Origin of the sequence: Enterococcus sp. BSD2780061688st2 D3 (genome assembly GCF_005844145.1) — a bacterium.
GTDB lineage: Bacteria > Bacillota > Bacilli > Lactobacillales > Enterococcaceae > Enterococcus_B > Enterococcus_B durans.
Map to the genome: position 1 here is coordinate 1 of NZ_SPHN01000008.1, position 113,530 is coordinate 113,530.

The 113,530-nt window shown below is 37.0% G+C and carries 133 protein-coding genes, 2 tRNA genes, 1 other RNA gene, 2 pseudogenes and 1 other annotated feature (1 of these 139 cut by a window edge); of the genes and pseudogenes, 31 read left to right on the plus strand and 107 right to left on the minus strand.

The features are described 5' to 3' along the window. Positions 1-167: 167 nt before the first annotated feature. The 7 genes from tsaD to galE all read right to left on the minus strand — a co-directional run bounded on the left by tsaD (position 168) and on the right by galE (position 6,546). Complete coding sequence (tsaD, locus tag FGQ66_RS07710; RefSeq protein WP_005875963.1) at positions 168-1,181, minus strand: tRNA (adenosine(37)-N6)-threonylcarbamoyltransferase complex transferase subunit TsaD; 1,014 nt, start codon at positions 1,179-1,181, stop codon at positions 168-170. Continuing rightward, on the minus strand, positions 1,178-1,645 hold the full coding sequence (gene rimI, locus FGQ66_RS07715; RefSeq protein ID WP_171024587.1) for a ribosomal protein S18-alanine N-acetyltransferase: 468 nt from the start codon (positions 1,643-1,645) through the stop codon (positions 1,178-1,180). The genes tsaD and rimI (FGQ66_RS07715) overlap by 4 nt, the downstream gene beginning before the upstream one ends. Before the next feature lie 5 nt (positions 1,646-1,650). Then, positions 1,651-2,193 (minus strand): ribosomal protein S18-alanine N-acetyltransferase, encoded by a 543-nt coding sequence (gene rimI, locus FGQ66_RS07720; protein ID WP_005875967.1) that lies wholly within the window; start codon positions 2,191-2,193, stop codon positions 1,651-1,653. Beyond that, positions 2,177-2,899 carry a tRNA (adenosine(37)-N6)-threonylcarbamoyltransferase complex dimerization subunit type 1 TsaB gene (tsaB, locus tag FGQ66_RS07725; RefSeq protein WP_113845804.1) on the minus strand — a complete coding sequence of 241 codons (723 nt, stop codon included), beginning with the start codon at positions 2,897-2,899 and terminating at the stop codon, positions 2,177-2,179. The genes rimI (FGQ66_RS07720) and tsaB overlap by 17 nt, the downstream gene beginning before the upstream one ends. Before the next feature lie 140 nt (positions 2,900-3,039). Further along, positions 3,040-4,029 carry a LacI family DNA-binding transcriptional regulator gene (locus FGQ66_RS07730; RefSeq protein ID WP_113845806.1) on the minus strand — a complete coding sequence of 330 codons (990 nt, stop codon included), beginning with the start codon at positions 4,027-4,029 and terminating at the stop codon, positions 3,040-3,042. 35 nt (positions 4,030-4,064) lie between these two features. Then, positions 4,065-5,549 carry a UDP-glucose--hexose-1-phosphate uridylyltransferase gene (gene galT / locus FGQ66_RS07735; RefSeq protein ID WP_138302111.1) on the minus strand — a complete coding sequence of 495 codons (1,485 nt, stop codon included), beginning with the start codon at positions 5,547-5,549 and terminating at the stop codon, positions 4,065-4,067. Positions 5,550-5,556: 7 nt separating this feature from the next. Next, the gene (galE, locus tag FGQ66_RS07740; RefSeq protein WP_113845810.1) at positions 5,557-6,546 is read right to left on the minus strand and encodes a UDP-glucose 4-epimerase GalE; all 990 of its coding nucleotides are present in this window, start codon (positions 6,544-6,546) and stop codon (positions 5,557-5,559) included. A 378-nt stretch (positions 6,547-6,924) separates the two neighbouring features. Between galE and FGQ66_RS07745 the strand changes: the two genes are divergently transcribed. Beyond that, the gene (locus tag FGQ66_RS07745; protein WP_002288457.1) at positions 6,925-7,092 is read left to right on the plus strand and encodes a DUF3042 family protein; all 168 of its coding nucleotides are present in this window, start codon (positions 6,925-6,927) and stop codon (positions 7,090-7,092) included. A gap of 66 nt (positions 7,093-7,158) precedes the next feature. Here the strand turns inward: FGQ66_RS07745 and FGQ66_RS07750 are convergent, their stop codons facing one another. The 10 genes from FGQ66_RS07750 to FGQ66_RS07795 all read right to left on the minus strand — a co-directional run bounded on the left by FGQ66_RS07750 (position 7,159) and on the right by FGQ66_RS07795 (position 15,536). After that, on the minus strand, positions 7,159-8,973 hold the full coding sequence (locus tag FGQ66_RS07750; protein ID WP_138302112.1) for an FAD/NAD(P)-binding protein: 1,815 nt from the start codon (positions 8,971-8,973) through the stop codon (positions 7,159-7,161). Continuing rightward, on the minus strand, positions 8,970-9,335 hold the full coding sequence (locus FGQ66_RS07755; protein WP_005875980.1) for a DUF488 domain-containing protein: 366 nt from the start codon (positions 9,333-9,335) through the stop codon (positions 8,970-8,972). The genes FGQ66_RS07750 and FGQ66_RS07755 overlap by 4 nt, the downstream gene beginning before the upstream one ends. Before the next feature lie 187 nt (positions 9,336-9,522). Then, on the minus strand, positions 9,523-9,918 hold the full coding sequence (locus FGQ66_RS07760; protein WP_005879493.1) for a rhodanese-like domain-containing protein: 396 nt from the start codon (positions 9,916-9,918) through the stop codon (positions 9,523-9,525). 17 nt (positions 9,919-9,935) lie between these two features. After that, positions 9,936-10,898, minus strand: a complete 963-nt coding sequence (locus FGQ66_RS07765; protein ID WP_005879491.1) for an ROK family glucokinase — start codon at positions 10,896-10,898, stop codon at positions 9,936-9,938. Next, a complete protein-coding gene (locus FGQ66_RS07770) occupies positions 10,898-11,110 on the minus strand; it encodes a YqgQ family protein (protein WP_005879489.1) in 213 nt (70 codons plus the stop codon). The genes FGQ66_RS07765 and FGQ66_RS07770 overlap by 1 nt, the downstream gene beginning before the upstream one ends. 20 nt (positions 11,111-11,130) lie before the next feature. Then, positions 11,131-11,829, minus strand: a complete 699-nt coding sequence (locus tag FGQ66_RS07775; protein ID WP_005879488.1) for a rhomboid family intramembrane serine protease — start codon at positions 11,827-11,829, stop codon at positions 11,131-11,133. A gap of 12 nt (positions 11,830-11,841) precedes the next feature. Further along, positions 11,842-12,387, minus strand: a complete 546-nt coding sequence (locus FGQ66_RS07780; protein WP_171024584.1) for a 5-formyltetrahydrofolate cyclo-ligase — start codon at positions 12,385-12,387, stop codon at positions 11,842-11,844. 358 nt (positions 12,388-12,745) lie between these two features. Continuing rightward, on the minus strand, positions 12,746-13,747 hold the full coding sequence (locus FGQ66_RS07785) for a FecCD family ABC transporter permease (RefSeq protein ID WP_138302114.1): 1,002 nt from the start codon (positions 13,745-13,747) through the stop codon (positions 12,746-12,748). Continuing rightward, positions 13,744-14,733 carry a FecCD family ABC transporter permease gene (locus tag FGQ66_RS07790; RefSeq protein WP_138302115.1) on the minus strand — a complete coding sequence of 330 codons (990 nt, stop codon included), beginning with the start codon at positions 14,731-14,733 and terminating at the stop codon, positions 13,744-13,746. The genes FGQ66_RS07785 and FGQ66_RS07790 overlap by 4 nt, the downstream gene beginning before the upstream one ends. Next, complete coding sequence (locus tag FGQ66_RS07795; RefSeq protein WP_138302116.1) at positions 14,730-15,536, minus strand: ABC transporter ATP-binding protein; 807 nt, start codon at positions 15,534-15,536, stop codon at positions 14,730-14,732. Before FGQ66_RS07795 ends, FGQ66_RS07790 begins: the two co-directional genes overlap by 4 nt. Positions 15,537-15,703: 167 nt before the next feature. On the opposite strand from FGQ66_RS07795, the gene FGQ66_RS07800 reads away from it, so the two are divergent. Then, positions 15,704-16,657: an ABC transporter substrate-binding protein gene (locus FGQ66_RS07800; protein ID WP_138302117.1), complete on the plus strand. Its 954-nt coding sequence runs from the start codon at positions 15,704-15,706 to the stop codon at positions 16,655-16,657. Positions 16,658-17,086: 429 nt separating this feature from the next. Here FGQ66_RS07800 and FGQ66_RS07805 read toward each other — a convergent pair whose 3' ends face one another. Both FGQ66_RS07805 and rpmG read right to left on the minus strand, forming a co-directional pair. Continuing rightward, complete coding sequence (locus FGQ66_RS07805; protein ID WP_138302118.1) at positions 17,087-17,593, minus strand: dihydrofolate reductase; 507 nt, start codon at positions 17,591-17,593, stop codon at positions 17,087-17,089. A gap of 157 nt (positions 17,594-17,750) precedes the next feature. Further along, the gene (gene rpmG / locus FGQ66_RS07810) at positions 17,751-17,915 is read right to left on the minus strand and encodes a 50S ribosomal protein L33 (RefSeq protein WP_002320810.1); all 165 of its coding nucleotides are present in this window, start codon (positions 17,913-17,915) and stop codon (positions 17,751-17,753) included. A 227-nt stretch (positions 17,916-18,142) separates the two neighbouring features. Here rpmG and FGQ66_RS07815 point away from each other — a divergent pair, with 227 nt between their 5' ends. Next, positions 18,143-18,604 (plus strand): DUF2188 domain-containing protein, encoded by a 462-nt coding sequence (locus tag FGQ66_RS07815; RefSeq protein WP_138302119.1) that lies wholly within the window; start codon positions 18,143-18,145, stop codon positions 18,602-18,604. Between the two features lie 288 nt (positions 18,605-18,892). On the opposite strand, the gene asnB is transcribed toward FGQ66_RS07815, so the two are convergent. Further along, positions 18,893-20,788, minus strand: a complete 1,896-nt coding sequence (gene asnB, locus FGQ66_RS07820; protein ID WP_081134961.1) for an asparagine synthase (glutamine-hydrolyzing) — start codon at positions 20,786-20,788, stop codon at positions 18,893-18,895. A gap of 549 nt (positions 20,789-21,337) precedes the next feature. Between asnB and FGQ66_RS15160 the strand changes: the two genes are divergently transcribed. Both FGQ66_RS15160 and FGQ66_RS07830 read left to right on the plus strand, forming a co-directional pair. Then, entirely contained in the window at positions 21,338-21,508 is a 171-nt protein-coding gene (locus FGQ66_RS15160; protein ID WP_005879469.1) for a hypothetical protein, read from the plus strand. A gap of 286 nt (positions 21,509-21,794) precedes the next feature. Further along, positions 21,795-21,974, plus strand: coding sequence for a tyrosine-type recombinase/integrase (locus FGQ66_RS07830; RefSeq protein WP_373171280.1), 180 nt, complete (start codon positions 21,795-21,797; stop codon positions 21,972-21,974). A 105-nt stretch (positions 21,975-22,079) separates the two neighbouring features. On the opposite strand, the gene FGQ66_RS07835 is transcribed toward FGQ66_RS07830, so the two are convergent. Together FGQ66_RS07835 and FGQ66_RS07840 are read right to left on the minus strand one after the other, a co-directional pair. Further along, positions 22,080-22,167 (minus strand) — tRNA-Ser (locus FGQ66_RS07835). 196 nt (positions 22,168-22,363) lie between these two features. Continuing rightward, positions 22,364-22,930, minus strand: coding sequence for a TetR/AcrR family transcriptional regulator (locus FGQ66_RS07840; RefSeq protein ID WP_005879467.1), 567 nt, complete (start codon positions 22,928-22,930; stop codon positions 22,364-22,366). A gap of 254 nt (positions 22,931-23,184) precedes the next feature. Between FGQ66_RS07840 and FGQ66_RS07850 the strand changes: the two genes are divergently transcribed. Further along, positions 23,185-24,513 carry a DUF1576 domain-containing protein gene (locus FGQ66_RS07850; protein ID WP_113845821.1) on the plus strand — a complete coding sequence of 443 codons (1,329 nt, stop codon included), beginning with the start codon at positions 23,185-23,187 and terminating at the stop codon, positions 24,511-24,513. Then, positions 24,482-24,820, plus strand: a complete 339-nt coding sequence (locus FGQ66_RS07855) for a hypothetical protein (RefSeq protein ID WP_005879463.1) — start codon at positions 24,482-24,484, stop codon at positions 24,818-24,820. Before FGQ66_RS07850 ends, FGQ66_RS07855 begins: the two co-directional genes overlap by 32 nt. A 125-nt stretch (positions 24,821-24,945) precedes the next feature. Here FGQ66_RS07855 and FGQ66_RS07860 read toward each other — a convergent pair whose 3' ends face one another. From FGQ66_RS07860 to FGQ66_RS07870, 3 genes are read right to left on the minus strand one after another with little or no spacing between them, the layout of a single operon-like run. Beyond that, a complete protein-coding gene (locus FGQ66_RS07860; protein WP_081134956.1) occupies positions 24,946-25,695 on the minus strand; it encodes an SDR family oxidoreductase in 750 nt (249 codons plus the stop codon). 24 nt (positions 25,696-25,719) lie between these two features. Then, positions 25,720-26,130, minus strand: coding sequence for a cupin domain-containing protein (locus tag FGQ66_RS07865; protein WP_171024588.1), 411 nt, complete (start codon positions 26,128-26,130; stop codon positions 25,720-25,722). Between the two features lie 4 nt (positions 26,131-26,134). After that, on the minus strand, positions 26,135-26,482 hold the full coding sequence (locus tag FGQ66_RS07870) for a carboxymuconolactone decarboxylase family protein (protein WP_016176426.1): 348 nt from the start codon (positions 26,480-26,482) through the stop codon (positions 26,135-26,137). Between the two features lie 307 nt (positions 26,483-26,789). Here FGQ66_RS07870 and FGQ66_RS07875 point away from each other — a divergent pair, with 307 nt between their 5' ends. Beyond that, the gene (locus FGQ66_RS07875; protein ID WP_138302121.1) at positions 26,790-27,386 is read left to right on the plus strand and encodes a TVP38/TMEM64 family protein; all 597 of its coding nucleotides are present in this window, start codon (positions 26,790-26,792) and stop codon (positions 27,384-27,386) included. Positions 27,387-27,482: 96 nt separating this feature from the next. Beyond that, positions 27,483-29,285: a glycerophosphoryl diester phosphodiesterase membrane domain-containing protein gene (locus FGQ66_RS07880; RefSeq protein WP_138302122.1), complete on the plus strand. Its 1,803-nt coding sequence runs from the start codon at positions 27,483-27,485 to the stop codon at positions 29,283-29,285. A 462-nt stretch (positions 29,286-29,747) separates the two neighbouring features. On the opposite strand, the gene FGQ66_RS07885 is transcribed toward FGQ66_RS07880, so the two are convergent. After that, complete coding sequence (locus tag FGQ66_RS07885) at positions 29,748-29,966, minus strand: hypothetical protein (RefSeq protein ID WP_138302123.1); 219 nt, start codon at positions 29,964-29,966, stop codon at positions 29,748-29,750. Between the two features lie 443 nt (positions 29,967-30,409). On the opposite strand from FGQ66_RS07885, the gene FGQ66_RS15165 reads away from it, so the two are divergent. Beyond that, positions 30,410-30,559 carry a hypothetical protein gene (locus FGQ66_RS15165; RefSeq protein WP_005879449.1) on the plus strand — a complete coding sequence of 50 codons (150 nt, stop codon included), beginning with the start codon at positions 30,410-30,412 and terminating at the stop codon, positions 30,557-30,559. A gap of 93 nt (positions 30,560-30,652) precedes the next feature. Here FGQ66_RS15165 and FGQ66_RS07890 read toward each other — a convergent pair whose 3' ends face one another. Next, positions 30,653-32,428: a glucosyltransferase gene (locus tag FGQ66_RS07890; protein WP_138302124.1), complete on the minus strand. Its 1,776-nt coding sequence runs from the start codon at positions 32,426-32,428 to the stop codon at positions 30,653-30,655. Between the two features lie 303 nt (positions 32,429-32,731). On the opposite strand from FGQ66_RS07890, the pseudogene FGQ66_RS07895 reads away from it, so the two are divergent. Further along, positions 32,732-32,904: pseudogene (locus FGQ66_RS07895) on the plus strand (tyrosine-type recombinase/integrase); the annotation flags it as partial. A 103-nt stretch (positions 32,905-33,007) separates the two neighbouring features. On the opposite strand, the gene FGQ66_RS15570 reads toward FGQ66_RS07895, so the two are convergent. After that, the gene (locus FGQ66_RS15570; RefSeq protein WP_283205172.1) at positions 33,008-33,136 is read right to left on the minus strand and encodes a hypothetical protein; all 129 of its coding nucleotides are present in this window, start codon (positions 33,134-33,136) and stop codon (positions 33,008-33,010) included. Between the two features lie 138 nt (positions 33,137-33,274). Between FGQ66_RS15570 and FGQ66_RS07900 the strand changes: the two genes are divergently transcribed. Continuing rightward, positions 33,275-33,580, plus strand: coding sequence for a DUF5960 family protein (locus FGQ66_RS07900; RefSeq protein WP_138302125.1), 306 nt, complete (start codon positions 33,275-33,277; stop codon positions 33,578-33,580). A gap of 514 nt (positions 33,581-34,094) precedes the next feature. On the opposite strand, the gene FGQ66_RS15170 is transcribed toward FGQ66_RS07900, so the two are convergent. Together FGQ66_RS15170 and FGQ66_RS07905 are read right to left on the minus strand one after the other, a co-directional pair. Continuing rightward, positions 34,095-34,155 (minus strand) — tRNA-OTHER (locus FGQ66_RS15170). A gap of 329 nt (positions 34,156-34,484) precedes the next feature. Beyond that, positions 34,485-35,678: a Shedu immune nuclease family protein gene (locus tag FGQ66_RS07905; protein ID WP_138302126.1), complete on the minus strand. Its 1,194-nt coding sequence runs from the start codon at positions 35,676-35,678 to the stop codon at positions 34,485-34,487. Positions 35,679-35,907: 229 nt separating this feature from the next. Between FGQ66_RS07905 and FGQ66_RS07910 the strand changes: the two genes are divergently transcribed. Beyond that, entirely contained in the window at positions 35,908-36,486 is a 579-nt protein-coding gene (locus FGQ66_RS07910) for a hypothetical protein (RefSeq protein WP_010728461.1), read from the plus strand. Between the two features lie 42 nt (positions 36,487-36,528). On the opposite strand, the gene FGQ66_RS07915 is transcribed toward FGQ66_RS07910, so the two are convergent. The 47 genes from FGQ66_RS07915 to FGQ66_RS08130 form a co-directional block, all read right to left on the minus strand. Then, on the minus strand, positions 36,529-37,800 hold the full coding sequence (locus tag FGQ66_RS07915; protein WP_138302127.1) for a LysM peptidoglycan-binding domain-containing protein: 1,272 nt from the start codon (positions 37,798-37,800) through the stop codon (positions 36,529-36,531). Between the two features lie 10 nt (positions 37,801-37,810). Continuing rightward, positions 37,811-38,008, minus strand: coding sequence for a phage holin (locus FGQ66_RS07920; protein WP_138302128.1), 198 nt, complete (start codon positions 38,006-38,008; stop codon positions 37,811-37,813). A 15-nt stretch (positions 38,009-38,023) separates the two neighbouring features. Next, complete coding sequence (locus tag FGQ66_RS07925) at positions 38,024-38,266, minus strand: hemolysin XhlA family protein (RefSeq protein ID WP_002312831.1); 243 nt, start codon at positions 38,264-38,266, stop codon at positions 38,024-38,026. 34 nt (positions 38,267-38,300) lie between these two features. Then, entirely contained in the window at positions 38,301-38,438 is a 138-nt protein-coding gene (locus FGQ66_RS07930) for an XkdX family protein (protein ID WP_002290625.1), read from the minus strand. 1 nt (position 38,439) lies between these two features. Further along, positions 38,440-38,886, minus strand: coding sequence for a hypothetical protein (locus FGQ66_RS07935; RefSeq protein WP_138302129.1), 447 nt, complete (start codon positions 38,884-38,886; stop codon positions 38,440-38,442). 2 nt (positions 38,887-38,888) lie between these two features. Beyond that, positions 38,889-40,997, minus strand: coding sequence for a BppU family phage baseplate upper protein (locus FGQ66_RS07940; RefSeq protein WP_138302130.1), 2,109 nt, complete (start codon positions 40,995-40,997; stop codon positions 38,889-38,891). Further along, positions 40,997-42,028 carry a hypothetical protein gene (locus FGQ66_RS07945; protein WP_138302131.1) on the minus strand — a complete coding sequence of 344 codons (1,032 nt, stop codon included), beginning with the start codon at positions 42,026-42,028 and terminating at the stop codon, positions 40,997-40,999. Before FGQ66_RS07945 ends, FGQ66_RS07940 begins: the two co-directional genes overlap by 1 nt. Continuing rightward, the gene (locus tag FGQ66_RS07950) at positions 42,028-43,071 is read right to left on the minus strand and encodes a phage tail protein (RefSeq protein ID WP_138302132.1); all 1,044 of its coding nucleotides are present in this window, start codon (positions 43,069-43,071) and stop codon (positions 42,028-42,030) included. Before FGQ66_RS07950 ends, FGQ66_RS07945 begins: the two co-directional genes overlap by 1 nt. An 8-nt stretch (positions 43,072-43,079) precedes the next feature. Next, positions 43,080-43,913: a phage tail family protein gene (locus tag FGQ66_RS07955; RefSeq protein WP_138302133.1), complete on the minus strand. Its 834-nt coding sequence runs from the start codon at positions 43,911-43,913 to the stop codon at positions 43,080-43,082. Between the two features lie 4 nt (positions 43,914-43,917). Next, positions 43,918-47,400: a tape measure protein gene (locus FGQ66_RS07960; RefSeq protein ID WP_138302134.1), complete on the minus strand. Its 3,483-nt coding sequence runs from the start codon at positions 47,398-47,400 to the stop codon at positions 43,918-43,920. After that, the gene (locus FGQ66_RS07965; RefSeq protein ID WP_002331696.1) at positions 47,393-47,974 is read right to left on the minus strand and encodes a Gp15 family bacteriophage protein; all 582 of its coding nucleotides are present in this window, start codon (positions 47,972-47,974) and stop codon (positions 47,393-47,395) included. The genes FGQ66_RS07960 and FGQ66_RS07965 overlap by 8 nt, the downstream gene beginning before the upstream one ends. Before the next feature lie 8 nt (positions 47,975-47,982). Beyond that, positions 47,983-48,432, minus strand: a complete 450-nt coding sequence (locus FGQ66_RS07970; RefSeq protein ID WP_138302135.1) for a hypothetical protein — start codon at positions 48,430-48,432, stop codon at positions 47,983-47,985. Between the two features lie 40 nt (positions 48,433-48,472). Continuing rightward, the gene (locus FGQ66_RS07975) at positions 48,473-48,832 is read right to left on the minus strand and encodes a fibronectin type III domain-containing protein (RefSeq protein ID WP_002331695.1); all 360 of its coding nucleotides are present in this window, start codon (positions 48,830-48,832) and stop codon (positions 48,473-48,475) included. Continuing rightward, complete coding sequence (locus FGQ66_RS07980) at positions 48,813-49,271, minus strand: phage tail tube protein (RefSeq protein WP_002309120.1); 459 nt, start codon at positions 49,269-49,271, stop codon at positions 48,813-48,815. Before FGQ66_RS07980 ends, FGQ66_RS07975 begins: the two co-directional genes overlap by 20 nt. Beyond that, positions 49,268-49,669, minus strand: a complete 402-nt coding sequence (locus tag FGQ66_RS07985) for a minor capsid protein (protein ID WP_002309118.1) — start codon at positions 49,667-49,669, stop codon at positions 49,268-49,270. Before FGQ66_RS07985 ends, FGQ66_RS07980 begins: the two co-directional genes overlap by 4 nt. Next, the gene (locus FGQ66_RS07990; RefSeq protein WP_002330827.1) at positions 49,669-49,995 is read right to left on the minus strand and encodes a minor capsid protein; all 327 of its coding nucleotides are present in this window, start codon (positions 49,993-49,995) and stop codon (positions 49,669-49,671) included. The genes FGQ66_RS07985 and FGQ66_RS07990 overlap by 1 nt, the downstream gene beginning before the upstream one ends. Next, positions 49,995-50,336 (minus strand): putative minor capsid protein, encoded by a 342-nt coding sequence (locus FGQ66_RS07995; RefSeq protein WP_002309116.1) that lies wholly within the window; start codon positions 50,334-50,336, stop codon positions 49,995-49,997. Before FGQ66_RS07995 ends, FGQ66_RS07990 begins: the two co-directional genes overlap by 1 nt. Continuing rightward, the gene (locus FGQ66_RS08000; RefSeq protein WP_002309115.1) at positions 50,330-50,734 is read right to left on the minus strand and encodes a head-tail connector protein; all 405 of its coding nucleotides are present in this window, start codon (positions 50,732-50,734) and stop codon (positions 50,330-50,332) included. The genes FGQ66_RS07995 and FGQ66_RS08000 overlap by 7 nt, the downstream gene beginning before the upstream one ends. 32 nt (positions 50,735-50,766) lie before the next feature. After that, positions 50,767-51,015, minus strand: a complete 249-nt coding sequence (locus tag FGQ66_RS08005) for an Ig-like domain-containing protein (protein ID WP_002309114.1) — start codon at positions 51,013-51,015, stop codon at positions 50,767-50,769. A gap of 17 nt (positions 51,016-51,032) precedes the next feature. After that, positions 51,033-51,893, minus strand: coding sequence for a hypothetical protein (locus FGQ66_RS08010; protein ID WP_002309113.1), 861 nt, complete (start codon positions 51,891-51,893; stop codon positions 51,033-51,035). 2 nt (positions 51,894-51,895) lie between these two features. Further along, positions 51,896-52,465 (minus strand): phage scaffolding protein, encoded by a 570-nt coding sequence (locus FGQ66_RS08015; protein ID WP_138302136.1) that lies wholly within the window; start codon positions 52,463-52,465, stop codon positions 51,896-51,898. Positions 52,466-52,575: 110 nt separating this feature from the next. Next, the gene (locus FGQ66_RS08020) at positions 52,576-53,739 is read right to left on the minus strand and encodes a phage minor capsid protein (protein WP_123861009.1); all 1,164 of its coding nucleotides are present in this window, start codon (positions 53,737-53,739) and stop codon (positions 52,576-52,578) included. Beyond that, on the minus strand, positions 53,739-55,238 hold the full coding sequence (locus FGQ66_RS08025; RefSeq protein ID WP_138302137.1) for a phage portal protein: 1,500 nt from the start codon (positions 55,236-55,238) through the stop codon (positions 53,739-53,741). Before FGQ66_RS08025 ends, FGQ66_RS08020 begins: the two co-directional genes overlap by 1 nt. Before the next feature lie 15 nt (positions 55,239-55,253). Next, positions 55,254-56,543, minus strand: a complete 1,290-nt coding sequence (locus FGQ66_RS08030; RefSeq protein WP_002324918.1) for a PBSX family phage terminase large subunit — start codon at positions 56,541-56,543, stop codon at positions 55,254-55,256. After that, positions 56,527-57,144, minus strand: a complete 618-nt coding sequence (locus FGQ66_RS08035; protein ID WP_002309108.1) for a terminase small subunit — start codon at positions 57,142-57,144, stop codon at positions 56,527-56,529. Before FGQ66_RS08035 ends, FGQ66_RS08030 begins: the two co-directional genes overlap by 17 nt. Before the next feature lie 30 nt (positions 57,145-57,174). Continuing rightward, positions 57,175-57,399 (minus strand): hypothetical protein, encoded by a 225-nt coding sequence (locus tag FGQ66_RS08040; protein WP_002326224.1) that lies wholly within the window; start codon positions 57,397-57,399, stop codon positions 57,175-57,177. A gap of 253 nt (positions 57,400-57,652) precedes the next feature. Continuing rightward, on the minus strand, positions 57,653-58,240 hold the full coding sequence (locus FGQ66_RS08045) for a positive control factor (protein ID WP_138302138.1): 588 nt from the start codon (positions 58,238-58,240) through the stop codon (positions 57,653-57,655). Between the two features lie 102 nt (positions 58,241-58,342). Next, entirely contained in the window at positions 58,343-58,522 is a 180-nt protein-coding gene (locus tag FGQ66_RS08050; protein WP_002318683.1) for an XtrA/YqaO family protein, read from the minus strand. 66 nt (positions 58,523-58,588) lie between these two features. Beyond that, a complete protein-coding gene (locus FGQ66_RS08055; RefSeq protein WP_138302139.1) occupies positions 58,589-58,885 on the minus strand; it encodes a hypothetical protein in 297 nt (98 codons plus the stop codon). Beyond that, a complete protein-coding gene (locus FGQ66_RS08060; RefSeq protein WP_045136044.1) occupies positions 58,885-59,091 on the minus strand; it encodes a hypothetical protein in 207 nt (68 codons plus the stop codon). Before FGQ66_RS08060 ends, FGQ66_RS08055 begins: the two co-directional genes overlap by 1 nt. Next, positions 59,088-59,291, minus strand: coding sequence for a toxin PIN (locus tag FGQ66_RS08065; protein ID WP_138302140.1), 204 nt, complete (start codon positions 59,289-59,291; stop codon positions 59,088-59,090). Before FGQ66_RS08065 ends, FGQ66_RS08060 begins: the two co-directional genes overlap by 4 nt. Beyond that, positions 59,288-59,464 (minus strand): hypothetical protein, encoded by a 177-nt coding sequence (locus FGQ66_RS15175; protein WP_157846117.1) that lies wholly within the window; start codon positions 59,462-59,464, stop codon positions 59,288-59,290. Before FGQ66_RS15175 ends, FGQ66_RS08065 begins: the two co-directional genes overlap by 4 nt. Further along, positions 59,461-59,982 carry a DUF1642 domain-containing protein gene (locus FGQ66_RS08070; protein ID WP_138302141.1) on the minus strand — a complete coding sequence of 174 codons (522 nt, stop codon included), beginning with the start codon at positions 59,980-59,982 and terminating at the stop codon, positions 59,461-59,463. Before FGQ66_RS08070 ends, FGQ66_RS15175 begins: the two co-directional genes overlap by 4 nt. Next, positions 59,979-60,368 carry a YopX family phage-derived protein gene (locus tag FGQ66_RS08075; RefSeq protein ID WP_138302142.1) on the minus strand — a complete coding sequence of 130 codons (390 nt, stop codon included), beginning with the start codon at positions 60,366-60,368 and terminating at the stop codon, positions 59,979-59,981. The genes FGQ66_RS08070 and FGQ66_RS08075 overlap by 4 nt, the downstream gene beginning before the upstream one ends. After that, positions 60,365-60,610: a hypothetical protein gene (locus FGQ66_RS08080; RefSeq protein WP_002319842.1), complete on the minus strand. Its 246-nt coding sequence runs from the start codon at positions 60,608-60,610 to the stop codon at positions 60,365-60,367. The genes FGQ66_RS08075 and FGQ66_RS08080 overlap by 4 nt, the downstream gene beginning before the upstream one ends. Next, positions 60,607-60,918 carry a MazG-like family protein gene (locus FGQ66_RS08085; RefSeq protein WP_104889539.1) on the minus strand — a complete coding sequence of 104 codons (312 nt, stop codon included), beginning with the start codon at positions 60,916-60,918 and terminating at the stop codon, positions 60,607-60,609. Before FGQ66_RS08085 ends, FGQ66_RS08080 begins: the two co-directional genes overlap by 4 nt. Then, entirely contained in the window at positions 60,906-61,217 is a 312-nt protein-coding gene (locus FGQ66_RS08090; protein ID WP_138302143.1) for a hypothetical protein, read from the minus strand. The genes FGQ66_RS08085 and FGQ66_RS08090 overlap by 13 nt, the downstream gene beginning before the upstream one ends. A gap of 2 nt (positions 61,218-61,219) precedes the next feature. Continuing rightward, positions 61,220-61,381: a hypothetical protein gene (locus FGQ66_RS08095; protein ID WP_002319167.1), complete on the minus strand. Its 162-nt coding sequence runs from the start codon at positions 61,379-61,381 to the stop codon at positions 61,220-61,222. A 14-nt stretch (positions 61,382-61,395) separates the two neighbouring features. Next, positions 61,396-61,761, minus strand: coding sequence for a DUF1064 domain-containing protein (locus FGQ66_RS08100; RefSeq protein WP_138302144.1), 366 nt, complete (start codon positions 61,759-61,761; stop codon positions 61,396-61,398). Then, positions 61,758-62,663, minus strand: a complete 906-nt coding sequence (locus FGQ66_RS08105; protein WP_138302145.1) for a DnaD domain-containing protein — start codon at positions 62,661-62,663, stop codon at positions 61,758-61,760. The genes FGQ66_RS08100 and FGQ66_RS08105 overlap by 4 nt, the downstream gene beginning before the upstream one ends. Positions 62,664-62,711: 48 nt before the next feature. After that, on the minus strand, positions 62,712-63,650 hold the full coding sequence (locus tag FGQ66_RS08110) for a recombinase RecT (RefSeq protein ID WP_138302146.1): 939 nt from the start codon (positions 63,648-63,650) through the stop codon (positions 62,712-62,714). A gap of 1 nt (position 63,651) precedes the next feature. Beyond that, entirely contained in the window at positions 63,652-64,593 is a 942-nt protein-coding gene (locus FGQ66_RS08115) for a YqaJ viral recombinase family nuclease (RefSeq protein ID WP_138302147.1), read from the minus strand. Between the two features lie 136 nt (positions 64,594-64,729). Further along, complete coding sequence (locus FGQ66_RS15180) at positions 64,730-64,885, minus strand: hypothetical protein (RefSeq protein ID WP_171024585.1); 156 nt, start codon at positions 64,883-64,885, stop codon at positions 64,730-64,732. 3 nt (positions 64,886-64,888) lie between these two features. Next, a complete protein-coding gene (locus tag FGQ66_RS08120; protein ID WP_138302148.1) occupies positions 64,889-65,104 on the minus strand; it encodes a helix-turn-helix domain-containing protein in 216 nt (71 codons plus the stop codon). Between the two features lie 6 nt (positions 65,105-65,110). Then, positions 65,111-65,647, minus strand: a complete 537-nt coding sequence (locus FGQ66_RS08125) for a hypothetical protein (protein WP_138302149.1) — start codon at positions 65,645-65,647, stop codon at positions 65,111-65,113. 73 nt (positions 65,648-65,720) lie between these two features. After that, positions 65,721-65,873, minus strand: a complete 153-nt coding sequence (locus FGQ66_RS15185; RefSeq protein ID WP_171024586.1) for a hypothetical protein — start codon at positions 65,871-65,873, stop codon at positions 65,721-65,723. Next, positions 65,870-66,094: a helix-turn-helix transcriptional regulator gene (locus FGQ66_RS08130; RefSeq protein WP_230315256.1), complete on the minus strand. Its 225-nt coding sequence runs from the start codon at positions 66,092-66,094 to the stop codon at positions 65,870-65,872. The genes FGQ66_RS15185 and FGQ66_RS08130 overlap by 4 nt, the downstream gene beginning before the upstream one ends. A gap of 139 nt (positions 66,095-66,233) precedes the next feature. Between FGQ66_RS08130 and FGQ66_RS08135 the strand changes: the two genes are divergently transcribed. From FGQ66_RS08135 to FGQ66_RS08160, 6 genes are all read left to right on the plus strand, one after another. Then, positions 66,234-66,599, plus strand: a complete 366-nt coding sequence (locus tag FGQ66_RS08135) for a helix-turn-helix domain-containing protein (RefSeq protein WP_138302150.1) — start codon at positions 66,234-66,236, stop codon at positions 66,597-66,599. 31 nt (positions 66,600-66,630) lie between these two features. Next, positions 66,631-67,077: an ImmA/IrrE family metallo-endopeptidase gene (locus FGQ66_RS08140; protein ID WP_230315262.1), complete on the plus strand. Its 447-nt coding sequence runs from the start codon at positions 66,631-66,633 to the stop codon at positions 67,075-67,077. 60 nt (positions 67,078-67,137) lie between these two features. After that, positions 67,138-67,827 (plus strand): SHOCT domain-containing protein, encoded by a 690-nt coding sequence (locus FGQ66_RS08145; RefSeq protein ID WP_138302152.1) that lies wholly within the window; start codon positions 67,138-67,140, stop codon positions 67,825-67,827. A gap of 137 nt (positions 67,828-67,964) precedes the next feature. Beyond that, positions 67,965-68,549 carry a DUF5067 domain-containing protein gene (locus FGQ66_RS08150; RefSeq protein WP_138302153.1) on the plus strand — a complete coding sequence of 195 codons (585 nt, stop codon included), beginning with the start codon at positions 67,965-67,967 and terminating at the stop codon, positions 68,547-68,549. 161 nt (positions 68,550-68,710) lie between these two features. After that, positions 68,711-68,992: a hypothetical protein gene (locus FGQ66_RS08155; protein WP_138302154.1), complete on the plus strand. Its 282-nt coding sequence runs from the start codon at positions 68,711-68,713 to the stop codon at positions 68,990-68,992. Next, positions 68,992-70,239, plus strand: a complete 1,248-nt coding sequence (locus tag FGQ66_RS08160; RefSeq protein ID WP_138302155.1) for a tyrosine-type recombinase/integrase — start codon at positions 68,992-68,994, stop codon at positions 70,237-70,239. The genes FGQ66_RS08155 and FGQ66_RS08160 overlap by 1 nt, the downstream gene beginning before the upstream one ends. 105 nt (positions 70,240-70,344) lie before the next feature. On the opposite strand, the gene FGQ66_RS08165 is transcribed toward FGQ66_RS08160, so the two are convergent. Beyond that, complete coding sequence (locus FGQ66_RS08165; protein ID WP_081135736.1) at positions 70,345-71,691, minus strand: glucose-6-phosphate isomerase; 1,347 nt, start codon at positions 71,689-71,691, stop codon at positions 70,345-70,347. Positions 71,692-71,804: 113 nt separating this feature from the next. Then, positions 71,805-73,154, minus strand: coding sequence for an NADP-specific glutamate dehydrogenase (gdhA, locus tag FGQ66_RS08170; protein ID WP_138302156.1), 1,350 nt, complete (start codon positions 73,152-73,154; stop codon positions 71,805-71,807). A 114-nt stretch (positions 73,155-73,268) separates the two neighbouring features. Here gdhA and FGQ66_RS08175 point away from each other — a divergent pair, with 114 nt between their 5' ends. After that, entirely contained in the window at positions 73,269-74,522 is a 1,254-nt protein-coding gene (locus tag FGQ66_RS08175) for a BaiN/RdsA family NAD(P)/FAD-dependent oxidoreductase (protein WP_138302157.1), read from the plus strand. A gap of 216 nt (positions 74,523-74,738) precedes the next feature. On the opposite strand, the gene ybaK is transcribed toward FGQ66_RS08175, so the two are convergent. From ybaK to FGQ66_RS08190, 3 genes are read right to left on the minus strand one after another with little or no spacing between them, the layout of a single operon-like run. Continuing rightward, entirely contained in the window at positions 74,739-75,224 is a 486-nt protein-coding gene (ybaK, locus tag FGQ66_RS08180) for a Cys-tRNA(Pro) deacylase (protein WP_025479887.1), read from the minus strand. A gap of 10 nt (positions 75,225-75,234) precedes the next feature. Beyond that, complete coding sequence (aroD, locus tag FGQ66_RS08185; RefSeq protein WP_138302158.1) at positions 75,235-75,999, minus strand: type I 3-dehydroquinate dehydratase; 765 nt, start codon at positions 75,997-75,999, stop codon at positions 75,235-75,237. A gap of 16 nt (positions 76,000-76,015) precedes the next feature. Further along, a complete protein-coding gene (locus tag FGQ66_RS08190; RefSeq protein ID WP_138302159.1) occupies positions 76,016-77,188 on the minus strand; it encodes a class I SAM-dependent rRNA methyltransferase in 1,173 nt (390 codons plus the stop codon). Positions 77,189-77,417: 229 nt separating this feature from the next. Here FGQ66_RS08190 and FGQ66_RS08195 point away from each other — a divergent pair, with 229 nt between their 5' ends. The 3 genes from FGQ66_RS08195 (at position 77,418) to FGQ66_RS08205 (ending at position 80,908) form a co-directional block, all read left to right on the plus strand. After that, on the plus strand, positions 77,418-79,559 hold the full coding sequence (locus tag FGQ66_RS08195) for an LTA synthase family protein (protein WP_081135741.1): 2,142 nt from the start codon (positions 77,418-77,420) through the stop codon (positions 79,557-79,559). A 127-nt stretch (positions 79,560-79,686) separates the two neighbouring features. Continuing rightward, complete coding sequence (locus FGQ66_RS08200) at positions 79,687-80,412, plus strand: hypothetical protein (protein ID WP_138302160.1); 726 nt, start codon at positions 79,687-79,689, stop codon at positions 80,410-80,412. Continuing rightward, positions 80,399-80,908: a hypothetical protein gene (locus FGQ66_RS08205; protein ID WP_081135716.1), complete on the plus strand. Its 510-nt coding sequence runs from the start codon at positions 80,399-80,401 to the stop codon at positions 80,906-80,908. Before FGQ66_RS08200 ends, FGQ66_RS08205 begins: the two co-directional genes overlap by 14 nt. 317 nt (positions 80,909-81,225) lie before the next feature. Here the strand turns inward: FGQ66_RS08205 and FGQ66_RS08210 are convergent, their stop codons facing one another. From FGQ66_RS08210 to FGQ66_RS08220, 3 genes are read right to left on the minus strand one after another with little or no spacing between them, the layout of a single operon-like run. Further along, complete coding sequence (locus FGQ66_RS08210) at positions 81,226-82,665, minus strand: ATP-binding protein (RefSeq protein ID WP_005876860.1); 1,440 nt, start codon at positions 82,663-82,665, stop codon at positions 81,226-81,228. Next, on the minus strand, positions 82,665-83,381 hold the full coding sequence (locus FGQ66_RS08215) for a winged helix-turn-helix domain-containing protein (protein WP_138302161.1): 717 nt from the start codon (positions 83,379-83,381) through the stop codon (positions 82,665-82,667). Before FGQ66_RS08215 ends, FGQ66_RS08210 begins: the two co-directional genes overlap by 1 nt. After that, entirely contained in the window at positions 83,356-83,712 is a 357-nt protein-coding gene (locus tag FGQ66_RS08220) for an SdpI family protein (RefSeq protein ID WP_005876856.1), read from the minus strand. The genes FGQ66_RS08215 and FGQ66_RS08220 overlap by 26 nt, the downstream gene beginning before the upstream one ends. Positions 83,713-83,855: 143 nt before the next feature. Between FGQ66_RS08220 and FGQ66_RS08225 the strand changes: the two genes are divergently transcribed. Beyond that, positions 83,856-84,629 (plus strand): Cof-type HAD-IIB family hydrolase, encoded by a 774-nt coding sequence (locus FGQ66_RS08225; RefSeq protein ID WP_081135714.1) that lies wholly within the window; start codon positions 83,856-83,858, stop codon positions 84,627-84,629. Between the two features lie 158 nt (positions 84,630-84,787). Beyond that, positions 84,788-85,155: a transfer-messenger RNA gene (gene ssrA, locus FGQ66_RS08230) on the plus strand. Positions 85,156-85,396: 241 nt separating this feature from the next. Here the strand turns inward: ssrA and FGQ66_RS08235 are convergent. Beyond that, the gene (locus FGQ66_RS08235) at positions 85,397-85,597 is read right to left on the minus strand and encodes a hypothetical protein (protein ID WP_138302162.1); all 201 of its coding nucleotides are present in this window, start codon (positions 85,595-85,597) and stop codon (positions 85,397-85,399) included. Between the two features lie 618 nt (positions 85,598-86,215). Between FGQ66_RS08235 and FGQ66_RS08240 the strand changes: the two genes are divergently transcribed. Continuing rightward, a complete protein-coding gene (locus FGQ66_RS08240; RefSeq protein ID WP_005876746.1) occupies positions 86,216-86,596 on the plus strand; it encodes a PH domain-containing protein in 381 nt (126 codons plus the stop codon). 197 nt (positions 86,597-86,793) lie between these two features. Here the strand turns inward: FGQ66_RS08240 and FGQ66_RS08245 are convergent, their stop codons facing one another. Genes FGQ66_RS08245 through FGQ66_RS08260 form a run of 4 tightly spaced genes read right to left on the minus strand, consistent with a single transcriptional unit; the run spans position 86,794 to position 90,771 of the window. Then, entirely contained in the window at positions 86,794-87,627 is an 834-nt protein-coding gene (locus FGQ66_RS08245) for an energy-coupling factor transporter transmembrane component T family protein (RefSeq protein WP_138302163.1), read from the minus strand. Continuing rightward, positions 87,614-89,305, minus strand: coding sequence for an ABC transporter ATP-binding protein (locus FGQ66_RS08250; protein WP_005876743.1), 1,692 nt, complete (start codon positions 89,303-89,305; stop codon positions 87,614-87,616). Before FGQ66_RS08250 ends, FGQ66_RS08245 begins: the two co-directional genes overlap by 14 nt. Positions 89,306-89,321: 16 nt before the next feature. Next, complete coding sequence (locus FGQ66_RS08255; RefSeq protein WP_005876741.1) at positions 89,322-89,873, minus strand: ECF-type riboflavin transporter substrate-binding protein; 552 nt, start codon at positions 89,871-89,873, stop codon at positions 89,322-89,324. Between the two features lie 58 nt (positions 89,874-89,931). Next, positions 89,932-90,771, minus strand: coding sequence for an SAM hydrolase/SAM-dependent halogenase family protein (locus FGQ66_RS08260; protein WP_081134285.1), 840 nt, complete (start codon positions 90,769-90,771; stop codon positions 89,932-89,934). A gap of 101 nt (positions 90,772-90,872) precedes the next feature. Then, positions 90,873-91,121, minus strand: a binding site (T-box leader). A gap of 222 nt (positions 91,122-91,343) precedes the next feature. Between FGQ66_RS08260 and FGQ66_RS08265 the strand changes: the two genes are divergently transcribed. Further along, positions 91,344-92,144 (plus strand): hypothetical protein, encoded by an 801-nt coding sequence (locus tag FGQ66_RS08265; protein ID WP_138302164.1) that lies wholly within the window; start codon positions 91,344-91,346, stop codon positions 92,142-92,144. Positions 92,145-92,257: 113 nt separating this feature from the next. Here the strand turns inward: FGQ66_RS08265 and FGQ66_RS08270 are convergent, their stop codons facing one another. The 8 genes from FGQ66_RS08270 to FGQ66_RS08305 all read right to left on the minus strand — a co-directional run bounded on the left by FGQ66_RS08270 (position 92,258) and on the right by FGQ66_RS08305 (position 98,321). Further along, positions 92,258-92,545, minus strand: a complete 288-nt coding sequence (locus FGQ66_RS08270; protein ID WP_005876932.1) for a putative quinol monooxygenase — start codon at positions 92,543-92,545, stop codon at positions 92,258-92,260. 15 nt (positions 92,546-92,560) lie between these two features. Beyond that, positions 92,561-93,199 (minus strand): nitroreductase family protein, encoded by a 639-nt coding sequence (locus tag FGQ66_RS08275; RefSeq protein WP_005876933.1) that lies wholly within the window; start codon positions 93,197-93,199, stop codon positions 92,561-92,563. A gap of 17 nt (positions 93,200-93,216) precedes the next feature. Next, positions 93,217-93,636 (minus strand): MarR family winged helix-turn-helix transcriptional regulator, encoded by a 420-nt coding sequence (locus tag FGQ66_RS08280; protein ID WP_005876934.1) that lies wholly within the window; start codon positions 93,634-93,636, stop codon positions 93,217-93,219. Between the two features lie 249 nt (positions 93,637-93,885). After that, complete coding sequence (locus FGQ66_RS08285) at positions 93,886-94,149, minus strand: hypothetical protein (RefSeq protein WP_005876936.1); 264 nt, start codon at positions 94,147-94,149, stop codon at positions 93,886-93,888. A 266-nt stretch (positions 94,150-94,415) separates the two neighbouring features. Further along, on the minus strand, positions 94,416-94,904 hold the full coding sequence (msrC, locus tag FGQ66_RS08290; RefSeq protein ID WP_138302165.1) for a free L-methionine (R)-S-oxide reductase MsrC: 489 nt from the start codon (positions 94,902-94,904) through the stop codon (positions 94,416-94,418). 216 nt (positions 94,905-95,120) lie between these two features. Beyond that, positions 95,121-95,831: an acetolactate decarboxylase gene (gene budA, locus FGQ66_RS08295; RefSeq protein ID WP_138302166.1), complete on the minus strand. Its 711-nt coding sequence runs from the start codon at positions 95,829-95,831 to the stop codon at positions 95,121-95,123. 12 nt (positions 95,832-95,843) lie between these two features. Next, positions 95,844-97,508 (minus strand): acetolactate synthase AlsS, encoded by a 1,665-nt coding sequence (gene alsS, locus FGQ66_RS08300; RefSeq protein ID WP_138302167.1) that lies wholly within the window; start codon positions 97,506-97,508, stop codon positions 95,844-95,846. Between the two features lie 294 nt (positions 97,509-97,802). Next, a complete protein-coding gene (locus FGQ66_RS08305) occupies positions 97,803-98,321 on the minus strand; it encodes a GNAT family N-acetyltransferase (RefSeq protein ID WP_138302168.1) in 519 nt (172 codons plus the stop codon). Between the two features lie 272 nt (positions 98,322-98,593). On the opposite strand from FGQ66_RS08305, the gene FGQ66_RS08310 reads away from it, so the two are divergent. Next, on the plus strand, positions 98,594-99,259 hold the full coding sequence (locus FGQ66_RS08310; RefSeq protein WP_005876946.1) for a helix-turn-helix transcriptional regulator: 666 nt from the start codon (positions 98,594-98,596) through the stop codon (positions 99,257-99,259). A gap of 97 nt (positions 99,260-99,356) precedes the next feature. Here FGQ66_RS08310 and FGQ66_RS08315 read toward each other — a convergent pair whose 3' ends face one another. Genes FGQ66_RS08315 through FGQ66_RS08325 form a run of 3 tightly spaced genes read right to left on the minus strand, consistent with a single transcriptional unit; the run spans position 99,357 to position 102,494 of the window. Continuing rightward, positions 99,357-100,775, minus strand: a complete 1,419-nt coding sequence (locus tag FGQ66_RS08315; RefSeq protein ID WP_053109123.1) for a cation:dicarboxylate symporter family transporter — start codon at positions 100,773-100,775, stop codon at positions 99,357-99,359. A gap of 14 nt (positions 100,776-100,789) precedes the next feature. After that, positions 100,790-102,121, minus strand: coding sequence for a CoA-disulfide reductase (locus FGQ66_RS08320; RefSeq protein ID WP_138302169.1), 1,332 nt, complete (start codon positions 102,119-102,121; stop codon positions 100,790-100,792). A 10-nt stretch (positions 102,122-102,131) separates the two neighbouring features. After that, positions 102,132-102,494: a Rid family detoxifying hydrolase gene (locus FGQ66_RS08325; protein ID WP_138302170.1), complete on the minus strand. Its 363-nt coding sequence runs from the start codon at positions 102,492-102,494 to the stop codon at positions 102,132-102,134. A 259-nt stretch (positions 102,495-102,753) separates the two neighbouring features. On the opposite strand from FGQ66_RS08325, the gene FGQ66_RS08330 reads away from it, so the two are divergent. Further along, a complete protein-coding gene (locus tag FGQ66_RS08330; RefSeq protein ID WP_138302171.1) occupies positions 102,754-103,887 on the plus strand; it encodes a trans-sulfuration enzyme family protein in 1,134 nt (377 codons plus the stop codon). Between the two features lie 29 nt (positions 103,888-103,916). On the opposite strand, the pseudogene FGQ66_RS08335 reads toward FGQ66_RS08330, so the two are convergent. Next, a pseudogene (locus FGQ66_RS08335) lies at positions 103,917-104,337 on the minus strand (MerR family transcriptional regulator). Between the two features lie 392 nt (positions 104,338-104,729). On the opposite strand from FGQ66_RS08335, the gene FGQ66_RS08340 reads away from it, so the two are divergent. Continuing rightward, on the plus strand, positions 104,730-105,068 hold the full coding sequence (locus tag FGQ66_RS08340) for a potassium channel family protein (RefSeq protein WP_224784466.1): 339 nt from the start codon (positions 104,730-104,732) through the stop codon (positions 105,066-105,068). On the opposite strand, the gene FGQ66_RS08345 is transcribed toward FGQ66_RS08340, so the two are convergent. The 3 genes from FGQ66_RS08345 to FGQ66_RS08355 all read right to left on the minus strand — a co-directional run bounded on the left by FGQ66_RS08345 (position 105,062) and on the right by FGQ66_RS08355 (position 108,523). Further along, positions 105,062-106,102 carry a beta-N-acetylhexosaminidase gene (locus tag FGQ66_RS08345; RefSeq protein WP_138302173.1) on the minus strand — a complete coding sequence of 347 codons (1,041 nt, stop codon included), beginning with the start codon at positions 106,100-106,102 and terminating at the stop codon, positions 105,062-105,064. The genes FGQ66_RS08340 and FGQ66_RS08345 overlap by 7 nt on opposite strands. 232 nt (positions 106,103-106,334) lie before the next feature. After that, positions 106,335-107,750 carry a M24 family metallopeptidase gene (locus tag FGQ66_RS08350; RefSeq protein WP_138302174.1) on the minus strand — a complete coding sequence of 472 codons (1,416 nt, stop codon included), beginning with the start codon at positions 107,748-107,750 and terminating at the stop codon, positions 106,335-106,337. Next, positions 107,747-108,523, minus strand: a complete 777-nt coding sequence (locus tag FGQ66_RS08355) for a DeoR/GlpR family DNA-binding transcription regulator (RefSeq protein WP_138302175.1) — start codon at positions 108,521-108,523, stop codon at positions 107,747-107,749. The genes FGQ66_RS08350 and FGQ66_RS08355 overlap by 4 nt, the downstream gene beginning before the upstream one ends. Before the next feature lie 144 nt (positions 108,524-108,667). Here FGQ66_RS08355 and FGQ66_RS08360 point away from each other — a divergent pair, with 144 nt between their 5' ends. Beyond that, the gene (locus tag FGQ66_RS08360) at positions 108,668-109,303 is read left to right on the plus strand and encodes a pentapeptide repeat-containing protein (RefSeq protein ID WP_138302176.1); all 636 of its coding nucleotides are present in this window, start codon (positions 108,668-108,670) and stop codon (positions 109,301-109,303) included. 129 nt (positions 109,304-109,432) lie between these two features. Here FGQ66_RS08360 and FGQ66_RS08365 read toward each other — a convergent pair whose 3' ends face one another. Both FGQ66_RS08365 and FGQ66_RS08370 read right to left on the minus strand, forming a co-directional pair. Then, positions 109,433-110,395 (minus strand): LacI family DNA-binding transcriptional regulator, encoded by a 963-nt coding sequence (locus FGQ66_RS08365; RefSeq protein WP_081134304.1) that lies wholly within the window; start codon positions 110,393-110,395, stop codon positions 109,433-109,435. 13 nt (positions 110,396-110,408) lie between these two features. Further along, positions 110,409-113,530, minus strand: partial view of a GH36-type glycosyl hydrolase domain-containing protein gene (locus FGQ66_RS08370; RefSeq protein ID WP_138302177.1) — the 3' portion only. The gene runs 145 nt beyond the window's last position; the window shows 3,122 of its 3,267 coding nt (coding positions 146-3,267); the start codon falls outside the window, past its right edge — the gene reads right to left on this strand; the stop codon is at positions 110,409-110,411.

Consider the following 113,530-nt stretch of genomic DNA (forward strand, 5'->3'; position numbering starts at 1 on the left):
AATTTATTAGGCTTATTTCGTATACTTTTTTCTTGATAAAAACCAATAGAAAAAAGTACTTGACTAAACGTAGGAAAGAACGTGGAACAAAAGTAAGAAACACTTTTGTTCCACGTTCTTTAAAAACGCATAAACGGTGGGAGCGGCAAAGCCTTGATAGATACGTTTTAATTCAATATCAAACTAGGGTCTGCATTCAATCGATAGTCTGCAAAATGTTTCTTTTGTAATTCGACATGTGCAGCTGCTCCGATCATTGCTGCATTATCCCCACAAAGTCTTAATGGTGGGATACATAATTCTATCTCTGGTAAGGTTTCAGTTAGCGTTTGTTCAAGTGTTTCTCTTAATCCCTGATTAGCGGCTACTCCTCCAGCGACGATTAGTTGCTTCACAGGGTACTCTTGACAGGCTCGAATCGTTTTGTTTACCAAAACGTCGATCACACTTGCCTGAAAACTGGCAGCTAAATCATTTTTATCAAGTTTTTCACCACGTTGTTCTGCATTGTGCACAAGATTGATAAATGCGCTTTTTAACCCACTAAAACTGAAATCATAGTTATTTTCATGGATCATTGCTCGTGGAAAGTGATACGCATCTTGACCTTGGTGGGCTAGTTGATCGATTTCCTTGCCGCTTGGATAACTCAAGCCTAAGACACGACCTACTTTATCATACGCTTCACCAGCTGCATCATCTCTCGTTTCTCCAATGATTTCGTAGTCGCCATCTTCTTGCATGTAAACTAGTTCTGTATGTCCACCACTGACTAGTAACGCAAGTAATGGAAATTTAAATGGTTTTTCGAACCGAGCAGCATAGATATGACCTGCCATATGGTTGACAGGGATCAACGGCAAATGATTTGCCCAAGCAAATGCCTTAGCAGCAGAAATTCCAATCAATAATGAACCGACTAGACCTGGTCCATACGTAACTGCTACAGCACTTAACTCTTCAACTGTGACTTTCGCTTCTGTCATTGCTTCTTCAATACATAAAGTGATCTGTTCTACATGATGACGGCTTGCAACTTCAGGTACGACACCGCCAAACCGCTTATGGCTGTTTATTTGTGAGGCAACAATATTCGATAAGATCTCGTTTCCGTTCCTTACGATCGCTACGCTCGTTTCATCACAACTTGATTCAACTGCCAGAATCAATTCTTCATTCATTTTATCGTCTCCGTTTTTAACTTTGTACTCATAATAATCGCATCTTCTACCGGATTGTGGTAATAAGATTTTCGTTTACCTAACATCCGAAACTTCTCTGATTCATAAAGTTTTCGGGCGGGTGTATTGGATAGTCTTACTTCTAAAAAGACTGTATACGTGCCCGCTTTTTTCTCTTCAGCCAATAAAAATCTTAACAGAGTTCGCGCACAACCTCTATGTTGCATCGCTTTTGCCACTGCGATATTTGTGATTTCCGTCTCATCCATTACGTTAGAATAACTTAGAAACCCTTGAATTGTCGAATGTTCGACTAATATACAATAATCAGTATGCGGCTGAAGGATATCTGCTAAAAACTGACGCTTCGTCCAAGGCGACCCATATTCATAAGCTTCTTCGCAAAGGGTCCATAAACATTCCGCCAACTCTTCTGGTTTAAACTTATTTTTTTTATAAATCACTAGTTTCACTCATTTTCTAAAAATTTTACCATGTCTAAAGCGTCTTCGTTCGTTTGAGTATAGTAGCCTTTTCTTACTTTACGTGATTGGAACCCTAATTTTCGATAGAGTCTTTGCGCATCCTGATTACTGATCCTGACTTCTAAAGAAAGAGTCTCACAGCGATTCATTATAGCAAAATCTTCTATTTCGTCAATCAGTTTCGTTCCAAGATTTTTTCGTTGATAAGTTGGGATAACAGCAATATTCGTGATATGGCAATCAAACCCAAAGATTCTTGCACCAATAAAGCCTATAAGTTCGTTTCCCTGAAACACTCCCAGATATAGATTTAAAAAAGGCGATTTCATTTCTGATAAAAAAGCACTTTTTGTCCAAGGCAGCTCTCCGTCATATACAGCACGTTCAACCGCTAATAAATCTTTCACATCATTCGGATTCAATTCTTTGAACTGATAGGCTTGTCCTTTTATTTCTACAGTTTTCGTTGAGAAACTCTTTTTTTCGTAGAACAAACTTCTGGCATATGCTTTAAATTTTTTCAACATAACTTTCTTCTCCGGGACTATGAGTCTCTAACCATTTTTCTTCTGCTTCCACTTTCTTTAAGTAGCGCGGTAAAAAGTTTTGGATATCTTCAACAGGATCATCAGCGGCACCCATTTTAGCTATAGTCGCTCCATTAGGTATGTTCCATTCCGCAAGGCGATTGATTGTTGCTTCTGGTAAGTTTTCAGCAATCTCTGCAGAGAACTTTTGGCAGTCTTCCCCGACAAACAAAATAGATTCATTCGATCCTTTTAAATGGTCAAACAGCTCTGCTAGCGAGATATGTGTATCTGCTAACACTGTTTCAAGATTCCCATTCTTTTGACGATAGATTGCACTATAGACATTTTTTCTTCTTGCGTCGAAAATAGGCACGATAAGCCCTTCAATTCCGCTACAATTTGTTGCAATAGCCTTCAAACTTGATACGCCGACTAATTCTTTCTTTAATGTATATGCTAATGTCTTAGCTGTAGTCACACCGATCCGCAATCCTGTGTAGGAGCCAGGTCCTGCCGAAACAACGATCCGATCAACTGCATCGGGTGTCAATTGGATTGCTGAAAACAATTGATCAATAGTTGGCATCAAGCTGATACTATGATTCTTTTTTACATTGATTTGTACCTGACCCAAAATGTGATTATCATCGATCACTCCAACTGCTAAAGTTTGATTGGCTGTATCTATTCCTAATGTAATCATTTATTTATTCCTTTCTACTTACTACTGTCGTTTTATATTGTAGCATACTTCTAGCAAAGAAAAGAAAAAAGAATTTCAGCAAAAAAAGAAAAAAAGGTGTAACAAATACACAACTCTTTTTCTTATTTATACTTATTCTATTACTTACTGATTGGGTTCGTCGATCCTCGCAAGATGAGATCCGTTCCGACAATTATCTTTCTTGAAACAGGAGATTTTTCATTCATCCCTTGAACCAGTGTTTCAACGGCAAGCTCTCCCATCCATTCTGTATAGACCTTCACCGTTGAAAGTGGCGGAGAAACATATTTTGCTACACTGACATCATTAAAACCAATCAGCGAAATATCTTGTGGAACTCTATAATTTTTTTCCGTAATAGCTTTTAATGCACCGATCGCTAATGCATCATTTGCCGCAAACAGCGCAGTTGGAAATTTCTGATGATTTTCTAAATGTTCCTTCATCACTTGGTACCCGGATTCTACGGAAAAATCTGCTTCGATAATTGTCCCCTGTAATCCCTCTGCAGCGATAAGCTGTTTGAATGCACTGCTCCTCGGATCACTGACTCTTTGGCGGCTCTTTTTTGTATACTCTTTGCCAGCAAGCATCGTGATCTCCCTTGCCCCTTGATTTTTGAAATAATCAATGATCTTTTTAATACTTGAAGAGAAATCAACGATCAAAGAATTGATACCGTGATTGGTCCCATCTGAATCAACTAAGAGAAGGTTCGCTTGTGATTTTTTCAATTCCACTAATTGATGTGTATCGAACTTACCTAAAGCAATTGTTCCATCTGCTGGCTTCTCACTTACCGAATCCCACGTTTCTTTTAGTAGCGCAATATTCAACTCTTCCGCTTTCTTCTCAATCCCCAGACGGATCGCAAGATAATACAGATCTTCTAATTCTTCCTGATCATTGTACCATTGGATCAGACGCACAGTTTGTTTGCTTGCAGAACCATTTCTAAGATGCTTCGTATAATTCAAACTTTCTGCGACCTCAAAAATTTTTTTCTTTGTCTCTAAAGCAACTGACAGCTCGCTATCATAGTTAAGAACTCTCGAAACGGTAGCAGGAGAAACACCTGCCAACCGAGCAATATCTTTAATTGTTGCCACTGTCTCTCCCTCCTCTCCGTTTTCCATCCATTTTCTTATAACCCTGCAGTAAAGCGTTCAAAAGCAGCTTGTCCTTCTTCATCACGTTTGAAAACACCCGCGTCTTCTAATACACGTGCAAAAACTTTTCCTACTGCTTCAAAGACGATATTGTCCACTGATTTCTCAGTCAATTCTGGGTGTTCAGCTTTGAGCTGATCCGCCCATTCCACATGATAATCCGCAATATGATGGTCTTTTCCTAATAGATAATTTTTAACCTCTGCTAATTCTGGTTTTAAGCGTGGCGGTAAAACTGCTAGCCCCATGACTTCGATTAAGCCAATGTTTTCTTTCTTGATATGTTGGATATCCCGATGCGGATGGAAGATCCCTTCTGGATGTTCTTCTGACGTATTATTGTCACGTAACACTAAATCAAGTTCATAATAGTTATCCCGTTTTCTTGCTATCGGTGTAATCGTATGGTGTGGTGTTCCATCTGGAGAAAATGCATTGACTTCTACTGCTGGATCAGAATAGTTCTTCCATTTTCCCAACACGCTTGTAGCCGCTTCGACTAATACATGTCGATCTGTCGCTTGTAAACGGATCACAGACATCGGCCACTTGACGATTCCAGCAATTACTTGCGGATAATCAGATAATTTGATCAATTTTTCTATTGGCGCTTTTGCCATTGGAAATTCATGACGTCCTGCTTGATAGTGATCGTGAGATAAGATCGATCCCCCTACGATCGGTAAATCAGCGTTTGAACCAACAAAATAGTGTGGCAAGACTTCGGTAATCTTCAGTAAACGAGCGAAAGCCTCCTTCGTGATTCTCATTGGCCGATGTTCTTCTGAAAGAATGATCGAATGCTCATTGTAGTAAGCATAAGGTGAGTATTGAAATCCCCAGCTTTCGCCATCCAAGTTCATACGAATGATCCGATGATTCGTCCGCGCTGGATAATTCAAGCGCCCCTTGTATCCTTCATTTTCCATACACAGCATACATTTAGGGTAATCAACTTTCGCAGCTTGTCGTTCAGCTGCAATTTGTTTTGGATCTTTCTCAGGTTTCGATAAATTGATCGTGATTTCCAGCTCGCCATAATCTGATGGGTAGATATATTGGATATTTTTTGCGATAGCTCGGGTCTTGATGTAGTCATTTCGCTTGCTCAAATCAAAGAAATAGTTCGTTGCCTCTTCAGGGTCGTTGGCATAATGTTGCGCAAAAAATGCATTGACTACAGAAGGTGGAGGAGTCAAAAAGTCCATCAATTGTGCTTCGAAAATTTCTTTTTCCGCTGTTAAGTCAGAAACTATTCCATTTTTTTGTGCTTGCTCGACTAAACGATCCAATAAATCCACTGAATCCTCATTGACGGAACGCACTTGGTACACATCCATTGCCTCTTCGCCGATCATACCGTTGATCCTGTTTTGTAGATAGATCCGGTCCATCTCCATCCACCCACCCGCTTCGATCGCTAACGTAGTAAAATCGCAAATCGTTTGACTGATTGTCATCTTTCCTCTACTCCTCATAACCATTAGGATGGCTGACATGCCATTCCCAAGCAGTTTTAATAATTTCCTTCACGTCTGTAAATTTCGGCTGCCAACCTAAAATCGCTTGTGCTTTTGCACTTGAAGCGACTAATCGACTTGGGTCGCCTGCTCGTCGAGGAGCAATTTTTGCTGGAATTTCTTTTCCTGTCACTTCTCGAGCTGCTTCAAGCATCTCTTGCACTGAATAGCCTTGATTACTTCCTAGATTGAAGAAGTTGCTTTCGTTACCGGCTTTTAGATATTCTAAAGCTAAGATGTGTGCGGCAATCAGATCTTCTACTTGTACATAATCTCTGACGCATGTCCCATCTGGTGTATCATAGTCATCCCCATAAATAGCTAATGCTTCACGTTGGCCTAACGCTACTTGCAAGATGATTGGAACTAAATGGGTTTCTGGTGTATGATCTTCTCCTATAGAGGCATCCGATTTAGCACCAGCCACATTGAAGTAGCGTAAAGCGACATACCGCATTCCATAGGCATTATCACACCACTTCATCATTTTTTCCATCATCAGTTTGCTTTCACCATAAGGATTTTTAGGATTCGTTGGGGTACTTTCTGTAATCGGGAATTCTTTTGGCTCGCCATAGGTTGCAGCAGTCGAAGAGAATACGATATTTTTAACATCAAATTCATGCATGACTTCCAATAACACTTGCATACCATAGACATTGTTGTTGAAATATTTTAACGGTTTTTCGACTGACTCACCTACTAATGAACTAGCAGCAAAATGAAGAACTCCTTCAATCGTTTCTTTTTCAAAAACAGATTTCAAAAAAGTTTTGTCGCGAATATCGCCTTCATAAAAACGTGCATCTGGATGGACCGCTGCTTTGTGACCAGTCAATAAATTATCCACCACGATTACTTCATAGCCTTTATTGATTAATTGATCCACAGCATGGGAACCAATATAACCTGCACCACCTAAAACTAAAATTGACATATGCCCACTCCTTTTTTCTTCTTTTTAATCAAACATTTACTTCTTGAAGAGCGTGGGACAAAAGTAAGAAACACTTTTGTCTCATTCTTTAAAAACGAATAAACGGTGGGAGCAGAAGCAACTCCTTCTTAAATAAGCCGAAATTCACAAAAATTTGAAAAGCAATTTTCGTTAATTTCTTATTTCTCGGAGTTAAACACTTCTGTCCCATCCTCTTGTAAAATGCTTTCTTTTTTATTTAGTAAATTTATAATAAAACATTTAGTAAATTTTTTCAACCATTAATTGCAAAGGTTTTCAGTTTTTAGACCTCAGACTGGTCTTTTTTTCCATTTTGTTCCATAATAGAGGTAACAACTAATAAACGAGGTGTTTGAGATGAAAAAATTTGTATCAGGTATTTTAGTAGGTAGTCTTGCAACAGCTGCTGCAGTTGCTGGTTTAGTCGCTTCAGTCAAAAAAACAGTCATTGATCCAATCGATGAGAAGGAAGCAATGATCGAAGAAAATCGAAAAAAAGCAATGCGTAAACGTGTTTCTCGCTAATTTTTCTTTAAGAAAAGACCTAAGAGACGCCCTTTCTTAAAAGAGTCGTACTTTTAGGTCTTTTTTTTATATCCTTTTACTCTGCAATATATGTTGTGCGATTCGGTCGATTTGTCTTAAATTCCAAGGATCAGTGTAAGGTCTTGAAACGGCAGCCGTCAACCAATCTACGCCTTCAACTGGGATACCGATACAATAAACCGTCTCCTCTATCTTTCCTTTTTGGTTCACAACTTGGTTTGTTCCTCGAATGACATCAACTGCATTTGTATGGTACTGTTTTTTCTGGTCTTGATAAGTATACGAACGAATAAGCTGATTATTTCTTAGACTCTTTAAAGCTGGGTTTTCTGTGTGAAGGAGGTCATTTTTAGGTACACGTGCTTCAATCAAAAACCTACTTTTGACCGTTACATCTTTACAATCTACAGAAAAACAGCCTTCTGACATACGGATATCAATAGGGGGCTCGACCAAGTGAAAAATCCCGGCATCAATCAGAGCAGCTAGTTCTCTTGTTCGAACTGCTGGTGGGCCAATCGTAAGAAACGCATTCAGACGAGTGAACCAACCCCATAACAATTCTTCATATTCCTTTACTGTAAAAATTTCCCATTCGATCGCTTGCCGTATCGGATCACGCCAATCTTTCAATGCATCGAATGTCGACGCAATCGCACCTGTACAGTTTCCCTTTAAAGCTTCATTGATCTGATATGCAATAAACTGTCTGCTTGCTGGTATAAAATCTTGACTAGAACTCAATGGGTCAGCAAAGAAATCCCACGACCAGTGATAAGACATTAGCTCAGGGTACTTCAGTTGCCACAGCTCTTCTTTATCAGAAAGAAAGTCTTGCTCAAATACCGCACTTGAAATCTCTAGCTGATATTCTTCAATGATTTTTTTGTAATAGAACAATTCTGTATCCTTTTTCAATAATTCAAAAAATAAGGTTCCTGTCAATTTCTTCGAATGATACAGCTTTGACAGATTTTCTCTCGTGATCAATCTTGGCAAAGCCATAGCACCTCCCTGTTTTTGGTTCTTTCCCCGAGGAAAATAAGGAAGTCCTTTTCTCGAACCGCAATAGACAACTGGTTCCAACCCAGAAGGATGATAAATCAATTTTTCCCCTTTATCTTCAAAATAACCGCCACGGCCAATTGTGAACAGCCCTACGTAGTCGAAAAAACTTAATCCTAATCCTTTCAAAATGACATTTTCTTTTGATGGGATCGATTGAACAGGAACGTCTGCAGGATTTGCAGGGGGCTGATAGAATAAGTACTCTTTCATTGCGTGATCATAAAGTTTCTTCTCTTCCCCAGTCAGTTCATTTTCCCAATGTCCTGTGGCCAAAACCAATTGATCTACCATAAATACTTGTTTGTCCGTCTCCAGTTGATACTGCTGCTCTTTTTTTTGGATTTCAGTAACTAGCCCTTTGACCAAAGTCAGATTTTTGGGGTATGCTTCATTTAATTGTGTATAAAACCAGTGCTGATAAAGTCCGTAAAAGCAGCGGGAACATTGTTCATCCTTTTTTAACTCCCTTGATTCCTTGATAAACTCAGCTTTCATTGGTATATTTTGCTGTTCAATGAAGTCAACTGCGTTTGTCTTACTCCATTGATAAAGATTGGGACCAGGTGAAATAACTCCTCCGCTTGATAACGTTTCATCAGTAAAAAGTGTCACTTGTTGAGATACAGAATTCATTAGTAATTCAGAGGGTTGATCAAGTCGCCAGACTCTGCCGCCCGGTCCTACTGGATCAAATAGAATAAGTTCAAGTGCTTGCTCATTTGCCCCATTGCGCAACAATCGTTCAGCCATGCTCAATCCTCTTGGTCCACCGCCTACAATGCCAATTTTCATCCACCGATACTCCTCTCAAGATATTCTTTCAATACGACCGCTTGATTTTGTTTTTCATCCTTTGCGCCATAGACTAGCGTCACTACCGGATAAGTTTCAAGAAGCAACTTTAACTGGGTGATTGCTATCCGTTTTTCTTCCTCTTTTGTCAATTCCTCGCTATATCGTTTAGAAAATTCTGCAAAATGCTTTGGATCATGTCCAAAAAACTTTCTTAATTCTGTACTCGGTGCAACTTCTTTGAGCCACAAATCAAGATGTGCTTTTTCTTTCGATATTCCTCGAGGCCATATGCGATCAACTAAAACCCGAACCCCATCATTTTCTTCTCTTTCTTGATAAATTCTCTTTAATTTAATCATTGACTCCACATTCCTCTTCTATTTCGATCATAGCATAAATGATTCAAATCATAGTCGATTTTGTCCAATCCTACAAAAACTGATCATAAAGAAAAAGTCTAAGAATCTTGAAAATATAAAAAATATTTTCAGATACTCAGACTTTTTAAAAGGATCTTTACTGATTCCTTCAAGTATTGAAGAAATGTTACACTCTTTTACTTTTTACTTTACCTGACCAACCATCATATCCACCTTTTAAGATATAGATATCTTTGTAGCCAGCTTTTCTTAGTTTATTTGCTGTACGTATGCTTAAACTTTTCTTTTGATCATAAATGTACACTGGTTGGTCTTTACGAATCGATCCTAGTGAATCTTTCAAAACTGTATAAGGAATGTTTCTTGCGCCTAGGATGTGTCCCGCATCAAAAACATCTTTTTCACGAACATCAATGACTTGTGCTTTTCGCATGTTTTCTCGGAATTCTTCTTCTTCCAGCGTTTTCGCAGAACGTTTTGCCATTACTCGCAAATAGACTTCCCAAAATACGATTGCAAGAATAATTAGTAGCAATACGATGTTAATAACCCATAAAACCATGTAATTCCTCCACTTTGTTAAGCAAACTTCAAGGCTAATGAAGCAGCACCGATCACACCGGCTTCATTTCCTAATTCCGCTAATTTGATTTTTGTTGATTCTCTTACTTGTGGGAATGTGAATTGATTGAAATATTTTTCGACACGGCTGCGTAAAAATTCACCTGCAGCTGAAACGCCCCCACCTAGAACGATGCTTGAAGGGTTCATTGTATTCCCTAGATTGCCGCAAGCCAAACCTAAGTAGAAGCATACGCGGTCTACAACCATCAAACCAAAAGGATCATTGCCCTCTGCCAATTCAAAGATGTCTTTACTTGTCACTTCTTCACCATCATCAAGCATCTTTTTAAGTGTTGAGTCACCAGCGTATTCTTCGGCTAAGAAGCGTGCTAAACGAACCACACCAGTTGCGCTTGAGACTGTTTCAAGACAGCCACGTTTACCGCAAGTACACTCAAAACCTTCTGGATCAACTGTGATATGGCCAATTTCGCCCCCAGCACCAGCAACGCCATGGATCAAGTTGCCAGAAGCTATGATACCACCGCCCACACCGGTTCCTAACGTAACGAAGATAACGTCTGGGTCATTTTCCCCAGCGCCTTTCCATCGTTCACCTAAAGCTGCCACATTGGCATCATTGTCGATTGCAAATTTGATTCCTGTACCTTCTTCAATTTGCTTTCTTACGTATTGAAGTTCAGTCCAGTTTAAATTGTAGGCACCAATGACTGTCCCAGCATCGCTGTCGACACTACCAGGTGTCCCCATACCGATCCCAATAAAATTTTCAGCTTTCATGTTGTATAAATTCAAACGATGATTGATTGATTCAACAATCTCAGGAATGATGTGCGTGCCATCATCCAAAATATTGGTATCGATACTCCACTTTTGTTGAATTTCTCCTTCCGGTGTTAAAATTGCAAATTTTGCTGTTGTACCACCTAAATCAATCCCAATAATTTTTTTGTCCATTACAAGTTTCCTTTCTTTCGGCTTTCTTCTACTCGGTGCTCTCTTTTCAGTATATGCCACGCTGTCATGTATGTATCATGATCGATCAACCGATTATCATAAAGATTCCTCAATTCGATCGTCATCAACTCAATATCATAGATACGTGACCCCACATAGACAAAGATGCCAAACCTTTTGAATAGTTGTTGCACATCATACAAGCTCTCCATCTCTAAGCACTTCCTTCATATTATACAAGTAATCCATATTTTTTTAAACCCAATAAAACACATATTATTAAAAGAAATCCAAAAACTAGAAGTGAAAGTATTCGCTGATGGATCGAATAATCGGTCATTTTTTTGGGTAAACCTAAACAATTCCCTAAAAGCAAACCACCAATGATTCCTCCCACATGTCCCCAGATATCCACCGATGTATCCATGAGACCAAAAACAAAGCTCATCGCAATAAACAGCATATAATGACGAATCATTTGTCTTACCTGATAATCATTTTTGAAATGAAAACCTAATATGAATAATGCGCCAAACAATCCAAATAATGAGGTACTTGCCCCACCAGAAAGGACGCCGGCTTGATTGAACGCAAAGCTAGCTGCATTCCCCATGATTCCGCTGAATAGGTAGATTATAAAAAAGCGCCAATGCCCATAGAGCGTTTCAATTTGTTCACCCATAAAATAGAGAATCAATGAATTCATGGCAAAATGCATCAGACCAAAATGGATAAAGATAGGTGTGATGAATCGCCACCATTCATTCATATAAACGACGAATGGTCCATACATTCCCATAGATGCAGCAATATTATTTGATGGGATGAATTCCATCGCTAAGAATACGATTGTCTGGATTGCCAAGAAAAAGTAAGTGATGATCGGCCTTCTTAACCAAGCCTTTAATTTTATCTGTTGTTGATAATTCATGAAATCCTCCTTTTAAACATCCGTAAATAGTTGTTGGATTTTTTTGTCAAAACTTTCAGGGAGCCATTCGTTATTGATAAGTTCATGGAAAACAAGGCTGCACGTCGCATTGGGGTAATTTTGCAAATATCGATCATAATATCCTCCGCCAAAACCGATGCGATACCCACATTCATGAAAAATGATCCCCGGGACAATCAGCAAGTCAATTTCATTTGGCGAATAATACCGATCAGAAATTGGTTCAAACACACCAAAACTTGATTTTTCAAATGTTGTCTCTTGATCAACCTGATAAAAGGCCATTTGACGTTTAGGTAGTGTTTTCGGAACAGCGATGCTTTTCCCTGCACTTTGAGCTGATTCAATAAGCGGTTGGGTCGAAATTTCAAAGCCATTTGCTATTGTTAGCCCAATGGTTCTTGCCTTTTGCCACTTGCTGCTTTCATACAATTTTTGATAGAGCTTTCGTTCTTTTGCTTCTTTCTCGCCACTCTCGGCTATCCTTTGCAGTTGTTGTATACCAAATTTCCGCAGGTCTTCTTTTGTACGTTCCAAAAAAGTCACCCTTCCTCTTGTTAAAATGGTAGCGGAAAATGCTCAAAATAGCAATTTAACTTTTCAAATAAATGCAGTTTCTTTAAAAAGAAGAGCATGTGGGACAAATCTAAAAATCAGTTTTTTCGGAAATTAAAAAAAACGAGCAATACAAAAAACGTATTGTCCGTTTTTCTCTCCAATTTCTCAAACCTAAACGACTTTTGTCTCGACCTCTTCAAATACAGATAAACAGCAAAACAGAAGCAGCTCCTTCGAAAATAAGCCAAAATCCATAAAATTTGAAAAGTAATTTCACAAATCTTTTCTTAGTCCTCGGAAACAAACATTTTTGTACTAGACTCTTCTTAAAGCTAGGTCAACTTAGAATCTGTTTTTGTTTGGAAAAGAGTAAATACAAGAAATAAGGTGCGCCAATGATGGCAATCAAGATTCCAGTAGGGATTTCTCCGCTTGGTAGAATGATTCGAGCAATACTATCAGCACTATTGACAAAAAGTGCGCCAAATAATCCACTTAAAAGAAATGACCATTGATTTTCTCGTCGCACGATTAGTTTTGCTGCATGGGGTGCAAGTAAACCGACAAACGAAAGACTACCAGCGACAGCAACACTTCCACAAGCTAAAGCGACAGCAAGTAATAAAAGAATCTGCTGACTTCTTGTTACATTCAAGCCCAAGCTACGTGCTCTTTCTTGCCCTAAGGATAATAGTCCGATCCGGCCACTGAAAAATACCGTAAGAATGAGTATAACAGCTGCCCAAGGGATCAATACCCATACATATGGCCAACTTGCTCCCCAAATCGAACCTGCTAGCCAAGAATTAACAAATCCATAGCTTTCTTTTGACAACTTGATCGTACACAATAACATCAAAGCAGATAACCCTGCATTCACAGCGATACCTGCCAGTAAAATGCGGTTCATGCCAAGCAGTCCATTCCGCTTATGGGCAACGGCATATACTAAGAACGCCGCAAAAGCGCCTCCTAAAAAAGCTACCAATAACAATAAAAACGGGGAAGAGTCATTTGCATAGAATCCTAGATACAGCATCACAAAAAATCCCGCACCCGCGTTTATTCCTAATAAACTAGAGTCCGCTAACTCATTTCTAGTCACTCCTTGTAGTAAGTAACCGGACACCCCAAGGCTCAAACCCGCAACAAGACTAATCAATAAGCGAGGCAGCCGAAATTCAGACACCACCAAAGAATGGAGAGCTTGCCCTTTTCCTACCATCAAGTCGAAAATTTGATCTAGAGAAATAAATGGAGTGCCGATCATCAGACTAGCTAGTGAAGTAATGACAAGTAAAAAAAACAATAAAAAGATAGCATATTGGATCTTTTTCATGCATGTTCCCTCCTAACTTGAAACAATAAGAACGGAACACCAATCAATGCAACCACTAGACCAAAAGGAGTTTCAAAGGGAGGATTGATCATTCGCGCCACATAATCCGCAAACATCACGAATCCCCCACCTAATAAGAATGATGCAGGTAAGACATACCGATAATCCGAACCAACTAAGCCTCGAACCACCGGAGGCACCATCAAGCCAATAAATGATACTGGACCTACCAGTGAAACTGCAATGGCTGCTAAAACAGCTACTAATAAAAATACGACGATCCTAGTCCGCTTAGGATGTCCTCCAAGAGCCAAAGCATGTGCCTCGCTTAGATTTACTAAAGAAACAGATTTACCTAGTACAAACGAACAACCAACTGCCACTATATAAACAGGCGCAATCACTTTTAGCTGCTGCCAAGTTATGTTTGCAGCTCCTCCGACAAACCAAAAAGCCAAATCTTGTTGAAGATTAAACAATTGGGTCAATGCTTGACTAATAGCAGTAAAAAAGGAACTAATTGCCACGCCAATTAAAATAAGCTGAATGGGATTCATCCCCACTCTAGAAAGACTCAAACAAAAAAATACAAGTAACGTAACTAGGAACGACCCTAATAACGAAATCAAGAACACACCAAATGCTGATGTTTTTGGCAAAAAAATAAAACTGACTGCCATTGCTAACGATGCCCCCGAATTGATACCAAGTAATCCAGAGTCCGCTAAATTATTCCTAGCCACCCCTTGCATCAACGCACCACTAAGTGCAAAGCAGCTTCCCACCAAAAAAGAACCTAAGATTCTAGGGAGCCGAATCGTTCGTATGATCTGTTGTGTTTGAACACTAGCATCAAACTGAAAAATTGCCCGCCACAAATTGGAGAAGCCGATAGACACTGCCCCATTTGATAAAGAAATCACAAAAATAATGAAGATGGCTACTATAAACAATACAAGCGTAAAAACTTTTCTTTTCTGTTTCACTTTTCTCCCTCCTTACGACTAGTCATCAAATCGTAAGATAGAAAGACAGGTTTATTCGTCTCTGGAAGTTGGACGATCTGTGCATCAATTTCAAAGATTTCACGCATCCATTCTTTTGTGACTACTTCTGCTGGCGTTCCTTGCACCACCAATTTTCCATCCTTCATCCCAATCAAACAGTCTGAAAAACGTGAAGCATGATTGATGTCATGGATGGACATCAAAATGGTCGTATGCTTTGCACGATTGATTTCTACTAACAATTCTAAGATTTCTAATTGATGGGCTGGATCTAAATACGTGGTTGGTTCATCCAAGATCAAAATATCCGTCTCTTGCGCCAACGCCATGGCAATCCAAACTCTTTGCGCTTGTCCACCAGATAAACTAGCTAAATCTCTTTCACGAAACTCCAACAAATGAGTGACCTCTAATGCCCAATCGATCGCAGAGAGATCCTTTTCATTCATTCCGCTAAAAAGTTTTCGATAAGGATAACGTCCATATGAAACAACTTCTTCTACCGACATGCCTAAAGGATGCTCACTACTTTGTGCCAGCAATGAAATCTTTCGCGCTAATTCTTTTGGTGCATATGTCGCAATATCAGAACCCGCTACCATGATCTTTCCTTTTTGAACGGGAAGAATTCGTGTAAAACTTTTTAATAAAGTGGATTTACCACTACCATTTGGTCCAATTAAACTGGTAATTTTTCCTTCAGGGATCTTAACAGATAATTTTTCACTGATCTGCTTATTCAGGTAACCTGTCGAAATATCAACGGCTTCCAGTATTGTCATTTTTTTCACCCTTCCATTGAAAATCATTCTCAATTATGAAGGCACTTCACAAATTCGTCAAGCATTACTTTGCCCCTTAGAACTTCTCTAAAAACGGTTGACACCACTTCTATTATCATGAATAATAGCAAATGAGAAAGATTCTCAATTAAAGATGGAGGAAAAAAATGAATCTAAAAACTAAATTATGTACAATCACTAGTACTTTATTGTTGATTGGTCTTTTAGGAGCCTGTTCGTCAACAGACAAAACAAAAACAGCCGAGACTTCTACAACAGAATCTACTAACGCAACGCATACTGTAACAGATACTTTAGGTCATAAAGTCGCAATACCCAATCAACCGAAACGAATCATCGGTAGTTATCTGGAAGACTATCTGATTGCATTAGGAGAAAAACCAGTAGCACAGTGGACAGTTGGCAGTGGCTCAATCCAAGATTATCTGCAAAGCGAGCTTAAAGGTGTTCCTACCATTTCCTATGACCTCCCTTACGAGAAAGTTTTGAGTTTTGAACCTGATCTATTACTAATCTCCTCTTCTGCTACAGTTGAAGGTGGCAAATACGATCAATATATTAAGATTGCTCCAACCTACGTCGTAGAAAATGGCACAGAGGTCACTTGGGAAACACAACTGAAAGATATCGGAAAAGTCCTTGATAAAAAGGAACAAGCAGATAAGATCATCTCTGATTACCAGAAAAAAGTCACAGAGACACGCACCGAATTAGCAGATAAGATCAATGGCAAAACAGCTGCAGTCTTATGGGTAACCAATAATTCTGCTTTCATGGTAAGCGAAAATCGTTCAAGCGGACGAATCGTCTACGGTGATTTGCAGTTTGGAGTCCCTCCTCTAGTTGCAGAAGTTTCTAAAGAAGCCACTTCTGATTGGTCTGCTGTTTCTTCTGAAAAACTAGCAGAATTAGATGCAGACTATATTATTTTAGTCAACAGTGATAAAAAAGCAGACATGTTCAACGAAGCCACTTGGAAAAATCTTAAAGCAGTCAAAGCAAACAATGTATTAGAGTTTGGCCCTGAATCAAGTTGGCTATACAATGGTCCTATTGCGAGTGAACAAATGGTCGACGATATCAAAGAGCGATTAAACTAAGAATCACTATCATGAAAAAAGCCTTGTCTCCAATGAAATATTTCTCCGTATCATTCGATGATTCAATCGAACTTTTAAGGAAAAATTCCATTGGTCCAAGGCTCTTTTTCTATTTTTTTCAAAATCAATTAACTTATTCGCTTTTTCTCAAATGATCGATCGTTTATAGGATCAAAATCAAGCAATTTCAGATGATTGCTCAAAGAAAGATACAAAATTTGGTTTCTCTGTTACGCATCAAAATCATTTTTTTTTGCATTTTGATAAAAATACTTCAATACTGCGCATGTTCTATTAGGCATTTTAAACATGATGAGCGTGGGAGCAGAAGCAACTCCTTCGGAAATAAGCCAAAATTCACAAAAATTTGAAAAGCAATTTTCGTTAATTTCTTCTTATTTCTCAGAATCAAACACTTCTGTCCCAGCCTCATTCAGCCTCCGCCACTCGTCTTTGCCATTTCTGAAAACGATGAGGATACTGATTTTCTTCATCAACTATGCCCACATGTTCTTCCATCAGATCAAAATCGGAAAAATCGATTTCACCGATAAATGTATCTCCTTCAAAGGTAGCATCAATCAATGTACGCCAAATAATCCCAGTTTCTGGTAATAATTCCTGAAAAATCCGACTGCCACCCGATACATAAATATCCTCTGAACAATTCTTCGCATACGCAAGTAGTTCTTCAATTGAATGCATCACTTCTGCGTTCTCTTCTACTTTAAAATCAGTTTGGCTTGTTAAGACGATAATCTTTCGGTAGGGTAAGGACAATTTTCCCATGCCTTCGTAGGTTTTTCTCCCCATCACCAATATTCTATTCATTGTATGTTCTCTAAAAAAACGCATATCATTAGGCAATTTCCATGGAAGTAACCCATCTTTGCCGATCAACCCATTTCTATCTTGTGCCCACATTGAAATAAACATCTGTCTCATCCTCTCCGGTATGCTATAAAAAGCATACACATTTATCGAAAAAATAACCAGTTATTAAGCAAAAAAGACTGAACCATCCTCAGATGTCCAGTCCTTTTTTGCTAAGTCTTATCCATCATATCCAAATGAACAAGAACTTTATTTATGCTTATTTAGTTTCACGGTGTAAAGTAACTTTACGTTCGCGTGGGCAATATTTTTGTTTTTCCAAACGATCAGGGTTGTTACGTTTGTTTTTGCTTGTCAAATAGTTACGTTCTTTACAAGAAGTACATTCTAAAGTAATGTTTACGCGCATGTTTTTCCCTCCCATTTTTACTAGAATCCTCTAAGATGACTCTCAGACTTGACTATCTTACCATGATTTTCACCAGATTACTAGCCTTTTCCTGAAATTTGTTAAGTAGATTTACTTGACGAAGAAAGAATAAGTCATGATGCTGTAAACAAATTCTTTTTCTTTTTTATAGCTTACGTTTACACTATGGATTATAGAAGGAAATGCAAGAAGAATACGATCATTTAAAGGAGGAAACATTCATGCCATGGAATATGACAGACTACCCACCTTCAATGAAAAACCTAGAAGAACTTGTTCGAAAAAAAGCCATTGCTATTGGCAATGCGTTATTAGCTGATGGATATCCAGATGACCGAGCGATCCCTATTGCGATCAAACAGGCAAAGGAATGGTATGAAAATGCCGACAAATCAGAGAAAAAAGAATTTTCAGAAGAAAAAAATCCCTCTAAAACAGACAAACACGAAAAAAATCCACGAGCATCAAAGTTGATCAATGCCAATGTGAACATCAGATTTGAAGAGGATCAATGGATTGTCATATCAGATGGCGCAAAAAAAGCAAGTCAACGCTTTGCAACAAAAAAAGAAGCCATTGAAAAAGGCAAAGAGATCGCTCAAAATAAAGAAACAACTTTGACTATCTACAAAAAAGATGACAGCAAAGAAAAAGAAATCAGCTATTCTGCTGAAAAGAATTAACACCAACCGATACACCTTGATTTTTTACTAGACGTGGATGGGGGGAGATTAACCCCATCAGTTGGATATCATTGAGCAAAAAGAGCATGAGACAAAAGTAAGAAACACTTTTGTCTCATGCTTTAAAAACAAATAAACGGTGGGAGCAGAAGCAACTCCTTCTTAAATAAGCCGAAATTCACAAAAATTTGAAAAGCAATTTTCGTGAATGTGGGCTTATTTCTCGGAGTTAAACACTTCTGTCCCAGCCTCTTTCACTTTGAATAATTGTCAGGAAAAAACTCTGCTTCAGACAGTTACATAATCAATTGCTTCTGCTTGAGGAACTGTTTCTTCAACAAAGAACACGTTGTACCAAGTCAAAAAGCTGAAAATCGTCCAAATTTTCCGTTGTTCTTCTTTACGGCCTTCATAATGATCATTCAATAACTTCATGATTTTTTCTTGATCAAAGAATTCTTTCGCAAAATCTGCTTCAAATAATTCTTTTACTTGTCGATAGCCATGGTCTTCTTTTAACCAAGCTTTGATTGGTACAGGGAAGCCTAATTTCACTCGGTTCGACCATTCTTCTGGTAGATGTTTATTCGCTGCTTGGCGGAAAACATCTTTCGTGTTGTTTTGATTCAACAGATATTTACTTGGAATCTGTTGTGCCAGTTTCATGACTTCGATATCCAATAAAGGCACTCGGACTTCCAGAGAACTTGCCATTGAAAGTTTATCAGCTTTCAGCAAAATATCCTTCGGCATCCATTGATGAAGATCGACATACTGCATTTTATTGACCTCATCAGCAATTTTATCTGTGTTCGCATAATGAGCAGCCATAATATCTTTGACTGTTGGTGCTTGTTGGAAATCATCAGTTAAAATATCTGCAGCTTCCGCTTCTTCAAATACACGTGCATGCCCGATAAAATATTCTTTAGCAGGTGCTAGAGATTCATATAAATGGATTCTCCCATGGAAATTTTTCATTTTCCCAATTTTACGACCAAGATTATATCTTGTTCCTTTAGGCAATTTTTTCAATCCTTGCGCAATTACACGAATAAATTTTGAATTAGTATGGAATCCATACGTTTGGTAGCCAGCAAATAGTTCATCTGCGCCTTCACCAGATTGGACAACTCTCACACTTTGCGATGCTAGATTTGCTAAAAAATAGAGCGGCACACATGAAGGATTTGAATCAGGTTCATCTAAATGATACTGGATCAAAGGAAAAGCCTTGAAGGACATATCGCCATCGATCACAGCCGCGGTATTATCTAGATCCAAACGCTCAGTCAACTTTCTCGCTTCGATTGCTTCGTTATAAGTCTTGTCATCAAATCCAATAGAAAACGAATGATCTGGTTTAAGCACTGAAGTCACATAACTAGAATCAACACCACTAGATAAGAATGAACCGACTTCTACATCGCTTATTTTATGTGCTGCAATAGAAGACTGCACTGTTTCATCAATCTTGTCGATCCATTCTTGTCTTGAATGCTCTCCTTTTGTTTCAAAGTCGGCATCCCAATATTGTTGGATATCCAGTTGTCCATCTTTATACGTAAAATAATGGCCTTCTGGTAAGCGGTGGACACCCTTGAAAAATGTTTCGCCATTCAATGGTGAATACTGAAAAGTCATATATGGTTTCAACGCTGATTTATTTAATTCTTTTTTGAAATCTGGATGTGGTAAAAAACTCTTTATTTCTGATCCAAACATGAATGTTCCATTCATTTCAGCATAATAATAAGGTTTGATACCAAAATGGTCACGTGCCCCAAATAATTCATTTTTTTCATTATCCCAAATAGCAAATGCGAACATCCCACGTACTTTTTGTAAAAGATCAGTACCCCATTCTTCATATCCATGCAACAATACTTCTGTATCTGCGTGGGTTTGGAAAATATGACCTGCCTTGATCAATTCTTCTCTCAAAGGTTGGTAATTATAAATTTCACCATTGAAAATAATGATTTTCGTACGATCTTCATTATAAATAGGCTGTGAACCGCCTTCCAAGTCAATGATACTTAAACGTCTAAAACCCAAAGCAACAGATTGATCAATATATTCTCCAGCACTATTTGGTCCTCGATGAACGATTCGATCCATCATTGCATTCACTATTGCTTTTTTATTATCTTTGTTATTAACAAATCCTACAATTCCGCACATCTATTTTTCACATCCTAAATAAATAGTTACACTCATTAATATCCGTTCATGTGCATCTTATCATAGTAAACACGCATAGAACGAGTAATTACACCCTTACACTTTCGTCACATGAAAATAAATTGAAACCTTACATTTATCTTATAAAAAAAAGAAGGCTCGTCAACTAATTTACCACTTTTTTTGCTACGGCGCTATCTTTTATTCCAGGTTTTAAAAATAATCCTTGTTACTTAATCATGAATACAATTTACATCTATGACAATTCAATATCTCGTATGATTTATGTATCAGCTTTCAAATTGATCTACTCCGATTTTGGACACTGAAAAAGTAATTTTTCGCACCTCCTCTATCAGCTGAGTTAGACGAACTTTTACTCAATAGCTCGCTGGTTCGAATCCTGACAATCTGGTACAAAATTTTTGCTCTGAGTAGCTGGCCACTGTACAATAGAATAAAGCGCTCTCATCAAGCCGTTCAGGGACAGATCAAATGAAGATTATTTATTACTCTATAGATAAACAACAAGAATGGAGGTTAACCAAAATGAAAAATTTATTAGCAGCTGGCTTCATGTTTGTTGGTGGTGCGATACTTATGTTAGCAGAAGAATATGCCAACTGGGTCCCGATTGCAGGAAGTATCATTGCCCTCATCGGTTTGGGAATGTTAATCTATTATTTGTTCAGCAAAGATGGAACTTACAATGGAAACTAAACAGTTCTTCGTTAATATCAGATGTGTAAATCTACTAGAAAGAGAGTGGGATAAAAGTAAGAAATAATTTTGTCTTATTCTTTAAAAACGAATAAACGGTGGGAGCAGAAGCAACTCCTTCGGAAATAAGCCGAAATTCACAAAAATTTGAAAAACAATTTTCGTGAATTTCGGCTTATTTCTCGGAGTTAAACACTTCTGTCCCAACCTCTTTTTAATTCTTACTTTACAGGAGCGATTAGTAGATTCCGTACTCGTCATGTAAAATAATCTTAAACGAATTACTATTCATGGTCTTAGACATACACATGCTAGTTTGCTTTTAGAAGCTGGTGCAAATATTAAAGATGTGCAAGAGCGTTTAGGCCACTCTTCTATTCAAATTACTATGGATCTATATATTCATATTACAGACAAAAGAAAAGAAGAAACAGCAGCGCAATTCGCAAAATATATTGATATTTAAGCAGAACGTATTCAAAGACGTATTCACACAAAGAAAAAGAAGCGAAAACGTTGCAAGCTGTCACTTGTATATCAACGTTTTTGCTTCTTTATAGGATAATGAATAAGGAAGGTACAGGATTTGAACCTGCGCGCCGGTATTAGCCGGTTCGCCGGATTTCGAGTCCGGTGCATTACCACTCTGCCAACCTTCCGTACGTATTATTTTTAAACTTTTCGGAACAAATGTCAAGTCCGTTTTTTTATTTCTATGAATTTTTTCATGCAGGTATAGACAAAAACACAAGAATCATTTTTCCCACTCCCAATGAAGACCATTTTTGGTCAAACAACTGACAAAAGAATGTTTGAATGAGTCTTGTGTAAGATAACGTAAAGTAGTTACTCGTTTTATCTGATTTGTTCAGGATCTTCTAAAGCTAAAATTGAATCGATTGTTCGTTTGATGAATGAGATGATTTGCTCTTCTGTTGGGTGCATGATATTTGAAGACATCAATGATGCGATACCAGTTACGGCAATCCATGTTCCTGTATGGAGTGCATCAATATATTCATCAGATAATTGATTGTATCGTTTGTCTTCTTTCACAATTTCTCGGAAATAATTATAAGAGAAATCATGCATTTTTTGACCATCCCCATGCTCATCGATGTACAAAGCCATGTAAAGACTATGTTGCTTCTTTGCGAAGTAAATGTAATTCAAACCAAGGTCAATGATTTTGTCCCCTGTTCGCTCTACTGGGAAAACCGTTTCTTTAAGATGTTCAAAAATAGAGTCTAACAAAGTATTCTTGAGATCCTCCATGTTTTTGAACTCCAGATAGATCGGCTGAGTAGAGATACCCATTTTTTTCGCAATGTTTCTAGCAGTAAAGCCTTTGAAACCTTCCTTTGCAACGACATCATAAGCAGCTTTCAGAATTTGATCTTTTGTATAGACTTTTCTTCTCATTAAAACTCCCCCACTTCTTACTGCAATATATGTTGTTTTATTGTAACCGATTTTGGATGTTTTTTGCAAACATTTTACTCAAAACGTTATATTTTAAATTTTTTTCTTATTTTTTTTTAACAATTACACATAATTATTTAAAAATTGGCAAAATTACTGGTTACCCTTACAAAATTTGATATAAATGTAAATCAGAGTTGACCAAAACTTTTATTTCACGTTATAGTTAAAGAAAAAGAAAAAGAAGGTGTGTAATGGACAACGAAACTAACGTTATTTATATTCATCCTCAGAAAAGAATCATTTCACAAAAGAAGAAGTATTTTTATTTAACGTTTACCGGACTTTTTTTCCTGATTATCGGTTTGATTTCTGCTGATCCTATCAAAAATATCAAGGGTTTATATACGATCATCACTTCTCCAAGTAATCTTCTGACCGATTATTTAGCTTTAGGCGGTTTTGGAAGCGCATTTATAAATGTTGGTACGTTAACTTTGCTTTCAATTCTATTAGCGTATCGGCATAATGTCAATTTGAATGGTCCAATGTTTGCTTCGATTTTGACCGTTACAGGTTTTTCCTTTTTTGGAAAAAATCTCTATAATTCAATTTCGATTATTTTAGGTGTCTATCTCTATGCTCGTTTTGTCCACAAGCCTTTCTCACAATATATCATGGTAGGTCTATTTGCTAGTGCACTATCGCCTGTTGTTAGTTACATTACATTTGGCATGTCTTTACCGTTATTGACAGGAATGTTGTTAGGCAACCTTGTAGGGATTGCCATTGGTTTTGTACTACCACCATTAGCAGCACAAACCTTGATTTTCCACAGAGGTTTTACTCTCTACAATATTGGGTTTACTTCGGGATTGATTGCAATGACTATTACCAGTATTCTACGATTATTTAATTTTTCAATTGAATCACACTCAGTCCTTTCTACAGACTATCATCGTAGCTTGACCATGATCATGCTTATTTTCTTTTCTTTGACTGCAATCTGTGGTTTTTTCTTCAATTCATTTAAACTGACAGGCATGCGGGCAATTTTCCAAACCTCGGGAAAAGTAACAACTGATTTCATTTCAATCTCTGGAATTGGTGCAACGTTGATCAACATGGGGCTTGTAGGTTCGATGCTTTGCGTGTATGTTTTACTGATTGGCGGCAAAGTAAATGGTCCGATCGTTGGAGCAATCTTGTCCGTCGCTGGTTTCAGTGCTTTCGGTAGTCATTTAAAAAACTGTTTTCCTATTTTAGTTGGTATCTATTTGGCCTCTTTGTTTGGTACAGTATACAAAGTGAATCAAACAACGATGATCGTAGCGGCAATTTTTGGTACCGGACTTGCACCTATCAGTGGATTTTACGGCAGTATTTACGGTGTACTCGCTGGATTTTTACATATTGCTTTAGTCCACAATGTCAACACTTTGCATGGGGGATTAAGTTTATATAATAGCGGATTCTCAACGGGATTCGTGGCAGGTATTCTTGTACCTATTTTAGACAGCTTGACTGTCGTTAGAAAGGAAAAGAATTTATTTGGAAAAAGAATTATCAAAAAGGATCATTGATGAGTTTCTTACGTATCTGTACTCACATGATATAACAGAAATACGCATTGGACTTGACTACACCGAAGAAGGGCTTTTTGTTGAAATACAGGGAAAAATTGCTGAACAGCCAAATGATCTATCCGAGCTGGCAAAGCTTTTAGACACTCCTCGGGATCCAAGCATGGATATCTACTATCAAGAATTGTTAGGCAGTCCTTCTCACGACCGTGAAGACTATCATTTGTTGGGAAGCTTGATCGATGATGTTGAAATCATGTACGATCAACCAATCATAAATATCAAGATTTTCCGGAAGATTTCTTAAGTATTCATAAAAATTGGTGAACAGAACACGTAAAATAGACAGCTAAATCTTGCAAGAGTGTCATTTGCGAGATTTAGCTGTCTTTGAGTCGTTCAGGTTTTCTATCAACATTTATTGAAAAAATCTTACCAAGGTTGAGTAGTCGGTCCCACAGTAAATTCACTGACATTTACATCACTTGGTTGATTGATTGCAAAAGCAACTACATTTGCTATACGATCTGGTGAGATTCCATGTTGTTCATACAGTGCGTTCATGCCGCTTGCCGCTGACTCATCTGTAATCGTGTCTAACAATTCTGTGTTGATTGCAGCTGGGTAGATCGTTGCTGTTCGAATATTTGTCCCTTCTTGAGCAGATTCCATTCTTAACACTTCCATCAGGTTGCGGACAGCCCATTTCGTAGCACCGTAGACCCCACTGCCAGGATATGCTTTAATACCGGCAACTGATGACGTAGTGATCACATGCCCAGATTTTTGCTCTATGAACTCTGGCAACACTGCTGCTAATCCATTAAGCACACCTTTTAAGTTGATGTCTACCATTTGATTCCACTCCTCCACTTTTAAAGCAGAAAGTGGTGAACTTGGCATGATCCCTGCATTCAAGAAAATCACATCGACTTTTCCATATACTTCCTTCGCACGTGCAACTAGACGTTCATTCTCTTTTGAGTTCGTCACATCTGTTACTTGGTAGATTGCTTCTCCGCCTTCCGATATGATTGCATCAACGATTGCTTTCAATTTTTCTTCTCTTCTAGCTGCTAAAACTAATTTTGCGCCCTCCTTCGCCAATAAGCGAGCAGTCGCTTCTCCAATACCACTGGACGCTCCAGTGATAATCACAACTTTGTCTTTGATGTTATTCATCTATATTCCCCCATTTAATAAAAATCATAAGTTATTGTATTGTTCATCTGTCACAGGTTCCATAAACTTGGATGCTCCTGATGTGATGGCAAGATGTTCGAACCAACTGTCTTTCGTTGCACCATGCCAATGTTTAATCCCTTTGTGGGTTACTACAACATCGCCTGGAAGTAGTTTTCTCGCTGCTTCGCCTTCTTCTTGGTACCACCCTTCACCACCAGTCACTAACAAAATTTGATAGCCATCTGTGTGGACATGCCAGTTGTTTCGACAACTTGGTTCAAAGGTCACATTTCCTACAGCAACTGAAACTTCAGGATCATTAACTAACATCTTCAAAAAGCTTTGACCAGTAAATACATCGGCGTATCCTTCATTTTTGTCTCCCACGGGGAAGATTATTCCGTTCTTTACTTCTTCATTTTTTGCCATTATACATTCACTCTTCTTTCTGGGTATGATTTTCATCAACTGGATAGATTTCTTTTGCTATATTGAATGCTGACCATGCTTTTGGCCAACCAACGTAAAATGAAAGATGTGTGATTACTTCAGAGATTTCTTCTTTTGTAATACCATTTTGTTTACCTATTCTTAAATGAGCAGGTAATTGTTCAAAGTTCCCCGCTGAAATCAATGCAGAAATAGTGATCAAACTTCTTTGATGAGGGGCTAATTCTTCTTCTCTAGACCAGACTTCTCCAAATAAAATATCATCATTCAATTCAGCGAACTTTGGCGCGAAATCGCCTAATTGATCATGACCAGCTGTTTGTTTTTGTGCCATTGTATCCAACCCCTTTTATGTTTTATTTCGTTTCTTTACACTCTCATCCTATCGCCAAAACATTCTCTCGTCTAATACCTCCCTCAAACTCTTGATATGCTTGTTAAGCATAGTTTGATTAAAAAAATACAAATAATAAATTTCTTTAAATACATCTTTGGTTGGATGTATTTTCCTTGTATCTCTTTTATACTAAAGTCAAACTTACAAAACTGTTTGACTTTTGTCATTTAAAATAGTGGCGCAAAGGCTTACTTTTAAAGTAAAGTAGTAGTATAAAGAAAAGTATCGGAGGAGTTGATAGACGATGAATGTTGCAGTATCACGAAAATTGATTAATTTTATCTCGATCGTTGGATTGGGAATTTCGATTGCTTTAACCATTTACTTCATCAATTTAGGTGTATTCAAAGATTTGGATTCTTTAAGAGGTTTAGTCGGAGATTCAATCATTTTAGGCCCGATCATTTTCATCCTGATCCAGATTTTGCAAGTTGTCATTCCTATCATTCCTGGTGGGATCAGCACTGCTGCTGGTGTGTTGATCTTTGGTCCATATGCCGGTTTTATTTATAACTACGTAGGGATCTGTATTGGCTCCATTATCATTTTTCTCTTAGGAAGACGCTATGGAAAACCATTCATTCTTTCAATGATCAGTGATAAAACATACAATAAATATATTGGCTGGCTGGATAACCAAAACCGATTTGAAAAATTGTTTGCTTTAGCTATCTTCTTACCGGTCGCTCCAGACGATGCACTATGCTTGATGGCAGGGTTAACCAATATCTCAGTTAAAAAGTTTACATGGATCATCCTTTTAGCAAAACCACTATCAATTTTCTTATATAGTATGGCTTTGATTTACGGTGGTCATTTCTTGACTGTTTTATTTGGATAAATCGATAGTGAATGTGCGAGTATCACGTAAACAACATTACGTGGTACTCTCATTTTTTTTGAATATACGCTATAATATTGGCGAGTAGGTGATTGAATGTTAACGTATTTGAAAAGAAGTTTAGGAAATGCTTGGGACTTTCTTAAAGGGACTCAGGCCTATTTTCGTGATGTTCTGATTATGCACGGATTTATTTTATTTATTTGTTTGCCCTTATTAGGGAGCACCACACGTTTCATTTTACGTCGTGGGGCGATTGATTATCTGTCTAGTGACAACATAACCATCATTATTTCGCAGCATCCAGGAGTGTTACTTTCTTTGATTGCTGTGCTATTGACGATACTATTGCTAGTATATTTTGAATTTACTTTTTTACTGATGAGCGTTTATTTCATCAAAAAACAGGTTCCTGTTTCATTGAAACAATTATTGGAACTAACTTTTTTTCAATTGAAAAAGATCCGTCCACTGACTTTTCTATTTTTTCTCGCTTATTTTTTACTGATTTTACCCATCAGCGGCTTGAGTTTTAATTCCGATCTACTTTCTAAAGTAAAGATACCTGCTTTTATTATGGACTTTATTTTTGCTAATCGTTGGATCGTAGTTAGTACCTTTATTATTTTCTATTTGCTTTTGGCATATATCGGCATCCGCTTGATTTTTGCCCTTCCCGAAATGATTTTAAGAGATCGCCCGTTCAAACAAGCGGTAAAAGAAAGTTGGTTGCTCACAAAAGCAAGATTTTTTGCGATATTGGGGCAGTTCATTGTTATTGGAGGCAGTATTTTACTTTTATCGACTGCGGGTTATCTACTGATTATCACTTTGCAGATAATCGTAGAAGAATTTCTACCTGATTATTCCTTGATAAGTGCTGTTTTTGCAATGTCTGTTCTTCAAGGCGTATTGCTATTCAATATCGTGATGTCAACTGTTGGGATCTTCTACATCATTGTTGATTTTATGGACGATGAAGGATTTCTACCTGATATCCCTAAATGGTTCACACCTCAACCGTCAAATAAGAAATATTCGGCAGTAAAAAACACTGGGATTATTCTGTTTGCTGTATTTTTCGGTATCGGTGTTTGCCTATATAATATGGATTATCTTACCTCTGCCGCGCAAACTCGACCAATAACGGTTTCTCACCGTGGGGTCAGTGGGAATAATAGTGCGCAAAATACTCTGGCAGCTTTGGAAAAGACGAGCGCCGCATATCATCCGGACTATGTCGAAATGGACGTTCAAGAAACAAAAGATGGACAATTCGTGGTGATGCACGATTTCAATCTACGGCAATTGACTGGCGTGGATAAAGCACCGCAAGATCTAACATTGAAAGAGCTCGAAAAATTAACGGTTAAGGAAAACGGTGTGGAAGAACCGGTTGTCTCATTCGATGATTATCTAAAAAAAGCCGATGAACTGAACCAGAAACTTCTCATCGAGATCAAGAATTCAAAAAAAGATTCGAAAGATGTCATTACTCGTTTTGTTACAAAATACGAAAAACATATCTTAGAAAAAAAACATATTTTACAAAGTTTAACTTATCAAACTGTTTCTGATTTGAAAAAAGCCAATCCAAATTTTTATGTAGGGTATATTTTACCTTTCAATATTGTTGGTCCTCCAGTCACACCTGCTGATTTCCTTACGATGGAATATAGTACAATCAATCGAAATTTTATTGATTCTGCCCACCAAGATGGAAAAAAAGTATATGTATGGACAATCAATGATTCAGATGCGATTAGCCGAATGATGTTTTATGGCGTTGATGGTATCATTACAGATAGAATGGACCTGTTGAATGAAAATGTTAAGATAACCGATGAAGAAATCACTTACTCTGACAAATTATTGAACTTTGTTTTGGGGGTAGGATAAAAAAAGAATGTAGAACAAAACTAGAAATCAGGTTTGCCACAGACTCTCAAATAAACGGCATCCAAAATCAGTTTTTTCGGAAATTCCGAAAAAAAAGAGCAATACAAAAATCGTATTGCTCTTTTTTCTCTCCAATTTCTCAAACCTAAACAACTTTTGTCTCAACCTTTTTTTAAACAAACGATAAAAGAAGCTTCTTCTAAAAATCATCCCTAATTTAAGAATTGATTTTTGCGATTCTTCTTTTATTTCTTAAAGCAAACTATTTCTCACATAATCACTTTTTAAACTTCTTTTGATCCTTTTACTGCTCGGACAATCGCTAATATTGCAGGTATAGCAGAAATAACCGCTAAAATAATCCCTAATTTACTTGAACTTTTTCTTTTTTGCATGGTTTTTCGCTCCCTTCTCTCTTAATTTCATTATAGTGAAGTTTACAAAATTACTCAAAAAAATTGTTTATGATACTAATTCCGTTTCACTTGCTGAATACATATCACAAAACTTAGCTAGTAACCTATACTTTCTGTCATAAATGACTGAACGATCTCTTTGATCATAACGCTCAACATAAATAACAGCTGTATTCGTATATGTGCATTCAACGTACCCGATAACTTCGTAATTTGTACCAATTGGTTTGCATATGTATGACTTACCTACTTCTATTTTACTCATCAGATTATCACCTTCCAGTTATTCTTTTCTTAGATTTATAATAACAAAAAACAAACGATTTGAAAACGTTTTATTTTATTTTTTATTAAGAACATCTGATTTTATATAGAGAGACGTAATATGAAACATAACTCACTCAACTAGTAATTTTTTACAAAGTGACGTTATTGTTTGATGCTGTAAGCTGCTTGTTCGTGTTATTTACTTGCTAGTCTTATAGAATAAGAATAAGGAGGGATTTTCTATGATTTATATCCAGGCAGCTATTTTTATCATTTTAATCATCTGTTTACTAATTGGGTTAACGGAAAACTGATACTCACAGTCTTAAATAGCAATTAATTGCTAAAAAAAATAAGAGGTGCTAAACTTGTAATAGATAGGAAAGTTTAACAGAAAATTACACTATCTATTTACATTAAAAATAAAAAGGAGGAAAGTATATGACATTTACAAAAACGAACATGAAGTATCGTGTTGCATTTGACACAACAACGAACCAATTTATGGCTATCGATGCTTCTAATGAAAAAAATGTTGCATTTGGCGTAACAATTGAACAAGCTGTCCGAGCATTGAACGAATCTAAATAAGGAGTGACTCATTTCTAATGGTAGAAGCCAACTCGGAATCTAATAAACAATAAAAGACGTTTGCCTGAATATCATGCAAACGTCTTTTATTGTTTATTTTTTTACATTCTTTGCTTTTTTCCACTGTACCCTACTCATCCCTAGCAATATCAAAACGATCGCAGTCTGCATGATAGGCACTCCAGCACCTGTATAGACACTTAAAAAGTACTCTTTTTGTTCTGGCGAATAAGAGCAGAACCATGAAACTCCAAATAAAAACAGGAATTGCGTCAGAACTAACCCTAAAAAAATTACCAAAATTGAACAATAAAGTTTTTTATCCTTTTTCGCATGGAAAACTCCAATCGCTAAAAACAGGCTGCTTACTAGAGAAAAGATAAGAATCACACCACTGGTCTTCTGATAAAGTGTAATGAAGCTTGTAGCTATTTTTGCTGGTCTCGATAGAACCAAGACCGGTGTATGCGGGTCTTCACTATTGATCCAATTATTTAATAGAGGGACTCGCAATAATTTTTGTGCTTGCTCTACTTCATCATGGGTACCAAAGCTATAATTTCCGCCTTGATGGAAGTCTTTGTAAAAAAGATTGTAGGTATATGCTGTTTTAAAAAAGTCGAGCAGTACAGGAACATCACTTGCTATCTTTCCATCCCCAGTTCCCATTAAATAGAACTCTTTCTTTTTCTTCAATTTTCCCGTCTCGTATGCTTTTGTTAATTCCTCGTTCACTTTTTTCCAAAAATCATTTGTTTGTTTCGCATTATTATGATAATACCCAGATTCACTGATCACGTCTCTTAATGCCCAAAAAATGATATCTCCTTTTAATTCCTTCACTTTTCCTGCTTCCGTCCAAGCATGGGTAGTATACAATTCATTGATTCGATCAGCTTCTTTTGAAAAAGTTGGCGAAGCCGCCACTGCTTTATTTAGTGCTTCATGTGATACCCAAATCCGACTATTTTTTTCATTTATATCTGTTCCATCATCTAAACGGATCAGATTTTTCATTACTTGCGCAAATTCGCCACTGGAACGGTCATTTAGTGTATTTAACCCATATACTTCCTCATTCTTATGTCCTAAGAATTGAGACGTTAACATGAAAGTCACTGCAGGAAGTACAAGTAAACACAGCTTTCCTACTTTTTGTTTATTGATTTTCAACTGGGCTGCCATCAGTTTTTTCTCTTTTTTTATTTTAAAATCTGGTCCTATAATTATTTGGATAAAACTAATCAATAATGCCATTACAACAAATGGAACCAACCAAATGGAGTCCTCACGTATAAACCAGTAAAAAGGAAAAATAATGGCTAGTATAGTGATCCACGGTAAAATACTTTTGATGGAGCGATATTTTCTAAAATAGATAGCTAATAAGCAAGCCACTATCACTGTCACTGACGGGATAACAATTGCATTTCGATAGATTCGAGTAGAATATTCAGTTGTAAAACTAATCGGTGAAAACAAGAAATAGAGATAGATAATAAGTAAGTACCCTCGATTTTTGGCAATGGGTCGTAAACTTAATGCCATCAAGAAACTCGCAAGAATATTGAAACTTCCAAATAGTATCGAGTATGGAAGATGCAATTTATTTGCTAAAGCTAGAAACAAACTGTAAGAAATCCCTTTTGAGAGAGTTTTCGAATCATAATCTCCTAACCAATTCCCTTTTAACAAATTTTGTGCATGATGAATAAACAGCTGATCGTCATACGCCGCTGTCATATCGATACTGTATGTTGCTTTATAGTATAAGTAAAGACGAAACAATGTAAGTATAATGGCAGTTCCTAGAATAAAGTAAATTGCTTTGCCTTTGCAATAAGTAAGTGCTGCTTGCATTTTCTTCATTGATCAAATCCTTTCCTTCGGTTTAACTCACCTTTTGTTCTCCTATTGAGAAAATCATTTTTTACCTGATTCAACATCGTCACCCCTTGATTTGTTCTCGAAATAATTATATCAAAATAAACTGACAACAACGCAACTTTATGGAAATTTATGTACTTGTTCGCTAAATGAATCTCTGTGATACAGTCCATTAAACCAATCATTTCGTGTGTGATAGACTATTATTCATGGATTTTTTTTGCCCAATCTCACTGTCTTTCTGATTCTAGGAATATTGTTCTTGCACAATTAAAATAGTTGATTGCAGTAACTCTTCGAGAGGCTGGCGTTCCACTTGAGGATATAAAAGAGTTGTTGGGACATAAAGATGTTTCTACTACACAAGTCTATGCCCATATTTCTCCTGAAGTAAAAAAAGATCAATGAATCAGCTAGAAAACTATATAGAAGAGCAAATAAAAAAGCACTCAATTTGAGTGCTTTTTTTAAGTTCACTATCACTAAAACTATCACTAGTTTCATTTTAAAGCAAACATGTTTCTATCACTGATTTTTTAAATCTAGCGACAAACCCTTATCTTACAGGCGTTCGTTCAATTCTTTAGCAAGGTCTTCAAAGCCTGGTTTGCCTAGAAGTGCGAACATGTTTTTCTTATGAGAACCGCCCTTTTCATTTGTTCCAAAGGCATATAAATGTTGATGCATCAATGTTTATACTTATTTTTCTATTTACATAAATTTCTTCGTTTTTGGTAAATGGGTACTAGTTTGGGTACCGGTAGCTATCCTATTTTTATCCTTTACAAAAAGAACGTTAGTTCGTATACTTTCGTTGAGGTGAAAAACATGACAATCGAGCTAGAGGAACATCTGCTTTGGTTTAAATACGATCCATCAGAAAAATTTGTCAAAGATTTATATAAAGTCTGGGATACTGAAGTAATCTTTTTAGCAATTGAAACTAGCCTGCTAGTTAATCTCTATTACTCTAATAAAAACTACTTTAAAATCCCTGCTGCGAAAACTAGAATGAAGAAAGATGTATATTTTTTGTTTGATATCGTGACTGATGTGCTAGACGCTCGAAGCGATCATCGGCGTTATGACTATATAAAGTATACTTTCGTTGATCCAGAAAGATACAAAGATTAAAGTAGGCTACCTAAAAAGGTAGCCCGGAACGGATTTTATCACCATACTTATGAAAGGAGATATTTTTTAAGTTAGTATTAAGATTGTGTAATATGATGATATCTATATTTTATAGTATCAGTGCTATAAAATCAAAAATAAGTCACTAATTAACTACCACTCCAATTATAAGCCTTTTTTCTCACTTTTTTTCAAAAATATGGTATGCTTTTTAATGGCTTCAAATATAAAAGAGTTTAAAGCGTAACACACTTATGGGGGAGTGGTTTTTGGGGAACGCTTTAAACTCTTCTTTATTATTATCTCACAATTTAACCCAAATGTCTTTCCATTTAAAAATCAAAGTAAAACTTTTCAAATATACAGAAGTATAACTATGTGAAACATCCTTTCATTAATCCATAAAAGGATACATAAAAAAGCCACTCATTTGAGTGGCAATGAAGAAAAGCTTTAGCTTGTATAATACTCTTCAAAAAATTCTAACACAGAACGATTCAATTGGCTACATTAATGTACCCTGTAGGACTCGAACCTACGACCGGACGGTTATGGACCAACTGAGCTAAGGGTACAGATTGTTGCCACAAATAGAATAGTTTATTTACTTTGCTTAAAGGAAGAGTTTGTAGCAACAAGCATGTTATCGAAATTGAATTAGAGTATATTAAACTACAAAGTTGATCGGTATTTTTTGTATTTCGATAACATAAATATTTTATCTAATGTTTTTTTATGGTTGTCTATATTAATAATATCTTACTACTTTATCCTAGTTATTCACTTAAAAACTAGCTATACTTGAAAATTTAGACGAATTAGAACAATTGAATGATAAACGGAAAAAAGAATCATCCAACACTAAATCGAGGATTTTTTTTAATTTACACAGATACATAACATTCTATATGGTTTCATTTTCAAATTTCTTTAAAAGAGAATCAAGTCGATGAACTAAATCGTCATAAGAAATAATGTCGGCAACATGTTTATACTTTCTTCTTAAAATTTCAAAATCTCTTAGTTGTTCTACATTTAACTTATCTGATCTTCCTAAAATAATCATTCCTCTAGGATTTCTTATATAAATATCAACTGCCTCTTGCGTTTGATTAAATACTTTTTTCTTTATTATCTCCTCAGATTTTTTTGCAGTTCTAGTAAGGTGATAAATATATTTTTCTATCTGCATTAGCGTACCTGTTAATTCTTTAGATGCAACGTAGTTATTTCTATATTTAGTTTTTGTCATTATAGGAATATTATATGATTTTTTGATTTCTGCTATATCTATATTTCCGTTCACATCAATAAAAACAAAATCAGGTCTTTTCTTACCCTCATCAGTTTCTATCATAACCTCGTCGACAACTAATTGATACATTGGGAAAATAAGAGTAAGAATGTTTGCAATTTCTTTTTGCCAATCTTTTTCCAAGTAGAACTTTTCGTTCTCTAACATTTTAACCAGTTTTTCTTTTATATATTGATATTTTAAGTACTCATTTTCTGCTATCTTTTTTTCGATAACTATATCTTTATTTTTTTTAATAATAGTATTTCTATTTTTATTCGACATGTAATTCTCATAATTAATATGATTTTCTTTTTTAGTTAATAAATAATCTTGTATTAGAACCCCAATTCTCATGTTAGAATATAAATACAATTCATGTTTATTAGGAAACTTTTTTATCAATTCTTCAAAAACACTTTCAGGTAGATTTCCGCTTTCGCCACCAATATATAAATCTTCATCAATTATATTATCTATTTTTTTCATTATAGATATGTTTTCATGAGCGATGAATGAAGATATATTCGTCTTCATATCTTCATGAATAAAAATGTTGTGTTCTATTCCTAATACTTTATTATTTAAATGATAATAACAATCTTCTTTTTCTCCAACTATAAATTTAATATACTCTTCTTTTTTTTCTAATATCTCATCATTTGAGATGCTAAATGTTCTTTTTAAAGTATAAGATCCATCTTGGCTTATTTTATCAAAAATAAAAGATGTATTTAATGTAAAAGGAGTGTATTCACAAATGAGAAAATCTTCATTTTTTACTATTTTTAAAGAGTTGGTCACTACTTTTCACTTCTTTTCAATATATTTTAGTTATACATTATAATTTTAGAGTAAGATTACTAGATTTGTCTATTATATTATGAAATTAATTAACATCATTAATGAATTTGTTATTTTTCAATCCACGAGAGGCTTTTTTATTATTTTGGAATGTATAAGTACCAATATCTATGTAATTTTTAATACTCCTTCTAATTATTATGATAATATTTTACTTGGAGGTGAAATTATGACAGTAACCGGAGATGGACTATTAGGATTATTAGGTGCTATTATCGGAGTAATTGGTGCTTATATTGTAGCTGTTTGGCAAAATAAAAGCGAGGCTAGAAATAACATAGTTTTAGAATTACACAAAATAGAAGAACGAGCTAATTCAGTTTTAGAAGTCATGTATGCAACAAATGAGAATTTAAACATAGAATTACTTCCAATGCAGATAGAGTTTATTCATCCTATGTTTGATGCTATAGAAAAAATGAATCTTATTTACCCATTGTTAAATCAAAAAATACTACGTCTTATAGAAAGATTGAATATACAAATTAAGCAATTTGAAATGGAATTAAATTTAGTAATATTAGATCATCATAAAAATCTTTTACCCCCAGAATATCACAACGATGATCCTAATTCATATGTATTAGTACAAGGTTATACTTTCAGAAACAATCCCAAAGTAATGACTGAATATTACGAGCTAATTAAGAGAATAGATCATATCAAAAAATCTATTAATAACCCGATATATTTATTTATTATAAGCAAGTTACCTTGGTATAAGAAGAATCCTTCATTACACAACTAAAAAAGCAAAACCCGTTACTAGATTATAGTAACGGGTTGTTTTTTAGTACACTACTTGCTGCCCAACATATATAAAATTAGGATTAGCTAACCCGTTTTTCTGTGCTAACTCTTGATAAGTCGTGCCAAGCTTAGCTGCAATACTTGATAAATTATCACCATATTGAACAGTGTAAATATTACTTGTTACCGATCCATTGACTTTCAGAACTTGACCAGGATAAATCAGATTAGGATTTACCAATCCATTTAACGAAGCTATGGTTTGGTAATCTGTTCCGTATTGATAAGCAATGCTTGATAATGTTTCGCCGTATTGAACGACATGGGTTTGAGCAAGTAATGGTTGTTCTGCAACTGTCGTAGAATCTGGTAAAAGTTCTACATTAGATTTGTCGATCCAAGATAAAATATTCGCAAGTAAAATTTTATTGCCATCAATTTGTTGAACCTTGTAGCTTTCACCTTTCACCCATTGTGGAATAGCCTCACCAGTCGCCCATTGATTAGCTGAGAAATTCACCTTAACCGTATCACCAACTTTGATCTGTGATTTTGGTGTTTCGCTTGTTTCTTCTCCTGCATTGATTGCTGGAGTATCTGTTTGTGGTTTATCTGAGTTAGTATAACCATTATCAGTGATTCCTGTTAAATCGACATTTCCATCTAAACCACCTGCAATATAAGTTGAGGTAAATTGATAGATACCGATACCGTCCAGCGATGGAAAAATATTCCAGTTAGGAGTTGGCGTTACATTATAATCAGGATAAGCAGAGATCCATAGCGAGTCTGGAAACTCTTTGATTACTTGCTGATAATAAGCATTTGCCAATAAGAATGGCTTACCTGAATAAAGCATTGGAGTATAGCCTGCTGCTTTAATTCGACGCATACCATAAAGAATGGCATCCGTATTTGCTTGTTTATTAGAAGATGCCCCACCTTCAAAATCAATCGCTACAATTGATCCTTTAGGCGTTTGAATCTTTGGCAAGAAATAATCCATCGTTTTTTTAGCAATTGCTGGGGAACCCCACACATCCCACCAAATATAGGTATGCGCTCGTTTGCCTTGCGCAATTGCAGAAGCAACTTGCGTGGAGTAGGTCCATTGGTCATATAAACCAGCTCCGTTATAACCACCAATTTGTGCAATAGCAAATTTATCATGAGCGTACCCAAATCTTCCGTTCTCCCCTTGATAAATCGACCAATCCACACCCTGATCATTTTTTGCAGCAAATCCATTAATTGGCAATAAAAAAAGAGCCATTAACAGGCTCATCGCAGTAATAGTAATTTTCTTTTTCATTTGTTTCCTCCTATTTTTTTAAATTATAAGCAGACACACCAGTGATAACGCCTAAAAATGTTGCTACTGCATTGATAGTCAGCACTGTCATATCTGTTCCATTCCATCCATACGCCTTTCCTAACGTGGCTACTAAAACAGATGCAGCTGGTAAAACGGTTAAAACCGTCCATTTAATGATTTGATAATACTTATCTGGTAAAACCATTTCTTCTCACCTCCTTTACAATTTAGTCAAGAAATAGCCAATGATTGTAATGCCTAAGCCAATCATATAGCCCCAAGCCCATTTATTATTGTTCTTCATTTCCTTGATGTCTTCTGCATTGTTTAGTGCTACTGAATAGGCTTTATCTGCCAAATCTTTTGCACTATCAGCCTTTTCTCTAAGTGATTCGTAGTTGTCTAATTTTGTTTCAATTCTTACTAATCTCTCCACAACGTCTTGGAGCGCTTCTTCTTTCATGTTCCACCAACTTTCCAACAAAAAAACGCATCACTTAAGATGCGCTCTCTTCTTTGCTAATAATTTTATCTGCTTCTTCGTCTGTAATGCATAGTGGAACGAATAGACGAACTTGATCGTCAGTAAAACAGCCCCAATCATACATCATTTTCACATCGCTAAAGCTAAACATACTACTCACCTCCCTTTGAAGCTGGATTTAGTTGCTCTTTAATTTCTGAAATATCTTTGCTATTTTGTAACGAAGCAAGCATCATTTTTGAATTGATTTGTGCTAAACTATCCGCTTTTTCTTTCAATGCAGTATTTTCCTGTTTAATTGCTACATCGCTTAGCATGAGTTTGGCGTTGATCTGTTTTAAATCGCCGTTCTCATTTTCTAACGACTCATACATCGCTTTGAGATTGTTTAAATCGTTGTGATCTAGTACATTCACTAAAACAATCCATTGGTTCAGTTTAGGATCAAACATCTGATCAGCAATCGTTAGCGGTTCGCCATCAGCACGAATTCCTTCAAGCGGCGGCTGATCCGTGTAAGGAACGGATACAAGCATGTCGTCCAATACTTTTCCTGCATATTCTCCGCCAGTACGTCCATATTTCCAAATGTTTTTCATTTTTATTCCTCCCCTACCCAGTAACTGCCATTAAATGTAAACCACTCGTTGATGGCAAATTCACTATTGGTCATTATCGATTTAAAGCCTTGTCTTACGTATATCATTTTTGCGCTATTGGAAGTACCGGATGCTCCGATTATCATTCCATTAACTCCTCTTGCAATAAATTCTTCGGGAACTTCATCATCAAGTGGTACACCAAAGGCATAAGCTTTTTTGAACTTTACTGTTCCATTAACGATTACTATTTTCCCATGTTTGATGAATGTAGCGTAGCCATCAATGAAGGATTTGCTGTTCGATGCATCTAGCGTGTATACAACATGGTCATTTTCACCAACTACACGATCACCAGCTATTTGAATACCATCAGAAAAATTTTTTAGCCCTAAAACGGTTTCGGGTTCAGTCAGACTAACCGTATTATTCAAGCTTTTTTCAGTATACTCTGGTGTGATATCCCAGCTGTAATCATTTGGATCATTGCTGTCTTTCAATCCTTCACCGAAGTATTTATATTCACTAATATTTGGAGTTCGTGTGTCGCCTTCCTCTAGTTTTAACCACTTAATTGTACATTGTCCTACACTTGTGTTTGGTACTTGATAAATCTGCACTTGTGGGGTAGTAGGGTGTGAGTCATCTTCTGCTGTAAATGTTTTAGACCACACATTAGTTAAGCCTTCTACTGGTTGTAAGTCACCAACCTCCCATGCATCTCCTGTTGCTCGTGTGAAAAATGGTCTAAAAACCCGTGTTGCTGGCTTAGTTCCTTCCAGTGTGATGGTATACTTCTTACCTTTTACCATTGGTTTAATGTTATAGGTGTTAATAAGATAGTTACTATTAGTAACTGGTTGTTGTGATTCTGGTTTAATTAGATTTTCACCCAAAGCCACCTTACTCAAATAATACGGCGCATCAAGTACGTTAGGCTGGTATGGTGTGGCTGTTGAACCTTCTTCGATTTTGATGTTTCTTAATCTAACTTTACCAGTCGGTTTAAGTGATTGTATGTCTCTAAACAAAGGGTACCAAATGATTGGTACGTCAGAGGTGTATTTTACCGTTTGTGTTCCGATAAGCTTCTGCCATTTATTCAATTCATTTTTAGGTACTGTCGCTGTCTGCAAAACAACGTTACCACCAGGCAAGTATGCGTGTTGTAGGCGTATTCCAGACGGATCGCCAGTGAAGCCCGTTTCTAACATGATTTCACAACTAATAGTATACTGTTTCCCTTCTATTACCGGCGTTTGCGCTCTGGTAGTGTACTTCCCTAGTTGATTTGTGCCATCTAAGGTAAACACAATTTCATCACCATCATCCGCGACTGTTGCGCCATTACCTGAAGAAAAACTTGAAGCATTAAGTTTAGCGCTAAGGTTCGGATTCCCCGAATAATCATAGCCCCCGAAGTCTAAGCTGTTGCTGTACATTTTCTTCAGCTTGCCTAGATCTCCGATTTGCTGATTGGTTTGATCAATACGATCATTGGCTTTATCAATATTCGTATTGAGAATTGCGACATCTTGATTGGCTTTCGTGATTTTGTCGTTTGTGTCTTTCAGTTTCGCATCAATCTGCGTTTCAGATTCCGCAATTTTCTGTTCAATCTCTTGCTTCCCATCAGCTAGAATTTTCTCAATTTTATCAATGGTCTGGCTAAAACCATTAAAATAGTAATCTTCTAGTTCTGGCGTACTATCATCAATTGGACTCCGCTTGATAGAAAAAGTAAAACGTCCAGCTGTATCTAACGAGCGGTCACCTGGGAAATCAATATATACGCTACCTTCTACGGTGCCTACGTATCCCAGTATATTATCCTCTAACACAATAGAAACAATCCCATTCACACGATCATCAATTGTCGCAAGATAGTCATGTTTACCATATCCCCCTTCTGCTGTTGCAGAACGGAACATCAGACGAATTGGAACGGTTGTTCCTTCTGGTAAGCTTTGAGTTATTTCATTTTTTCGAACGAGTTGCATTCGAAGCTTAGCTGTTCCTCGATCATGCGACCAAAAGACAACACCTGTATTATTGGGATTAGTTGCTTCTGCTTGAATCACAATGATCGATTCCTTAATTTTATACACCATTAAGCCAACACCGTACCTTTCGTGATAACTAGCCCATAACTAGAAATTTTAGTTGGGGTAGTTGCAAAAGAAGTTGATACAGTTCCTCTGACGGTGCCATTCTCACACAAGATTCCTACGTCATTTCCTGAACCAAAAGCACTGACAAAAATTTCACCCATCAATACAGCGTAAATTGCCACTTTCTGGTTAATAAACGTCGTGTCTCCGTACATATTAATCTTTGATGTTCCGCCTACATAAACGGCATTATATCTTGCAAGTGATTTTGTATTCTCTGAGAATTTACACTTGTTAATTGCCATGTAGCCGCTCTGCTCATTTCTGATTCCATAGTCTGCTCCGTTTGCTGTATCCACAATTTGCATTCCAGCAACTTGACAATAACCTTTGCAAGCAGTGAAACAAATGGATCGAACTTTGACAGGTAAATCTGTTTTTGAGGGATCAACAGCATTGAAATTATCTATGGGACGAATCAAAAAGGATGTAAAATTTAAATTCTGAATCATCACATCTTCTAAGTAAACTCCGCTATCAATCCAAATCGTAATAGAACCTGTTGTGATCAGAGGAATATTATTGACTGCTGTTTGGATGGTAAGAAATGGCTTTTCTTCAGATCCATCACCAGAAATATCGCTACCGTTTTTTGAAACGTACATATTTATTGGCTCACTATACCCACCAATAATCTGTTGGACAGACTTGTTCAATTGTTGAACTTGCTCTTTTTGACTATCCATGTTTGTATTCAGTTCGCTAATTTGTTCGTCCGACAGATTTTCATGTTCTAATAGTCTGCCATGCAACGTGTCAAAAACTTCCCCTTTATTGTTAACTCTAGCATCAACCACTTCATTCGGCGATTCGCCACCTGAATGAAGCACGAGATTATCAATACGACTGTTTGTTGATTTGTGCTGCTCGTCTAAATTTTTTTCCAAATTTTCTAAGTAGTCAACATTTCTATTAAACGCTTCTTTCCATTCTGTAGAAATGCGGTTACTGATTAATTTTAATAACCCCATCAAATCACTCCTTTCTTCGCCATTTCAGCGAGTATCGACGTCATTGTTTTCTTTGTGTTGCTCAATGTGATTTCTGGTGGCTTATTTGGTATCGCTGGATACGTCTTGATTCCTACCACTTGAATGTACGTATTGATATTCAAAGGTTCATAAATGAATGGGACGTGATCGCCTTTGTTGGGACTGATTTTCCATTTCAACGTTACAGATCCCGAAATACTTGGATAGTCTTGCAAGTCTGTCTTTAACCGCTCGAGCATGTTTCCTGATACGGTATACCGTTCGTCTTTAACAGGATCTTGTATCCTGATTCCCCACTTCTGTGATTCAGGACTCGTATAAATGATAGGAGTAAACACATAATCGCTGTCTTTAGGATCCTCAGTATTCGCTCCATCTTTTAATTTTCCATAACCCTTGATTTGTGTTTTTAGACTGTACGTATCAATATCGAATGAAACTTCATCTGTATTGTATTTATAGCGAATCTGTTCTTCCGTTCGCTGGCCATACTCACTAGCAGGATAGAAAGTTAGATGTTTATTATTCGGAATCACAACTGCATTATAGTCAGATAGAATCTCATTGATTAGCTTCAAATAATTCGCATTACCGAAGTTTTCTTGTTCAACGGTAAGGAATTTTTTGTTTGGATCAATAACTTCCCATGTAAAGCCGCGACTACCGGAGCTAAAAACATGTGTCAGTAATTGACTAATAGATCTTGCACCAGTCACTGTATTGTATTGGTATCCATCTTGAACGGTGTAGTAGACGTGTGTAGCGACCACTTGCTTCGTTAGTAGTTTCCCTATAGCGCCACGTGTCATTTCTTTAATTACAAACTCTTGTCCGTTATAGAAAATGGAAGATTCATATTCGACTAAATCAAATACTTCCTGATTCAACGAATTGCTAGTAACAGTAAAGCCAATCTCCCACGTTTCGTTTTGTTTCCAATTTTCATAAAAAGAACCCTTGTCATAGCCGACAAGGATTTCTTCTTTCGTTTGTTCATAATTTCGAATAATTAAATCAGTCACTCAATCACCTACTTGTACAAGAATCGGAAATCCCACGAAGATTTCACGCGAGTAATATTTTGAATTTCGATTTCATTTACTCCTTCAGCTAAAGTGATTAGTCCATGGTTTGTATCAATACCACAGCTTACACCATTCAATTTTGGGTATACACCATCCAAAACTAACGTCTGCCCTAAATTAGTTGAGAGAGAAGGATAATAAATGAAACGATCGCCTGTGGTCTTATTGAAAATAGTCACATTTCCTTCTGATTCTCCTTCTAATGCGATCCGCAGATAATGTTCACGTGGATCAATTTCAAAGCTTCCAGCGTTGTAAATAATGAAGTGACTAGTCTGATGCGTATACTTGTAATCTTCCGCCACTAGACCTTGCGAGAACTGCCATTCTTCCTCTAGGTTGAAATCCGTTAAAGTAGTTGCGATGGATTCAGAATATCCTCTGATAGCTCCCAGATTTACAGTATATCTTGTGTAAATTGCGCCTTTTCTTTCGTCGTCAATAGAATCATAAACTACTCGATATTTTTTGCCTGGTTCTTTGCTGTAAATTAGATAAAATTCTGGTTCTCTAGTAAACAATTCGCGGAGTTCCGTCTTTTGTAAAACTAAGTCAAACATCGATTGCTCTCTACTTCGAATATCAAATGAGAGAGTAATAGGAAAAGCGTCAAACGCGCTGTTCGAAAGACGCTTTCCATTCGTGCCAGAAAATTCCACAAACTCATTTTTTGCCACTGGCATACCTATATTAATGTCAATCAATCTCAGATAAGAATTATTTGTCAATTCGACAACTTCATCAGAAAATTCAAGATATACACGAGTTTTCTCATTCATTAACCTATTCTCCTCTCATGTACGATCTACGATTCAATACTTTTCCAAAACGTTGATCCATATTATCCCCTACTAAAGTTCCATCTAAATAACTTGAGACCCGTACTGGTTGTTTTGCAATTACTTGTGCAAGCTTTTCAACATCAAATTGCTTCTGATTGTTGTAGGTATTATTAACTATCTGTGATCCAACAGATGCCATCCCCATCCTTGAAGTGCCAAGAGCTGATTCTGGCGTGATAGAATTCATCAAACCATTAGAAAGTTTATTCATTGCTGAATATGCAGATTTCGCATCTTCTTCGATACCTACAGCTATTCCTTGAGGGATAAACTTACCAACGTAATCTCTCATCCAACGTGATGGAGAATGAATTCCAAGCGCGCCAGTTATTTTGTCTTTAATGTTTCCAGCTACTTCAGAAATTTTAGAAGCAACTGCTCCAACCATTGAACCGATACCGTTAATTAATCCTTGTATGATGTTTGAACCAATTTCAAATAAATCAATCCCACTCAAAGTATCTATTATAGAGTTTCCGATATTAGATACTGCACTGGTTACTGACCCTATCACACTAAGAATCCCAGAAACTAAGTTTCTAATTAAATTGGCTCCAGCATTCACCATTTGTCCAAGAAACTGAGCTATAGTACTCAATAATCCAGTAATTAATCTCGCTCCAGCTGATAATAATTGTCCCAATAAGCTCAAGATTCCTCTAATAAGTGCGTTGATCAATTGGACACCAGCTGATAAAAGTTGTGGTATAGCACTTACTAAAGCTTTGAACAAAGCAGCCATTAATTGAATAGCAGCTGATACTAATTGAGGAAGTACTGAGATTACTCCATCTACCAACGCAACAATCAATTTAATACCCGCTGATATCAATTGAGGCAAAGCACTAATCAACGCATTAACTAGAGCAATAGTGATTTGAATTGCCGCTGCAACCAACTGTGGTAATATCGAGATTATTCCTTGTATTAATGCTAATAACAGCTGAATGCCAGCAGCAATAATTTGCGGAAGTGCACTGATTAATGCACTAATTAAAGCCATTGTGATTTGGATAGCAGCATTTATTAACAACGGAAGAATAGAAATTATGCCTCCGATAAGCGCCATTAACATTTGTATTCCTGCAGAAATTAATGTCGGTAAAGCTTCAATAATTGTTGTTAGCAAAGTAGTAACGATAACGGTAGATGCTTCAACAAGTTGAGGCAATGCAGTTATTATCGCATTCACGAGAGAAGTGATGATTTGTAATCCAACTTCTAAAAGCATAGGTAGTACTGTTAAGAACCCATCAATCAGTGTATTAATAATCTGAATGACAACTTCAATTATCGTAGGTAGTGCTGCTACGATCCCTTGAATAAGCATAGTTAACAAATTTGTGCCAACTTCAATAATTTTTGGTAGAAGCTCAGCAAAAGCAGAAATGAGTTTTGTAATTATCTCTGTTGCAGCCAACAGCAGTGCGGGAAGAGCTAATGAAATGCCTTGTACAATAGTAGTTATTATTTTCGTGGCTATTTCAATCAATTTAGGCAAATAAGTAACAATTGCATCCGTCAATGTTTGAATAAGCTGTATAGCTATCTCTGTTAGTTGCGGTAACATTTCAACTATTTTGTCGACAATACTTGTAATCACAGAAGTAATACTTTCGATAATTTGCGGGAGATATCGAGAGATAGAATCTGCCACATTACTAATTGTTTCACTTAATTGATCAAACACTTTTGTGATTCCATCTGCACTAAAATCGCCAGTTTTAGCCCACGCAGATATAAATGAAATAATTAAAGAAACTGCTAATCCGAATGGACCAGTAAGCCCTAGTGCTGCTATTGCTACTTTAGTCAAAATGCCGATAACTAGAGAAACTACTCCGCCGACTTTACCAAAAGCTCCTCCGAATTTTTCCAGCAGATTACCTGCCAATTCTATACCAGAAGAAAAAATCCCTGACAATACAGAGCCTATTTGCGAAAGAGTAGAGCCAAATCTTTCTATGCCAGAAGAAACAATTCTTTTTACTGCATCAACAAAATTAAAAAAAGCTGGTACCGCTACTGAAGCAATTGCTGATCCGACTTCGACAACTTTTTGAAATCCTTTAACAAGATAGTTTCCTACTGTATCAGCTACTTTTTGAAGTGTAGGTAATATAGAAATAAAGACTCCTTTTAGATATTCAAATGACTTAATCAGTCCAGATTTTACAACTTCAATAGTTTTATTTATGCCATTTCGAAACGTTTCACTTGTTTTATAAAAATAGATGAAAGCTGCAACTGCTGCTCCTATAACACCTGAAAGTAGTTGAAATACCGTCAGACCAGCTGGAATAATAGCAGATAACAATGCGTAAGCTGTTCCAGATACTCCAAACATGCTGACCATACTACCTAGGGCCGTTATCACTCCATAGATTTTTCCTACAAAACTTATTAATGTACCTAGAGCTAATGCTGTTTTGAAGCCTACATACGCTCCAGTGGCTGCAATAAAAGCTGGAGCTAACAATTCCACAATGTCTAATAGGCCTTTAAAAGCAGAAATCATATCATCAGTATTATCTATCAATATGTCCATTACTTTTGACATTTCTTCAAATGATTTATTAATAATAGATTTCATACTATCAATATTTTGAGCAATCGTTTTACCAGTAAGTTTTTGCACCAGTTCATCAAACTTAGTAATAAGATTAGCTACACCTTTAGAAACAGCATTACTTAGATTTCCGAAAGAAGTAGCGATCCCTAGCGAATTCTCCTTTGCCAAGGTTGCCAACATTCCTGTTCCAGTTCCTAGCTCAATCAGTTTATCTTGGAATTGATCAAATGTTACTGTTCCTTCTTTAAGCGCATTATAGAGATCTCTTTGAGCTGATTTCCCGACAAATCCCATTGCTTCAGCTGTTTTTTGCAAAGCAAGGGGCATGGTTTCTTGTAAAGTTTTCCAGCTCTCTAAGTCGACTTGCCCAGTCGAAAGCATCTGGTTATACTGTTGCATACCTCGACTGGCATCTTCTGTTGAAGCGCCAGACGCAAGAAATGCATTGTTTAATGCTAAAACAGTGTCCGTGGATCTATCTAAATCTCCAGTGATTGCTGTCATTTGTTGTGTACTTGCTACAACATCATCTAATTTAGTTGGCAAACCATCAATTCCATCGGATAATTTGTTAATGGATCTCTGAGAGTCCTCTGCACTAAAACCTAAAGCTTTCATTACTTTAGGGAATTTTTGCATAGTATCGAAACGGCTAATTGCGGAATCTAGCGAATTCTTTAAAACATTAAAAGCAGCCGCCGCAACTTTAACGAGGCCTAAGGAAACAACCAAATTTTTAATTGAGGCTCCTGCTTTATTACTCTTACCTTCTAACTGATCAAGACCCTTGTTAAGTATGGTAACGCCTTTGCCATCCACATCAACTTCTATCTCTACTCTTCCATCAGCCATCGTCTTCACCTACCTCCGAATCAGGTAATGCATATTTTTGTTGTAGCTTTCTCATGCGTTCTTTTTCTTTAGCTGATTCTCCTTTGCTCGGTTCCCATGTCCTAATCTGGATGATTCGAGCAAGAATGGTGTCGTCTGGCAAACTCTCAAGCAATGCTTGGAATTCCTCCCACATCATCCGTCCCTGCTCTTCAAATAGATTGATGCCAATTTGTCTGAACGATGCATAGATGTATTTAGCATCATGAACTAGGCTGATGGTCTTTTTTTCTTTAACTGCATTAGGCATAGGATTGCCTAAACGATCAGTTTCAACACCATCGCTATTTCCTACAGAAATATAATTTTCTAAAATGTGGTTAAATAACAAAAACTGTTGTTCAGACGAGCCTTGAAAAAATTTTTCAAAGTCACCAATCAACAGTTCTAAACACATATTCACTTTTTCTTCTGGAAACAAATCACTATCTTCCAAAATATCAAAAACATCTAGTACATTATCAAATGTTAAATCGATAGGTAATTCTTTACCATCAAACTCTATCGAAGTGACTAACGGGTCATTTAACCGCATTTAATCACCTACTTCTTTTTCTTATTTTTCAATGCTTTCTTTTTCAATAAATCAGCTTTCTTCTTAGAAAGAGTATCTTTACGTTTCAAAGCTTCTTTTTCAATTGCTTCCGCAACTTCAAAAGAAATCGGATCAAACAAGTCTATTAATTGCTCAACATCACGATAAACAGAATAAATTTTTTCAAATGATCCTTTACCAAGCAACGAATCATATTCTGCTTTAGCTAAACTTTTTGTTAGATCAATAATCTTAATAGCATCTTCCTTTTCTGGTTGTTCGATATTCTTGATTTGTTTAAGTTGTTGTTTGAGTTCCTTAACCTGTTCCTCAAATTCAGCTTGAATATCAAAAAAACGTGTCAGTTCTTCTGGAGTAGTACCGAAAAAGAACTCTACTTCTCCAATATTGATAGGAAAACCTTTTTTCTCTATTTGAAATGATAATTTGTTAGTCATGTTATCCTCCTAAAAAAGCTGCCCAGACGGACAGCTCGACTTATTTTTTGATTAATACTACTGGTCTGGACCAAGCAGAACCTAAGAATTCACCATCTTGCAGATAGCGTGCTTTCTCGATATCATTAGCCCCTTGGCCAACCTCGTTGTAAGTTTGGATGTAGAAACGGATTTCATCGCCAGCTTCTAGATGTGGCATATCTGCTGCTGATAACGTCCAAGAATTTGTTTCCGTATATCCCATTTTGTTGGCGTCGTGCGGATCTGTTTGATTTGCATCGGTATAGTGTGGAATATAAGATTTTGCTTTGGGCACTGCATCCCAAGAAAGAGAAACTGACCCATCAACATTCAAAACCCCAGTTACGTTCTGGGGTGCATTAGTGTGTAACAGGAACATCTTCTGCTTCTGGTGTGCTATCAAATGCGATACCGCATGAGAAATCACCGTATGCAGTAGCATCGCCGACCTGAGCAACTGGCTCTGTTACTGTTGCTTTACCAATACGTTGTTTTTTACCAGATGCAGACACTACTTTGAACCACACTTTCCGAGCATCTCCTGATTTTCCAATCATGCCCTCAATAGCCGCCATCGCAGCATCATCTTCATCGTATAAGCCTGTAAATGAATAACCTAACTGATGAGAAGTAACGTCTGTCTCCCCTTCGCCGTTCCCATCATAGTAGCCAGTAGTTTCAGATTCTTCGTTCGAATTATCATCAACGTTGGAAATCCACTTTGCTAACTCCAACCAACCGTCTTCGCTTGGTGTATCAGCATTAGTAGTTGTAATTAATTGAATAAAATAGCTTTGTAAGGCATTTTTGCGTCTCATTTATTTTCCCCCTCAAATGTGGTTAATTTTGTTTGAAAATCTAATAAAAAAACGAACCAACCTTGTTCATCAGCATCATTGATGAAAGGTTTGCTCGTTATAGTTAAATTGTTAAATTCAAAAGATCCATCAGAGCTAGCAACGTCTGACACACGCTCTAACGAATCAGAGATAAGCCAAAGCGTTTGCTCAATTCTATGACCATCTTTTGACTTCATCGCAATTTCAAAATTTAGTTGTATATCTTTAATACCGTCATAGTATTCCACAAGATTTTGCCCGCCTGGTAATGGGTAAATTACTAAGCTTTCGTCTGCAGAAAGATAGCCTTTTTTCATTTTTAACGGCAGTTCTGGAATACTATTAATCTTATCTTTTATCCGATCGATAAAATCCATTATTGGATACCAGCTCCTTTCAGATACGCTTTTTTCCAAGAAGGCATATACAGTGATTTTGCTTTAAGATCCCATCTTGGACCTGTTCCTGGAGTAGTATATTTTTTTCCATTTAGATAGAACTGTCTCCTTGCGTATTTCGTTTCATACAGAATAGCGCTGCCGTCACTTTTGATATGCGCACTTTGGCGAAGGATATTATTCTTTTTAGGTACAAATGAGTTCATGTCAGCCATTGCTTGGTTGGCTAATGCGTATCTTCCTCGCTTCATAGCCTGTGGGCTGACTTTAGCTCTAACTCCATCAAGATTAACTTTAATACTCATCAAATCACCTCTAATTCGTATGAATAGATAGCATCTGAATACGCTTCTATAATTGTATCGATCTTAGTGATGACATGTTCTTTACCATCATAAATAACTAATGATTGTTCTTTAAAATTCGGTAAAGGGGTAGTTAAAGTCTTATAACAAAAAATTACTGCACTATAGAGCAACTGCTTGCCACTTGGTGAAAAAGAATACTGACTTCCTCGGTCAATCCGACAATTTTCGATAGTTACATAATCTCCATAAATAGGTTGGTTATAGTCTCCTTCTCCTAAATATTCTCGATAAATAAAAGAATCCACTAGAAATTGTACTGGAGGTTTAGGCATTACCATGATAGTACACCTCGATATAACAAACCCGTTCCTTCTAAATAAATATAGATATCCTCGGCAACAAGTGATTTACTCTCATTTTTTCCTGAAGGATTATATCTACTAGAGTTTGAGATACTTGTTCTACCAGCAGAAAAGCTTTGTGGTGTATTATTGATACTTTCATAAGTATCTGCTCCAACTTCATCGAAATATATAATTTGTGAACATAAAGCTAGCTTAAATTGTTTTACACGAAAACCAATTGGATCTTCCTCAATTTTATTAAATTGATAAAAATAGTTAGTGATGCTATCTAGAACAGCAGTTGCTTTTGACAAATGCTTTTCGAAAGCAGCTTTAAAGTCATCTGTTTTCCCAGTAAGATCTTTGAATTCTTCAAATTCAATATAATGCATATAATATCCCTCCTTATTAAAAGAAGAGGGAACTATGCCCCTCCTCCTGCTTCTGTTACAGTAACTTCGCATGTCGCTGTTTTACCATTTACTGTTGTCGCAGTAATTGTAGCTGTTCCTTTGGCAACACCTGTGACTTTTCCTTGTACAGGAGTTACAGTAGCAATTGCTGTATTGCTAGAAGAAAACTGAACAGATTTATCAGCTGCATTTTCAGGCAAAACAGTTGCCGTTAATGTTTCAATTGCCCCTACTTCAAGCGTTAGTGTTGTTTTGTTCAACGTAACACTTGAAGGGGCTACGCTTTTGGGACGTAAGAAACATAGATGGCTTTTTTAGCGTTATCGAATACGATAGCATCATAGTAATCTAAACCTTTAATCGTATCTCGATAGCCGCTTCGATCTTGTGATGCCGGCACTGTGTCGACTGTACCAAACTTAACAATAGGTGCCACTGCAGTTAGCGGAACGATAATGAAGTTAAGTGTATCTTCAATAGTTATTCCGGAAAAACGATCTTTCGCTACTTTTAGAATAGGAACACCGCCATCAATCTGAGCTACTGTTCTGTCAATTCCATTAATAGACATTTGGTTTGTCGTGAATGTTTTGCTAACACCTTTGGCATTTTTTAATAAACGATAAGTAGCTGCCGATACAAACATTACGTAGCCACCAGGTACTTCATTGTCAGTCATATATTCTTCAGCGGCATCATATGCAGCTAGAATATTGTCTTCCGTTAAAGTTTCGTTCACTTTTTTACCTGCATTGTCATACATTACTTGAACAGCAACTTTATCACGATGAGGAACTGTAATTAGTCGTTTATGTTCTGTGACAATATTATTAATAGTCAACGCTGCGCTTTCGGACTGATCTAATTGATCTACATCATAACCGAACCAGTCTTCATGAGTAAGCTTGATTGTCTCTTTTTCAATACTAATTTGATTGCGTGCATTTTCTCCATTGCGTTTGTATTGTGTTGCATCCACGAATCCTGACATTTTGTTGATACGTACTTCGTTTGCTCCGACAAAGTCAGCTGCAGTGATACTTTTTGCACCTTGTGTTAAGACATCCCACACTTGGGAATCAGCTCTAAATTCTTTGTCAATGGTTGCTAAATCTTTTGAGTCTAATACTAAAGCCATATTTATTCACCTAATCTTTCTTGAATTTTTTGTACAATACTTTTACCACCCGCTGTAGAACCAGCAGGATTTCCAGGGGTAACAATCGTTGGTGTCAGCGGAGTTGGTTCAGGGTCTTTTGCTTCTTGAAATAAGAATGATTTACTTTCTTGAAGTCCTTTTAATTGTTCTTCAAAACCTTGTAATTTACCGTCGACAACTTTAATAGTGTCTTTATCTAGTTGACCAAGCACAATTTCTTCATCAAGCGCATTCGCTTCTTTCAAAGCTAACTTGATAGCGAAATCTTTCTGCTGCTCTGCAAGTTTTGTTTCAGAATCAGATTTGGCAGCATCAAATTTACTTTGTAAATCTGCAAGTTGTTGAGTCAGTCCCTCGTTACCTTTTGCAGCTTCTTTAAGTGCATCTAGTTCTGTTTGGTTAGAGTTAAGCTGTTCTTTGAACTGATCACGTTCTTGTTCTGCAGTAGCTACTTGAGCATTTAACTGCGTAACAGTTTTCCCATGTAAAGCCATAACTGATTTAGCAATTTCTTCGTCAATTCCTAAAGCGATAAGATCTTCTTTTTTCATTTTCTTTTCCTCCTAAGTGTTTTTAGAGTGGCAACTCCCACTGTGAGCCGTCTTTTAGAGACTTCCGAGCAGGTCTAGGCAAAATAAAAAAGCCTAATCGTTGATTAGACTTAGAAATCATCATAGTGAAAATCTTTCAGTAAGGTATTAATAGGTGTGTATACCTTCTCTCTTACGTAATTTCTACTCAAATACTCATTAGAATCAACTAGAGTACGCAATCGACTTTGTGCGGCTCTAATTCTCTTCGCCCACTCTTTTGCGTTTTCGTCTTGTCTGAGAGCTTCTGAGACCATTCTATTCTTTTTATATTTCACAATCTGACGTTCTAGGTAGCGTTGCTTCTTAGTTAACTCCGCAACCTTTTTATTTTCTTTTTCGTTGAATTTAGGTTGATTATTTGTATTGACACTAGGAATAAATGGGATATGCATATGTTGACAATTTACACCTCGGTGCCCGCCTGCAGTTTCATATTCTGCTTGCCAATATGGATCGTAAATACTTCTATATTTCCAATTGGGAGGTAATTCAGACATGGGTCGTAAGTCAACCACATGACCTTGAATCTTTGAACATGCTTGCCTTGCTCCCATATGGCTTGTGACTAGCACTGTGTGGACACTATACTCGCTCATGCGGTCTTTTCTTAATGTGTCATAGGCATTTGATAGGGTAGACTTTAAAACTGTTCTAACATACCGTTCTAGGCTCCATGTATGCCCTCCCTTATCAATAAAAGTAGACTTAATACCTTTTTGAGCCCATCCTTGAATCGTTCTTTCTAGTGCTTCATCGAATGTAAAAAGACCGCTGTTAAATGCAGCAGTCGTTTTGTTAATTATTTCTGTGTACATTTGAGCGGTAGCTGTTCCGTAGCCAAAATTGGTAGATAGTAACGTTTGATTCACATAATTGTTTATGTCAGACCATACTTGATCATGATAAGCTTTCATGACATTGTCTAGGTTCGATGGCAAAGTCTTAGGATCGTAAGGTAGTTGTTTGTTTAAGTCTCTGATTATCTTTTCTCCTGAGCTATCAAACATACTTTCAATTTCAGATTCAGCAATTCCTGTTATTTGAGAAATCACTTTTGCAGTTTCTTTATTAAATAGATGCAACTGTTGCAGTTTTTCTCTTTGCCAATCTAAAATATTATCGTGCCCACTATTCAATCGTTTGATGATAATACGTATTAATTCGCCTTCTAACGATTGATATAGATGAGCCATATTAGAAGACCATAAGTCTAACTGATGTGGAGAAACCATTATTCTTCACTTCCTAATTGTCCCTCAATTATGTTTTGCTCATGCTCTGAGTAATCCATATCAAGAGTTTCAGCCCTAATCTCATATACTATCCTTTTTGCTTCTTTTTCTGTAACTCCAGTAAGTTTTTGAATAGCAGTTAACTTAGATGTTAAGCCAGCTGTTACTAGTTTAGAGTAATAATCAGCCTTGGCATCTTGCGATTGGAAAACACCATCATCAAAGTCGATATTTATTCCTAATTCTTTGACAGGATTAAATAACTTGTATGCCTCAGCAAGTTCAAAAATCGTAGTGATCAATTCTTTCAACGCTTCTTCTACAATAAGAACATTATCTGACCGAGTAGAAAAAGTTTCAGAGTTTTCACTAATTATCTCAGTCGCTGTTTTAACAGACTGGCCATCAAAACTAAATGTTCCACTAGAAAAGCCTGTCTGGAGCTCAATAATTCGCAGAATGAAATTGATACTTGCTATAAATTCAGTTGATCGCAATGATGGAGCGAATTCATCAATAAAAGGTTCATCAGATTTAAGCTGCTGAAAAACAGATGTTTTACTGTCAAACCGCTTCACTGGTTTTCCATTGCTGTCATATTTAACTCTGAAAAAGTGATCAGATGCTAAAATTTTCCTTCTAGCTTCTTCTATTTCCCACATAAACTCATCGTATTTTTCATTGATATCTGCCAATTGTCGCTTAGCGTTGTCGATCACACCCAAACTTAGTGGGCTATCTAAATTAATATTATTTTTACCCGCTAGCTTTATATACACAAAAAGAGGACGACTAAAACCATCTAAGATTGTCTCCTCCTGCAGATTTTTGTACTTTTCTAAAGAGTTGAGAGGAATCCTCACACCAACTTGCTTTTGTTCTTCAGATCGATACAATTCGTTTCTGATGCGGTACTTTCCGTCAACCCATTCATGAAATTCTAGCAAAGTATAATAGATTGTCTTTTGTCCCTCGGCTTGCTGAGTTACAGTAGCGATAGCTGCTTCTGAAATATCATTGGTATTGGATTGTAGAGGGAAAAATGTATCAGCTCGACAAAATGAGATTTTGATTTTACCTGAATTAGTATCTACGTAAGGCCTCAAAGCTAAACCGCCAATGGCATAACCAGCCTCTAGCTCTTCTCCGAAGTTTTTCCTGAATTTATTGTCAGCAAATACCAACTGCAAAAATTCATCAGCTTTTTCATCATCCAAACTGATGTTGCATCCATCGTTGAATACTAGCTTAGATAACTTTCTGGACACTACTTTGGATACGTTCAACGAGTGAAAAGGACGCGTCTGCCTATAACCATCACTATTGATATATTCTATGTCCCCATAAACGTTTCTATAAATTTCTTTATTGTTCCTTATTCGACTTAATTCGCTATCACTCATAGCAATCTTTGGATGATCTGTGATACTATTCAACGTTTCAACCATTCCTATTTTTGCACCTCCAATCCTAAACAAAGCTTTTAATTTATCGAACATTCGTCCACCTCTTTTCTAGGCGATGTAAGTTTTGTAGAAATAATTGTTTCCATATCTCGCTTCATCGAGAGCGTGATTATATTTATCAATCGGTAATCCATTGTCATTTCTTACGTACATAGATATTTCTTTTTCAAAATTGTAGTGATCATATTCTTCGCCGTTTTCCAAGATGATGAATTGTCCACTAGTCATCGTATTTTGGAGACGTTCAATGCCGACTTCGATTTTCAATCCATTACTCGAAACTTTGTCAGAACTATTATTATCAGCTTTATCAGTCTCAATACCAATTAAATCCAGTTCTGTTCTTAGTGTTTTACATGCTGGATCGACAAAGAACCAGTTCCATCGAGGAAGATGTTTCCATTTTGTATAGCACCACTCGACAAACTTTTTGATTTCTTTAGCGTATATAGACATCGCCTTGGTTTCTCCAGTCTCAGTTCCGCTATGATAGTAGTTAGCTAAACGATACAAATAAAACTTTCCTTCGTGATGAGTAACCACCCAAAAAGCACAAGTCGTAGCATCAGCTTGCCCACCATCTGCAGTAAAAAAAGTTTCAATTATATTCCCCTTTATCTCGGTAGCTTTGTTGTTCTTGCCAAACATAGCATAGATAACACCTTGCGGTAATACTCGATGTCCGTACCAGTCACGTTCTAGAAGATATTCACTACTAGAAAGCTCATCAAAAAGTTCTTTCTTTCGCTCCTCACTTAAAATTGGATTGTCGTTCGGTGTCCAATGACGAAATAAAAAACGTCCTGACTTCTCAAAACGTTCAAGCAATTCAATATTAGGATGGTTTGGCGCTGGTGGGTTCTGTTCTCCTAAGTGGTAACGCCATTCAGCGGCAAATGTCCGTCTAAAGCATTCATTGATAAAGTCTTTGTGCAATAGATTAAATTCGAGAAATGTCACCGTTCCTAAAGACATACCCGTGATAGCCCCAACAGAGTTTATCTTCCCTCCGCCTTTATAATAAATTTTCTTTTCACCGTTTGGAGCATATAACAACAGATGATCACCATGTTCATCGTGTCGTATATCGGAACAACCATCAAATATATGAACCAAGCCTAATCCATCTCCATCCATAAACATTCTATAAGCTTGTTCCTGGTTATAAGCAGTTACAAGATGGTTTTGATCAGGGGATCTCAAATAAAAATCAGCCATTTTAAAAATATCGGAAGTTGTCTTCCCACTACGAGGTGTTCCTTCATTCAATTCAAAAGTAATCCCTTGAACCACTTGATTAATATTACTAATCTGTTTCGGGCTAAACTTCAGTTCCATTACTTCCATCACCTCCAGATTTAACATCTAAGAGAGCTTGAAGCAGATTATTGACTTTTCCTCCAGCAGTTAACTTATCTGCTTTATTTTCAATTATTTTTGCTTCAGCAATTGCCTTTCTAACCTGAGCCTTAGATAGTTTGTCTGAACCATTAACGTGATTATAAAGCAACTCAAGAGCTTTAAGTTTAGGATGAAACTTCACTTCTAAAGATGAATCTATAACTTCTTCTCCATCGCCAATCGGTCGTAAAGTTCGATTACTTTTTATAGCTTGAATTACACTCGTATCTAAATTATCACTTGAAAGCATGGTTATATTTCCATCTTGATCCCAAGTCATATATTCTCCGATGTCCGAAAAAGCAATTTTAGCTATTTCTTGGATCACACGATCAGCAGTTATTTCTGTTCTACGACTTCTTTCATTCATTAATTCAGAAATACGAGTTTGAATTTCAACATTTTTCAACAACCGTTGTCCTTGAGAATATGCAGTTTTGCTGGAATATCCGGCTCGAATGGCCGCTTGCGTTGCATTAAGATCAATTAGATATTCTTTTGCAAATTGTTCTTGTTTATTATTTTTTAGTTCAACCATTCTCACCACCTCTCAGTTTCTTGATTGTACTTAAATATACTTTGAAAGATTTTCCTTTATGTGTTTATCTGAATAGAAACCATGACCGCAATAGACTAAACGGCATGCATCAATTTCATTCGGTTCGGCTTCTCTGATCATCTCTATAACAGAATATTTGCTTTTCATTTGAACAGATTGAACAACTCTTTTATCACGACAATCTTTGCATCTTGGATAATCGTTGATCAATGACACATACCAGTAGTTCCTCATCAGCTTGCCTCCCTATAATATGTATGAAATAGCCAGTGACAACAAATAGATAATAAGAACGTTTTAGGAGGAGTTGAGTTCACATCCTTTTTATTTATGTTGGTTGCCACTGACTATCGTTAAAGAAGAAGCATCGAAAACGATGCATGATTTATTTTTGAAGAACAATTATTCGGAATAAAAGAATGAATTAACTTGTGAGTGTCTAATCTAATAATTGACTTCACTTATAGGTGGGAATGGTTTACAAATTTTAGCTAATCTCAAAAAGGTTGATTTGGTGTCCATATTCAAAATAATTATCGATTTTATTTTTTATCCTCTGAGACATGGATTTGACTGTTCCAACAGCTAAGTCCATTTTTTCAGCAGCTTCTCCATAAGTGCATAGATCTTTATTGATCAGATGGAATAATGTCAGTTCTTTATTAGACAATAAAGATTCTATCTCCGTCACTTGGAGCAACATCTCTTTTTTCTTCGGAGAAATCGTCTCTTCTGCTGGCTTTTCTACTTCCTGTAAATAAACTTGATAGCTCATAACATCTATATCTGCCAGTTTAACGGCTCTTCTATGCTTTGGTATCTTCTTGGCTTGCTCATCATCGAAAGGCTTCTCTCTGCCTGTTTCTAGCCAGAATAATGCATATTCTGTAGTAGAGATAGCTTCTGCTATTACTTTTTGATCTGCTATATCTTGAGGAGAACGATCATCAATTAATTTATGTATCACTCTCCCATGTTCTTTGACAGGTGTGCGATATCGTTTATTTAAGATTTTTTGATGTTGCTTTTTCAACATTTTCAAGTCATTCTTGTATTCCTGAATTAAATCATTCATATAGATAGCCTCCTCAATAATTTCGCAAACAAAAAAGCGGACACAAATCAACAAGAAAGTTCTTGTCAACTTGTGTCCGCCAGTTTTCTGGTAGGACGATATTTAAAATAATTGTTTCACTTCTTCTTTAACTTGCTTGACTTTATTGCAATGGGATTCTATGACTATTGTTCCAAACGGAGGAAGCTTTACACTTTTCATTTGCCCGTTTGAAATGATGATTGCACAATGATCTCCTTGCATTTTTTCGATGTCACTTAACTCAATTCCTTTTAACTCCATAGCTGCCTCCTGTGATATAATAAACTTGTCGGATTTATTACATCAGTCGGAGCGATCCGGCTTTTTTTATTTGCCATTGATTAGTTCAATATCCACCAATCTCACCACTGCTAAATTCTCTTTACTTTTCGCTAACCACTTGTCACATTTCATCGTGTTTTCAATACGAATGATTGCTGAGTGATTATAGAGATGCTCTACATATCCACGAAACGGATAGATGAATCCTTCTGCTTCACAGCGAACCATGTCACCGACTTTGACTTTTGGTTTCTTACGTGTTTTAGGGTTCTTTGTCGGCATATCTAGCATTAAACCGCCGATGCCGTGACTACTAGCGTAAAATCCGTCTTTTAGTTTCATTACTCTACCCCCTCATGATCGACAGTGACCAGTTCATATACTTGCGTTAATCCACCAAGTCGTCGTGAAACTTGGTTAGCTTCTTCGAGATTATCAAACCATCTTGCGCTTTGGAGTATGTCTACAATGGATAATGTGTTAGCCCCTATAGAACGTTCATCACTTCTGTAAAATTGATTTCCAAACTTTACTACATAAATCTTCATTCTGTATCCTCCCATTTACGATCATCACTTAATATCGAAATTCCAAACTTACGAATAGCATCACTTGCATCAGCAACACACTGACTTGCCACTTTATATGCTTCTTCTACAGAAACTCCGTATTCTTTTTCAAAATTTACTTTTAACACATTCAGTTCTTGTTTTCTTAGTTTTGCTACTCTGCGGTGTCTGTTGTTCATTCTGAGTCACCTTGACTTTTTATTAATAAATATTTTTTAATCAACTTTTCTTCCTCTTCAAAAAATTTATCCATCCATTTATTGATCATTCTTCTATAAAATTTCATCATGAAAAAAGAAATAACAATAGATGTTAACGTAGATACTAAAATGATTATTACCAATTCACTCATCCTTCCGCCACCTCTTCCACTGTTCCATTCACCAACAATGCTGCAGCATCCGCTGTTGCTTTATCAGTGAAAAGCAATCGATGAGATGGATTGCATTCAAAACTATAATTTACTCCATCTTTTCCCCATAAAGCACATTTAGTAAGATAGTTTCCATCGGCATTCTTTATTGCCCATAACGGCTCTTTCTCGACCTCGTAGTCCATCGACATGAACGCTCTAGCAAATTTGTTAGAATTGAATCCAATCTTCATCCACGATCTAAGCTCAGATCCAGCATCGTTTATAGCGTCGTATAGTGAATAGTGATATCCCGTCGTATGATCAAGCCATTTCACAACGAACTTTTCATCGTGGTTAAATACTTCTGTTTTTGGCTTCTGCGGTTCGTCTAGTTGTTTTGCCAATTTCAAAGATACCTTATAAGCTCCACGTCTTCCTTGGCTGTAATCATCTATTGCGTTCTCATAACGCTTTACATATTTAGCTAGTTCATTAATCAATTCCTGTTTATTCATCGCTGTTCCTCCAATAACTCGCTATTCTCGTAGATATTTCCGATGACTTCATATTCGTATCCCATCTTTTGGTGGCTGAATATTCTATATTCCATTCCACTAATTAATGATTTACAAACTAATCCAGAATGAAACTCGGATTCTTGTACAACCGTTTTTTCATTAACTAAATGATCAAAACCATTACTTACATTAACCAGTACTACATCCCCCTCAAATATCTCCACATCATTCTTATCTTTCAGTCCTGTGGATTGCATGAGCACATATTTATCTGGAGCCATTTCAGCATGAGTGATCAACCTTCCTGCTTGCCCATATTTCATTTCTTGTCCAATTGTTTTACCTTTAAATGGTGTGTACCACGATCGAAATCTCGGTATCATTCGCTGTCCTCCTCGTATTTTTCAATCAATTCCATTACTTTTTTCACTATTTCAAACTCAACAGCTTTTGATTCTTCGAAATCATGAACGATTTCTGGAAACAGTACATCATCAACTACCCACAAAATAATCTGGCGCTTTCCACCAAAATTTATAATTAGATGATCCGATTCCACAGATACTGTTGCTCCTGATTCGATATCATATAAATCCATGCTGAATTGAATGAGCTTTTTTATCATTTGCTGTCCTCCAAATCACTCGACTTCACGAATACACCATCTACCATTTTCCCTGTGCGTCCTTTGATTTCGTTGTATGCCATTTCTAAACACTCTTGTACGTTTGTCCCTTTTTGCATAGAAAGGATAATCAGCGTGACGATAACGTCTCCTACGCTATCTTTAAATAGCTCATCATTACTTCTTGCCATTGCTGAAGCGATTTCTCCGAATTCCTCAGCTACTTTCAAAAATTGTGCTTTTGGATCTGCCTGGTTTAATCCCTTATCTTTTGCCCACTGCTCTACTTTTGTGATTAGTTCGTCCATTTTTTCTCCTCCACATACTTAAATTGTCGTCCTTTAGAATCAATATCCATATTCTTCGCTCTATCCCAGATAATGTTTTTGCTCAGCCCAGTAATTTCAGATAACTGTTCAGCAGTACCTGTTACTAGAATTCGATCACCATGCCAGATTGCGATTTTTCTCGGCGTTCTCCGTTTGGACTTTTCAGTCCACATTGATTTACCGAGCTTTTGGACTTCTGCAACTATTTCTTTGTCTTCTTGCCAAGATTCTGACTTGGTTAATTCAGCAATTCGTTTTATTGCATCCTTCTTATCCACATTCATTCCTCCAATCTACGAATTTCCCTTCTTAAATTCTCTATGTGCAAATCGATTGCCTTTCTAGCCGTTTCATTGACCATCACTGCCTTTGTTCGTTCCAGATCGTCAATCTCACGCTGAAGGCTTCGAATACGCATTTGAATCACTTCTTCTGTTGTCATGATGGACCACCTCTTTAAAAACGCTCTTCATTGAACGTATTCCGATATTTTTTAGCTAATATCAACGGCACTTGATATTGATGACAGAACAACTTTGCCTTGATCTTAAAGTCTTTTGTCTGCATTCCTTTAACATCTACGACTTTGACAAGCTTGCCGTTTTTATAAAATGTAAAGTCAGGAATATACTCGATCTTGCGATACTTCTTTCCGTCTAGTTCAAATTTCGGCATCAGCTCAAATCTTTCCTGAAGTTTTACTTTCCAGCCGTTCGCCTGTGCTTGCCACAGTGCCAAATCGTAGTACTCTGCTTCTGCTTTTGAATCGAACTTGATACCACGATAGAGAGTTTTCTTATTGCCATATTTTGTTGTGATCAATTGCTTGCGCCTTCCTTCTCATCACTTGTCCGAGAAAAATAGGCTTCGAATCTAGCATCGATTTCCGCTTTTTTCTCAGGATCAATTTTTTGTTCTTTTTGAGGTTTATCAACCCAATCAGGCAATTTTTCTCGACGGACGTTTTTTTGATATTTCGGAGTGTAAGACTGTTTCTTCTTACGATTTTTATAGTCTTCTTGAGCTTTCAGAGCATCGTCCAATGTTTTGATATTTTGCTTATTCCACGATTCCAATATTGCCTCAACGTATTTTTTTAGACCGGGCATTTCAACGCTATTCTCAAATGCTAGTCTAAACGCAAACAGGATGATGTCTGATCCCCATTTTTTGATCATTGGGCCTAATGCACCTTGCAAAAGACCTGTTGGTGGTTTACCCCAACTGACCTGAATAAATTCGTACACGCCTAAGTCGTCTTCATCTTCTTTATTTGTATTGTCTTGTTTTGTATTGTTTATATAAGCTGAAGAATTTACTGTAGAATCTACTGAAGGATTTACTTCCCTATTTACTTTCGGATTTACTTTACTATTTACTGTAATATTTCCAGTAGTGGGATTTTCTACTGTATCAATTACTTTCTTTTTTGCTGTAAAATTTCCAGTTAAATCAGTAATAAGATAAATACCTGCTTTAGTGCGACCTCTCTTTTTATATTGAAGGAGTCCGTTTTGGATCAATTGATTACGATTGTTAATCAATGTTTTTTCAGACGTTTTAGTCATTGCTTGTAGCCTTGTATTAGCAATCGATAATTCGCTCTGCCATCCACTTTTGTTTGCTATAGCCATAAGCTTGTACCAAAGCAGTTGGGGACCAGCGCCAAGCTCGTTATATTCAAGCCAATTGTCAAAAGCATTAAGCTGTCCGATGTAATCCAATTGTGTTCCTCCTTTCCTTTTGATGTTAAAAGGGAGATAACTCCCTCGCTATTTGTTTAATGGTGGATTTGATGCATCGAACAGCGATTCTTGTGATTCATCTGCCTGAACTGATTCTGCATATTCTTCAAATGCTGTTGATCCATTGTCAGTATCTATTTCCACTTTTTCTGCTTCTTTTCTTTCAGGGATATCTTCTTCAACTTCTGTTTCAGAAATGAGGCTCCCATCTTCTTGAACTTTTTGAACTTTTTCGTCTGATGTAGTAGCTTCTTGCATTTCGACGGATAGAATTCCCCATTTAGAAAGGAGATTTCTAAGAACAGTTTTTCGAGCCATCGCATTATAATCCGATGCCCACACACCGCTTAATTTGGTTTTGTCACGATCTTTGCTGTTCGCGATACGATGAGCCTCTATTTCTTGCTTGGTCCAATAAACGGTTTTCTTAAAACCGTTTAGCAGTTCAAAGTAACCCACGTACCCAATAACTTCATCTGACTTCCGTCCGTTTGGATCAAAATCAAACTCTTCAGTAAGACGATTCCAACTCTTCAACTCGCCTTCATATACTTCAATGACATTCAACGCTTTGTATTTACCTGATCGTTGAGCCAACTGGATGTACCCTTTGTAGCCGAGTAAGAACTGAGCTTTCTTTTCCCATTTTCCTGTTTGCTTGTTTTTACTATTAAATGGAACAAGATAGGCATATCCAAGGTTCTTGTCTAACCCAAGATTTAATGTTGCAGCAGTCAGTGCGCCGCTCATGATGGACATCGGCTCACTGTCAGCAAGATAGCTATCATTTGATACCAGTGTCATCACATTCGACATAAAAGCATTAGCGTTATCGTGAAGCACCTCTTCAAACTTCTTTCTCATTGTTGGAGTATTCATCAAAGCTTTAAGTCCTAATTGGCCTGGTGCAACTTGTTTCTGTGGCTTTGCTGCCAATTGATTTTTTAACGATTCATTTGTTGCCATATTATTTGATCTCCTTTTCAGTTAGTCTTCTGGATTCAGTAACGTTATAAATCTCTTCGTCGCTGGCGATATCTGGATATTTCTCTGCTAGTTTCTTCGAGTTCATACGTCTCGTACGGACAAGTTTCCAACTGATGATGTATTTTTGAGTGATCCCGATACTAGCTTCACGTTTACCTAATTCACTGATGATCTTGTTGTCCACCTGTCGAATAGCTGATTCAATTTCTTTCTTAGTCCGTTTGAGTTCGTTTTTCTGTTCAACTAGTTCATCAAAACGAATTGGCAACGCCGTTTGAACGTCTTCAACATCTGCATACTTTTCTTTCAAGAAATCAGCTGTCGCTTGACTACCGTCAATAACTGGCTCGATGCCTCCAAGAACATTCGTTTCCCAAAACTCTACTAATTGTTCAGTGATTGTATCGATCAACTCTTGATCTCGTTCAATCCGCTTCCAGATAAATTTTTGACCACCGATTAAGACAGCGATGTAACTATAGTCTTTGTTTAGAACGTTCATGTAATGTTGAACTTGACAGAGATAACTAAGCGGTACCTCTTCGCCTTCCCATTCTTTACCGAGAAATTGATTGGCTGTTTTGCATTCCAGAATGGCATTTTCTCCCACTACGTCCCGATCAATATTCGCTCTTAGAAACGGATGCAGTGGATGTTCAAAGACTTGGTTTCTTCTGCGAACCTTTTTACCTGTCCGTTCTTGAAATTCTTTAGCAACAACTTCTTCTAAGATATTGCCCCAATAAGCTGGCTCGCTTGCTGTTTCTTCAAGTACGACTTGCCCTGTTTTTTCAAGCCATAATTGATAAGGTGATTTCCATTTGTTCAATCCTAAAATCGTTCCAACATCAGAACCACCAATACCTTTTTGACGATCCTCAAGCCATTCTTGATGGCTCATTTCTAAAATAGACTTACTCATCGTCTTCCTCCTCTTCGTGTGGTGTGCCCCATTCTGGAGTAGTTAAGTACTGATCTAATGCTTGTCCAAAATCGTTCATTGTTTTAGCCTTCCTTTCATGCTAAAATACAGATAAGATATTTTGTTATGTTGCCGATTAGCGATTGCCGTCGCTAGTCGGTCTTTTTACGTCTAAAAAGTTGATTACACACATTAATCCTGCAAAGACAAAACCAATTACTACGCTATAGTGAGACACCAAAACAAGTAACATTAAAATAAAACCTACAAACACAACGTCTGACATTTTCATTTTTCAGACCTCCTCAAACCATTTTTTTGCAACATTGAGATCAATAAGAACTACATTCCCCTTCTTTTTCGAAGGCAATGGATTTTCTTTTCTTTGAGTCCAACGAGTAACTGTTGCTGGAGATACCCTAAAATACCTAGAAATCTCAATAGCTCTTCTTAACTCTTCTTTTTGTACTGTGTGATTTCTCCTTACTGGTTCAAAAGATAAAATTTGCATTTTCTATCATCCTTTCATATATCCTTGTGCGATCCAGTACGACAGCCGTTGCTCACTAAGCTTTCGAATATCAATTCCAAGCATTTCACACAACGCACTTATTAGTGTTACTTCCACCATGATTTCATCTAAAAATTCATAAGCATATGCAATGATTTGTTGACGATCATCAACAGTTAAGTAATTCACTTGTTTGAGAAGAATCTTCTCAACTTCTTGTTTTTTCTGTTTGCGTTCATCTGATTCAATCATTTGCAACTTGTCTAAAGATGAAGGATCTCTCCTATAAACATCACCATCGATCGATTTGAATAAACCGAAAAATTCATGGATCACTTGAAGCGTAAAGTCGGTATCTCTAAAATAATCAGTTAACGCTTGGGCATTTTCTAACGTTACTGGTTTAGTGTTAAGTGGCGTTGTCCAGTCGCTTAACGATTGTTGCGATACTTTGATTTCTCCCGCTATTTCCTTTTTTGTTGCGCCATTCTTACGAATCGCTTCGGTTAACGATTTACGTATGACAGCTGATTGTTTTGCCATTTATTTCATCCCCTTTTTCTTATTCACTCCTATATCAATATGAATAAAATCCATATAGAATTAAGCTAATGAATCACACAAAAGCTGCTTCGCTCAATTCTCGTTCAAGTTCTTTTTGAACTTCTTCAACTAGACGATCAAGTTGATCATCATTCGCACATTTGATGATGTGGATTAGTCTAGGTCTAGCATCAAGTACGATGTTTATTTTTTCTTGTCGTGTCATTTGGTAGACCCCTTGTCGTCCATGTACGACATTTTTGGTAAAAAAATAGTTTCTACTGTGGTTCCTAAAGATCTAGCTATAGCAATAGCTATTTGTGCACTCGGATTACTCTCACCTTTTTCAATATCTGCTAGATACGGACGAGATATTTTAGCCATTTCAGCTAATCTAGTTTGGCTTATGCCTTTAGAAACGCGAGTTTCACGCACTAAATTGCTCATTTATATCATCCTTTCTTGTACGCCATGTCTTACAAAAACAATTGTAAAACATGTACTACATTTTGTCAACTATAAATTACACTTTTTTTATATATTTTATGTAAGCTATATATTACAATAATTCCAGGAGGTGGAAACTATGTCGAACAATTTAGGAGAGTACTTAAGAGAATTACGCGGAAAAGAGTCGTTAAGAAGTGTTTCTGAACGAATAGATGGACGCTTAAGCCATTCTTATATTTCCGATCTTGAAAAGGGCGTAAGTAGACGAGGCACTCCGATCAATCCTACTCCAGAAGCATTAAAAATATTATCTGAAGCTTATAATGTGCAATACGATAAGTTAATGGCCTTAGCGGGATATATTGATTCATCTAACGAAACCAAACTAAGTTCAAAACAAATGACAGTAGCTACTCACATTGATGATGATGTTTCAGATGATGAAATGAGAGAGATATTAAATTTCATTGACTACATTAAAAATAGAGATCACAGTAAGTAGGTGTTGTTGAGTGGATAAGGTCGAAAAATTCATGTCTAAATTTCCCAATTTAGAATATAAATTTGAAAAGTATATGCCGGAAAAACAAAAAGGATTGTATGTTGATAATGTCGTTTATTTAAATCAAGAGCAATCAATTCAAGAAATGGCGAGCACTATAACTGAAGAAATCGGTCACCACTTATCTAGTGTTGGGGATATTGTCGATCAGGACACAAACGAAAAAAGAAAGCAAGAACAAAAAGCTAGAGACATTGGCTTTACACTGCTTGTTACTCCCCAAGATTTTATAGACTGTTATAATGAAAGATTCACATTTATGTGGGAATCAGCAGAATTTTTAGGAATCACAACAGAGGCTTTAAAAAATGCTGTTAGAACATATTCTAAAATTTATCCAGAAGGCTTAACTTATAAGAACTATAAAATCTTATTTAAGGCTAATGGAACTGTAGGCGTTTTCGAGTGGTTTGATTGATTGCTGCAAAATAGTATGAATTTCCAAATATTACAAATATAAAGTAATGGAGTGAAAAGAATGGGTTTGTTTGGTAATAGCAAAAATAAAGAGGAAAAAATAAAAAATAAATTATTAATCCAAGAACAAAATGAAGAAAAGAAATTACAAAAAAAGAGACAACAAGAAGAAAACTTAAGAAAACTAAAAGACTTCACTCCTAATAGAACAATTGAGAAAAATATTTTTATAGATACAGAAAAACGCCAATTTAAAATTAAAGGTCTCTTTAATTCTGGTTTTATTTATGATTTAGACAAAATAAATAGTTACGAATTAGTTGAAAATGGAACTTCTATTTCTTCTGGAGGATTAGGTAGAGCTGCTGTGGGTGCCTTAGCTTTTGGTGGTGTAGGAGCCATTGTTGGAGCAGTTACTGGTAAAAAGAAAAATAATACAATTGTAGAGCGCCTCAATATAAAAATTAATATGAATGACCTAGACAAGCCAGTTATATATTTACCTTTAATCAGTAAGAAAACAAAACGTAACTCAATTTTATACAAAAATGCTATTTTACAAGCTGACAAGATATTATCAACTTTAGATATATTGTTAAAAGAAACCTCTGAAGAACAAATAATTACTATAGCAGAAAATCAAGTATTTTCTCCTGCTGATGAATTAAGAAAATATAAAGACCTTTTAGACGACGGAATAATCACCCAAGAAGAATTTAATATAAAGAAAAAGGAATTATTGGATTTATAAAAATCGTCTCTAAATTTGAAAATTTAACGAATTTGTATGGGGTCTCTGAAAAATGTACAAATTTTTAATTTTAAATTGGCGGCTACTACTTCCTGCCTCGAAGTGGGAGTAAAATTAATTTATCTGTGGAGGAGTTTATGAAAAAAATAGTTGGGTTAGGATTGATTTTGATTTCTAGTATTACACTAGGGGCGTGTGGAAATGATGATTCAAATTCTGGTACATCTAAAGAAGCAACTACTAATACTTCTACAATTGTAACTTTAGAAAGCAGTAGTTCTACAGCAGAAATTTCAAGTTCAGAACAAACAGCTACGTTTAAAGACGGCGTTGCTTCTTTAGTTGACATTGATATTAAAATTACCAAACATGCTGTTATCCAACCTGGAAAACCAGGAAACGAATATGGCGACCAACCAGTAATTGCTTTTTGGTATGATACTACTAATAAAACTGGAAAAGATATTGATCCAACAACGGCTTGGATGGCTGTTTTCTCTGCTATTCAAGATAATGATCCTAATATGGAAAACAAATTACAAGTAGCGAGTTTACCAGATGAACAATACTTAAATACTCAAACAAATAAAATTAAGCAAGGTGGTACTGTTTCTAATGCTGTCGCTTATACATTAACAGATACCACTACCCCTGCGACACTTGTAGCTACCCAAGGAATTGCTGGGGATGAAATAGGCAAGCAAGATTATGCTATTCAATAAAAAAGATCAGCCTTCGGGCTTTTCTTTTTAAATACAAAAGAACATAAGTTCGTATTCGATATTTATGTATACGAGATTACACTTAATTTAATTTCAAATAAGGCGGTATGTATATATAAATTCTTACTAATTAGAACAAACTACGAAAGGATTGATTTTTAATGATGACACCATACGAATTGCGCGATAGATTAAGACAAGATGTTCCAGAGGTGCAGATTTATCCAATACTGACAAATGATTACTATAGTGAAGAAGAATATCAAGAAGTCTTACTTAAACAATTGAAAATGAAAGAAGATATTGAAACTGGCAACATGGTAACCATGCCCCTATTCTCTCCACAAGAAAAAGAATTAAAAATGGATAAGTTTTATGAAAAAGGATGGTATAAACCAGAAGTGTATTCATTGCCAAAATCTATGTTTAGGAGTGTAGAATAATGGCTACTATCAAATCGTACACAACTAAGTCTGGCGTGGAAAAATGGGAGTATTTTGTTTATGCTGGGACACATAAAGGAAAAGGATATTCTAAAAAAATTCACAAAAAAAATTTCGCCACTGAAAAAGAAGCCAGAAAAGCAGCTAAAATTCTTGAAGGAGAACTAGCTGCTGGCACCCACAAAACTAACAATCCTAAACAATTATCCTTAAGTGAATACTTAGAGATTTGGATAACTCAATACAAAACCAATGTTAAAGAAGGCACTAGAATTGTTCATAGAGAAAATATTGAAACCTACATCAATCCTTATATAGGTAACTATAAACTTGAAAATTATGACCGTTCTGCACATCAAGCGTTCATCAATGAACTACTCACAAAAAAAGGTCTTGGACGATCAAAGCAAGGATTATCTTATAACACTGTAAAAGTAGTAAATGCTACTCTCTCCAACGCTTTTAAAAAAGCAATACAATTAGGCTATATAAATGAAAATCCGACTTTATACACTGAGTTCCCTAAAAGAGCTCAAGAGAAAGTACTTAACTTCTATTCTCTTGAACAAGTAGATAAGTTTCTAGAGTATGCTGCGAAGGAAAGAGATCCTCTTTGGTATCCATTTTTTCTAGCAATTTATGATTGTGGTCTACGAAAAGCTGAGGTTATGGCCCTGAAATGGTCAGACATTGACCTACGTAACAAGTATATCGATGTGAACAAGCAAAGGATATATAGAGCTGAAAGTAAACTAAATTCTGGTCAAATAGCTATTGATAATCCGAAAACATTAAATAGTACTCGTAAAATGATCATGACTGATCGAGCACAACAAGGTTTTATTGATTTTTATAACTATTTTTATAACACTTCTTCTGCTCTTCCTTTTACTAAAACAATAGATGATTTTATATTTATTTTCACTACTGGAAAATCTAAAGGGAATATTATTCGTAGTCGTAGCACAAACGGAGCAAGTGATAGAATCGCTAGAAAAGCAGGCTTGCCCAAAATCAAAGTCCACGATGGTAGACATACTTATGCAGTAACTCTTCGAAAGGCTGGTGTTCCACTTGAGGATATAAAAGAGTTGTTGGGACACAAAGATATTTCTACTACTCAAATTTATGCTCAAGTTTCAACGGAGGTCATTGAACGAGCATCAAATAAGTTCAATGATTACATCAATAATCAGGAACGAAAAGTTTCTGGCCAAATAATTTCACTACCAAAAAAGGATGGCTAAAAAAGCCATCCTTTCGTTTTGGGTACCTGAATGGGTACCATATTTCATTTTAAAGCCAACATGTTTTGGGTACGTATTTTTACTAACTACTTAGAATCCCTTATTTTACAGGCGTTCGTTCAATTCTTTAGCAAGGTCTTCAAAGCCTGGTTTGCCTAGAAGGGCGAACATGTTTTTCTTATACGCTTCAACACCTGGTTGGTCAAATGGATTGATGCCATTTAGGTAACCTGAGATACCTACAGCAATTTCAAAGAAGTACATTGTGTAACCTAATGTGTAAGCATCCATTTCTGGAATTTTAACTAATAAGTTTGGCACGTCGCCATCAGTGTGCGCTAGTAATGTTCCTTCGAAAGCTTTTGTATTTACAAAATCAACTTCTTTTCCTTGTAAGTAGCCTAATCCATCTAGATCTTCTGCTTGTTCAGGAATTGTGATTGATTTACGAGGTTTTTCCACTTTAACGATCGTTTCAAAGATATTACGACGACCTTCTTGGATATATTGACCTAATGAGTGTAAGTCAGTAGAGAAGTTTGCGCTTGAAGGATAAATGCCTTTTTGGTCTTTTCCTTCTGATTCGCCGAATAATTGTTTCCACCATTCTGAGAAGTATTGCATTCCTGGTTCATAGTTGATCAACAATTCTGTTACTTTGCCTTTACGGTAAAGGATATTACGCATTGCAGCGTATTGATAAGCTTCGTTTTCTTCAAGTTTGTCACTTGAGTATGCTTTACTTGCATCAGCAGCACCTTGCATCAATGCATCGATATCTGCTCCGCTAACTGCGATTGGTAATAAACCTACAGCAGTCAATACAGAGAAACGTCCGCCAATATCATCAGGAATAACAAATGTTTGCCATCCTTCTGCATCTGCTTCTACTTTAACAGCACCTTTTGCTTTATCAGTTGTAGCATAAATACGTTTGTTTGCTTCTTCTTGTCCGTATTTTTTAACAAGTAATTCTTTAAAGACACGGAAGGCAATCGCTGGTTCAGTAGTTGTTCCAGATTTTGAAATAACGTTAACTGAGAAATCACGATCTCCGATTACTTCGATCAAGTCAGAAATATACGTTGAACTGATTGAATTTCCGGCAAAGAAGATTTGAGGTGCTTGACGTTTGTCCCCATCTAATAGATTGTAGAATGTGTGATTCAAGAAATCGATCGCAGCACGGGCACCTAGGTATGAACCACCAATACCGATAACTACTAATACTTCAGAATCTGATTGGATTTTTTTAGCTGCTTCTTTGATACGCGCAAATTCTTCTTTGTCATAATTCGTAGGTAGGTCGATCCAACCACGGAAGTCGCTTCCTGCACCTGTACCCTCACGTAATACTTTGTCAGCCATTGATACTTGGCTTTGCATGTAACCTAACTCATGTTCATTGACAAATGGTGCAACTTTTGAATAATCAAAATGAATATGTGCCATTTTTTTATTCCTCCTTAAAAGATCAATATACAGGTTATACTTTACGTTTTTTTTTACAATTTTTCAAGCAAATAAGTAATTTGAGGTTAATATTTCCAAGAAAATTTCAATTATTACACCAAACCTTGGGCATACATTACTTTTGCGACTTTTTCAAAGCCTGCGACATTTGCGCCTAATAAAAGATTTTTTTCATTGCCATATTCCGCAGCAGTCTTACGACAAGTTTGATAAATCGTCTGCATGATCTCATCTAATTGCTGATCGACTTTTTCACTTTCCCACGACAATCGTTGTGAATTTTGGCTCATTTCTAGTGCTGAAACAGCAACTCCACCGGCATTTGCTGCTTTTCCTGGACAGTACCAGACATCCGCTTGTTCAAAGACAGAAACAGCATCAAAGGTACATGGCATGTTTGCTCCTTCTGCTACGATCGTTACCCCATTTTCTACTAAATTACGGGCGAGATCTTCAGTGATTTCATTTTGTGTTGCACAAGGAAGAGCGATTTCTCCTTTTTCCTTTAATGTCCAAACAGAAGCATCCGCATGATAGACAGCAGATTGGCGTACTTTAGCATATTCCGTCAATCTCTGACGTTTTTCTTCCTTGATTTCTTTCAATAAAGAGAGATCTATCCCTTCTGGATCGTAAATATAGCCACTTGAATCTGAGCATGTAACTACTTTACCACCTAGTTCATGTACTTTTTCTATCGCATAAATAGCGACATTCCCACTACCAGAAACAAAAACTGTTTTATTTGCGAATGAATCGTTTTCTGCATGTAAGAGATGCTTAACATAATAAACTAGCCCGTAGCCAGTTGCTTCTGTACGAATCTTACTTCCCCAGAAATCAAGCGGTTTACCTGTCAAAACACCAGCATCGTATTGTTTCAATCGTTTATATTCTCCAAACAAGTAGCCGATTTCTCTTGCACCTACTCCGATATCTCCAGCAGGAACATCGATAGAAGGTCCGATATGTTTCGACAATTCTAGCATGAAACTTTGACAAAAGCGCATGATTTCATCATCCGATTTTCCTTTAGGATCAAAATCACTTCCGCCTTTTCCGCCACCGATTGGCAAACCAGTCAAACTATTTTTGAAAATCTGTTCAAATGCAAGAAACTTTAAAATACTTAAATTGACGCTTGGATGAAATCTCAATCCGCCCTTATAAGGTCCGATAGCTGAATTGTATTGGATTCGATACCCGCGATTCACTTGCCAGTTTCCTTCATCATCTTGCCATGGCACTCGAAATTGAATGATTCTTTCCGGTTCGGTCAGTATACCCAAGATGTTACGATTGATGTATTCAGGATGTTTCTCTAAAAACTTGGTAGCTGATGGCATAAACTCATCAATTGCCTGTAGAAATTCTTCTTGTCCATTGTCTTGTTGATGAAGTTTTTCTTGAATCAATCGTACATACTCTGTTGCATTTGTCATCGTTTCACGCTCCTTTTATGATCTTCTTACATTTTAGCCTATTTACCCTCGTTCCTCAAAACATTTTCTGCTTTCTTTCCTCGAAATATGCTACACTTTCTTTGAGGTGAGAAAATGAAAATGACGTACGATGTAATTGTTGTTGGTGCAGGTACGAGCGGCATGATGGCTGCTATCAGTGCTGCAGAACATGGTGCAAAAGTACTTTTGATTGAGAAAAACAAAAAAGCTGGGAAAAAATTATTAATGACCGGCGGTGGCAGATGTAATGTCACGAATAATCGTCCTGTTGAAGATTTGATTGCACATATCCCTGGAAACGGTAAATTTTTGTATAGTACCTTTTCTCAATGGAATAACTTTGACATCATGGAATTCTTTGAATCCCAAGGTGTGCATTTAAAAGAAGAAGACCACGGGAGAATGTTTCCTGTGACAAATAAATCAAAAACAATCATTGAAGCATTGCTTCATCGCTTAAAGGAACTGGGCGTCACGATGTTATTTGGGGCACGTGTAGAAAAATTAGTCCATCGAGATGGGAAAATTTATGGTGTACGGACTGAATTTGAAGAATTCAATTCACCCTGCGTTATTTTGACCACTGGCGGACGGACATATCCTTCGACTGGTTCTACAGGAGATGGCTATAAAATCCTGAAAAAAGTAGGGCATACCATTACGCCGCTTTACGCAACGGAATCCCCACTGATTTCAGAAGAACCATTTATCACAGATAAGTCATTACAAGGACTTTCTCTACAAGATATTTCTCTAAGTGTTCTGAATAGTAAAGGAAAAGTAGTGACCGAACATGTGATGGATCTGCTCTTCACTCATTTTGGTATTTCTGGGCCTGCTGCTCTTCGATGCTCCAGTTTTATCAATCAAGAACTGAAAAAAACAGAGAAGCCTGTTACTGTAGTATTAGATTGTTTTCCTACACGTTCAGTGCAGGAATTAACGAGTGAACTGACACAAAAAAGCAAGCAATCGAAAAAAACTTTAGCAAATGCTTGGCATGGATTTTTACCAGAAAGACTACTTCTCTTTTTCTTAGAAAAAAGTCAGCTAACAGATCAACTAGGTTTGCACACGACTGAAAAAGATATCCAGGCTTTCATACAACTTTGTAAATCTTTCACTTTCAAAATCAGTAAGACTTTCCCGATTGAAAAATCGTTTGTCACTGGTGGCGGAGTCTCCCTTAAGGAAGTTAATCCAAAAACTTTAGAAAGTAAATTGCTCCAAGGTTTATTTTTTGCAGGAGAACTACTGGACGTCAATGGCTATACAGGAGGGTTCAACATTACCGCAGCCTTTGCAACTGGACATGTTGCTGGAATGAATGCCGCATTTTTGCGCTAAATGGATATAGAGAAATCAAAAAGGGCGTGGGACAAAAGTAAGAAACACTTTTGTCTCATTCTTTAAAAACGAATAAACGGTGGGAGCAGAAGCAACTCCTTCGGAAATAAGCCGAAATTCACAAAAATTTGAAAAGCAATTTTCGTGAATTTCGGCTTATTTCTCGGAGTTAAACACTTCTGTCCCAACCTCTTTTAAGGTTGTTATTGCTTTTCTTTAGAGGATAAGATCTGCAAACTTCCCATTCGTCAACGTACAGATTGCATCTGGCGCTAGTTCCATTTGAAGTCCGCGCTTGCCAGCTGAAATAATGATCGTTTCATGAGTCTGAGCTGTTTTTTCTAAATACGTGGGAAATAATTTTTTCATTCCAATAGGCGAACAGCCGCCACGGATATAACCTGTTGTTGCTTCTAAATCTCTTAAATGAAGCATCTCAACTTTTTTGTTTCCCGATTCCTTGGCTAGTTTTTTTAGATCAAGTTCGTTGTTTCCCGGTATGACCGCTACTAATGGCCCTGTCTTGTTACCAACAGCCACAAGCGTTTTATAGATTCGATCCTCACCATCAGAAAGTTTTTCAGCTACAGCAGCAGCACTCAAATGATTTTCATCCCACTCATACTCATGCTCTGTGTAAGGGATTTTCTTTTGTTCAACCAAGCGAATTGCGTTGGTTTTTACTTGTTTCTTTTTTGCCACATTCTCACCTTCAAATTCTATTCTCGCCATTTAAAGTCGTTAGGATCTGCTTTAGCTCCTTGATTGGAATTTGTCCTGGAGCAGAAGCTTTTTCGGTTGTTAAAGCACCAAATGTCATGACTGATCCAGTTAAATGCCCCGATAAACGAGTGAACATCCCAAGTTCGCCCATGGACATCGTGATCAATGGCATAGAAACAAACGCACCCGCTCGTCTTGTCAATTCCATCAACCGTAACACATCTCGCTCATTATTGGGCATAACCGCAAGTTTTCCAAAATCTGCGCCAAAGTGTTCCATCATATTCAAACGATACAATAAAACTGGATCAGCCGGAGTTTCTTTAAAGTCATGACTGCTGATGATCATTGGTATTCCTAGCCGCTTGATTTCTTCCAACAAACCTTTTTCGAGACTTTCAATCTTGAATAATTCTAAATCGACCATGTCGATCAGACCTGTATGAATAATTGCTTGGTATAGATCATGGTATTCTCGGATCGATATGTCTTGCTTTCCTCCCTCTTCCACAGTTCGAAAGGTAAAAAGCAATGGCAAGCCATCCAGCATTTCTTGTAGGAGTACTAATGTCTCAATCACTTGCTCCTGTTGAAATACTTCTTTGTAACAATCTACACGCCATTCAACTAGATCTGCCCCTGCTTCTTTAGCAAGTATCGCCTCACGTAAAAGTTCTTCACGTGTTTCGCCGACCATGGGGGCACAAATTTTAGGTCGTCCTGTGCCTATAGTAAGTTTTTTAACTTGGACCATATTCTACCCCTCCTTCTTATTTCCTGATCTGATAGATAAATACCTTTAGATAATCTCCTTCTGGAAAGGCGTCGATGGTTTGAAAATCCTGCGGCAAGTGATAGTACCCTATTTGTTCAAATTTGACATTTGCTGAGATGAATTCTTCTTCGATCATCTCTCTGAATTGCTCAGTACTCACGTTCGCTGCATTTGTTGAAGCTATCAGCTGTCCATTATTTGTCAAAATGTCGAGACTGTCTTTTATTAACTCGCCATAATTTTTTGCCACTCGAAAAACTTTTTTCTTATTTCTAGCAAAACTTGGTGGGTCTAGTACGATTAAATCATAAGTCATCTTTTTTCGTTTTGCGTATTTAAAGTATTCAAATACGTCCATAACAATGATCTTTTGTGCCGCAACATCTAGTCCATTCACTTCGAATTGTTCCTGTGTTTTTTTCAAACTGCGCTTCGCTAGATCCACACTCGTTGTTTCTAGAGCACCGCCCATCGCTGCAGCAACTGAAAACGCACCTGTATAACTAAACATGTTTAAAACCGTTTTTCCTAAAGCTAATCCATCGATCAAAGCACCTCTAACCTCTTTTTGGTCCAAAAAGATACCTGTCATGAGTCCTTCATTTAGATAAGTTGCGTAACGCACGCCATTTTCTTTGATCACTAAAGGCTCTGGCGCTTCTTTTCCAAAAATAAAGCTACTTTCCGGTAACTCATTGTTTTCGAAGCGGATTTTTTCATAAGCGCCTTGGATTTCTGGATACACTTGTTGAAACGCAGCAACTATTGATTGACGGTAAGTATAAAGAGTCTCATTGTACCAAGAAAAAACAGCAAAGCGATCATAATAATCAATGATCAGTCCGCCAATCCCATCACCTTCACCGTTAAACAAACGAAAAGCGTTCGTTTGTTCATCCGATAAAAAAGAAGCACGTTTTTCTTTTGATTCTAAAAATTTTCTTTCAAAAAAGGATTGATCGAATGGTTCGTTTTTTCGACTTAAGACCCAACCAATTCCTTTATTCTGTTTTCCTAAATACCCTTTAGCTAAAAAGTTTCCTTGCTGATCAACTAACTCGATCCATTCCGTTGTTTCTCCACAATTTTGGGCTAGATCTTCTTTTTGGATCAGTGGGTATCCTTTTTTTATACGATTTCCAGCTTTTTTCTTTATTTGTACTTTCATGGACTCACCTACTTTAACTTTTTCATTCCTCAGTATACCAAAAATCAGGTCTTCTGTCTTAGTGCTAGCGTTCACAAAACATAAAGAAATCCTTAATCAGGCATGAAAGCGTTTGGTTTCGATTGACACTTATTTTTCATACTAGTAGAATAAAGGGGAATATATAAAATGAGGAATATTAGCTTCACAACACTCAGAACATTTTTGAGTGCGGAAAGGAAGATAGATGTTGAAACGAATAAAAACACCCAACTTTTTGAATAAAAGGCTTGGATTTTTTTCTTTATTAGCTGTTTTATTATGGCTAAAGACAATTTTTGCCTACTTATTTGATTTTCACTTGGGCATAGAAAGCGGGATACAATATTTTATATTGTTCATCAACCCGATTGCTACAACTTTACTGTTATTAGGAATCGCACTATACGTGAGACGGACAAAGGCGTCTTATATCACTATGATGGTCATTTATTTTCTTTTGACCCTCCTCCTTTTCTCTAATGTGACTTATTATCGTGAATTTACCGATTTTATCACGATCAATACGATTCTAGGTGCAGGAAAAGTAGCAAGTGGTTTAGGAGAAAGTGCCATCCGTTTGTTCAGACCTTACGATATCCTTTATTGGATCGATTTTGTGGTCATCGCTGTATTACTGATCACTAAAAAAATCAAGATGGACCCACAACCTATCCGTGCAAGAATGGCCTTTGCTATTTCCACTTTAGCAGTCATGATTTTTTCTGGTAACCTCTTCTTAGCAGAAGCTGATCGCCCAGAATTACTCACTCGTACATTTTCACGTGACTATCTTGTCAAATATCTAGGTCTGAATGCTTTCATGGTTTATGACGGTGTTCAAACATACCAAACAAACCAAGTTCGTGCAGAAGCTAGTCCGAATGACATGAAACAGGTAGAAAGCTATGTCAAAGAGCACTACGCTCAACCAAATGAGGATATGTTCGGTATCGCCAAAGGCAGAAATGTCATCTATATCCATTTGGAAAGCTTCCAACAATTTTTACTGGATTATAAGTTAAAAGATGAAAATGGTGTCGAACATGAAGTTACACCATTCCTTAACAGCTTATATCACAGTAATAGCACATTTAGTTTCGATAATTTTTTCCATCAAGTCAAAGCAGGTAAAACAAGTGATGCTGAAACACTGATGGAAAATTCATTATTTGGATTAAATCAAGGTTCCTTGTTTACCCAACTGGGTGGCAAAAATACCTTCCAAGCAGCTCCTGATATTTTGAGTCAGACACAAGGTTATACAAGTGCAGCCTTCCATGGTAACGCTGGTACATTCTGGAATCGGAATGAAACATATAAAAACTTGGGATATGATTATTTCTTTGATGCTTCTTACTATGATGTCAATGATGATAATTCATTCCAATATGGCTTGCATGACAAACCATTTTTCCAACAATCTGTACAATATCTAGAACATCTGCAACAACCGTTCTATTCAAAATTTATTGCCGTATCGAATCACTATCCTTATTCGAAATTCACGAATGATGAAGGTGGGTTCCCGTTAGCTTCGACAAATGATGAAACGATCAATGGCTACTTTGCAACTGCAAATTATCTAGATACAGCTGTTGAGGAATTCTTTAATTATTTGAAAGCAAGCGGTCTTTACGACAATTCAGTGATCGTGTTATATGGTGACCACTATGGTATTTCTAATTCAAGAAATAAATCGTTAGCTGAGCTTGTTGGCAAAACAAGTGATACTTGGAGCAATTACGACAATGCCCAAATGCAGCGGGTGCCTTACATGATCCATGTACCAGGACAAACCAATGGTGGTATCAATCATACTTACGGTGGCCAAGTCGATGCACTTCCTACTCTGCTCCACCTTTTAGGGGTAGATACAAAGAATTATATCCAATTGGGACAAGACCTGTTCTCTAAAAATCATGAGCAACTTGTTGCTTTCCGAGATGGCGATTTTGTTACACCTAAATATACGTTCTATGGTGGTACGATATATGATAACAACACAGGTGAAGCAATCACTGAGCCAAGCCAAGAAGTACAAAATGAGATTGATGCACTGAAAGAAAAAGTAAACAAACAATTGGCTGTTTCTGACCAAATCAATAACGGCGATTTACTCCGCTTCTCTACGGACACCGGTTTAAAACCAATCGAAGCTACTGATTTTGATTATAAGAAACAACTTGAACAATTGACCGAAAAAGAAAAAACACTTGGCGATAAATCAACAAGTGTCTTCAGTAAAAACAATAAACAATCAACAAAAGATCTCTACGAAACAAAGACATACCAACAATTACACGGTACAACTTCAACTGAATCATCAGAACCAGCAGAAACAGATAAATAGCACTAAAAGCAAGCTCGATCTATTGGGCTTGCTTTTTTATTATCAAAAAAGGAATTCGTTATTTCACTATACGAATTTCATAATTTATTCATATTCATTTTTTATAATTGATTAGAGGTGAAAAAAGATGAGAATGATTCGGTATTCAACAGCTCGTTTAGTCTACTATAAAAAACAGACGATATTTTATTGTCTGTTTTCAAGTATTGCTGCCTTTTTATTGATGCTTGCCTGTAACCTTTACCATGTACAAACGACTATCTATAGTCAAGTACAGGAACGTCTCAATTTTTTAGATATTACCGCAGTAAAAGCAAACTTGCCCTCAATCGTTACGATAAGACAATTCTATTTGAAAGTTATTGTCATACTATTGACTATATTTTCTGTGATGTTCATTTTTTTCTTTCAACGATCGCTTCGTCAGGATAGTCAAGAATTGATCAACTGGCGTTTAGCTGGACTATCTAAAGGAAAAATTTTTCTTTTTATTGCTTGGCAATTGATGTTGCCTCTATTGATTTGTTGTACGGTCTTATTACTATGGATCGTGCTCTTCCAACGTTCTTACCAAGAAATGATTCAACAAATCAACTTTCTCTGTTTGAAATTCTTTGATATGCCAGATATCCATTCTTTAGCAACTACATCAAAATTAGCTATTCCAATGGATCAACAAACATTCTTTAAGATTGAGTTTGTGAATGATCTTTTCCTTATTGACACTTTAAAAGGATTTTACCAAACAGTTCTTATGCTGGCAGGTACTAGTATGTCCTTGAGTATTCTCCAATTTTCTATATTTTATCATCGGTTAAAAAAAGGAAGGATGATTTTCTTTGACACCATTTGATCGTACCCTTTCCAACGGTAAACTCACTGCGATACTCTATCAAAAGAGTGACCACAACAATCTTGAACTTTTGAAGGAACTAAAAAAGCAAGTTTTTCTTACAAGTAAAAATGAACCTCTACTTGTTCAGAAAGATTGGCCATTGTTTCCTTATTTAAAAGTTAAAGATCAAGTACTCTTGAACATTCCCGAAAATAAGCAGTCCCGTTTGATGTTCCAAGAAGAACTAAATGTAGACTCGTTTTTACTAGATCAAGAGCCAGATGATCTTACTCTTTTTGAAAAGATCAAATTACAATTATTACATGCTTTATTAGCAAAAAAACAACAAATCATTCTAGAAGATTTTTTTGATCTATTAACTGTTGCCGAAACTCAAGAACTGCTCGATTTACTTGAACGTCTAGTCAAAAAACAAAACGTAGCACTATTACTTCTTACACATGATGAGACGATTGCTCGCAGTCAATACGTAGATTCCTTACAAGATAAATAAAAAGAATGTAGACAAATCTAAAAATTAGGTTTGCTACAAACTCTCGAATAAAAGGCGGGAGCAAAAAGCAACTCCTTCTTAAATAAGCCGAAATTCACAAAAATTTGAAAAGCAATTTTCGTTCATTTCTTCTTATTTCTCGGAGTTAAACACTTTTGTCCCAGCCTCTCTCAAATAAACGGCGTCCAAAAGTCATTTTTTTCGGAACTTTCAAAAAAACGAACAATACAAAAAATGTATTGTTCGTTTTTTTTCTCCAATTTCTCAAACCTAAACAACCTAAATGACTTTTGTCTCGATCTCTTTTTCCATGTACTCTAGAGTTCAACATCTGGCAGTTTAACTGTAAAGGTCGTTCCTTTCCCTAGTTCGCTCTCAACTTCCAATTTACCTTTGTGGAGACGAACCAATTGTTGAACGATCGGCAAGCCTAATCCAGATTCACCATATTTGGTATTTTTTCTTGACGGGTCTACTTTATAGTAACGATCCCAAATGCTCTTCATCTGCTGTTCTGACATCCCGATACCGGTATCTTGTATTTTGATGATTGTTTCCAGATACCCCTTTTCCAAAGAGATCGTAATCGTTCCATTTTCTGTAAATTGAATCGCATTTTGAATGATATTGACCATGATCTGAACAAAGCGATCATAATCTGCATATATTTCTATATCTGGTTCTGCATTCAGTACCAAAGCATCGCCAGCTGCCTCTGCTTTCGCTTCTAATTGTGCAACGATATTTTCCAGCGTTTCTGTTCCATTGAATTTCTTGATGACCATACTGATCTGATTTGTTCGTATTTTTTCATAGTCTAAATTCTCGTTGACCAAGCGAATCAACCGCTCTGTTTCATTTTTCATCAACTTGATGGCATTGTCCCGTTGATTCTCTGGAATTGCATTATATTCTAACCCTTCAAGTAATCCATTAATCGTCGTTAAAGGTGTACGCATTTCATGCGACGCATCTGCCATAAACTGCCTTCTACGATTTTCTTGCTCTTCGATCTCTGCTTGTGACTCTTTTAGAGAATTCGTCATTTTATTGAAATCATCAGCTAGTTCGTCAAATTCGTCTTTATCATGTACAGGTAATTGAACATCAAAATTACCATTCGTCACTTCTTTTGTCGCATTTCTTAAACGATTGATTCGTTTCACCTGAAAAGCTGCAAATCCGTAACTTCCGATGATGGCAATAATACTCGAAAAAATGAATCCTTTGAAAAGATTCAGAGTAACAGAACGTACACTATTATCAATGTTTCTAGCTGGCTGACTAACCACCAATCCGCCATAAAATTCATGGTCTAAGTTAAAAGGAACAAGTGCATAAGAGGTTGCTTGGTTTTGTCCTAAAATATTCTTGTTCGAGGTATATTTTACTTGTCGACCACTTCGCAGATTTTCCCACTGATTCGAATTTATCGAAAAAGCCAATATCGTATTATTTGTTGGATAGATGACTCGCTCATTTTTGTCAATAAAAATAAAATTTACATTTTGTTCAGACAAGACTTGTTCAGTGAAAAAGAGTGCATTTTGAAATGCTTGATCTTGTGTCATCTGCGGAAATGTATCCGAATAAGTTTGCGTCGATTTTTCAACTGACTCTGCATAACCAAACAATTGTTGGTAGTTGTTTTCTTCGATCGTTTGTTTCGTCAATTGTGTAAACGAAACCCCTACGATCAAAATAATCAGGACGATCATCCCACAAAAAGCTAATAATTGTTGATAAAGATACCGCATTAGGCAACACCAGAATCATCAAATTTGTAGCCCACGCCCCAAACTGTTTGGATGACTTGCGGTCCTACTTTTTCAATTTTTTGGCGTAATTTTTTGATATGCGCATCAACCGTGCGTTCATCTCCAAAATATTGATAATCCCACACCAATTCCAAAAGTTGTTCCCGTGAAAACACTTGGCGAGGCTTTTTAGCTAACGTAAACAATAAATCAAATTCTTTTGGTGTCAATCCTTCGATTGGTTTTTCATTTAAATAAGCTTCACGTGTTTTCGTGTTCATTTTAAAATGGTCCGTTTGGATATCAAAATGCTGATCGGCGTTCCCAGCTTCATCCTTTGTTTCGACTAATTCACTGCGGCGATGCAATGCCTTCATACGTGCAATCAATGTCAATGGACTAAAGGGTTTTGTAACATAATCATCTGCCCCCATCTCTAAGCCGATCACTTGATCACTCTCTGAATCCCGTGCTGTCAACATAATGATAGGTACCGTGCTGGACACTTTTCTGATCTCACGTCCGACAATCATTCCATCCATCGTTGGTAAATTCAAATCTAACGTCACCATATCCCAGTAGTTCGGTTTCTCTAGAAATGCATCTAGCCCCTCTTTACCATCGTATTTGAATGTTGCTTCCCATCCTTCATTCAAAAAAAACATCTGCATCATTTCTGATACGGATTGATTATCTTCGATCATCAAAATATTCATCTTTATTCCTCCCAAGTTCATCATCCATTTTTTGAAGTCTTTTTTCCGTTAATATAAAAATAGGCATGATTGGAAAAACCAACACCAGCATTTCAATTATAAAAAAATTCGTATGTCCTGTAATTTTTAGCCAATAGCCTATAAGCGCCATCAATAAGCCAAAAAGCAAAAAGTATTTACCACTCGTTTTTTGCGCTAAGCGAAAATGTTCTTCTGACTGGACTGCACGTGGTGAATGGTAGCCATAAAACGGGATATTCCCTTTAGAAGGTACAAGTAAAAACAGCATCCCAATGAATGACAATCCGATTCCGACAGTAAAAAAAATCATCCAATCCCCTCCTAAATCTCTCCTTCTAGTATACTCTAAAAGTTGGTTTGAACCAATATATTCAGGAATTCTTCACGAAACGTTTGTCTTTTATTCAAACTTTGTTAAGATAGAGTTAATCCAATAATAAAGGGGTTTTTTGTGTGTCAAATTATCGTGCGATTACTTTTTTCGATCTTGATGGAACCTTATTAGATTCTCGTTCAAAGATCACACCCGAAGTGGCAAACGCAATGGAAGCATTGAAAAAAAATAATGTTTTGCCAGTCATTGCGACGGGCCGAACAGAAGCAGAGATCAAGCATATCATGTCTGATGCCGGTATTACTTCTGCGGTAACGATGAATGGTTCCTACATCAGCGTAGATGGAAAAGAAATTCATTCAGAAAAATTCTCTACCGATGAGTGTCAGAGAATGCTCGATCATGTCACTAGCCAGGGTCACCAGTTATCTTTTTATAATCATCAAAATATTTGGTGTACTGGCCACGATCAAACAATGATCGAAGCGTACGATTTCATTCATTCAACTGTTCCAGAAATCAATCCGTATGCTTTCTTGGATCATCCAATCAACATGCTATTGATCCTGTCAAAATCAGGTGATGAATACTACCATGAACATTTTCCAGAATTGACATTTTATCGAAATGGCCCTTACTCTATCGATACCGTTAAAAAAGGGATTTCTAAAGGTGTTGGTGTCAAACGTCTAAAACAAGAAATGGATTTGGCAGATGTACCGACATTTGGATTTGGCGATGGTCCAAACGACTTTGCTTTACTTGAAGCCTGTGACAATAAAATCGCTATGGGAAATGCGTATGATGGCTTGAAAGAACTTTCGACCTTTATTACAAAGAAAAATACTGAAGGTGGAATCGTCCACGCATTGAAGCATTTCGACTTGATTTAGATCAAACAGGAAATGATGCGGTAACTCCTTATACTAAGAACTGTTGGTGCTTACCGTATCATCCAATGTTTCTGAATTAACTCTTTATCCTTGAAAAAAAGAACGATTATGGTATACTATGCTTTGTATGAAAATATACGTAACCCTTGTATCTTTACGGGGACGTTACGGATTCGACAGGCACAGTTCGAGCTTGAATTGCGTTTCGTAGGTTACGTCTACGTTAAAACGTTACAGTTAAATATAACTGCTAAAAACGAAAACAACTCTTACGCTTTAGCTGCCTAAAAACAGTTAGCGTAGATCCTCTCGGCATCGCCCATGTGCTCGAGTAAGGGTCTCAAATTTAGTGGGATACGTTAAACTTTTCCGTCTGTAAAGTTTAAAAGAGATCATCAGACTAGCAATACAGAATGCCTGTCACTCGGCAAGCTGTAAAGCGAAACCTCAAATGAGTTGACTATGAACGTAGATTTTTAAGTGTCGATGTGTTTGGACGCGGGTTCGACTCCCGCCGTCTCCATTGTGTATTGTTGAGACAAACAAACAGGTGTAAAAAACGTTGTTAAATCAACGTTTTTTTATTTTTACCAAAGAGAAGAATGAAAGAATTTTGCATTTTTTTGCATCACAATATCATTCTGAGAAAAGGGAAATCCAAGGAGCTAATTTGTCGTATGGTCCCCAGATAAAATCTTTTGTAGTCTGGATTTTTAGATCTTCTTTTAGTTCGCATCAAAAAACTTAATAATAGTTTGAAGTGAATGCTACTTTAAGAATTCTTGTTCATATTCTTGAATGATTTCTTCCGCTCTTAATTGCTCAGATCCACTCAACTGTTGCTTCACATCTTGATACTCTTCCCTCATATTTTCTAAAACTAACAGAGCCTGATACGCAAACCACTCTGACATAGATTTTTTTGGATACTTCTTTTTATATTCTGGATAATCCATAATCGTGATCATTACTCATCAACCTTCCAATAATTAAATCCATGAATCTAAATGTTTTTCTTATTTGGCTTATCTGCTATTTTAGTTGTCGACTTTCTCGCCACATTACCACTACTCATTTGATAATATTATTATAAATATCATCATAACTGTATTCTTTAATAAATCCAATTTGCTCGGAATTTTATGTAACACGTATTAGTTAGCAGTTTCAGTAACAACTAAAGTAATACGGATTTCTGTATTTATTTCGTTTTTTCCTAATGAATTCCTAAACTATTTTTCGACGGTTCTATTTGTAAACTAAAAATCGACTAACTCATTGACACACATCAGTTTTAAGTCATCATAAATATATAGTTAAACATAGATATCGATTTACTATTCCTAGGCATTTGTGAATATATGATCATGAAGACCAAGTATACTCTTTAGTAAAAAACTAAAAAAGGACTTTTAGGAAGATATCTGGTCAAACTTACGAATATAAACTGAATTATTTGAAGACAAATGAATAGGTTCTGCTAGAAAGCCTTGTCGCTTTCTTTTATAAAAATTAAAACCCGTGTTGCAACACGGACCATCTTTTAAAATGACAAATCTATTATATCAGAAATGAGGAGTTAAAAAATGGGATTATTCGATGGACTAATGGGAAATGCTGCACAACATGATAATAAATCTGTAGAAAAAGAACTACAAGGGGTCTTAGTACCTAATGAAAACGTGGATTTAGCTTTTAAATTAGTAAGAGACTTAATTGTTTTTACAGACAAACGATTGATTATCGTTGACAAACAAGGTGTCACTGGTAAAAAAGTAGAATATAAGTCGATTCCTTATAAATCAATCTCACGTTTTTCTGTAGAAACAAGTGGTCATTTTGATTTGGATGCAGAGTTGAAAATTTGGATTTCTAGCGCTGAACTTCCAGCCGAGAGTCTACAATTCCGCAAGGACAAAAATATTGTAGCTATTCAACAAGCATTAGCTTCTGCTGTTTTATTCTAGCTATTAAAAATCATTGAACCAATCTAACAATGATCCGTCCTTGTTTTTGACAGAAAACCCACCGAAAAATCAATTTTTTTTTGATAATGAGTAAGTCAATGAGGATTTCACTAACAAACAAAAACAGGAAGACTGAAAATCGTAAAAAAGATTTTCAGTCTTCCAATTTTTTTGTCTTGAGACATGTATCCAAAACTCTAGCGAAACGGATTATAAAAGCGTCCGCCATTGATGAACAATAAAGATATCCCTGTGGCACACAATAAGATTACCAGTAATAATGCCAAATAATCATTGCGTTTCAAGGGTTTAGCTAACAACCAAGTGCGGCTTTTTTTCTTACCGAAACGACGAAGCTCCATCGCCGAAGAAATCGTTTCGATCCGTTCTAAACTGGAGAAAATCAAAGGAATCGCAATCGTTAAATTGCCACGTACTCGTTTCATCAACGAGGCTTTCTTAGATAGTTCATTTCCTCGAGCTTGCTGTGCTTTTGAAATCGTTCGAAAATCTTCTTGAATATCTGGGATATAACGCAATGCTAAAGAAAAAGCATAAGCGATCTTATATGATCCACCTACTCGATGAATACTTGATGCCAATTCACTAGGGTTCGTCGTCAAAATAAAGATCAACCCTGGTGGAATCGTGACGAAATATTTGATCAGCAGATTGAACTCATAAAAAAGTTGTTCTTGTGTGAGTGTATACCGGCCGATTCCTTCAAAAATCACATGTCTTGTCCCATAGATCGTCACGCCATATTCTGGTGCAAATAGATAAACCGTCAATAAATTCAAAATCGAAAAGAATGCGATGAATTTCAATACAAAGGAAATCTCACGATACGTAATTTTTGCTGTTCGAAAAAGAATAATAGAGAAAAGCGCAAGCACTAGCAAAAAACGTGTGTCATACGAGATCATCCCAACTACTGAAATCATTAAAAAACACAACAATTTAGTGAAGCCGCTAAGTTGATGGATCACCGTTTTTTTCGGCAAATAACCGATCAAATTATTGTCTGCCATCAGTAGGCACCTCCTCATGCTGGATGAATGCCGACACAAAATCGGTGGCATCTGCTAAATGATTGTTTTGTGCCAAACGATAGAGACTCGTTTCACGAAGACTTGCTGAGGCAACTAATTCTGCCGAAGATAAGACATTGGCAGGGGTCTCATCCGCGATGATCTGTCCTTGTTTCAATACCAACGTCCGTCGGGTATGTTCCAACATCAGGTGCATATCATGGGTGATCATCAAGATGGTAATCCCTTGCTGGTTCAACGTGCGTAAAAAGGTCATCATTTCATTATAATGGTAATAATCTTGCCCCGCTGTAGGTTCATCAAGGATCAGCAATTCAGGCTCGAGTACTAAAATAGCTGCAATTGCTACTCGGCGTTTTTGCCCATGGCTCAATGCAGAGATTGGCCAATTACGAAATTCGTAGAGTCCACAGACCTTCAATGTGTCAAAAACTTTTTCCTGGATCTCCTCAGGTTCGACACCCTGGTTCTCCAACCCTAATGCGACCTCTTCAAAAATCATATTCTTCGATAGCATTTGATTGCTATTTTGCAACACGTAACCTATTTTATCGGCTCGTTCCTTGATACTTTCATTTGCAATGGATTGCCCTTTCCACAACAGTTCACCTGTTTGAAGAGGATAAAAACCTGTGATCAGGTTCGACAGCGTAGACTTGCCTGCCCCATTATGCCCAACAAGACTGACCATTTCTCCTTGATAGAGTGTCAAGTCAATTTTTTTGATGACTTGCTCATCCCCAAAGCCAAAGGAAATATTTTTCAGTGTCAGTAATGGCGTTTCTTTTAACGGAATTGCTTTGAATTCTCCCTGATCCTTGGCTAATGCCGTTGCTATTTCTGGGGAAACTAGTTGATCGACCTGTGTTAGATCAGAAAACTCTTCCAAAGAAATACCCGCACGTTTCAAAGCAGAGATATACAACGGTTCGCGTATACCATACATTGTCAAAAGGTCACTTTTTAGTAATTCTGTTGGCGTGCTATCTGCGATGATCGTTCCTTCGTTCATTAGAATAACACGATCGATTGGTGCTGCTAAAACTTCTTCCAACCGGTGTTCGATAATGATTGTTGTAAATTTTTGCGACTGATACAACTGGTCGATCATTTGAATCGCTTCATACCCCGTTTGTGGATCGAGATTGGCTAAAGGTTCATCAAACAAAAGGATCGGCGTTTCATCGATCAAGACGCCAGCCATCGTTACACGTTGCTTCTGACCGCCAGAGAGATCTTGTGGGCGTTTTTCTAATTGTTCCGATAGATTGGTTTTTTCAGACCAATAATTTACCGCCTTGCGCATCTCCGTTTGCTCAATCATCTCGTTTTCCAATGAAAATGCAATATCTTCAGCCACTGTCAAGCCAACAAACTGGCTATCCGTATCTTGCAATACTGTCCCCACATCTAACGAAAGGTCATAGATGGTGGATTCACCAAACAACTTCCCGTTGATGTTCAAACTCCCAGTATAACTACCTTTTTCATTTTGCGGGATGATACCATTCAAACATTTCCCTAAGGTAGATTTTCCTGAGCCACTAGGTCCCATGATCAAAATCTTTTCTCCTTGTTTGATGGATAAATTGATATTTTTCAGCGTGGGTTCGGCTTGGCTATCATATTGAAATGTAAAATCATGAAACTCGATCATTTTATATCCTCACGTTCTAATCTTCTTTATTTAAGCTACCTTTTTTCGTTTTCGTCTGTGCATAGGCTTTTAGCAAAATAACACCGATGACACCTGTTACAATCGCATTTGTGATCCCTGCAACGATACCTTGTGTAAAGACTTTGCTTGGTGCCTCCGCATAGATCAAGATATCTCCGATTGGTGCTATCACTACCCATGTAATCAAATTGGCGATCGTTTCACCAACAAGAAATGTTCCGATTTCTTTTTTCCCAAAAGTTCCTTGTTCGATTGGGATACGTTTAGCTAACAAGCCAAAGAAGACACCTAAAATACCTGAAGCAATGATCCATGACCACCATGCCCCATAGGTCGTCAAGTCACCAAGTGCATGACCGATAAAGCCTGCTAACCCTGCAACGATAGGGCCATAAACAACGCCTAACAATGCCAAGAAAGGATACGCCGTTGCGATATCCGTATTAGGAATCCCTGTTGGAATAGTTACGAAACGTTTCAAAATGAAGAAGACCGCTGCGCCGATACCAATTGCTACAATGTGTTTTACCGTGAATTTTTTACTCATACTTTTTTACCCCTTTTTAATTAATACGTAATAAGTGCTTCTTTTCTTAGTTCTTTTCTTAGTTCTTTGTCAGTTCGATCGTCCAGTCATTGCCTGTTCCGATCTTATATACAGCTGAAAATGAATCCAGATTGATCCCTAAACCAACGTTCAATAATGAATTGATGTATAATACCGCTTTTTTTGGCGCTACTTGAGCAAACGAACGTCCAAAGACAACCTCATCTTGGTAACGGACTACACCTTGATAGTATATTTTTACTAGTAAGCTTTGTCCATATTCAATTTGCCAATTTTTGAAAAAATCCACCGGAATGTTCGTCCAAAGTGAGCCGAAACGAATATCGGTGATATCGATCGTACCTGTCGTTGTATGTTCATTTTGGACAGGAGCAATCAATGGGAATGTTACTAACTCGCTCGTTGGAATGACTGAACCTAGTTCGTCAAATCGTACATTTCCACTAGCTAGTCGAGCCCCATTGTATACATAGACATCGCGTCCATGGAATGTATGACTTTCTGATGAACCTGGCAAGCGCTGTGTTTCTTCATCAATTTGACGGACTTCTTTGATTCCTACGTATTGTGCCAAATATGTCAATGTCCCATTGTCTGGCGTAATGACATATTGCCCATCTTTTAATTCTGCCACGACACTTCGACGCGTTGAACCAACCCCAGGATCAACAACCGAAACAAATACCGTGCCCGCTGGCCAATAACTTGCTGCTTGCAATAGACGGTAACTTGCATCATGAATATTGTATGGTTCAATCTCGTGAGTGAGATTATTGATGATCAAGTTGGGCTCAACTTGATAAGCCACTCCATACATTGCATTTACCGCGCCATCTTGCAACCCAAAATCGGTTTGTACTACTAAAAATCCTGCCATAATTCGTCCACCTTCCAATTCTTTATGTCCGATGAGTCTCTTTATGAGATAGTCATCTTTGCTTAAAAGCAAATACAAAAAATGCCCCTAGCAAAAAATTTGCTAAGGGCATTGGACATGCGTTACCACCTTTAATCATAAAATCCTCACAGATTTCATCTCGATCAGTACCCAAAAAGTTTGCATCTTGGAGACTGTGCCTTGTTAACGGGGACAACCGTACTTCCTTCATAAAGTCGGGAAATCCGCTCAAAAGCCATTTTCAAGTAATTGATGCGCATCCCCTCTCACCAAGCAGGAATTCTCTTTAGCGTACATGGTTACTCTACTTTCTTTTTCATCGCGTTTTAATGATTGGTAATAAAATAGCAGAGTTCATTTGATTTGTCAATCAAGAAAAAAATTTTTTCTTTTAGCTAGTCTAATGCTGACTTTCTGATTTTTGTGCTATCGATTTTACTAAGTAAACTTTTTTCAAAAACAAAAATTAATTACAGCGGAAAAAACTGTTGTCCATTGTTGGAATTTTTACTTCATACTATATAAAAAGTTATTCGAAAAGAGGGAACTATATGAAACCAGAAGAAAAGAATAGTTTAAAACAGGAATTACTCCATTCTATATTTTCCTATCGCCAGCAACAAATAAATAACTATCAACAAAATTATACAAAACAAGATATAATGGTGTGTCTTTTCCATTTAAAAAGCAAAAAGCCTGAGGATCAATCTTTTTTTGATCAAACCATTTCTGCTGCAAAACAATTGACTTTGCCAAGTATAGAAAAATATTTTGTCCGTCAACTTCAAAGTAGAATGATTACAGTTGATAATTTCAGCGTACAGTATGAATTGATTGCAAAAGAACTTGCGCAAAAACTTTGTCCTTTCGATGATCTTATTTACATAGAAAAAATGCTCACTATAGAGTTGTTAAAAGAAAAAATCGAAAAAAAGTTAAAGTTCTCTTCAGCAGATACGAAAAAGTTTTCCACTTATGATTGGCAGCACCAAGACACTGATTTTGATTCTTTCTACCAAGCAGCTCAAACTGCTTATCCGCAATTCAATTGGGAGGATCTCTTGTCATCGACTACTCTTGAAGTCAAAACGAAATTGTATAAAACAATGAATCCGCCAGATTATCACTACAAAAATGAATTGTTTAATCTCATGCTCTATCAGGTTACTACTGAACATCTCCAATTTTCAATGCGAAATGGGCGTATAACTACCAGTGTCGTTTCTAAATTTAAGGCCCCTCCTTTACCATCTGTTTCCCAACTAACTAAAAAAAGCAAAGCTGCATCTGCACTTGATAATGAGAAAAAAGAACCACTAAGTAAGAAGACATCGTTACTTACCAGAGACTGAGTACTACGTAGCAAGACCTGATAGATAGAACAAAAAAACGTGAGAAATCGACAGTTAAGTCTAATTCTCACGTTTTTCATTGGTTTAATAAATATATAGAAAGCTATTGTTTTCTAGTCAATTGTTTTTGAAACGACGATCTCTGATTTTTTACTGCTGTATTCTGGCATACTATGGAATAATTTTTGCAATAATGGACTTTGATTATGTCCTTCTACAGCTTGTTGATCCCGCCAGTTTTCGATCATGACGAATTCATTTTCTGTATCAATTGATTCAAACAATTTATAGCTTAGACAACCGTCTTCTTTTTTTGTTGCTTCGATCAAATTTTTAACTTCTGCTAAAAATTCATTTCTTTTTTCAGGTTTAATAGAAAATTTTGCATTGATTACGATCATATTAGTTCCCTCGCTTTACTTAAAAGATGTGATTTTTTCTGAAGCCAAACGAACAGATTCATACCCTTGGTCTACTGCTTTACCTACTGATAGAATCATAACAGGTACATAACGTTCTTTATCTAAATCAAAAGCTTCCGCTAATTGATCGGCTTCAAATCCACCGATTGGATTGGTATCATATCCATGACCGCGAGCAATTAACATGAACTGCATTGCAGCTAAGCTAGCATCGATTTTTACAACATCATTCATTTCTTGACGAGTAAGGTTTTTGTAGTAAGGAATAATAGCTGCTAATTGTTGGTCACGGACTTCAGCTGGCATTTTCCCTTCTTCTACTGCTTGGTTGTAGATTTCTTCGCCGTATTCATAGCATTCCATGTCTCCAAAAATCAAGACCATTGCAGAAGAAGTATCATTTTGACGTGTGTTGAAACGGATCAGTGGTTTTAATTTAGCTTTTGCTTCTTCACTTTCGACTACAACAAAGCGCCAAGGTTGTAGATTTACTGATGAAGGAGCCGTTGTTGTTTCTTGGATCATTTCTAACATTTCTTCATGAGAGATTTTCACTGTTTCATCATAGACACGTACTGATTTTCTACCAAATACGATTTCTGAAAAATCATTGTTTGCTAATTCTTTGCTCATTCTTTTCGCTTCTTTCTTTATTCATCGGTATTTTGATATAATTTATCTAATAATCGAGTTAGTTCAATTAGTTCTTTCTCAGATAAAGAAAGACACAAAGAGTTATTGGAATTTTGATGATCTTTCTCACACTGAGCCAATTCTTTGATTGCTTTTTCTGAAAGTAAAACGAATACTTCACGATTATTTTCCGGATTTCTTTTTCGTATAACGTATCCTTTCTCTTCCAATATTTTTAAATGCCGTGAGATAGCTGCATTGTCAATTTTCATCTCTAGTTGGATCTGACTCTGCAAGCATTCCCCATGTTCACTTAAAAACATCAGCAGCTCATATCTAGTCAAGCTGAAACCGGTCTTTTTTTCAAATAAAGCTGTACCCTCTTGACTAATGATTTTGATTTGATAGAGCAACTGGCTTAGTTTTCTTAAATCCATCATTTTCCTCCTTCATTGACTAATCAATTATTGACTTGTCAATAATATAGACGATATCTTCATATTTGTAAAGTAGCAAGACAAAAAAAGTTGAAGCAACCACACGCCTCAACTTTCTCAATTATCCTTATTTGATAGGAGCAAATCTAAAAAATATCTGCTTATCACTAAATTTCCGATGTAAAATGAACCGTTTCAAGCATTCTCCTTAATTGCTCAGAGCGCTATCTATATGATACTAGTGATGGATCAAGAAACAACTGCATGTTCATAAATTCTAGCTGGTGTGGTAAACACCGCTTCAATCTCATGCAATTCACAAACTTCCGAATACTTTGCGACAACTTTACCGCATTTTTCTAATATTTCTTCATGGTCGCACTCTTGGTATTCCTCTACACATAAAACGACACAATTTTCCATTTTACTGATCACTTCGCCAATTACTTTGTTTTTTAAGCCTATCGGTCGGCAAGCATATTTTTGTCCTAAAATGATTTCTTCGTTACTCATATCTCATCCACCTTTAATCGTTTTAACATTTTATAAAATGATAATAACATTAAAATTAGATTATGAAAACTAAAAACCATTATAATATTTCAAAAAAATGAGGTAAAAGTAACAATACTTTCACCTCATCCGCTAAATTTTGAGAAATCATAGAAACAGAAGGACTTTCATCGAAAAAATAAACCAACATTTCCAAAAAACGAACCGCAACTCTCTCAGTTTCTTCTTATTTTTTCGGCTCGACACTACTGTTTCATCCTCATTTTTTATTTAGAAATAACACTAATTGGCATATTTTCAACTAAAAGCGCTACATATTTCTCCAAGTTTTCTTGATCAATGCGGTCGTAGCCATTGGTGACGCCACAGTCAATGTCTAATACCCCAATCAATTGGTCGTTTTTGACCATTGGTACGACGATTTCAGACTGTGCTGCTGAATCACATGAAATATAGTTTTCATGGGTTTTAACATCGTCAACGATCAATGAAATCCGTTTTTGTGCAGACTCCCCACAAACACCTTTGCCCATTTTGATTCGCGTACAAGACACGCGTCCTTGGAAGGGTCCTAAAATCAATTCTTCGCCATCGAAAAGATAATAGCCGGCAAAAACTGTTTCTGGTAGGGTTTCATTTAAAAGTGCGGAAGAATTGGCTAAGTTAGCTAACCAATTGTCTTCAGCTTCCAATAGTCCTTCTTGCTGTAATAATAATATCTGGTATGCATCCTTTTTTTGTTTCTCTGTCCACATGACCCCATCCACTCCTTCTATGCAAGAAATTATAGCCTAGAAAACGTGATCTGACTAGTCTATAAATTTAAAAGAGTTGAAAATTTGTTTTTTCCGCCTTCCACCGCTTTCTATTCCCCCTCAAACAAAGAGTGTGAGAAAAAGCAAGTCACACTTTTTTCCCCACACTCTCTCATTCTTATAGGTAACACAACCACGATTACTTGATTGCCGTATCTATTCTGCTTGTTGGATTTCTTTTTCTAAATCTGCATAGTCGATTTCGCTTTGAACAAAAGTCGGATCATTTACTGGAAAATGTTGGACCAAGCTTTCGATTTGGCTACTTTCAACAGTACCATTCGCTAATTCGAATTCCATGACATGCCCACCAAATTTTCTGGTATCATCAATAAAATGCAGATGGAAACCAGCTGCTGCTACACCTTGGAATAGTTCTGGGGTAAAAAATCCTACGAGTGTACCTTGGACATTCTCTTGATAGAACTCCGGTTGCGATTCAGAAATCTTGGCTAATCTTCGATAAGGTTTTTCTTGTTTTGGCATGATTCGGATATGCATTTTTTTGAAGGTTCCTGTGATTTTTATCGCTAAAAATAAGTTTTTCCCATCTTCTTTGTCAAGGATGTCTTTCTTTAATGTTTCGCCTTCTGTTTCTGTTGTTACATCAAATGAACGATCGGCTGTGAAGTCTGTAATGGCAGAATAAGGCGTCAGTTCCTCTCCTGTCAATCGTATGACTGCGCCATCAGAACGACCTTGATAGGCTTCTCCATCCAAGAAAATGACTTCTCCATCTAATCCATGTAATGTGCCTAATCCCAATGTTCCATGTTCGAGTACTTGACCGATCGTTTCAGTTCCATCCATCAAGCCGGCCATCAATGCGCCTAAGGTTCCGTGTTGATACAATACCTTTTCACTCATGCTCGCATCTCCTTAATAAAATTGATCTGGTAAAATCGTTTCGCCTAATTTTTCATTGTCACGATAATCGATCGGAATATCGATGATCACAGGACCTTCTGTTTCAAATCCTTCTGCCAATGCTTTATCCAATTCTTCCACATTTGTCACACGCAACCCTTTCGCACCAAATGCCTCTGCATATTTTACAAAATCAACTGGGCCAAAGTTGACACCAGATGAACGTTGATATTTCATGATCTCTTGAAATTCTACCATGTTGTAGCGACCGTCATTCCAAATCAAATGGACGATATTCAATTTTTTGCGTACTGCTGTTTCAAGATCTTGTGCAGAGAACAAGAAACCGCCATCCCCAGATACTGAAATGATTTGTGTGTTTGGTCGAACTAACGCCGCAGAAATAGCCCAAGGCAAGGCAACTCCTAATGTTTGCATGCCGTTACTGAACAATAGATGACGTGCTTCATAACTTCTAAAGTGACGTGCCATCCAGATATAATGACTACCGACGTCAACAGTCACAGTCATGTCATCTGTTACTTTTGCTTGAAGCGTATTGATCACTTCTAACGGATGCAAGATTCCTTCTTCACTTTTTGATTCAACGATATCTCTTGCTGCAAGTTTTTCTTGTAAAGAAGCAAGATATTCCTTCGCATCAACAGATACTTGTTGTGGCTCTAAGGAAACAGTCAATAGGTCTAATGTTTCTGAGATATTTCCGATCAATTCTCTTTCAGGTTGCATATACGGATCAATTTCTGCTGGCGTTTCATCAATCACAATAATGCGCGCATCTTTTTCGGCATTCCAGTTTCTTGCTTCATATTCGATAGGGTCGTAGCCAATTGCAATGACCAAATCACTACGTTTCAACAACATATCTCCAGGTTGGTTTCTAAATAGTCCGACTCTACCAAAGAAATGTTCTTCTAACTGACGAGAGATCACTCCTGCTGCTTGGAAGGTCTCTACTACAGGCAAGCCTGTTTTTTCAACTAAATTCCTGATTGCTGTGGTTTCTTTTTCACTTGACCCACGCATCCCTACAAGTAGGACGGGTAATTTAGCTTCACGGATACGTTCAGCCAAATAGTCGATATCTAAAGCTGATGCTGATCCCAATTGAGGGTCTCTCAAAGGTTGGATCACTGCATTTTTAACAGGTGCATCGACTACATCTTGTGGGATACTGATGAAGCTTGCCCCCTTTTTAGAACTTTTCGCCATACGATAGGCATTTGCGATTACTTCAGAAATCGTTTCTGGATCTTGGATTTCAGCACTATATTTTGTGATAGGCTGGAACAATGCTGCGTTATTCATGCTTTGATGCGTCAATTTTAGCAGATCACTACGTTTTACTTGACCAGCAATTGCAAGAACAGGATCACCTTCTGCAGTAGCAGTAACTAACCCAGTTGCTAGGTTGCTTGCTCCTGGTCCACTTGTAGCAATCACTACGCCCGGTTCACCTGTGATTCGCCCGATTGCTTGAGCCATAAAAGCCGCATTCTGTTCATGTCTAGTTACGATCAACTCAGGGCCGCCATCTTCTAGTTCATTGAACACACCATCGATTTTTGCACCTGGAATCCCAAATACATAATCCACATGATGATTGATCAGACTTTCTACTACAGTTTTAGATCCTTGTTTCACTTTATCAGCCATTGTTTTTCTCCTTTTTCATTCCATTTAATTAAAAATAGAGACATTGATTAGTACAGTTTTAAAACCTGTTTCAAAATGTAGTTTAGCACTAATCAAGCAATTTGTGTAGTGATATGTAAAAAAAATAGCGATAGAAGTGATACACTTCAAAAATAAGCAGGAATTCAAAAAACACTTTTCACATTTTTGAGGATTTCGCTTTTCCCTTTGACAGTTCGCTTCTGTACTTTTCTTCAAATTTAAAGGATGAGCTAAAAGTAATTTTTACTTTAGTCTCATCCTCTTGGCCGATTCTCATGAACGATACGTTTTACCTAAAATATTTAATCCGATCATACGATCTTCCATGTGTGCGATTTTTGGTAAATGGCCCCAAGTCCCATAGCCATTTTTTTCAAATAGTCGTTGACTTGCTTGATTGATATCAAAAATAAAGGCTAATACTGTTTCGATCTTCAGGCGTGATAACTGGCTTTCGACAAAATGCAACGCTTTTTGCCCAAGCCCAAGCTTCTGACAGGATTGATCAATGTAAATACTGATTTCTACCGTTTGATCATAGGCTGGCCGTCCATAAAAATCACTAAGACTGATCCAACCAACAACTTCTCCTTTTTCTTCGATAAGCCATAAAGGCCGATGATCAGGGTCATGTGCTTCAAACCAGTCGATTCTTGACTCTACTGTGATTGGTTTCAAATCTGCTGTAGCCATCTTGCCAGGAATTGCTTGATTATAGATTTCAACGATTCGTGGTAGTTGCTCTATAGTTGCGTTCAAAAAATTCGTCACTGCTTCTATCATCCCATTCATATTAAGGTAAAATTTTTTTAAGGACAATTATAGCATTAACCACGTTAGATAGCCATCTTTGATCGTCAAAATAAAAAAAAGGCAAGACCAACTCATTTTTTTCGATTCCATCTGTTCAAATATCCTATAAGAAAAAAGCTGGCGATGCGAAAAGGGATACTGCATCTAAAAGTGAAAAACACCATTTGCCAACGACTCTCTTCAATTTTTCTAATGTAAGCGACAAGCATACATGATATGATAGAGGTAATAAAAAATTATCAGGTGATAAAATGGATAAAAATAATTTGAATTTTTATAGTTCATTAGTCAAATTTCTTGGCCAAGCTTTAGGTGAAAATTATGAAATCGTTCTACACAATCTTGAAGAGGACCACTTTCATATTGCCGCCATCGAAAACAATCATATCAGCGGTCGAGATATCGATTCACCGGTAACTGGATTCGCTTTGGACTTGATTCGTTCAAAAAAGCATCTGTCACAAGACTATTTAGTGAACTACAAATCCCAGACGATCAACGGAAAAAATCTGAAAGGTGCTACTTTTTTTATTCGAAATGATCAAAATGAATTGGTTGGATTGTTGTGTATCAATCAGGATATAAGTAAATATCAGCAGTTATCACAAGAAATACTGGGATTAGCTGGCTTAGCAAAAGAATCACACTCTCATGTCGCCTTAGACACTGCTTTATTCTCTGACTCTGTTGAGATCTTGGAAGAAACGATTGAAGGGATCATTTATTCGATTGTTTCGCCAGACTTATTGGATCAACAAATCACGCTAAATAAAGATTTAAAAGTTGAGATCATTCGTCAGTTAAATGAAAAAGGGGTATTCCAAATCAAAGGGGCAGTCTCACAAGTGGCTAAGATCCTAAATATTTCTGATCCAAGTGTCTATCGCTACCTTAAAATAGCCGAACAAACAAAATAAAAAAGAGAGAAAGGACGAGCGCGGGAGCAGAAGCAACTCCTTCGGAAATAAACACTTCTGTCCCAACCTCATCCTTTTTCCACTTTTTTTCTTTTATTTATTCTTCACTTGTCTTTTTCGTTACTGGTGCCAAGAAAGCTTCTTTATCAAATGTCCCTTCCCACTTATCTACCATGATGGCAGAAACCATCGCGCCAGCTACATTCAACATGGTACGTCCCATATCAACGATCGGATCGATCCCAAAAATCGCACCAATACTTGTCAATGTGTGCCCAAAACCTAACCCATTCAATGTAACGGTTGCAGCAACTGTCGCTGTACCTGGTACGCCGGCTATACCAATTGAGCCAACTGTAACTACGACCACCACTAAAATATAAAAGGAAAGGTTCATTTCTGCACCAACAGCCGAGCCCATCAACACACCTAACATCGCAGGGAATACCCCAGCACACCCATTCATTCCAATCGATGTTCCTAATGTAGCGACAAAATTTGACGTCTCCAATGAAACCCCCAGATCTCCATTCAATGTTTTTAGTGTATAAGGCAAAGTACCTACACTAGAATGGGATGAAAAAGCGAATAATAGAGTCGTGAAAGCTTTCTTATAAAAGATCCATGGGTTGACACCCAGTACCATAAGAAGGAAAACGTACACGATAAGCATGAGTATGACACCTGTATATAACGCTGCGATAAAGCCGATCATCCCCATGATTGCTTGGATACCTCTGGAAATGATCGTATTACTCACTAATGCTACTACACCGTAAGGCATCAATTTGATGACATTTGTCAGCACCGAATTCACAGTCACTTTCAAGGAATCAAGCAGAGTCACAAAGGGCGCAACTTGTTCTGGTTTTTTTACTTCTAAAAAACGGATCGCGCCGGCAAACATTGCCGCAATGATCACGACTGAGACAATACTACCATTGTTCCCCATGACACTAATGATGTTATTAGGCACAAGATTAAGGAAAAATTCTGGGAAACTTTGCGAAGCGATATTAGTCATGTTTTCGACGCGTTCTGCTGCCAGATCACCAGCAAATTCTGCACCATTCAGTTGAAATAGTTTCACAACAAGTATACCTAACAATGCAGAAATCGCAGTTGTTCCAAGTAATGTGGCAAAAGTTTTCCCTGTTAGATGCTTCAGGCGCTCGCCTTTCACTTCCACCACGACTTTGATGATCGATAAAAACACGACCGGAATAGCTAATAATTGGATCATTTTTAAAAAGCCCGATCCAACTAATGCATACCATGTATTGATTTCTGTTCGAGCAAATTCCGTATAGACTTCATTAGTGGAACCAACTAGATCCACAACAATCCCTAAGATCAGACCTAGTATCAAAGCATAGATCATTCGTTTTGAAAAATTGACTCGTTTATTTTTCATATATTTCATGATAGCTAATGAACCTAACAATAAGACCAGTCCAAAGACTGTATAAAAATTACTTAGTTTTAAAAATTGAGTAAAAAAAGGGGCATTGGTCACTTTATCCATCTCCTTTATTTTGCAGTATTTGCAACGACATTGATTGCTTCCCACGTGGAAGCAAATGGAGGAGCGTACGCAAAATCAATAAATCCTAGTTCTTTAATTGTCATTTGTCCATGTATTGCCACAGCTAACCCCGTAGAACGGAGTACCGTTTCATTTTTGCCGAATAATTGGGCACCATACACTACTTTTGTCTGTTTGTCATACACAAGCTTGATTTTTATTTTTTCCTGCACACTATAATAGTTCGAATGGTTTGCTACCTCTACGCAAGTAGTACTGTAGTCCATTTTCGCTTGTTGTGCTGCCTTTTCTGTAAGGCCGACACTAGCGGCTTCATAGTCTCCGATTTTGATCGCACTACTACCTAATACACCTACGTATTCTTCTGTTACCTTCTCACTACTGATATTGATCCCCACGATTCGTCCCATTTTATTCGCTGTCGTAGCTAATGGTAGATAAACATCTCCCAACAAACGGTGAGGTATCGAGGCACAGTCACCGGCGGCAAAAATGTCTTTTTGCGAGGTTCGTCCGTAAGCATCAATTCTGATAGCACCATTCTCCAAACAATCGAGTTGTCCATCCAAGAAACCAGTATTCGGGGCAAATCCTATTGCAAACAGCACTGCATCAGTTTCATATCGCTGTTTACTTGTCTGTATAGCATGGACACGCCCACCTTGCTGTTCTATAGCTACTACTGACTCTCCTAAATGGAGGTTCACACCTTTTTCTTGGATCGCTTCTGCTATTTTCTCAGAAAATTCCTGATCGAATGTTCGGTTCATCAATTCTGTTTTTGTTTCGATTATATGTACTTCATTTCCCGTTTTCACCAATTGGTCCGCTAATTCCAACCCGATAAAACCACCACCAACGATGGTGATTTTTCTATAGCTCGGTAGTGCTTGTTTAAATCTATTGATCTCTGATAATTTAGTTGCCGTATAAACATCCTTAGAGTCACTGCCCACAATAGCTGGAAGTAATGGACTGGCACCTACCGCCAACATCAGGCGATCATATTTCTCGTAGAATCGTTCATTTGTTGCTAGATCCTCCACTAGCACTCGTTTCTTCTCACTATCTAACGCTTGAACTTTGTGCTTTAATAACAAACGAATGCCCAAGCGCTCTATTTGTTCTGGGGTCCTTGCAAACATTTCGTTTTCATCACTGAATTCCTCCCCTAAATAATAGGGAAGGCCACATGCCCCGAATGAAACATACTCTTCTTGTTCAATCACGATTATTTCAGTGGATGGGTCTAGGCGCTTAGCCTTTGCTGCTGCACTCATGCCAGCCGCTATACCACCGATGATCACAATCTTCATTTTTCCCCTCCTAACTTTCTTCCATTAGAATCAGTTCGATCTCGATCAAAGCACCTTTCGGCAGAGCCCCTACTTGAAAAGCAGAGCGAGCAGGAAAACGCTCACCAAAATATTCTTGATATACTTGGTTGAATGTTGCAAAATGTTCAATATCTGCCAAAAAACAAGTAGCTTTTACAAGATGATCAAAAGTTAGTTCTAAATCCTTAAGTATATCAGTTATATTTGCCATTACCTGTTTCGTTTGCTCTTCGATCGTTGAGCCGTTCAGTTGATCTGTTTTTGGATCTATTGGCAACTGTCCTGAAATAAAAATAAAATCATTTGCTCGACGGTACTTCTCATAAGGCATTTTTATTTCTTCTTTCGTCATTGTTCCCTCCTTGAGTGATAAATTTTTATCAAAAAAACATATTTCAATAAAAAATTATCACAATTAACTATATCAGTCAAATGTTTTTTAGTTTTTTTATATGTAGAAAAATTAGTATAATTGTATATTATTTATAATAAATCACGTTATTAAATTAAATACTCGTTTGATAATTTTTTATCAAGAAAACGTTGACATAAAGAGAATGAGTATGCTACTTTTAATGCGCAAATGAAAACAAACTTTGGAGGAACGATTCATGAAAATCAATACGAAGTTACTGCATGACTATCCGATGATCGACCCTGTTACTGGTGCTTCATCCATCCCCAAATACCAAGCATCGACTTTTCATCAGCAAGATGTCTTTACCCATACAGGATTTAGCTATACGCGTTTTGGGAACCCTACGGTCGAAGCTGCTGAAAAATGTATCGCCTCTTTAGAAGATGCTACTTTTGGATTGGCCTTTTCTTCTGGAATGGCTGCCATCAACGCGGTCTTGTTTCTACTGTCAAAAGGTGACCATCTGGTATTAGGAAAAAACATTTATGGTGGCACCTTCCACAGCATCCATTTGTTTCTTTCACGATTTGGGATTGACTGTACATTCGTAGATGAAACAGATAATGATTCTTGGGAAAAAGCAATCAAAAAAGAAACAAAAATGTTTTATATCGAAACACCTTCGAATCCATTATTGACGATCACTGACATTAGAAAAGTAGCGGAAACTGCCAGAAAACATGGGATTCTTACCGTTTCCGACAATACTTTTATGTCCCCACTCTCGCAACACCCTTTATCCTTAGGCGTAGATATCGTCATACATAGTGCAACTAAATTTATCAATGGACATAGCGACGTAGTAGCTGGCTTAGTTGCTACAAATCAAGAAGCGATTTATAAAAAATTAAAGGAGCATCAGATCGCATTAGGTGGGATCTTAGGACCAGAAGATGCTTGGCTATTATTGCGTGGAGTAAAAACGATGGGATTACGCATGGAGAAGTCCATCAAGAATGCTTCTAAAATCGCCACCTTTCTATCTGAACACACTAAAGTAAAAAAAGTCTATTATCCTGGATTAGCACAACATCCAGGATATCAAGTGCATCACCAACAATGTGAGAACTCTGGAGCAATTCTCTCTTTTGCATTGGAAACGGTCGATCAGATCCAGTCTTTATTTACTAACTGTCGATTGCCAATCGTTGCGGTCAGTCTTGGTGGCGTGGAATCGATTCTTTCCTATCCTTGGGCAATGTCACATGCGAGTATGCCAGAAGAAGAACGGCTAAAAATGGGGGTGACGGAAACACTCGTCCGTCTATCTTGTGGGATAGAAGATGAAGAAGACTTGCTGAATGATCTGACACGTGCACTTGGATAATGTCGTGCTGATAGTACTTGCGACAACTATTACAGGAAAAAAACTGGAACGGACAAAGTTTCTGTCCATTCCAGTTTTTCTATACACTCTTTATTTCTTTACTAGGAGTCGATCGTAATTCTTTATTTTTCCCTCTAATCGATCAAAACATTCCTGCATCTCTTCGATTTTTTTCGCTAATTGCTGACTCTCTTCAATCAGCAACTCTTTTCGTGCTTCGATTGTTTCATTTCCTTGTTCACATAATTTATTGTAGGTGATCAAAGACTCAATCGAAAGGCCCGCATTGCGCATACAAATGGTAAAATCTACCCAATTCAAGTCTTCTTCCGTATAATCTCTGATACCACCTTTTGTTCGATGAACAGGAGGAATCAACCCAATCTTTTCATAATAGCGCAAGGTATCTGGAGATATTCCCTTTTTTTCACTTACTTCTCTGATATTCACTAGTTGTTCACCTCATTATAACTGATATGTATGGTCCTTTGATCAAGATCAAACATCCAATCAATGATGCAATTGAGATCTGCTTTTGCTTGATTGGAGGAAACCATTTTTTATTTTGTTACTAATCAATCGTGTCTGCAAAAATAGCTTGCTTCTCTAAGTTCATACTTCTCACGATATACTAAAAGAATCATACGTTTCTCCAAGTCAAATTGCAAATGAAATTTTTTAAGATCAAATGTCAGTTATTTCCGTGATGGACAACAGATATGAACACAGACTCTCCTCAATCAGCTATGATAAGCAGTGTTCCTTATAGGTATCATAAAGCGATTATCCTAGTCATATGGTAAACTTTACAGTATAAAATCTACTCAAAGGAGGCCATGATGATGTTCCTTTTTCGTGCAACACTTAAATTGTTCCAGACATTTTTTTCTATTTTGAGAAAAGAAGAAATGCGGGCACTACTTTCTGTGATGTTGATTACTTTAACCATTGGTACGTTCTGCTTTTCTTTTCTCGAAAAAGTATCCTTATTTGACTCTTTTTACTGGAGTTTCATTACACTGACCACTATCGGTTTTGGTGATATCCATCCTGTTACAGTATTAGGAAAATTATTCACCATCCTATACGCTACATTTGGATTAGGGATTATGAGTATCTTTATTTCGATCCTAGTGAAAAATTATGTCCATACCTATGATTCAAGACACCACAATCATTGAAACTGTTGATTCCAGTAACTAGAATAACGAGTAATCAATTGATCGAGCGCCTGCATCTCGAACGGGCGCTCGGGGTCGTCTGCCCAAATGCCAAACATGCTTCCAATAATCGGTAATTTTTCAACAGCCGCTGGCACCTGACTTATCTCGGTCCTTTTGATGCCCTCTAGCACTTGCTCAAAATGGTAATACCCATCTTTTTCTGTATTGCGCCCGATCACCCAGTACCAGCTGTCATTCGTATTCAACAAACGATGCCCTTTAGCCACTAAAAATTCTGGTGGGCAGACTTCATACCCCTTCCAACCAGCCGTCCAATATGCAACGATGATCGCGGGGTCAAACTGCCCATAGCGTTCATCTGCATGATAGTAGATACCATCGTTGAAGACGATCGGTTCCATTTTATTGTTTTTGACCATTGCGGCAAGTTCATTCGTATAGTCTATAAACTTCGCATAATCCCCTTTATCTAGGAGTCCTAGCCATCCTCCTTCTGTTTTTACATCGTTCGCATACTCATCACAGCCAAGGTTGAAGTAACCTACTTTTCCCGAAAAATAGTCTATATATTTTTTTACTAATTGACGCGTAAAGTCAACCGCTTCTCGATTCGCTAAATCGATGGTACTTCGTGATGTGCGAAAAGAGGGAGCTTGAATACCTAAATGTTTCATTCCCTCAACTATAGCATCCATGTGTCCGGGACTATTGATTACCGGTATCAGTTCAATGCTTCGTTCTTTTGCGGATTGCAACAAATAGTCCATGTCTTTTTGCGATAAATAACAGCCATTTGGATCATCATAATATTTTTTTGTTCCTTTGATTAATGCCTCTTTCACCTTTTCACTTTCATAGTATCGGACTTGTCCATTAATCGCCATGTCGTCCAAGATAAAACGTAGTCCGTTGTTTGCTAAAATCACTTCGATTCCTGTAAAACCAGCTTGAGAAGCTTTTTCAATGATGGTTTCCAATTGTTCTTTTGAAAAATATTTTCTGCCTGCATCGATCGAAAGTATTTTTTTCACAGTGCCCTCCTATTTTAAAACGTTTTCACGAAAAACTATAAGCTACTTTAGTAAAAAAATCTACTCCTAATTAAAGTAACTTGTAAAAAAGTGAGATGAAAGCAAAGAATACTTTCACCCCACACTCTAAATACGAACAAACACCCAAGGCAGGACCAATCTACTCAAAATAGGCTGTAATTCTCAAATAGTCGGATCATAATTTTCGTGACACCTTTCTTCCTTCTTGTATCTATGCTTTCATTTGATTCTTGCCACAGATATTTTTAACCCGTAAAGCTTTTGTTTTTGCCAAATAAAAAGGTCTAAGGTAAGCAACCGTATTCGAAAGTGGCAAAATAGCCTCATTCAAGCAAATATTCAGTTCTTCCTCAAGATAGTTTCGGCGGATACAGATCCTTTCCCACAACTCAGGATAATTTTCTTTGATCGAGGTACGAAGGTCTTCATCTGCAATTGCTACACATTCTTCTGCGCTGACCCCAGTATAGCCGGGAACAGACGGGATAATATCCAGTTGGAAAATCATGCCACTAGCAAGGTATTCTGTGGAACCCTCATAGATAGGAGAGGCCATCCATTCCTCATCGGCTGTTAAATGTCCAGGATTCAAATGCCAATGGAACAGCTGCTTCGGTAATACAGATTCAATCAATTGATACATTTCTTTTCCGATTAAACCAACTCTGAGATTTTCAAGCCAAGTGACGATCGCCTTGAAATAAGGTTTTGCTACCCGCTCTAAATAATCGGCTTGCTCCACAGGTAACTCCTCTGCTTTTTCAACAACGAATCCTGTTCGACTAGAAAGCCCCCCTTTAAACCCAGTCGTTAAAGACAAGGCATCACCTTGTTTGATTTTTTTATGTGTGGGGTAGAGATTAGCATAGTCAAAGCGCGTTCCTGTAGCTGCGATTGTGACCACTGTATTGGTTTGCCCCTCGCCATTCAGTTGTTCTGCCACTTCAACTTCTTTGATACCAACTTCAATTTTATTGAGTGCGTTGAGCATACATCTTGATGCTAAATTTGCTCCATACTCATAATGCGCAAGTTCATTTGCATTATTTTCTCTACGAACACCGTTTTCTCCAATCATCAGATAAGTGGCATTTATAAGTTCAGTTTTGGCATCAATAGTTTGTCTGATGGCTTCAACAATGAAATATGGAAGGTCAAATAATTTAGAAGCGGCAACTTTCTGCGTCGTGAACATCTTCCAACCGATCAATCCAATCTTATTTTTTTCCTTAAACCCTAGAGTAGCAAAAATTTCCGCTAAAGATTCTTCATTTGTCATCGGTTGATTTGGTAGTGAAAAAGGCGGATAATGGATCAATTTCGTTGAAATCCTTGAATGAGCATGCATCTTTAGATTTTCATTCCCTACGATCAAAGTATCGTTGCCACTTGCTTCAACCACCAATAATCCCTCTTCAAATCTTGGGATAAATCCTGTCAAATATTCAAAATTCGCTCCATGTTCTTTGTCTGCATAAATAACTAGTGTATCGATTCCTTCTTCTTTCATACGTGTGATCAACTTATTTTTTCTTTCTTCCATTGTTTCTTCAGTCAAGAAAACAGGTGGGACATCTAAAAATGTCATTGGCTCCTTCACTGTGGTTAGAATGATTTTTTTGCTCATTTTTTCATGCTCCTTTTCTCTAAACATACGCAAGTTACATGATTTTGAATTAATGCTTCCTCTAGCGTTTTTGATAAAGGACGATCCGTAACTAGCACATCGATTTCCGCCAACTCACATACTTTAAAGAACCCAGTTTTGTCCAGCTTCGTATGATCCGCAATAGCAATGACAGTAGCGGCTTGTTTGACCATCTGTCTTTTGACCAATCCTTCCTCTTTCGTATGGATGAACACTCCTTCACTTGATAAAGCATAGATCCCAAGAAGAGTATAATCTACTTTATATTGCTTCAATTGTTCAATCGTTTCTGTACCATGAAGAAACAATTGCGTCTTGTGTAATTTTCCAGGCAAAAGAGAAATAGTCGTACCATTTAATTTTGCTAGTAACATTGCATGCACCAAGGAATTTGTAACAGCATTTATTTTTTTATCAGATAAATGATGGATCACATTCTCAACTGTAGTGGAAGAATCGAAGATGACCGAACAGTTCTCTTCAATGAATGAACTTGCTTTTTCACCCAATGCGATTTTCACTTGATTGGCTTTGCTTGCTCGTTGTTCATAGTCAAAAATAGGTGCTTTTTCTTCCGGAAGAATTGCCCCACCGTGTGTCCTCCGTAAAAATTTTTGTTTTTCTAGTTTAATCAAATCGCGACGGACCGTATCTTTTGATACACCTAGCTCTTCTGCCAAATCCTCTGTAGTGACACTCTGATATTCTTTTAAACTATTTTTTATCTTCGTCAAACGATCTTCCATCAGCATGAAATCGCCTCCTAAGTGATAGTTTAATTCATCATGCATTTTTTTGCAATATTTTGCTGTATTTTGCAATATATTATCCGGTCTTTCATGGTATACTTTCCTTGAACTTGTACCTCTACCAGTATAATGAAAGTTGGGTAATCAATGAAGATCATACCGCCTAAAATCACAGCACAATTAGAAAGTAAGCATTTCTCAGATATTTTTTATGAAGAAGATCCCATTCTCGAAATGTGTACTATTTATGGTTCTGAATTCACGGATGCGTCCCTTGAACGGCCACGTTTTTATCATATGGAATTTGACCACTGTCTTTTTACGAATACAGATTTCAGCCAGCTTGAAGTTGTTGACGTTCGCTTCAAGAATTGCGATTTTTCGAACGCCGATCTTTCCAAAGCATCGATTCATCGCGTGGAATTCATCAATTGCAAACTTTTAGGAACCTCTCTTCCTGAATCTGCGATCCATCATGTTACTTTTCAAGATTGTATCTTAAACCTTGCTACTTTTGGTTTTTCAAAACTAGAAAACATTCGCTTTGTCCATTCACAACTCCAAGGAACCGATTTCTATCAATGCAAATTCAAACATCTTGCTTTTGATACATGCGATTTAAATGAAGCTAATTTTGAACAAACTCCTTTAAAGGGTGTTGATTTGAGTACTTCTCACTTTGAGTCCTTAACTGTTTCAATGGATGATCTAAAAGGATGCCAAGTCTCGACTTATCAGGCTTTACGCTTCTCCACTTTGATGGGCTTGATCATCAAAGAATAATGTTATGAGAAAATTGCTGTGCTGTTCTTTCGAATGACTAGTGGGGTATATTCTGAAAAATAAAAAAAGATGGTCAGGACACATGGAGAAACGGTATCACGTTTCTTTGCGTTCTGGCCATCTTTTTGACTATAAAGGAAATGAGTCCCCTTCAATAAAATTAGTATAAATATGTTCACTTTCGACTGTTTCTTCTTGAATCAAATGAATGATTTTTTCTGCTGCGACCATCCCCCAGCGATGCTTAGAATAGGCGATTGTCGCTAGTCGAGGTTGTACAAAAGCGCCTAATTCTGAATTATCAAATCCGATGATCCGAATATCCTGCCCAATTTCATAAGGTGTTTCCTTCACATATTTGTACACGCCAATCGCCATTTCATCATTAAGCGCAAAGATATCAATAGGAAAGTTTTCTGATTGTTTGATGATTTCTTTTGCTGCTTGATAGCCAGATGGTTCAGTAAAATCCCCTTGAAAAACTTCATACGTTATTCCGAAACGTGCTAATTCTCTCTGACTGATAGTCAGCCGTTCTTGACTATCATAGCCATTTTTTGGTCCAGCAATCAAATGTACTTTTTTAGAATGACCATTAAAAAATTGTTCGACCGCTAATGTTGTACCTCCACGATTATCTAAAAGGACTTGTCGCACATTTTCATGTACCATGATCCGATCCAGAATGACGATTGGATGCCCACGATCAGCAAACATCTGGATTTCTTCCGTTGAAAACGTCCAATCCAAAATGATCGCTCCGTCCACCATTTTTTCTGGGATAAACAAATGAGATTTATGACCGCTGCAGACGATCATCTCATAATCAAATAGTGCTAACCCTTTTTTGATTCCTTCAAGCAGTTCGCCGTAAAAACTTCCTCCATAATCGGCCAAATAGACACCGATGATTTTTGTTTGGCGCCGTTTTAGTGTTCGAGCTGCCATGTTAGGAACATAGTTAAGTTCATTTGCAATCGCTTGGATACGTGCTCTTGTCTCTTCAGTTACTTTAGGACTTCCATTAAGTGCATAAGAGACTGTTGAGATCGAAACACCCGCTTTTTTTGCAATATCTTTGATTCCTGCCATGGTCTGCTCCTTTCTAATGATAAATTTCAATCACTGAATTTTCTTCAAGAGACAAAAGTACTTCCTTTTTTTTGAGAATCAATCCACCTTCGCGGTAAGGATTTTCTTCGAGATCAAAAGAGAGTGCTTTTCCGTCAATTGTTACTTTAGCTGGTGCTTCGGGATAAAATTTGATTGTGATATTTTTTCCAAGCAATTGATAACGTAGCTCTAAACCCTCGAGTTCTTTCGGTAGTACGGGATCAAACACAAGTGTTTCTTCCTTAATCCGTATCCCTAAAACCGTTGTGATCAACTGATTCAAATAGATTCCCGGACCACTAGAATAAATACGCCAACCGCCTTTGACACCAACTTCTCCATTCTTAAGTTTACCAAAATTTTCCTGAGATTCATACCTTGTTCTAAAGTTCCCATCTGAACTACTGAAGTATGCATTTGCCTGTCTTAATTCAGAATTGTGAACATTTTCTCTAATTTTTATTGGATTGATTGTCTTTAGTGCATGCCACGTTTGGTCTCTCTGCCCAATTTTTGCCATTGCTTCGGTATAACGAATGTGTGCATGGACATATTGTAAGCCGATCTCACGGCCAAAATTTGCTGCTTGTTCTGCCCGTTTGAAGTTTGTGCTCACTCCACCATGATAGGCTGCAGGACGATCCATCAAGCGCACTCCGTCAGGGAAAAGCAAGTGGGACTTGATGATTCTTAGATGATGCACCACTTCTTCTGGCGACAAGATTTCAGCAATCATGCTACGAGTCATTGGGAGTAATCGATATTTGATCCCTGTTTTCGTATCCTTTGGATGAATGATTGGCTCCACTTCATTTACATTTTCCATATAAATAAACCCTGGGATCGTCTCATCTTTTAGCATGAATTTTTGGAAATCTTTTTTGATCTTTTCGGCTAACTCGCTTAAATAATCACTATAATCAGGCGCATATTTTTTAAGAAGCATTCCTAATTTTTTTATCACTTGATATGTTAGAGCGACTGTCCAACTACTTGCCATTTGTTCCTTTAGTCGATTATCGTAGGGTTGAAGTGTATCGTCCCAGTCACCATCTCCATAACAGGATAAATAGGTTCCAGGAAGAAAGTGGCTCGTGATATAAGTGATTTCTTTTTGCAAATGATCCATCAATGGATAACGTTCTCGTGTTTTGTGAAAATCAGCATAGGAGGTATAAGGTATTTCTTTTTGTAAAATGGTCATGTCGCCTGTTTGCTCCAAGTAGTCTGCGACGACTTTCAGCGGCCAGACAATGACATCTCCATGGCTTTCAGTGGCTTTTTGCTCCTCGTATCTATCAAACATAAACCATTGTGGCCAATGCCCATCTTCGATAAATTGATTTTCAAATAAATGTTCGATGATCGATACCACTACGTCTGGTCGATTGACAGCTAAAAAAAATTCTGTTGGTCCTTGAGAAACATCGCGAGTTCCCCACGCGGCACCACCAAACTGTTCTAGTCCATGTGGAGATAGATAATGTACCAACATATTGTGTGTATACCAGCGAGTGAGTAGATTTATTTTGTCCATTGAGAGAGAATCATGACGTAATTCAAATCGATGGATCAACTGGTCAATAAAATCTTGATACTCCTCTTGTGCTTCATCAAAGGTCACAAGATCATTTTCTTTTTCGTTTTCCCCACTTAAGCTACCGTGAATAGTTAGTGAAAAGCCAGTTGTATCATTGAATGTCATGACAAGCAAATCAGCAGATCTCGTAAATAGCTGCTCATCATTCGTAAACTCAAAAGCGTTGTCACTTTCTATATAATACGTCAGTTTTGGATAATATTCCTCTGTAGGCGAATTTTCTCCGGTTATTTTTAATTCATTGTATTGCCTACTTACTTTATAAGTTGCTTTCTCCTCTGGTCCCATCAATAAATGGTTCGTTACTACCCAGCTATAGGATTTCTCTCCTTTTACTTCTAACCGGATCTCTCTGGTGTCTGGCAAGGTATACGTACGAACTTGAATTAGTTCTTCTGGCAATTGATAATACCAAGTTGCCGAATTCAATCCCATTTCAAAAGCAGAGGGCATCGTGAGCAGTCGCCACTCTTCATCTACCAAAAGATAGATACGTTGTCCAGAGCGTTTCATCACATTCAACGAATTCCGACTATTGCTCATCAATTTGTTCATCGTTGTATTTCCCAGCACAACTTGAGAATTAAAAATACCATACATATAGACTGTCGTACTTAACAAAGGCTGATCCACCTTCAAATCCGTTCCACTTAATAGAATATGCCCATGCGCTCGTTCCATCTCCAACTCTTTTTTTTGTAGGACTACGTGATGCCCCTCTTTTGTAAAGAAAGAATACGTTTGATTGTCTACTACTTCTACTTCTTTTTGTTCTGGAAACCATGTTTTGATTGTTGCTTCGCTTAACTCACTTCCTACAAGTGGTCGACCTATTTTTTTATACCCACTTGTTACTTTTGGCGGATGTCCAAATGTCAGAGAACGATATGTCTCAATTAACTCAGTTTCTATAGAGACTGGTTCAGTAACTTCTTCTTGCTGGTTTTCTTTTACTGAACTATAAAAAACAATTTCTGCAACTTCATCCCCCAGTGTAATTTGTTCAGTCTGTAAAGCAACGAAAGCAAATTCATATTGGTATACTTCATTTTCTAAGCATTCTTTTTTCAAACATTCAGGTTGATTCGTTAGCTTATACTTTCGATCAAAAAACTGATAACCATCTGTTGAAAACCCAACTGTCTTCTGGAAACAGCCTTGTGAAATGGCAGGGAATTTCCCATTTTGCGGTTGGTTCTGCCGTGAAGTGATCACCAATTTATCCTTACTTTTTGTAACATGATGGTCAATATACTGCGACACATACGCTTCATTCGCAGTAACTGTGGTTTTATTAGCTAAACCTAAATCTTGTCCATAAATGATATCTACTTGCCCTTTTCCAGAAAGAAGCACTCGCCAAAACCATTGATTATTTGTTGCTAATTTAAAATCAACCTGATAATTGATTTCTTCAAAATCACCTTTCCATGTTTGCTGGTCTTGAGAAGAATAGAATGTACTCAGGCTATTTGAACCAACCATTGGTGCATAATGATATCCATCTTTTGTTT

Coding starts and splice junctions, on each gene's coding strand:
- tsaD (WP_005875963.1), bottom strand. CDS start 1,181: ATGAATGAAGAATTGATTCTGGCAGTTGAATCAAGTTGTGATGAAACG.
- rimI (WP_005875967.1), bottom strand. CDS start 2,193: ATGTTGAAAAAATTTAAAGCATATGCCAGAAGTTTGTTCTACGAAAAA.
- tsaB (WP_113845804.1), bottom strand. CDS start 2,899: ATGATTACATTAGGAATAGATACAGCCAATCAAACTTTAGCAGTTGGA.
- galT (WP_138302111.1), bottom strand. CDS start 5,549: ATGACAATCAGTCAAACGATTTGCGATTTTACTACGTTAGCGATCGAA.
- galE (WP_113845810.1), bottom strand. CDS start 6,546: ATGTCAATTTTAGTTTTAGGTGGTGCAGGTTATATTGGTTCCCATGCT.
- FGQ66_RS07745 (WP_002288457.1), top strand. CDS start 6,925: ATGAAAAAATTTGTATCAGGTATTTTAGTAGGTAGTCTTGCAACAGCT.
- FGQ66_RS07750 (WP_138302112.1), bottom strand. CDS start 8,973: ATGAAAATTGGCATTGTAGGCGGTGGACCAAGAGGATTGAGCATGGCT.
- FGQ66_RS07755 (WP_005875980.1), bottom strand. CDS start 9,335: ATGATTAAATTAAAGAGAATTTATCAAGAAAGAGAAGAAAATGATGGG.
- FGQ66_RS07760 (WP_005879493.1), bottom strand. CDS start 9,918: ATGGTTTTATGGGTTATTAACATCGTATTGCTACTAATTATTCTTGCA.
- FGQ66_RS07765 (WP_005879491.1), bottom strand. CDS start 10,898: ATGGACAAAAAAATTATTGGGATTGATTTAGGTGGTACAACAGCAAAA.
- FGQ66_RS07770 (WP_005879489.1), bottom strand. CDS start 11,110: ATGGAGAGCTTGTATGATGTGCAACAACTATTCAAAAGGTTTGGCATC.
- FGQ66_RS07775 (WP_005879488.1), bottom strand. CDS start 11,829: ATGAATTATCAACAACAGATAAAATTAAAGGCTTGGTTAAGAAGGCCG.
- FGQ66_RS07785 (WP_138302114.1), bottom strand. CDS start 13,747: ATGAAAAAGATCCAATATGCTATCTTTTTATTGTTTTTTTTACTTGTC.
- FGQ66_RS07795 (WP_138302116.1), bottom strand. CDS start 15,536: ATGACAATACTGGAAGCCGTTGATATTTCGACAGGTTACCTGAATAAG.
- FGQ66_RS07800 (WP_138302117.1), top strand. CDS start 15,704: ATGAATCTAAAAACTAAATTATGTACAATCACTAGTACTTTATTGTTG.
- FGQ66_RS07805 (WP_138302118.1), bottom strand. CDS start 17,593: ATGTTTATTTCAATGTGGGCACAAGATAGAAATGGGTTGATCGGCAAA.
- rpmG (WP_002320810.1), bottom strand. CDS start 17,915: ATGGGAGGGAAAAACATGCGCGTAAACATTACTTTAGAATGTACTTCT.
- FGQ66_RS07815 (WP_138302119.1), top strand. CDS start 18,143: ATGCCATGGAATATGACAGACTACCCACCTTCAATGAAAAACCTAGAA.
- asnB (WP_081134961.1), bottom strand. CDS start 20,788: ATGTGCGGAATTGTAGGATTTGTTAATAACAAAGATAATAAAAAAGCA.
- FGQ66_RS15160 (WP_005879469.1), top strand. CDS start 21,338: ATGAAAAATTTATTAGCAGCTGGCTTCATGTTTGTTGGTGGTGCGATA.
- FGQ66_RS07840 (WP_005879467.1), bottom strand. CDS start 22,930: ATGAGAAGAAAAGTCTATACAAAAGATCAAATTCTGAAAGCTGCTTAT.
- FGQ66_RS07850 (WP_113845821.1), top strand. CDS start 23,185: ATGGACAACGAAACTAACGTTATTTATATTCATCCTCAGAAAAGAATC.
- FGQ66_RS07860 (WP_081134956.1), bottom strand. CDS start 25,695: ATGAATAACATCAAAGACAAAGTTGTGATTATCACTGGAGCGTCCAGT.
- FGQ66_RS07870 (WP_016176426.1), bottom strand. CDS start 26,482: ATGGCACAAAAACAAACAGCTGGTCATGATCAATTAGGCGATTTCGCG.
- FGQ66_RS07875 (WP_138302121.1), top strand. CDS start 26,790: ATGAATGTTGCAGTATCACGAAAATTGATTAATTTTATCTCGATCGTT.
- FGQ66_RS07880 (WP_138302122.1), top strand. CDS start 27,483: ATGTTAACGTATTTGAAAAGAAGTTTAGGAAATGCTTGGGACTTTCTT.
- FGQ66_RS07885 (WP_138302123.1), bottom strand. CDS start 29,966: ATGAGTAAAATAGAAGTAGGTAAGTCATACATATGCAAACCAATTGGT.
- FGQ66_RS15165 (WP_005879449.1), top strand. CDS start 30,410: ATGACATTTACAAAAACGAACATGAAGTATCGTGTTGCATTTGACACA.
- FGQ66_RS07890 (WP_138302124.1), bottom strand. CDS start 32,428: ATGAAGAAAATGCAAGCAGCACTTACTTATTGCAAAGGCAAAGCAATT.
- FGQ66_RS07900 (WP_138302125.1), top strand. CDS start 33,275: ATGACAATCGAGCTAGAGGAACATCTGCTTTGGTTTAAATACGATCCA.
- FGQ66_RS07910 (WP_010728461.1), top strand. CDS start 35,908: ATGACAGTAACCGGAGATGGACTATTAGGATTATTAGGTGCTATTATC.
- FGQ66_RS07915 (WP_138302127.1), bottom strand. CDS start 37,800: ATGAAAAAGAAAATTACTATTACTGCGATGAGCCTGTTAATGGCTCTT.
- FGQ66_RS07920 (WP_138302128.1), bottom strand. CDS start 38,008: ATGGTTTTACCAGATAAGTATTATCAAATCATTAAATGGACGGTTTTA.
- FGQ66_RS07925 (WP_002312831.1), bottom strand. CDS start 38,266: ATGAAAGAAGAAGCGCTCCAAGACGTTGTGGAGAGATTAGTAAGAATT.
- FGQ66_RS07930 (WP_002290625.1), bottom strand. CDS start 38,438: ATGTTTAGCTTTAGCGATGTGAAAATGATGTATGATTGGGGCTGTTTT.
- FGQ66_RS07935 (WP_138302129.1), bottom strand. CDS start 38,886: ATGAAAAACATTTGGAAATATGGACGTACTGGCGGAGAATATGCAGGA.
- FGQ66_RS07940 (WP_138302130.1), bottom strand. CDS start 40,997: ATGGTGTATAAAATTAAGGAATCGATCATTGTGATTCAAGCAGAAGCA.
- FGQ66_RS07945 (WP_138302131.1), bottom strand. CDS start 42,028: ATGGGGTTATTAAAATTAATCAGTAACCGCATTTCTACAGAATGGAAA.
- FGQ66_RS07955 (WP_138302133.1), bottom strand. CDS start 43,913: ATGAATGAGAAAACTCGTGTATATCTTGAATTTTCTGATGAAGTTGTC.
- FGQ66_RS07960 (WP_138302134.1), bottom strand. CDS start 47,400: ATGGCTGATGGAAGAGTAGAGATAGAAGTTGATGTGGATGGCAAAGGC.
- FGQ66_RS07965 (WP_002331696.1), bottom strand. CDS start 47,974: ATGCGGTTAAATGACCCGTTAGTCACTTCGATAGAGTTTGATGGTAAA.
- FGQ66_RS07970 (WP_138302135.1), bottom strand. CDS start 48,432: ATGACTAACAAATTATCATTTCAAATAGAGAAAAAAGGTTTTCCTATC.
- FGQ66_RS07975 (WP_002331695.1), bottom strand. CDS start 48,832: ATGTTCCTGTTACACACTAATGCACCCCAGAACGTAACTGGGGTTTTG.
- FGQ66_RS07980 (WP_002309120.1), bottom strand. CDS start 49,271: ATGAGACGCAAAAATGCCTTACAAAGCTATTTTATTCAATTAATTACA.
- FGQ66_RS07985 (WP_002309118.1), bottom strand. CDS start 49,669: ATGGATTTTATCGATCGGATAAAAGATAAGATTAATAGTATTCCAGAA.
- FGQ66_RS07990 (WP_002330827.1), bottom strand. CDS start 49,995: ATGAGTATTAAAGTTAATCTTGATGGAGTTAGAGCTAAAGTCAGCCCA.
- FGQ66_RS07995 (WP_002309116.1), bottom strand. CDS start 50,336: ATGGTAATGCCTAAACCTCCAGTACAATTTCTAGTGGATTCTTTTATT.
- FGQ66_RS08000 (WP_002309115.1), bottom strand. CDS start 50,734: ATGCATTATATTGAATTTGAAGAATTCAAAGATCTTACTGGGAAAACA.
- FGQ66_RS08010 (WP_002309113.1), bottom strand. CDS start 51,893: ATGGCTTTAGTATTAGACTCAAAAGATTTAGCAACCATTGACAAAGAA.
- FGQ66_RS08015 (WP_138302136.1), bottom strand. CDS start 52,465: ATGAAAAAAGAAGATCTTATCGCTTTAGGAATTGACGAAGAAATTGCT.
- FGQ66_RS08020 (WP_123861009.1), bottom strand. CDS start 53,739: ATGGTTTCTCCACATCAGTTAGACTTATGGTCTTCTAATATGGCTCAT.
- FGQ66_RS08025 (WP_138302137.1), bottom strand. CDS start 55,238: ATGTTCGATAAATTAAAAGCTTTGTTTAGGATTGGAGGTGCAAAAATA.
- FGQ66_RS08030 (WP_002324918.1), bottom strand. CDS start 56,543: ATGGAACTGAAGTTTAGCCCGAAACAGATTAGTAATATTAATCAAGTG.
- FGQ66_RS08035 (WP_002309108.1), bottom strand. CDS start 57,144: ATGGTTGAACTAAAAAATAATAAACAAGAACAATTTGCAAAAGAATAT.
- FGQ66_RS08040 (WP_002326224.1), bottom strand. CDS start 57,399: ATGAGGAACTACTGGTATGTGTCATTGATCAACGATTATCCAAGATGC.
- FGQ66_RS08045 (WP_138302138.1), bottom strand. CDS start 58,240: ATGAATGATTTAATTCAGGAATACAAGAATGACTTGAAAATGTTGAAA.
- FGQ66_RS08050 (WP_002318683.1), bottom strand. CDS start 58,522: ATGGAGTTAAAAGGAATTGAGTTAAGTGACATCGAAAAAATGCAAGGA.
- FGQ66_RS08055 (WP_138302139.1), bottom strand. CDS start 58,885: ATGAAACTAAAAGACGGATTTTACGCTAGTAGTCACGGCATCGGCGGT.
- FGQ66_RS08060 (WP_045136044.1), bottom strand. CDS start 59,091: ATGAAGATTTATGTAGTAAAGTTTGGAAATCAATTTTACAGAAGTGAT.
- FGQ66_RS08065 (WP_138302140.1), bottom strand. CDS start 59,291: ATGAACAACAGACACCGCAGAGTAGCAAAACTAAGAAAACAAGAACTG.
- FGQ66_RS15175 (WP_157846117.1), bottom strand. CDS start 59,464: ATGAGTGAATTGGTAATAATCATTTTAGTATCTACGTTAACATCTATT.
- FGQ66_RS08070 (WP_138302141.1), bottom strand. CDS start 59,982: ATGAATAAACAGGAATTGATTAATGAACTAGCTAAATATGTAAAGCGT.
- FGQ66_RS08075 (WP_138302142.1), bottom strand. CDS start 60,368: ATGATACCGAGATTTCGATCGTGGTACACACCATTTAAAGGTAAAACA.
- FGQ66_RS08080 (WP_002319842.1), bottom strand. CDS start 60,610: ATGATAAAAAAGCTCATTCAATTCAGCATGGATTTATATGATATCGAA.
- FGQ66_RS08085 (WP_104889539.1), bottom strand. CDS start 60,918: ATGGACGAACTAATCACAAAAGTAGAGCAGTGGGCAAAAGATAAGGGA.
- FGQ66_RS08095 (WP_002319167.1), bottom strand. CDS start 61,381: ATGACAACAGAAGAAGTGATTCAAATGCGTATTCGAAGCCTTCAGCGT.
- FGQ66_RS08110 (WP_138302146.1), bottom strand. CDS start 63,650: ATGGCAACAAATGAATCGTTAAAAAATCAATTGGCAGCAAAGCCACAG.
- FGQ66_RS08115 (WP_138302147.1), bottom strand. CDS start 64,593: ATGAGTAAGTCTATTTTAGAAATGAGCCATCAAGAATGGCTTGAGGAT.
- FGQ66_RS15180 (WP_171024585.1), bottom strand. CDS start 64,885: ATGAAAATGTCAGACGTTGTGTTTGTAGGTTTTATTTTAATGTTACTT.
- FGQ66_RS08120 (WP_138302148.1), bottom strand. CDS start 65,104: ATGCAAATTTTATCTTTTGAACCAGTAAGGAGAAATCACACAGTACAA.
- FGQ66_RS08125 (WP_138302149.1), bottom strand. CDS start 65,647: ATGGCAAAACAATCAGCTGTCATACGTAAATCGTTAACCGAAGCGATT.
- FGQ66_RS15185 (WP_171024586.1), bottom strand. CDS start 65,873: ATGACACGACAAGAAAAAATAAACATCGTACTTGATGCTAGACCTAGA.
- FGQ66_RS08130 (WP_230315256.1), bottom strand. CDS start 66,094: ATGAGCAATTTAGTGCGTGAAACTCGCGTTTCTAAAGGCATAAGCCAA.
- FGQ66_RS08135 (WP_138302150.1), top strand. CDS start 66,234: ATGTCGAACAATTTAGGAGAGTACTTAAGAGAATTACGCGGAAAAGAG.
- FGQ66_RS08140 (WP_230315262.1), top strand. CDS start 66,631: ATGTCTAAATTTCCCAATTTAGAATATAAATTTGAAAAGTATATGCCG.
- FGQ66_RS08145 (WP_138302152.1), top strand. CDS start 67,138: ATGGGTTTGTTTGGTAATAGCAAAAATAAAGAGGAAAAAATAAAAAAT.
- FGQ66_RS08150 (WP_138302153.1), top strand. CDS start 67,965: ATGAAAAAAATAGTTGGGTTAGGATTGATTTTGATTTCTAGTATTACA.
- FGQ66_RS08155 (WP_138302154.1), top strand. CDS start 68,711: ATGATGACACCATACGAATTGCGCGATAGATTAAGACAAGATGTTCCA.
- FGQ66_RS08160 (WP_138302155.1), top strand. CDS start 68,992: ATGGCTACTATCAAATCGTACACAACTAAGTCTGGCGTGGAAAAATGG.
- FGQ66_RS08165 (WP_081135736.1), bottom strand. CDS start 71,691: ATGGCACATATTCATTTTGATTATTCAAAAGTTGCACCATTTGTCAAT.
- gdhA (WP_138302156.1), bottom strand. CDS start 73,154: ATGACAAATGCAACAGAGTATGTACGATTGATTCAAGAAAAACTTCAT.
- FGQ66_RS08175 (WP_138302157.1), top strand. CDS start 73,269: ATGAAAATGACGTACGATGTAATTGTTGTTGGTGCAGGTACGAGCGGC.
- aroD (WP_138302158.1), bottom strand. CDS start 75,999: ATGGTCCAAGTTAAAAAACTTACTATAGGCACAGGACGACCTAAAATT.
- FGQ66_RS08190 (WP_138302159.1), bottom strand. CDS start 77,188: ATGAAAGTACAAATAAAGAAAAAAGCTGGAAATCGTATAAAAAAAGGA.
- FGQ66_RS08200 (WP_138302160.1), top strand. CDS start 79,687: ATGAGAATGATTCGGTATTCAACAGCTCGTTTAGTCTACTATAAAAAA.
- FGQ66_RS08210 (WP_005876860.1), bottom strand. CDS start 82,665: ATGCGGTATCTTTATCAACAATTATTAGCTTTTTGTGGGATGATCGTC.
- FGQ66_RS08215 (WP_138302161.1), bottom strand. CDS start 83,381: ATGAATATTTTGATGATCGAAGATAATCAATCCGTATCAGAAATGATG.
- FGQ66_RS08220 (WP_005876856.1), bottom strand. CDS start 83,712: ATGATTTTTTTTACTGTCGGAATCGGATTGTCATTCATTGGGATGCTG.
- FGQ66_RS08235 (WP_138302162.1), bottom strand. CDS start 85,597: ATGATCACGATTATGGATTATCCAGAATATAAAAAGAAGTATCCAAAA.
- FGQ66_RS08240 (WP_005876746.1), top strand. CDS start 86,216: ATGGGATTATTCGATGGACTAATGGGAAATGCTGCACAACATGATAAT.
- FGQ66_RS08245 (WP_138302163.1), bottom strand. CDS start 87,627: ATGGCAGACAATAATTTGATCGGTTATTTGCCGAAAAAAACGGTGATC.
- FGQ66_RS08250 (WP_005876743.1), bottom strand. CDS start 89,305: ATGATCGAGTTTCATGATTTTACATTTCAATATGATAGCCAAGCCGAA.
- FGQ66_RS08255 (WP_005876741.1), bottom strand. CDS start 89,873: ATGAGTAAAAAATTCACGGTAAAACACATTGTAGCAATTGGTATCGGC.
- FGQ66_RS08260 (WP_081134285.1), bottom strand. CDS start 90,771: ATGGCAGGATTTTTAGTAGTACAAACCGATTTTGGGTTGCAAGATGGC.
- FGQ66_RS08265 (WP_138302164.1), top strand. CDS start 91,344: ATGAAACCAGAAGAAAAGAATAGTTTAAAACAGGAATTACTCCATTCT.
- FGQ66_RS08270 (WP_005876932.1), bottom strand. CDS start 92,545: ATGATCGTAATCAATGCAAAATTTTCTATTAAACCTGAAAAAAGAAAT.
- FGQ66_RS08275 (WP_005876933.1), bottom strand. CDS start 93,199: ATGAGCAAAGAATTAGCAAACAATGATTTTTCAGAAATCGTATTTGGT.
- FGQ66_RS08280 (WP_005876934.1), bottom strand. CDS start 93,636: ATGGATTTAAGAAAACTAAGCCAGTTGCTCTATCAAATCAAAATCATT.
- FGQ66_RS08285 (WP_005876936.1), bottom strand. CDS start 94,149: ATGAGTAACGAAGAAATCATTTTAGGACAAAAATATGCTTGCCGACCG.
- msrC (WP_138302165.1), bottom strand. CDS start 94,904: ATGTGGACAGAGAAACAAAAAAAGGATGCATACCAGATATTATTATTA.
- budA (WP_138302166.1), bottom strand. CDS start 95,831: ATGAGTGAAAAGGTATTGTATCAACACGGAACCTTAGGCGCATTGATG.
- alsS (WP_138302167.1), bottom strand. CDS start 97,508: ATGGCTGATAAAGTGAAACAAGGATCTAAAACTGTAGTAGAAAGTCTG.
- FGQ66_RS08305 (WP_138302168.1), bottom strand. CDS start 98,321: ATGAATGGGATGATAGAAGCAGTGACGAATTTTTTGAACGCAACTATA.
- FGQ66_RS08310 (WP_005876946.1), top strand. CDS start 98,594: ATGGATAAAAATAATTTGAATTTTTATAGTTCATTAGTCAAATTTCTT.
- FGQ66_RS08320 (WP_138302169.1), bottom strand. CDS start 102,121: ATGAAGATTGTGATCATCGGTGGTATAGCGGCTGGCATGAGTGCAGCA.
- FGQ66_RS08325 (WP_138302170.1), bottom strand. CDS start 102,494: ATGACGAAAGAAGAAATAAAAATGCCTTATGAGAAGTACCGTCGAGCA.
- FGQ66_RS08330 (WP_138302171.1), top strand. CDS start 102,754: ATGAAAATCAATACGAAGTTACTGCATGACTATCCGATGATCGACCCT.
- FGQ66_RS08340 (WP_224784466.1), top strand. CDS start 104,730: ATGTTCCTTTTTCGTGCAACACTTAAATTGTTCCAGACATTTTTTTCT.
- FGQ66_RS08350 (WP_138302174.1), bottom strand. CDS start 107,750: ATGAGCAAAAAAATCATTCTAACCACAGTGAAGGAGCCAATGACATTT.
- FGQ66_RS08355 (WP_138302175.1), bottom strand. CDS start 108,523: ATGCTGATGGAAGATCGTTTGACGAAGATAAAAAATAGTTTAAAAGAA.
- FGQ66_RS08360 (WP_138302176.1), top strand. CDS start 108,668: ATGAAGATCATACCGCCTAAAATCACAGCACAATTAGAAAGTAAGCAT.
- FGQ66_RS08365 (WP_081134304.1), bottom strand. CDS start 110,395: ATGGCAGGAATCAAAGATATTGCAAAAAAAGCGGGTGTTTCGATCTCA.